Raw genomic sequence first — 115,343 nt, forward strand, 5'->3', positions numbered from 1 at the left:
GAATATGCTTCTGTGAAAAATTTCTCTGCTTCATTTCCTTGTCCCACTTTATCGTATAAAATCCCTATATTCACAAGCGTATTTGTGTCGCGAGTCCCGTTGTTGACAACTCTATTGTAAGCTTCTAACGCTTGTTGATACGCAGCATTACTCTTTCCACCATCTCGCGTTTCGTAAAATTGACCCGCTTCGTAATATACAATTCCTAATTGATTTAGTAACTCAATATTTTTCATATCTTTTTGAATTGCTGCCTGTAATACTTGCGATGCTTGTTGATAATTCATTTCTTTTTTCGCACTATCAATTAGGTTTGTTTTATTCCAAAGCACATATAAATTTGAAAGTTCAATTGTATATATAGCGTTCTTAGAATCTTGCATTATAGCTTCTTTAAAGAACGATTCAGCTTTATCTAACTGCACAGTTGCCGTTGCTAGTTGTCCTTTTAAATACGAAACAATTGCCTTATCTTCATTTGTTTTCGTACTCATTTTGACAATAACATCTTCTGCCTTTTCAAATTCTTTCATTTTCATATGACTTACAGCTAAATCTCGCATCGCATCTTTTTTGTATGGTTCAATTCCTTTTGCATTATTCGCTAATGCTTGTTCGAAATTCGGAACTGCTTCTTGATATTTTCCTATACGGAAATTCGCTGAAGCTAATAGATATGCTGCTTCATTATTTTCTTTATCTATTTCTCTATCTTTTATTAATTTTGCAAGGTAGTCGATTGCAATTTTATTTTTCCCTTCAGCAATGTAAATCGTTGCTAGCTGAAGGTGCGCTTCGTCTTTGCCTTTCACTGCGATCGCATGACCAACAGCTTCTTCTGCTTTTGTATACTTTTTATCGTGATAGGCTTGGCGTGCTTGTTCCATAAATTTTTGGTATTTAGCGTTTGTTGTATAAAAGTAAAATAGTGTTGAACCACCTATAATAACTACTACAATTGAGCCAATAATCAAAACCCGTTTTTTATTCTTGTTCCACCATATTGAGAAGCCGGACGGTTCTTTTTGTTCATGCGTTAATGTAAGAGGTTGATTCGATGCTTTTGCATTTAAAATTTCATCATCTATATCATATTCAACTTGTTTTTTTGTTTGTTTACGGCTCTGTAAAATGCTATTTGGAACTGTGATTGTAGCTGCTATTTCTGGCATTGGTGGCTCTTTTTCTTCTTTTATCTCTTTAATAATGCTTTCAATTTCCTTTTTTAACGCATGATCAATGTTTGGAAATTGTACGATTCGTGAATAGACGAAACAAGCATATTCTTTATTATTTTCTCGCTCCAATTCAGTAGCTAGTTCCACATAACTTTGCAGCACCTTTTTTTGAGCTATTTCAGGTTCATGATTCTCTAGTATTTGAATAATATATGCGAGTTCTTGTTTTAGAGCTGTTGATGGATTGAGTGAATTAAAAATTGTTTTATATTCATATAATGCCGCTTGTTTAAATCCTCTCTCTTCTAATAATCTTGCAATTTCCAAACATTTCGATACAAAAAGAGAGTGTTCTTCTTCTGACTGCCTTTCCGCATCAATTTTTACTATTTCTCTTGCACTATGAAATACATCGTACCATTGCGCAAAGCTTGGACATTCTGCGAAAGTGTTACTATTCCATGCTTGGTTAAATAACTGTGCAATTTCCCCATTCCATTGATTATGCAATTCTTGCTGAAGTAACGTATATCTTTCACATTCCGTCTGCATTTCTTCCGTTTTAAAGTAACTTGCATCCGTCCATTTTTTATTTCGAATTTCCTCACTACACCAACTTAGTATTTCACCTAATAAAATGGCGCCAGCAAAACGATCGGCTTCTTTTTGCCATATCCCATTTTCTAAATACACTGGTGCATAACCCGCTGAACCTGCTGGCAATAATGAAGGTCTTTTACTTTTTGGTCCATACATTTGCTCAACATCAACAAGTTCAATATAATGTTGGTCTTCAATTGGATTTTCACTTAAAAAAGGTATGAGTACATTACTTGATGATAGATCATTATGAGCAACCTCATTTTCCTCCATCATTTTAAGTGTTGTTAGAAGTGATTCAGCAATAAAGAAACATTGTTCTTTTGTTAGCATTCGTTGCTCTTGTAATATATCAGCCCAAGTTGGTCCTTCAATCCAAGGCATTACTATACTATTTGTAAGATCTTCTGATTTTCCAATAGCAGATACATGTTCTTCCTTTGTAACAATATAGCGTGAGCATACTTTAAGACCTGCTAAGGAGGAAAGTGGTTTTAAAAATGCTAGTTGATGCTTTTCATCACGATAGCGCTCTTTAAAAACTTTTAACGCAATTCGTTCCACACCATTTTCATGTTGTAATTGATAAACTGTTCCTTGTCTTCCCTCTTGCCCATATGGCATTTCAATCCCAATTACTGCCGGATGTTTCTCAAAACGATAAACATCTTTATTAAAAATAATTTTTTCTCCTACTTCTGGTCGGAATCCCATTTTATCCCCTTACTCTCATATGACAATTTTTAAAGAAAAGACCAGGAACAATAGCTCCTGGTCTTTTGCAATTGTTCTATTATTAATATGCGTTATCTGTGTTACGGAATTTATCAGCAATACGTTTTAATTCTGATGAAATCCCTTCTAAAATTGGGATATATTGTTGCATTGCTTGTTTAGATTGAGCAAATTCTCCTCGGAACTTCGCTTGTGTTGCCCCAGCCCATTGTCCTTCTAAACTATTAATGTCGCCTTCAAGTCTATTAATTTGGTTTTGAGCTTCTCCAGCTGCGTTTGTAAAGTTACTAGCGATTCGCTCAAGTTCTTCTGGTGTAATTTTAATTTCTGCCATTGTATTTATTTCCCCTTTCAATTCTTAAATGATACAACAATTAGATTATAAACTATATTCATACAATTTTTAAAGGGTTAAATTTCAAAAAAATTCTATTTTCTTGTAATTTAACCCTTTTTTAATATTATTTAACCTTTAATTCTGACCATTTCACAATAATTTTATTTGTCATTTTGTGAAGTAAATGTGGTGGTGTATGTGCACATTTTATTTTCATTGGATTTCTACGTATACAATATCCATCCCCGCTTGATAATTCTTGATCCATCTCAGTATGTGGAAGCTTTATATTAAAGAAATAGACATCACTATTTTGAGTCGTTCCTAATAAATAACCAAAACTTCTCTTTCTAATTTCTGTAAACCACTTTTCATGAGAATAGCTATTTACACTAGACGTTGTAGCGGCCACAACAAAATGAACCCCTTTATTTTTACAATTTTGAACTATTTGCTCCATTTTATTTTTTGAATCAAAGTCGTTAGATAATATCGCTAACATTTGATCAATATCATCAATTGCAATGATTATTTTCTTATATGGCATTTCCACTTCTTCTTTTGAATCTAAAGATGGCATAACTACTTTTCTATTATTTATTAATTCTAGCAAATCATCTAACATTTCTTTTAATTGTATACCGTCTGTAAGCTTCTTCTCTACATGAGGCAAATCTCCAAGAGCTAAAATACCTGTAGGTCTTTCACCAAAATCTACTAAGTATAATTCCACTTCATCCGGAGAATATTGATAAGCAGTAGAGAACAGAAGTGTTTGTAATAATGATGTTTTCCCACCTTCTATTCTTCCACCGATAAATATATGATTCATTTCGTCCAATGAAAAACTTTGTAAACGAATATCGGCTGTTTCAACTCCTGCAGAAATTTGAGCTGGTTCTAATCGCTCAACTAAATCTTCTACAAATATTTCTTTAGGAACCATTGGAATCTCTTTTGCTTTTTCACCATTCCATTCACTGCTCATTTTTTGAATAATCGTTTTTAATTGCTGTGAATATTCTAATTCACTTTCACCAATAAACGGCAATGCTGCTTGAAACAATTCAGGCGGTTGTCCTTTCATTAATCCACGACCAGCAGGAACTTCAATTAACGGGAAATTAGGTCTACCAACTAAACTATGATATTCTGTTCTATCTTGCAATTCAAATGTAATTGCCATCGGTATATTATTACGAACACGATCAAACATATCAATTGTTTGATTAAGCGAGAAATAGAAGTACACGCCGTATGTGCTTGATTCGCGTAATAACATTTCTAATACTTCATTCTCTTTTTCGAATTCATTTTTAAATCTTATATAACCATCTACCATTACAACAATAGCAGGAACTTTCTTTCCGACCATTCGATTATACATAGAAAATGACTTTGCACCGATGTTAGAAAAACTCTCTTTTCTTTCTGTAATTTCTTTCTTCAAAAAACCAAACAGACGTTTTATTTTTTCATGTTCGTCCTCTTGTACAATCCCGCCTACATGAGGTAAATCTCTAAAATCTAAAAACATACGTCCAAAATCAATAATATAAAAATTCACTTCAGCTGGTGTATGAGATACTGCTAGGGACATAATAATTGTTTGTAACATCGTTGTTTTTCCTGTTCCTGGCATACCATATATATTTAAATGGCCTTCTTGTAAATCGAGTTTTAAAGGATACTGCGCTTGATTTCCGACATCATCAATTAATCCAACCGTAATTTGTAAATCTTCTTTCTCCTTATTCCACACATCAGTGGTCCAATTTTCCATTTCATAAAACTCTTTTAATAATAATTTTTCTGGTAAAGGTGCCAACCAAGGCCCTGGCAATGCTTTAATATTTTCTTTCTCCGATACGTTCTGTATATAGTGAATAAAAGCTTGTAATTGCTTTGGACTATTTGTCATTGGTTTTGGACGCTTTTTCACTTTTATTCTTTCACCCGAAAGCTTAACTTCTGTAAAATCAACAACATCAAGAACTTTCTCTTCATCTGGATTATAAGGTGCTCCACTCCATGCAGATTGGAACAATTCTAATATTTCATTACTTCCAACCTGTAAATAACCTCTTCCCGGTACATTAATTTTAGAGGCATCTGGAATTTTTAACATTTCACGACTATCGGCGTCATCTTGTACACGTAAACAAATTCGAAAACGTGAGTTACTCCAAATCTTATCATTTACAACCCCTGAAGGTTTTTGTGTTGCTAATAATAAGTGAACTCCTAATGTCCTTCCTATTGCAGCAACACTAATTAGCTCGTCCATAAATTCTGGTTGTTCCTTTTTCATTTGAGCAAACTCATCAATGACAATAAATAAATGTGGCAAAGGTTCTGTTTCACGCCAGCTTGTTTCATAATATTCATCTAAATGTTGAACATTCCCAGCCTGAATAAACAATTTTTGTCTTCTCTCTAATTCCGCCTTTAATGAAATCCTTGCACGCTCAATTAAGTTCGGATCTTCTAAGTTTGTAATAGATGCGATAATATGTGGTAATCCTGCAAATGTGTTTGACATTCCGCCACCCTTATAATCGATAAGCATAAATGCCATCTCATGAGGATGATAGGTAGCCGCTAACGCGGCTATAATAGACTGAATCACTTCACTTTTCCCTGAACCTGTTGTACCAGCCATTAACCCATGCGGACCATGTCCTTTCTTCTCAATTTTATCGTGAATATTTAGAAACACAGGTTTACTTCCTTCTCTTACACCGATTGGAACCGGCAATGAAGTTGGATATCGATTTTTATCCCATCTCTCTAGCACTTGTAACTCTTCCATTTTTTTCACTTGGAACAAATCTAAAAAAGTTAATACTTTCGGTATGTTAGCCGCTGTAGAACTTTTCATTCGAATAGGAGCAATACTTCGCGCACCTAATTCGCATCGTTCGAATGAAAGTCGATCTACTTTAAAACTAGCACGCGTTGTCCCGCTATTTTCAGCTGAGCTTGAAAATGTTTCTACTAACTCACCATTTTCTCCGTTTAAGCTAATAACAAGATCACATTCCATCGGTAACCGTTCTTTCTGTTCTGCAAATATAAATGTAGATGCTCCTACACTTTCCCCTTCTCTAAGTAACATTGGAATTAGAGGATCATCCTCTAAAAACTCTCTCGCCGATAAGAAAAAGACATACATTGGGATTAGAGGTACTTTTGCATCCGCTTGTGCAGAAGAATTAAAAATTCTACGCATGTTAAGGGGCGTAAACAATGCTTCCGCCAATTTCTGTGCTTCTTGTTGATTTTCAGATAAAAAACGCATGCTTCTCTGCTCATCCCATACATGAGGAAGCCACCTCATCCAATCCCATTCTTTTTTCTCCTTCTCATGATAGAAGGATGCTATTTTCACTTCATTTGGAGCGTGATGCGTCATAATTTGCGTCGTTACAATTCGAGTGAAGTTCAATCGATCTTCTTTATTGCCAACCACACCTATTACATCATTTTTTTTCAATGATATTGAAATATGCCCATTAGGGATTGTAGTAAAATCCCTTTTCACATTTTGTGCTTCTGTGATTAATGGATTTTCCTCATAACCTTGCTGTTCAGGCACTTTCAATTCAACATAGAATGGTCTCTCACCTGTTCCAATACGGATATCTAAAAAGTCTGGGCTTTCAGGTGTTCGCTCCCATAAATTACTTTCTCGATTTTCAATTCTTTGTACACTCTTTAGTGGACTTGGATTTTGTGTTATTAAATATTTCGCTTGTTCAACCTTTAACGTATCTAACTCCACTCGGTGCTTTTGAATTTGCTCCAAATATCTTTGTTGTAACTGCTCCACCGTTTGTCTATGTTCTTTCTTTTTACGGAAATGCCCCATCGTTGTAATTACATACGATCCTAGCATTGGAATGCTCGAAACCATCATAAGTGGCATATAACTTGCATTCATCTTCATAAATTTCATCATCACAAAATACAATATCAATGTTAAAATTGTCATCATCGCTGGTAATAGCATTGTTTCAATAGAAAATTTAGGTTCTTCTGGTATATTCGGCGGATCATGAATAATAACATCCCCTGTTGGTATATCTACTTTCACACGCGGAGAGCGCTGAAAATATGGTGATTTTCGCACAAAGCATTTCTCCTTCCACACTCAAAAACTATTATTCAATGATTTTCCATACATAATCTTCTTCATTTGAAAACATATCTGATTTACTAGGCTCGTTAGGAACATCTTCTGCTGGTAACATTTCAAAAGAAGGAATAATTGCTCCTTTTTTATGTAACATTACATATTGTCCATCCCAAACATCATTATCCCTCAAAGTTTCATCATTCCGAATAGAATGCCACTCTTCTTTATCCTTTGTCACTCTAATTCCATAAATTTCACTTAATGTTTCATCTATTTTTTCGTGATGTAAAATTGCTTCAATAATTTGTACTGCTTTTACATCATTAGGAATCGCAATATCTATTTCTTCATTTGATTGTTTTATGTACGTCACAATAATCTCTTCCACTTTTATTCACCTTTTTCCATCGAGTTGTTACCAAGAAATATCTAAGAATGAAATATCATCGCTTGTCGGTGAGCACTGCGTCCTCCCGATTTCTTTTAAGACTTCCTCAAAGTTATACTGCATAAGCGACCTAATCCCGTCTGAATGAATAACAATCCGATTTACTTTTTCTCTGGATAATGTCTTTGAAAAAACCTCCAACTTGCTACCAATAATGCCACGATGTGTAGACCATCTTTTCTCTATATTTCTCTCAAACTTCATTACATTCAAGCAACCCTTCTGCTCTTGAAACAATTGTACAAATGAATCACCATGTGTAACTATCATTACCTGTACTTCGTCTTGATTTGGAATGAGCTCTATTTTCCCAGCAATGAACATAGCTTCACTACCTTTCCTCCTCTTTTCTTCCAATACATCGCGAAGTAACCATGGTGTTTCTTCCGGCAATTGAAATGCCCTCACTTCCTCTGCCCCTTCTTCTTTCCACTTTTCCAACTCTTCATTTAATAGGAGAGAAATATCCTGTTCTTTTTCCTGAAATGTTTCAAATAAATTTAATAATTTCATACCAAGAAATTTCGCAGCGATTTCGCCATGAAAAGACATTCCTACTCCATCACATAATACAAATATGAAACGAGTTCCAGTATCTTGAAATGCAATGAAGTCTTGTCCACTTTCATTTAAGTCCTGTGTTTCTTTAGCTCTTACGTAACTATATCGATATGTAAAATGTTCACTTTTCTTCTCTTGTAATACAGTTTCTTTTTCTTGCGACAGGATATATTTCACTTTATTCATCCCTCCTATCGAACCGGCGTTGCAGCGGACATTTGAAACCCAAGTGATACTAAATCCGCATTTGTGCCAGGAAACATCATCACCGCACCATCCGCAATATGAAAACCATGCTCAGTCATCATCTCACGGTAGCTTTGAGGGATAGGTGATGAAAGTCGTTGCAACTTTGCTCCGTACTCATCCGCAATTTCTGTATTTGGCATAATACCTTGCCATTTCTTTATACTAGTAATTTGCTCTTGCATAATTTCATCCGAAATAAAAATATTTTCAATTAGTACATTCCCATCAGGTACGGACATATCCATAATTCTTCGTACAATTAATTCTGGATCTTCACCAGTTGAAGCACCGTCTGTCATATGACAGACAACAGGAGCTGGTCCATCTTGTAAATTTGATAGTTCTTTTTGTAATAACTTCTCCACTACAGAGAAAGCTTTTGCTGTATCAGTTAAGCGATGCGTTTGGATTTTTTCTAGTGGACGCAGTCTTGCTACTTCGTCGATTGTTTTCACACCACCCAATAGATCAAAAACATGATCACTATAAGCTAAAATAGACAATTTATATCTCGGGAGCAATCGACTACCTTTAGTTGAACGAAATACCATTTGACGAATTGCTAAAGAAAGAGCATCCGTTACAATGTCAATTCTTCTTTTTTCTTCTCCGCCTGCATCCATCATTTGATTCATTGATGCGCTTACATCAAGAAGATAAATTATATATGCTGGTGTTTGTTGCGTTGCTTGTGTTTGATATAACATGTTTCATATCCTTCCATACATTATTATACGAACTGTTTTTATATTCACATTTTATTATAACTTATGAATTTTCTTTTTCTCAATTCATTATAAAATTTTCCCGGTATAATTTACATATTTTCACACAAAAAATTTCATTGTGATTCCCTTTACCTTATGTTGAAATACATAAAAAACCCTCCTATATTAATAGAAGGGGTCTAATGTTATGGTATAAGACGAGTACAGTCCCTCGGAAAAGCACTTGCCTCCCGTACATTTGTTAACTCTAAAAATTTATATACAACTCTTTCTAATCCAATCCCAAATCCGCCATGCGGTGGACATCCGTATCGAAACGTATTTAAATAAGATTGGAATTGCTCTGGATGCAATCCTTTTTCTTTAAAAGAAGCAAGTAACATATCATAATGATGAATTCTCTGTGCCCCTGATGTTATTTCTAATCCTTTATATAATAAGTCAAATGAATCAGTAATAGATGGATTCTCTTTATTCCGCATCGTATACATTGGTCTCGCTTCTTTCGGATAATGCGTAATGAAAACAAATTCACTATTATATGTTTCCTTTACATATTTCCCTAGTAACTTTTCACCTTCTGTATCTAAATCCCCTACAGGGGATTCTTTTCGATACTTAATTTTTAAAATTTCTTGTGCTTCTGATAATGTGATTTTAGGAATTTCTGCAATGACAGGTACTGTTATTTGTAATAGTTGTAGTTCTTTCTCGCATTTTTTTCCTACTTGTTGAAACATATAGCGTAACACATCTGTTTCTAATTGCATCACTTCATGAAAATCATTTATAAACCCAACCTCTACGTCTAACGATATATATTCATTTAAATGTCGTGAAGAGTTATGATGTTCAGCCCGGTACACAGGAGCAATTTCAAAAACACGTTCGAGTCCTCCCGCTACCATCATTTGTTTATAAAACTGTGGTGATTGAGCTAAATACGCTTCTCTTTGGAAATATGGAAGCTTAAAAACATTCGCTCCTCCTTCTGCCCCTTGTGAGACAATTTTCGGAGTAAATATACGTGTGAAATCGTTCTCTACTAGAAATTCACTAAAGCTTTGGACGAGTGTAGATTTCACTTTAAAAATCGCCGCGATTCGTTCATGTCTTAATGATAATACCCGCTCATTCAACAGTTGATCTAAGCCGACTTGTAGCTTCTTTTTATTTATTTCAAATGGGAGTGATTCTGCACCATTTAATACTTTTACTTTATGTGCAAGTAGTTCAACACCTAATTCTGTTTTTGTTGTCTCTACTATTTCACCAATTACTTGGACGACACTTTCAACATCAACTTTATATCCAGCTAACTCGTTTTCTAATACACATTGAATAACTCCCGTACGGTCCCTTAATAATAAAAAACTAACATTCCCTAAATGACGAATCTTTTTTACCCATCCTTGTAGTAATACAACCTTCCCGCTACGCTCTGTACATTCTCGCGTGAGTGAACGCTTCATTATTTGATCCATTATATTTCCCTCCAGTAGTTTTATGTTTATTTACATTATTGTTGTCATCGTCATCATCCACGGTCACTCACCCCCTTTCAAAGAATACAAAAATCCGCCCCTATAAATAGGGACGGATTTTTTCCGCGGTACCACCCAAATTGTCATACTGACCATCTTAGTCCTGATAACGGTAGGTACCGTTTGCTTTTACTAATTATCACGTTCAAAGCAACACTCACAGGTGTCTTTCCATCATGCGGTATCGCAATCTTCCCAGCAACCGATTGCTCTCTGTAGACCCTTGCATCATGTACTTTTCCTGATCATCACTTTTTATATTTACAGAGTATTCTATCTCTTTATTTTATAAAATGCAAGCCTTTTTTTCAATATGTTCTGATTTTTCACATCCATCTTTGCACAATCTCCTCTAAAGCCATTCCCCGAGAGCCTTTCAATAATACAATATCCTTTTCATTTATTATTTCTAAAATCTTCGCTGCTACTTCATCTTTATTTTGAAATGATTGCACTTGATTTTTAGGATAGTTCTTCTTTGCTTCTTCCGCTATCATCATTGAAAGCTTACCATACGTAAAAACGTATTGAATTTTCTCTGGACTTAACATTCTTCCGATTTCTCTATGATATACCTCAGCTTCATTTCCTAACTCCAACATATCCCCAATTACAATGATTTTTTTCTCATAAGTATTTAACTTCTCTAATGTTTCAATTGCTGCTGTCATTGAAGATGGACTCGCATTCCATGCATCATTAATAATCGTAAAGCCTGATTTTGCAGATAAAAATTGAAAGCGCATATCTGTAATGTTTATTTGTCTTAACGCCCGCTTTATTTTCTCTGTGGGCACATTATAAAATTGACCTATAGCTATTCCGATGATTGCATTTAATATATTATGTTTCCCATGCAAAGAGACGTCATACTGTACTTTTTTTGATTCATTTAATTTGAAATGACTACCATATTCATTTAATCGTACATTCGTAGGATAAAGATCATTTGTATCCTTTTCACCAAATGACTTATATTCTATACCTAGCATTTTATTATTTTGAGAAAGTAATGGCTCATCACCATTATATAAAAATAAACATTTTTCTTTGAATCCGTCTATAATTTCTAATTTAGCATTCGCAATTCCTTCTCTTGATCCAAGCGTTTCTAAGTGAGAATGTCCAATCATTGTAATTATCGCTACATCCGGCTGCGCTATATTTGATAACTTTCGAATTTGCCCTTCTTCACTCATTCCCATTTCTAGTATTAAAAACTCCGTATCTCGTTTCATTTCTAAAATCGTTAACGGCAATCCAATTTGACTATTTAAATTACCTTTCGTTTTATGTACGTTATAAGTTGTACTTAAAATCGTCCCTATTATATCTTTTACTGTTGTCTTTCCATTACTACCAGTAATTCCGATTACTTTCACATTAAGTTCATTTCGGTAAAATCGTGCTAATTGTTGCAGTGCGAATAGCGTGTCATCTACAAATATAATCGGTATTCCTTTTGGTGGATCACCGTGAGATTTTTTCCATAAGCACGCAACTGCTCCATTCCTCATTGCCTCTTGTACGTAATCATGCCCATCTTTTACACGTATAATTGGTACAAACAAATTTCCCTCTTGAGTTTTTTTAGAATCAATTGACACTCCCACTGCAACTAATTTATAAAACAACTCATGTAGCCCTTCACCATCTACTACTTCTTCAAGTTCTTTCAAACTAATTTGAATCATACCATCACCTTTCCGTTTTATTACATAATTTTAAGTTTTTTTACACATATTAATATAAATTTTATAGCGGAGGTGTGCATATGAGAAAAACGATTAGTTTCTTTTTCCTATTGTTATGCATAGTTGCAGTTAATGAAACGTATGCTTATTCCCCAAACTCTTTACCAGTCTCTCAAAACTCTAATCAATGGCAAGTGAATATTGATAAAGTGAAAAAAACGGGTGAAAAATTGTTGCAACCTAAAAAAGGTGTATTTCAAACATATCATTTCTCTGTAAAAAATCTTGGGAAAAGCGAAGTATATAACGTACAAGTTGAAGTCTTCCGCAATGAACCAAATACGAAAACAAAATATGAACTCTTTTCCCTAAAAGAAAGTCGTCTAGCAAGCGGAAAAACTGGATTTGAACACGCTAATTTCCCTGTTGCTACAAAAGCAGATAAGGTCGACGTGATGATTACGTGGCAAGAACATCCTTTCCGCTCCATGAGAAACGGTCAAAAAGTTGAAGCTAGAAAGTTTAAAGAGCATTTTGTTTTTAAAGAAGCGACAAAGTAAACTTGTTGATATATTTACATTATCGCCGATATAAATAAATTTTCTAGTACCGGTCCTTAAACAAATCAAAAACGTCGCGGCTTATAAATGCCACGACGTTTTATATTAATTCGTACTAATTCCTCTCGCCGTCCAAATACGATCAATTTCAGCTGCGTGTTGTCCGCCGTATAAAAGAGCATCTGCTTGCTTAATCGCTTTTGCTCCATCACGGAATTTCGCATTTGGTGTTAATGACCAATGTGATTGTAAAATAATTTTTGTTGCTACATCACGTCCAAAAGCTTGTGCCATTTCGTATTGACCTTGAGCCCAAATTTCCCCATCATCGTGTACTTCATTTGTTATATCTTTTGGATATACTTTATTATTATCTAATCGGCGTAAGCACGTTGGATCTGAACTAGAGTAAGCAGTCGCATCCCATTCTCCAATGCATGCTTTTCCGTAACCCGTCGTTGAAACCGCATCTTCATACGTTGCGCCTAAGAAATCACCAAATCCTTCTCCCATCGCTCCGCCTTCTGCTGAACTTCCGAAGCCAGGTACTTGGTTATCTTGAATCGAATGCCCGTATTCATGTGCGATAATGCCAGCATCCTCTGCATCATCTACTCCGCCAGTACCGAAAGTTAAAGCTTTCGTTGATGGAGAATAGAATGAATTATCATCAGTTGTACCATTTACATTCACTTTAATGGAACGATTATTAATATTTTTAAAGCCTAATCCTTGAATGTAACGCTGTAATGTATCGATATGATAATATGACATAACATCTTCAAAACTATCATTTGCACGTGTATAGTTAAATTGTAGATTTGTAGATTTCGTCTTCGCTTTTGAAGAAATCGTGACATACTCCCCAATTAAAAATCCTGTGCCATCTAGACCTTTTAAAGTAACTGTTTTTAGTTGATTATTTAACGCTGTAGAATCTGCATCATTATTATCCTTTAACCCTGCTAAACTACCACTTGATACGACAGGGTTAGGTAAAAATACTTTCCCAGTTCCTTCTGCTTTTCGGTTTATATCAACCTTTTTAATTAACTTTCCGTTTTCCGCATCAATAAATGTTTCCCATGCACCAAATGGATTATTAGAATGGACTACAACTTTGTATACTGGGATAGCGATTCCATCTTCAATAATATATCCGAAGTCTTTCTCTGTAGGAGCCCATAGATTTTGCTCACTTTCTCCTCCAACATACGCCATTGATTTTTGTTCCGCATCTTTTTCACTAATCTTTTTCGTTACTTCCTTCACACCTTTAACAGACTGATAATCAGAAACTGCCAGCACTCCTTTTCCCTCTCCATTAAGGGTAACTGTTATTTGTTTTGAAAATACAGGAGCACCATTGACTACTTGTTGAAACCTAACGTATGAAGCTACTGACGTTTCTGTTGTAGAAATATATTGTAAGTCTGAAAGGTCTGGCTTTAATCCATACTGATCAGCATTCCCTTTTAAATATTCAATCGCTTTTTTCTGTGGTGAATAAGCTTCTAACTTTACTTCCTGTTGTTTTTCAAGTGCTGAAACAGTAGAAATTGTCCCCATTACTAATGGCACAGTCATTGCCATTGCCACCATTTTTTTGTTTAACATAAAACCACTCCCCCTAATAAATTGAAACCTTTACCCCATTCCTATAAGGCTATTACTGTCCACAAGTAACGAAATAAAGTGAATCTACGAGTAATTCTATATGAGCAAATATATTACCTTTACATTTAGGGTGAGTGAAATTTTCTCAATATTTATGTGTAAAACGAGAAAAATAATGTAGAAATATATTTCTTTATTAATTCCCTTAACCATATACTTTTTAAATTAATGTATTAAAAAACAGGCAGTTTTTTACCTAACAATTGGTTAAAAATAATGTTAATGAATAATGGATTATGAGAAAATTAGCCGGATAATTTCTCTTCATACAAAAAGGAAGTTGGAATCGTTCATTCCAACTTCCTTTTTATTTAATTAGCTGGGCTCAGTTTGATTCGAACTTTTGTCTCACCTAATGAAAGTTCATCATCTTCTTTCGTTAATGCACGAAACGTAAATTGTTTTACGAGTAAATTTTCTTCTAATAGCCCTTTATGGTTCGTTAATGTATGCTCCAATTCATCTTCTGTATCAAGAACAACATCAACTCGTAAGTTAACCGGTAAATTCAATTGTTTACGATATTCTTGCACTGCTCGAATGAATTCACGAGCCACTCCTTCTTGTAGCAATTCCTCCGTTACATTCGTGTCTAACATAACTGTATACTGTCCATTAGTCGTATTTGAGAATCCTGATTTCGCCACTTTTTCTACTAATACATCTTCAGACGTTACAACTACTTCTTCCCCTGATGCTGCTTGATATGCTGCTCTTTCAGTTGAAACAAAGTTCTGTACTTCTTCTTGCGATAATTGTTTTAGCCACCCGTTTACTGCATTCACATTCTTACCGAACTTCGGTCCCGCTGTTTTAAAATTCAACTTTAATTGATATGATGTGTATTTCGTTTCATCCAGTTCAACATGGAACGCTTTAACATTTAGCTCATCCATTACGATATCACGATAAGATTCCCAATCGATATCATTTTCCTTATGCTCAAGTAATACAAGCTCTGCTAACGGCTGTTTTACTTTCAATGAATGTTGATTGCGATTACTTCTCCCAAGTTCAACAACATGTAAAACAGCGTCCATTTCTGCTTCTAACTTTGACTGAATAAGTGATTCGTTTACAACCGGATAATCTGCTAAATGAACACTGCTTCCTTCTAAATTTAGATGAATATCCTCAGCTACAAACGGTGTAAATGGTGCGATTAGTTTACTAATTGTAACAAGTACTTCATGTAGAGTTGCATAAGCAGCTGCTTTTTCAGGATTCATTCCTGACTCCCAAAAACGATTGCGTGAACGTCTTACATACCAGTTACTCACTTCATCTACGAGCGCAGCAATTTCACGAGCTGCATTCGTAAATTGATAATCATCTAGTGCAGTTCTTACCTTTCTCGTTGTGCTATGCAATCTTGATAACACCCATTCATCTAATTTCGTACGTTTAACTTCATACTTTTCTTTCGGATTATATCCATCTAAATTTGCATATAAAACATAGAAGCTATACACATTGACTAACGTATCTACAAATTTAGATTTCGCTTCTTGTACTGTTCTTTCAGAAAATCGTTTCGCATTCCACGGAGCACTGTCAACGAGTAAAGCCCACCTTAGTGCGTCGGCACCAAACTTCTCTACTAAATCCACAGGATCAAGTGCGTTACCTTTACTTTTAGACATTTTCTGTCCTTCTTCATCTAATACATGCCCTAATGATAATACTCGTTTATATGGTACTTTCCCTGTATATAGCGCTGATACTGCTAATAAACTATAAAACCAGCCGCGTGTTTGATCAATTCCCTCTGCAATTACATCTGCTGGAAACTGTTCTTCAAACAACTCTTTATTTTCAAACGGGTAATGATATTGCGCAAAAGGCATGGAACCACTATCAAACCAAACATCAATTACTTCTGGTGTTCGATTCATTGTACTTCCACATTTCTCACAGCATACTTGTACTTCATCCACATATGGCTTATGCAATTCTAAATCTTCAGGTGTTTCTTTTGTACTATGCTTTCTTAATTCAGCAATACTTTTCGGTGCGAATTGATGATCGCAGCTTTCACATTCCCATACGTTTAACGGTGTTCCCCAATATCTATTTCGGCTAATATTCCAGTCCACCATATTTTCTAAAAACTTCCCAAAGCGTCCATGCTTCATATGATCTGGATACCACGTGACAGTATCATTATTTTGTAAAAACGTCTCTTTAATCTCAGTTGTTCGAATTAACCAACTTTCTCCTGCATAATAAAGTAACGGCGAATCACAGCGCCAACAATGTGGGTAGCTATGTTCATATTTTTCTTTATGATATAACAAACCTTCTTTAGCTAAATAACGGACAATATCAACGTCACATTCTTTTACAAACTTACCTTTTAGAAATGGTACTGCTTCTGTATACTCACCCTTCTCATCTACAACATGTAAAAATGATAGCCCTTCATTTTGAACGACTCTATAATCGTCCTCCCCATATGCTGGAGCGATATGAACGAGTCCCGTACCACTATCTGCAGTAACAAAGTCTGCCGCAATAACACGGTATCCATTTGTAACTTCTTTCATCGGAAACGGTGCTGTATATGAAATATTTAATAATTCTTCTCCTTTATGAACAGACATTACTTCATAATCTTCTTTTAGCACTTCTTGCACACGGTCTTTAGCAACAATATACACTGATTCTTCTTGTTTTGCTTTTACGTATTCCATATTCGGATGTACGGCAAGTGCAACATTCGCTGGGAGCGTCCACGGTGTTGTCGTCCATCCAAGGAAATATTCATTTTCACTATCTTTCACTTTAAACTTAACCGTTGCGCTTAAATCTTTAACCGTTTTGTATCCTTGTGCAACTTCATGCGAACTAAGCGATGTTTGACAGCTTGGACAGTATGGTGAAACTCTATGCCCTTTATATAACAAGCCTTTTTCATGAATTGTTCCTAAAATATGCCACACACTTTCGATATATGGATTCTCTAAAGTAACGTACGGATCATCCATATCTACCCAATATCCAATGCTCTCCGTAAATTCACGCCACTGCTTCTCATATGTGAATACACTCTCTTTACACTTTTGAATAAACGGTTCAATTCCGTATTCTTCGATTTCATGTTTACCTGAAATGCCCAGTTGTTTTTCAACGCCTAATTCTACAGGTAATCCATGTGTATCCCATCCGGCCTTTCTTAATACTTTATATCCAGCCATCGTTTTATATCTCGCTACTAAATCTTTAATCGCCCGCCCAAGTGCATGGCCAACGTGTGGTAATCCGTTCGCTGTTGGTGGCCCTTCATAAAACACAAAAGATTGTGCGCCTTCTCGATTCTGAATTGATTGCTCGAAAATACTTTGTTCATTCCACTGCTTACGAATACGTGTTTCTCTCCCTACAGCTGACTCTTTTACATCTACTTTCTTCATCTACAATCACTCCTTTGAATTTTTTAAAAGCACACAAAAAACCCGTCCCTATGAAGTAGGGACGGGTTTACCCGCGTTACCACCCTAATTCTATTAGCTTTTCACTAATAGCACTTAGCAACGTACTAACATACGCGTTCTTTGTAACGGTAGACATCCGTCCGAGCTTACTTTATTCAGCCACGGCTCCTCGGAGATGATTTTCAAATAACGTCTGCACACCGGCTTTCAGCAATACACCGGCTCTCTGGGGAACAGCACACTATTTTACTCTTTCTCGTCTTCAGATTTGTATACTTTATTAAAAGTTATTTTATGCCATTTAACAATTAATTGTCAACTAATTCAAAATATATTTTTATTTATATCCTTTTTCTCTATTCGTATACATTTATTTTTCAAATTCTCGCAATCCCGATAAATCTTCATCTTCCTCTGCAAGTTCAGCAAAAAATCCGGTTTCATCTTCACGAAGTACAATTCCAAGTTCTTCTCTTGCCTCTTCATTTCTGCTTAATACAGCTAAGTAACAAGCATGATCATATCTTGCTAACAAGTTAGTAACATCAATATCTAATATTTCACTTGTTATCTTTTCTGCCTTTATCGTTTGTCCAGCTCTATGATATGAAGATGCTAAAGTAAGAAGAATTGCCGTTTCATTTGGATGATGTATAGTAGCACCTTCTAATAAATGAATCGCATCCTCAAACCTCTCTTGACTTTGGTACATTTCTCCTAAAGTAAGGAATCCTCTACTTACGAATGGCGTTCTCTCAATTAATTGTAAGCAAATTTTTTCTGCTTTTCTTTCTTCTCCAGTCTTACATAATACATTCGCTTGTAAAAGAAGCGTATCATAATCATCCGGTAGCTCTCGAACCATTTGTTTCGTTAATTCGAAAGCATCTCGTAACATACCTTCTTCCTCACACTCAATGAAAAGACTTACAAGTTGCTTCGCTACATCATAATCCCACTTATTTTCTAACGACGTTTGTAATACCTCTATCGCTTCTTTATTCATCGCTGCATTCTCATAAAATATCGCGAAACGCTGTGCTGCCATACTATTTTTCGGGTTTAACTTTAAGGAAATCTCAAATAAATCAATAATAACTGTAATCATTGAAATTTCCTTCGCACGATTTTTCATGCGATAAAATGCTCTTGTAAATATAGATTTTTTCGGCTGCTCATTTTGCTGCCTTTCTACTAATCTTTCGGCAACCGCAGTAGCTGCATAAACAAATGCTGTACTTCTTTCTGCTTTTCTCACCTTTAACGTATGAAGTGCGTCTCTTATTTGGGATAATTTTTTATGTTGCTCCATTGCTTTTACGTACACACCAAATATACGTTCACTTTCCAAATCTTTATGCATTACTTTCAACGCAACTTCGATTGCTTCCGCATTCTGTTTTTTAACAAGTACTTTCGCATAATGATATAGTACTTCCACATGCTCTTCATCTATCTTCATTGCGTATTCGATATATTCTTTTTCTTTATCTATGTCATTCATCGCACCAAACACGTATGCAATCGCATCTAAACGCCATATTTCAGAAACTTCTTCCGCTAATTTTTCTAATTCAATTAGCAATTCTTCTTGAAGATTCATTTCTACAGAAAGCTGCGCCAAATATTCCATATTAATATGCAATGGCTCTTCTTTCATCGCCTGTACCATATGACTTTGTTCTTTGAAACGATTCTCTTCTTTTTCATATATTTCAGCAAGCTGTAAATGTACACCTATGAAATTCTCATCCATTTCTAAACATGTTTCATATGCATGCTTCGCTTCTTGAAATTGCCCTAGCGCCATGAATGTTTCACCAATACGGAAATACGGCAATGAATCCTGTTTTTTCTTAAGTGCATCATTATACCGTTTTATCGCCTGATCATACTGTCCAATAGATTCATATAAAACACCAGCGTAACAACCGTATTCAATTACTTCCGTTTTTTCTTTTTCTAACGTTCTTAAAAACGCTATACCTCGTTGCACAAAAGCTGTGTCTTTTATTCGACTTACATACTCATCTAACACACTGGATATATTAGCGTATACCCTTCGTATACCGTTCTCTAATTTAGAAAGTGCAAGTTTTAATTCTTTTTCATCCCCGCCTAATGCAATTTCAGCATCCCATAGCACCATGCCAGCATTCATAAGGAAATCTTGATTGTCTTCAAATTGCTTATTGATACTAACAAGATAGTTTTTGGCATCCTCATATTGTTCTTTTGCCATATAAACTTGAATTAAACCGAAATGAGAATATACATCTTCATTATTTTCTTCTAAAGAACGCTTATAAATAGTTTCTGCTTCTTCAAGTTCATCATTTTGAAAATGAACATCTCCTAAACGAACATATAAAGACGCCTGATCTTCACAATTTTGAATTCCTTGTAATAAAATTTCCTTCGCACTATTCCCATCATCCAAATCTGATTCATAGATTTCCGAAAGCTTCGTATATAAATACGCTGCCGTTTTATCTAATTGAATCGCCACTTTAAGTCCTTTTACCGCCAAATACACTTTTCCTAAATGCTGAGCACATCTTGCACGTTCATACCATATGTGCGCTTCATATTTATATTCTTTTAATAAATCATTAAAGAATCCATATGCCTCTTCATATCGTTCTAAATCTATTAATATTAAACCGTGATTTACAAGCGTAAACCTTTCTGGACTACGTTCTATAGCTATTAGAGAATACTCTAGCCCCTTTTCAGATTGATCCATATACATGTATGATAAAGCTAAGAAACTCCACGCAACTGGTTGGTCTCCATCCAATTGTAATGATGAACGAAAACTAGCAATCGCTTCTGCATAATTATCTTGTTCAAAAGAATAACGTCCATTTATAAAATGATATAACGCTTGACTGTTTTTCTTCTCCACACTTTGAAGCATATGTCCTGCTTTCTTCATATCTTGCAGGCGAATAAAACACTGTGCACTATGCAATTTCACAAAGTCAGAGCTCGGAAACTTCTCCATTAACTTTTCTATACAAAACTGAATAAACTCTTTATCTACTTCAGCATCTAAATGTTTAATTGTATATAACCAAGTGTTTGGATTTTCACTTGTTTCTTTTAAAAATAGTATCAACTTTTCAATTCCCTCTTTATCTTGCTCACCTAAATGATCTGTAAGAGAAAAAATTGATTTAAAATAATTATGTTCTTCCACACTTAAAAAGGAAAGCTGTCCTATTCTATCTTTTGGTGTAAACGTAATAGCTAAACAATCTGTATAACGATATTTTTCTTGCAACTTATCATATTCTACAAGAATCGGTTCTAAGAAATTCGGATCTTGAATATAAAAAGCTTGTAACACGTTGTCATAACCAGAAAGTACTTGTACATGGGAAGCGTGCTCAATATCTATACTTAATAAAACGGGAATACCTTGATCAAGTAACTTCTTATAATTCTCTTCATTCCCTTTAAAATAACGATACTCGTAACCTAAATCTTCTAAATACGTAACTGTATCTGAAAACTTGGAACCTGTTACATCAAAAATATGCTTTGCAATTTCGTCTTGCGTGCGGTTTTCTCCCCATAATCCTAACATCATTTCCAAACTCGTCGGAACACAATAGTTATCCTTTTGTACAATTGGAACTAGCGGTAACCGGACCTTTTTTCCATCTGGATTTTTTTCTATATGGTGATATAAAGAATTTTTCAAACTCGATTCTACTTTCAATAGTGCTTGTAACTCTTTAATCTCATTCATTTTATACAATGCTTCTGCACGTAGATGTATGAAATAAGTTGTGTAAGCGTGATACGAAAGCATTTGATTCATATTATCTATTACCGCTAACATTTCTTCAAAACGCTCTAAATCTAATAAATATTTCACCTTTTCAAAATGGAAGTATGGTATTTGTGGAAACTTTGCAATCGCATCGTTAATCAGTTGTAATGCTCGCTGCTGTTCTCCTTTATATGCATATAATTGTGCTAGTAAATATGTAGCTAACTCTTCACAATCTTTATGCTGCTGTCCAGCTAAAAGTTGTTCCTCTGCTTTCTCCCACTCACCGGTCTGTATATATAAGTAACCCCATTTATCAAAAACTGCATGTGTGCTATACTTTTCTGCCTTTTGCATATAGGCATATGCCTCTTCATTTCGCTTCATATCTAACAAACATCTAACTAACGTAAAATATGCTTTCGCTAAAACATCAGCATCAGTTTCTTGTTCATTTACCTTTTCCAAAGAATTTTTTAACAATTGTTCTGCATCAAGGATTTTACGCTCATCAATTAACTCATCACAATACAAAGAGAGCGTTCTCATATTTGGGAACTTTTTATAAGTGTAACGAATTAAAAAGGAGCTATATTGATGCATTAACCCTTCATCAGCAAGGCGAATTAATATATCAAACTCTTTAGGTGATGAAACGTTAGAAAGCCAGTTCTTCACGTATGATAATTTATTCGTTTCTTTTATATGTGCAATTTCATTATTTATCTCCTGTAATCCATCTATAAATCTCTTTTCCTTCAAACAAATTTCTAATTGCTTAAAATCTAGCATGCATTCACCTCAAATAATTATTTATACTGCCATTTGCAAGCAGTATTCTAACCTACTTGCTTAGATTTTACACATCATATAGTATGCATTCAACTAAAACCTCATATAATGAACGATATTATTTAATATTATTCAAGTTTGTAACTAAATATCTTAAAAATGATGATTTCTCTCGGCATTTTGTTTAATTTGATGAAATATCGTATAACCTTAAAAAGAGGATTTTGTCTCCTTTTTTGTAGAACCTTATTTCAGTAAATGAAATTATATCGGCGATTTTTAAATTATATCGACTGACTCTTAAAATATATCAGCGATTCGACAAGGAATATCGATTCACCTGCAAATTTTGACAATAATAGATACTTCTATTTCATACGTTAAAGAGAGATTGTCCTGTAGGACAATCTCTCTTTTGTTTCACTTATCAAATTTTAAATCTACAAAAACACCGTAATGATCACTTTGAACTACGCGTGATTAAGTTAATGTTGAATTTTCAAATATCCAAAGTAGCAATTCTCATTATATCCCTACTTTTCTAAAATTAGATTCTTCTCCTTATTTCACCATATGTAATCCTCATACTTGGAGCGTAAACTATAGAAGAGTGTATATGACACGTTTCAAAAAATCGTAGTTCTGCTTCATATTGAGCTAGCGCTTCATCATATGTTAAGCCCCGATTCATTAAACGGTCTATAAATGGTTGTTTTTCACCTGGATTACTAGCAATCCCCTCTTCTTTTAGAGAATTATATAAACCTTGTTTATCATTTTGATTTATATTAGAATCTAAAAAATTCACTTTATCACTTACTCTACATTCAATATTTTTAACACCTAATTCACTTAAATAAATCGGTATTTTCATACCAATGTTGCCATCTTTACCACTTGTTTGCACGTCTCGTTCGAATAACCTCTGTAAAACACCAAGCTGGATGATTTCCGATTGGTTTACTCCACCGAGTACATATGAAGACATATTAGAAATCCAATGTGGTTCAAAACATATTATTTTCCCAACATCCTTAATTGAATTAATCATTTTTTGTAACATCGTTTTAGGTGAATTCATATGTAATAAGAAAGCATGACAGACCGCTATATCGTATTTATTTTTTAATTCATTTTCTGTAGCATCCCCCTCAATAAATTCTGTTTCATATGGGAGTGCACGAAACAACTCTCTCGCTTCAGCTATTAACGTTTCCCCTCTATCAATCCCTGTATACTTTGATCCAACTGGAAGTAAAGGCAACAAGGCCAAACCTATATAACCATATCCACAACCATAATCAACAATATGTACTGGCTCAGAAATCTTCCAAACTGAATTAACTAGAAAGCTTAAATAATCATCGTTATAATATAAATCTCTCGTATTTCTTAAATACGCTAACTTACTATTCCAATCATACTCTTCCAAGTCTAGCACCCCCTATTATTTACAAAACTATAGTTCTCCATTTAATATATGTATTCCTATGTTTCTAAAAATTTTAGAGATGTTTAGTTCTAATTAAAGCGTTAAATTGTACATGTTCTTTACTCTCCACCTATTTGACAAACTAATTTTGAGAAAAACAAAAAAGATTACATACCTGAAACGATATATAATCCTTTTTATAAAAATATCGAAATAAATAGAAGTTTAGTTAGTACAATCACAATCTGAGCAATCGGTACAATCTATTACGTCACAATCTAAATTTCTCTTTTTTTTGCTTCTTTTTAGATAAAAATATAGTAGTATCATAAATAATAAGCAAATAACAAAAGCTATTGTTGCTTCTATATATTTTTCATAAATGATAAAACCAATTCCACTTCCTCCTGATATAAAAATTAGAATTATGTAAATCCAAAACATATAAGTAGCTACCTCCATTTTTATATGGATTATGAAAGAATCCATATAATATTAGATGCAATAAATAGTCCCATACCATTACCGCTTAATAAGCCGGTAGTTACTCTTAGCAAATTTGTACTGCTTCGCAATCTCCACTTTTGGGTGAATCCATCGATTAATAATGGAATTTGAGCAAAAAAGGATAGCATTAATGAGAGACTAAACGAAGGCGTTATTAAAAAGTAAATTGGGAACATACAGAAACCAATAAGCATACCTGTGCATCGTGCACATAAAGGTATGTATTTTTGTAGTTTAAGGAAACTCCTTTCCGGTATTCTATGACAAGGAATATGTAAAATGGAACCTCGAATCAATACGAACCATCCTCTCTAAAAATATTTTAATTGATTTCACAACAAAATTATAGAGTTCTTACACTTCGTAGCATATAACTCCTTATAGTTAAGAGTTTTATTCAAGAAAATACAAAAAGACAAATCAGGTTAATGGTCGCCCGATTTGTCTTTTTATTACTATATTTAGCTTTAATTTGATCTGCAGTTCATTACTAAGGTACTGTGAATATTTGTCACTGCACATAAACACATTTTTATTTTACATCTCCTCAGGAGCCCCAACACCAAGTAAACGTAAGCCTTCTTTTAATACAACCGTCACAGCATAAACTAATGCGAGTCTGCTGTCTTTTTCTTCGCTCTCTTCTAAAATACGAACATTTCCATAATATTTATTGAACGCTTGTGCCACATCTAATACGTATTTTGAAATAACGGATGGCTCATTTTTGTTGAAGGCTGCTTCAATTACTTCCGGGAATTTGTTGAGTAATTTTACTACACTCCAGCTGTAATCGTCTTTTAATTCAAAATTACACATTTCAAATTCCACATTTTCTTTTCTTAAAATCGAACAAGCACGCGCGTGTGTGTATTGTACGTACGGTCCTGTTTCTCCTTCAAATTTCAACATATTTTCTAATGAGAATTCGATATTATGCATACGCTCATTTTTTAAATCGTGGAAGATGACCGCTCCAACACCGACTTGTTTTGCTACTTCTTCTTTTTGTTTTAAATTAGGGTTTTTCTCTTCAATATTTTGTTTGGCAAGCGCAACTGCTTCTTCAAGTACTTCTTCTAGTAATATAATTCTGCCCTTACGTGTGGACATTTTCTTACCGTCTTTTAAAATGAATCCGAACGGTATATGCTCCATACCATCAACCCAGTTGTAGCCCAGTTTTTTTAATACAGTGAAAAATTGATTGAAATGCAAACTTTGTTCTGGGCCTACAACATATAGCGCTTTATCAAATCCATATGTGTTTTGACGATATAAAGCTGCCGTTAAGTCACGTGTTGCATAAATAGTCGCACCATCAGATTTTCTAATTAAGCAAGGCGGCATACCTTCTTCTTCTAAATTAACGACTAATGCGCCTTCTGATTCTTCAAGTAAATTGTGTTCCTCTAAAATCCCAACGAAGTCTTCCATCTTATCGTTATAAAAAGCTTCTCCCTGAAAATTTGTAAATTCCACACCGAGAAGTTCATAAATACGAGAGAACTCCTTTAAAGACTCGTGACGGAACCAATTCCAAAGTTCGACTGCTTCTTCATCACCTTCTTCTAATTTTTTAAACCACGCACGTCCTTCTTCTTCTAGTTCTGGGCTCTCTTTTACTTCTTCATGAAACTGAACATATAGCTTAAATAATTCGCGAATTGGATCTTCTTTAACAACTGCTTCATTGCCCCATTTTTTATATGCAGTAATTAACTTTCCAAACTGCGTTCCCCAATCTCCAATATAATTAATTCCTACAACTTCATATCCACATTTTTCGGCGATATGCTTTAACGAGTTACCGATCATTGTAGAACGTAAATGCCCCATTGAAAAAGGCTTCGCAATATTTGGTGAGGAGTAATCGATAACTACCGTTTTTTCATGTCCAAAATGATTTTGGCCGTATTCTTCTTTTTCTGCTAAAATCGTTTTTAATACCTCATCGCTTACTGTTTGACGATTAAAAAATACGTTTACATAAGGACCAACAGCCTCTACTTTCGTTAAGAACGGATCATTTAATTTCTCTGCGATCTCCTTTGCAATAATAGCCGGTGCTTTCTTATATTGCTTCGCAAGTGAAAAACACGGGAACGCTGCATCTCCGAATTCATCTTGCTTTGGCGTTTCAATTAAGTCTAAAATTTGATTTTGCGTTAATGCATTCGTAATAATACTTGATAGGCTTTTCGCAAACTGCGTTTTATACTCCATACTACAACCTCCTTATTTTTTAAAACACAAAAAACTCGTCTCTAAAAAAGAGACGAGTTTTAACCCGTGGTACCACCCTTGTTGTTCATTTCGAACCACTTTCCCGTTTGTAACGAGGACAGGGGGCCCCGGCTTACTCTACTATTCGTTCAAGAAGCATCTCCGAAGTGCGCTTCATCTTTTTCTCCGCACCAGGCTCCCACCATCCCTAGCTCGCTTTCCTTCTGAAAAAGATTACTCTCTTCATCACAGACAGTATATTTAATTAATTATTGCTTATTATACATCTTTTCAAACAATTAGCAAGGGTCAATTACACCAAAATGAAACTTTGCACTTTTTCTTTTGTATACATGAAAATTGTGTTTTTCAAATCTAGAACTACGGAAATGATCTTTCAGAACGACACGTTTTCTCGCCACACGCTTCGCTTCCGCAATTGTTTCGTCAGTAATATCATGATACAAAGCGAAGTGTTTTAATCCTCTAATTCCATCTGATTCGATGACAGTTTCTTCGAACATCGGATCAATATATACGACGTCATAACTATTATCTTCACATTGTTTTAAAAATGCGAAATGCTCCGTTTGCTTTACATCGATTCTTTGCATTGCCTCATCAATTTCTTCAACTAATGAAGACCATGTTTGCAAACCGTTCTCCATGATGTAAGCCATATATTCATTACCTTCAAGCCCTGTTACTTTTCCGTTCTCACCAACGACATAACTTGCTACAATGCTATCTGATGCCATACCGAGCGTACAATCTAACACTGTCATTCCACTCTCTAACTTTGCAGCTTGTACAAACGGATCATGCTCTCCTCGCATTAACCTTTTCACACGAAACATCGCTGAATTAGGGTGAAAGAAAAAAGACTCTCCCGTACCTTTTGGATATATCGCTAATCTGTTTTTCCCTACGACAAGTACATCTTGTTCATACTGCTCATGCAGTTTGTACACAGGTATATCATTACGAATAACGAAAGCGCTATTTAATTCTTCTGCTACTTTTTTTGCATATGCTGTCATTTCTTTATTTGTTCTTCCTGCTGTTGTTACTATCATTGTTTCACCTCTATATAAAGAAAAGAGGGAGATTTACTCTCCCCCTTCTTTAGCAATTCTTTTCGAAAGCTTGTTCTAAGTTTATAATAATTTCGTCCATTGTTGCGCCTTCAATTTCATGACGGTGAATGAAGTGAACAACTTCTTTTCCTTTTAGTAATGCCATAGATGGTGAAGATGGAGGAATTTCTCCGAAGTATTCACGCATTTTCGCAGTAGCATCTTTATCTTGACCTGCAAATACAGTTACAAGATGATCAGGTTGTTTTTCAGCACGTACAACTGCTTGACCTGCTGATGGGCGTGCTAAACCAGCTGCACAACCACAAACAGAGTTTACAACTACTAAAGTTGTACCTGATGCATTCTCCATAAATTCTGTTACAGCTTCTTCTGTAGTTAGCTCTTCAAATCCAGAACGCACTAACTCTTGGCGCATTGGAATTACCATTTGACGCATGTATTCTTCATATGCATTTGACATCTTGTAATCTCTCCTTCAACTTTCATTCCAAATTCATCATATCACGCTCTATTAATAGGTGCAAAAGAAAGATAGCGATGTCTTTATTTTTTTACAGGGATTTCACAAACCCCTTCACAGCAATGACCAACGGGGACAAGTTTTCTATTATTAGCAATATAATCATATACTTTACTTCCAAATCCAAGAGCTATCGATAGCTTAATGAAAGGAACTGCAAACCAATAAGATGGGACAGCCATCGCTAATACGTATATACTATGAATGCCATCGTACCATTTATTGTTTTTTAATATATACAGTCTTTGTTCCATCTTCCTCTGTAATTCTTCAGAAAGTTCGTATTGATCCACTACATCTTTATCTCGAAATGAAACAAATTTCATCTTGTCTTTTTTATCTACTTTTTTCGTACGTTCTGCCACTGCCGTGCACATCGGACACCAACTATCATAGAAAACAATCATAAATTATTCTCCTTTACGAGACTCCGTCATTTGCTTCCATACAGAACCTTTTGCTTCTTCGCCGCCTTCAATACGTTCTAAAGCTAAACGCGCTTGCATCGCTACTTCAAACTCTGGATCATCTTGCGCTGCTTTTAGTGCCGGAATTGCACTTTCATCACCAAGTTCAAATAAAAACATTGCTGCACGCCAGCGTACTAATTTACTTGAATCTTTCAGAGATTTAATCATAACGAACGTCGCTGCTGGGTCACCTACGTCTGATAAGCAATCCCCTGCTGTACGGCGAACACTTACAGAACGATCTAATAACGCTTTATATAATAGCGGTAATACTTCATCACCTTTTACCATACCTAAATATGCTGTTGCTAAGCGGCGGATAGATACTTTCTCATCATCTAACGCTATTTTCAACACTGGAATATCTTCTTCAGTAGGATCCATTTGTTCTAAAGCTGCAAAACGTTTTTTCCAGTCAGAATCCTCCATCATCTCTTCTGTTACTTTATATGGCTCACGCTTTTGAATCGTTACTTCAACAGCACCTGCTTGATCTAATAATTCTTTAACCGTTTGATTTACACGTTCTTCTGAATAAGCAGCAACAATTTCTTCTACTACTTCTTTCCCGATTTCTTCAAAATTACCGTAACGTGTACTTTGCTCTATCCATTTGCGCTCTTTCACAACGTTAGGTGCAGACATTTGCACTTTCATAATTGATTCTTTAAAACGATCAGGTAAGCCAACACGCTCTTCTGTCGTTCCATCTGTTAACTTCACTTGCATCGGAATAGTAAAGAACATTTGAACAAACACTTTCACTTCTCCAAAATGAGAAAGTTGCTGGTCTTCACTTTCTTCCACTATTTCTTCACCGAAAACGGCACGAACTTGTTGTAATAAAACTTTCCAGTCATACTTCGCATTTCGCTCTACTGCTAAAAAGTCTGCTACATGATACACACCTTTAATACCTTCAATTTTCAAAATTTCTTGCACTTGCACTGGTGCTTGCGCTGCATTTTCATTTGTATAATTATTACGTGCTCCTGATGGTAATACTTCATTCAAAATAACTTTCATTGTATTCGGACTTGGCGTCGGTTCAATTGCTTTAATCTTCACGTAAAAAAACTCTCCTTTATTGCATGTTCTTAGCTGTATTGTAACATGTTATCCCTCTATACTCCTACTCGGATGCTTAATTTTACTACTTTCTGCCCACCATCATACTTTTTCATTCTTTCTTTTTCTTTATATAGAATAATAAAGTTTCTATAGTGCTTAAAGAAAAGAATATATCTTTTTTAGTGGACTATATCCTATACGCGTAAGTTTACTGATTGCAAAATAATTTATATGGAAGTGCTGAAGACCGACAGACTGTAGATAAGATATGGGAGAATGTACTGACTGATAGTGGCCTCGCCCCTATTGATGTCCATACTCCATTATGGTTGTGGAATCGTGCAGGTTTCCCACAAATTTCAAGCTGAGAAACATTACGAAGCAACACCTAATAAAAATGGATAAAAAATAAATAAATCTATATTTTTTATCCATTTCTTTAAGTTTATCAAAATACTTTTCACCAAATTCTTCCGAACCTATTGTTTAAATTCCCATTTTATTGCGATGCCCCCTCCCTCCTTCTCTCTAAAAATGTAATGCTCTCAATTACAACTTCAGTTCTATATATTCTCTTTCCCTGCTCATCATCGTAATTACTCGTATGAATACGCCCAGTAATCCCAACAAGGGACCCCTTCGTACAATATTCAGTTACATTTTCAGCCGATTTTCGCCAAACGACACAATTTATAAAATCCACTTGTTGTTCACCTAAACTATTTCGAAACCCCCTATTCACCGCAACACATATTCGTGCATACGCCACTCCTTGTTTTGTGTAGTATAATTCTGGCTCCTTTGTCAATCTACCGATTAATACAACTCGATTCATCATAAGTTATACCACCTCACACATTTTTCTTCATTGTAAAGAAAAATGTGTGAAAGGTAAAAATTGCAAAATGGTATGTTTGTAAATAAAATTACTTATTTTATACCTTATAAAAGTAAAAAAGAAACCTTACATGTTTCAAACATATAGGGTTTCAAATTTTTTTACACTTCGCTGCAAGAAATATAATATCCCCCACGAGCCAACTTAATTTCAGCACGATAAAGTACATTTTCTAAATAAAAAATAATCGGTTTTACTTTACTCTCAAACTTTAGTTGTTCATTACACTCAGTCGCGTATCTATCAATAGCCGAACAAATCACTTCCGCCGATGGATACGTTAAAGCGTCATCTAGTTCTATGAAAAAACTTTTAGAAAATAGTTTTTTCAAAATCCCTTTTTTCTCTTTCATCATATTCCATCCCCCTTCAATTCAAGTTGCTAACTTCCATATTATACCGTATTTTCAATTTATCCCGCATTAACGGGCAGTAAGACTCCCACTTCAAAATTCGGCGAATGCGAGGGAGTTAGGTGGGAGATCAACTGCCCGTAAAAGCCCGATTGGTTCAACTAATAATCAATGGAGGATGGACCCCCCCCACTGATTAAAGTTTCACTTTATCTTTGAAAATAAAAAAATCCTGCATTTTTCATGCAGGATTTTTTACTAGTCATTTTTCGTAAAGTAAGAAACGAAACGAAGGATTTCTAAGTATAACCATACTAGCGTCATCATTAGACCCATTGCACCGTACCACTCCATATATTTTGGAGCTTGGCTACGTGCACCGCTTTCGATTAAATCGAAATCTAGTAATAAATTTAATGCAGCAACTACAATAATAACTGCACTAATGATCATACCAATTGTTCCACCTTGGTGAATATATGGAACAGTAACGCCGAACATGTTTAGTAAGAATACGATTAAATACATAACCGCAATTCCCATTGTCGCTGCTATTACACCCGTACGGAATTTATCAGTTACTTTTACTACGCGCGTTGCATACAACACTAACATTGCAAATAGAATTGAAATTGTTAGTAAGACAGCGTTTAAAACGATAGTATCGCCAAATTTCATTGTATAAATCGCTGAAATACTTCCTAATACAACCCCTTCTACTGCTGCATAGATTGGCGCACCAATAGGTGAAAAGCGCGGGAAGAATATAGACGCAAACGCAACAATTGCAGCAATAACTAAAGCACCAATTAATACTGGCATTTTCATCGTATTATTTGTCATCTGTATGTATGAATAGACAGACGTTGCAAGTAACAAGATAAGCATAATAAACGTTTTGCCTACTGTTCCGCCAATAGTCATCGCAGAAGCACTTGCTCCCTCTTTACGAAATGTGTCTTTTTTCAACATTGGATTAGATGTTCTCATTTTTTCCCCTCCTAAAATAGGTTCTACCAATAGTGTAAAGTTTTTCTCTTTACATTTCAATATATGCAGCTTGTTTTTATTTTAAACCTTCAACGATGTCAGATAACTCGCTCCAACGTTCCATCGTTTTTTCTAGCTCTTCTTCTATTTTCTGCTGTGCTTCAGATAATTCTTGTGCCTTTGTGAAGTCAGATCCAACATTCGCAAGTTCTTCTCCAATTGACTCAAGTTTCTCTTCCAGTTCTGCAATTGTATCTTCAATTGTTTCCCATTCACGTTGTTCATTGTAAGAAAGCTTACGTTTACGTTGTTGTTTCGGAACTTCTTCTACTACTTTTTTCTCTTTTTGAACTTCTGCTTTCTCAATGAGTTCTTTCGTTTTTTCCATTTCTAAATAATCAGTATAACTACCTAAGAATTCACGCACTTCGCCTTCGCCAGTAAAGATGAACAATTCATCTACTACTTTATCTAAGAAGTAACGGTCATGCGATACAGTTAAAACGACACCTGGGAAATCTTCTAAATAATCTTCTAGCACTGTTAATGTTTGTGTATCTAGATCATTCGTAGGTTCGTCAAGTAATAGTACATTTGGTTCTCCCATTAATATACGTAATAAGTATAAACGTCTTCTTTCACCACCAGATAGTTTACCAAGCGGTGTACCATGTGAATGCGTCGGGAATAAGAAACGTTCTAACATTTGAGATGCACCAATTACTTTTCCATCTGTTGTATGAATAACTTCTGCAATCTCTTTAATGTATTCAATCATACGCTGATTTAAATTCATCTCTTCATTTTCTTGCGTATAATAAGCAACTTTTACAGTTTGTCCTACTTCAACTTCACCACTATCAGGAGATAACTTGCCTGCAAGCATATTTAATAGAGAAGATTTCCCGCTTCCATTCGCCCCAATAATTCCGATACGATCGCCTGGTTTCACAATATGATTAAAATTATGTAGTACCGTCTTATCGCCAAATTTTTTCGTTACATCTTTTAATTCAAGTACTTTCTTTCCTAGACGACTTCCACTTAGTGCAATATCAACTGACTGTTTTGCAGCTGGTCCTTCTTGTCCCTTTAGCTCATCAAAACGCTGAATACGCGCCTTTTGTTTCGTAGAACGGGCTTTTGCACCACGTCGAATCCAAGCAAGTTCACGACGATATAAATTTTGGCGTTTTGATTCTTGTGCCGATTCTTGCTCTTCACGAAGTGCTTTCGCTTCTAAAAATGTACTATAGTTTCCTTCGTAGCTATATAGTTTACCATTATCTAATTCAAAAATACGGTTTGTCACACGATCTAAGAAATAACGATCATGGGTTACAAGTAATACCGCACCTGTGTATCTTGCTAGATATTCTTCTAACCATTCAACTGTCTCATGATCAAGATGGTTCGTAGGCTCGTCTAAAATTAATAGATCCGGTGTTTCAATAAAACATTGTGCCATTGCGATACGTTTTTTTTGTCCACCAGATAAATTCCCAACAGTTGCTGTGAAATCTGTAATTCCTAATTTCGTTAAAAGAGATTTCGCATTTGCATTTGCTTCCCACGCACTCATTGCATCCATACGTTGCTGCACTGCAAATAATTGTTCTTGTACTTTTTCATTACTTGGATCTTTTTCGATATTTAATAGCGCCTTTTCATAATCACGAAGAAGACGAATTAAAGGTGTATCACCATGGAATACTTGCTCTAATACTGTTAGTTTTTCATCAAACTCAGGCTGCTGTGATAAATAACTAATTGTATACCCACGCGAATGCGTCATATCACCTGTATCAGGAATTTCTACCCCTGCAATAATTTTTAATAACGTTGATTTACCAGTACCGTTTACACCAATAATTCCAGCACGTTGTCCCTCCGTAATACTACATGATAGTCCATCAAATAACGGTTTATCTCCGTATGATTTCGATAAGTTTTCCACAGTTAACATTTTCATATTTGTGCATTCCACTCTTTCATAAATTGTTCAATAAACTCTTCCATATAACGATGACGAACTTCAGCCTCTCGTTTTGCTGCGTTCGTGTTCATTAAGTCTTTTAGTTTTAAAAGTTTTTCATAAAAATGATTTAAAGATGGATCGTTATTTTTTCGGTATTCATCTTTCGTCATCACTTCACGAGGAGGAATATTTGGATCATACATTAATCTCCCTTTCGCTCCTCCGTATGCAAACGTACGAGCTATTCCAATTGCACCAAGAGCGTCTAAACGATCCGCATCTTGAACAATTTCCCCTTCAATTGATTCCACTTTGCCACCATGGCCACCCTTAAAGGACATATTCGCAATAATGTGGAGAATATGTTTACTTTCCTCTTGTTCAACATGTAAATCTTCTAACCAATCAGAAACTTTTTTCATTCCTGCCTCTTCACTCTCATTTAACTTCTCATCGGCTACATCGTGAAGTAATGCCGCCATTTCAATTATAAAACGATTTCCCCCTTCTTGCTCGGATAAAGAAATCGCCAATTTATGTACTCGTTCAATATGATACCAATCATGCCCACTTGCATCTTTTTCTAAAATATGTTTTACGAAAGTTATTGTTTTTTGAATTTTTTCTTGTTTTAACATTTTATCTTCACCCAGTTTCTTATTGTAACACGCCCGCATTTTTTCATCACATATTTTCTTGTCCGCCCATACACTAGGTGGTAGGCATCATCATGAAGGAGGAATAAAAATGTTCTATAATAATCAACCGCCTTACCCACAACAACCATTTTCCCCTCAACATCAGGAGCAAAGATATGCAGAACAATATGGGGAGCAAGAAACACAACATCAAGAACCCCAATACGAACAAGATCCATACGCAACTCCGCAAAATCAAGAAGCTGAATATCAACAAAATCCATATGAAACACGTCCAAATTATGAATATCCTCAAAATCCATATGTAGCACCACAAAATCAAGAACGACAATATCAACAAAATCCATATGAAACTCATCCAAATTATGAATATCCTCAAAATCCATATGTAGCACCACAAAATCAAGAACGACAATATCAGCAAAATCCATATGAAACTCAGCGTACTCAAGAACAACAATCTCAACAAAATCCATAGGCAACTCAGCCACAACAACCGCAATACCAACAACAAATGTATCAACCAAACTCCAACGCACGTGTCTCACCACCTGCACCACCAACAATTGATCCGACGCAACCACAAGTTTTACCTCCAGGACCAACGTTAGATATTACACAGCCACAAATTTTACCTCCAGGACCAATTACAGAACCAACACAACAACAAATCCAACAAGTTGTCGGCACACAGTTTTTAACTTTAAAGAAACCTGTACTAGATTTCGTAAAACCTTGGGTAGATTACGGTTTAAATGAAGCAGAACATACATCACACCAACACGCTTTAACGGAAGTTGCTGCGATTATGTTCTTAGTTGGTAAAGGATTCAACCCGACGATTGCTCATTATATTGTAGAATCTTGGGAGAAAAATGAACAGTTTTAGGGTTGTTCATTTCGTATAACACAAATACTATAAAAGTGCCATAAAAGCCTGTTATACAAGCATTTATGGCACTTTTTCATTTGTTATATTATATTCTATTTCAATAGGGAATTTCATATTTTTTCACGTGTTTTTATATTATTTGTGAGCAAAATGTGAGCAAATAATAGCCTTTTAATTAAACTGTATTAGATCGATTTTTATTTAAAAAACAATTCATTCAACATACATTTCTGCAATAAATCTTGTATTACAATCATCTTGATAAATAGGTATTACCGTTCCCATTGTTGAACTTGTGTGCGGAATATATCCTCTGGATTCATCAAGTTTTAAATTGCGCCAAAAACGTTGATTTATCAAGGTTTTATAAAAGTGATGTTTCATTTTTTCATCTGTTCTTTCCTATTTAAAATATCCTTTTAAAAAAACAAGCGATCTCGAACCATTTCTTTAATTGGCACTAATGTCCCTGACTTAACCAACTTATTTAGATTCTGCCTTGAGCATTCTAAAATCTCCAATGCCTCTGACGTATTCACAATTTCATCATTCACGAATTTTATTAGTTCTTCCTTAGTTTCGAATTTATACATTCTTTTTCTCCTTAATATAATATGGAATTTCTATATTTACATTTTTTTCTTCTTGCCTCATAATTTTAATCGGGAGAGTGAGGAAGAAAATGGTTCAAATAAAAATTACGCCTGAAGAACTAGAACAAGTTGCAAAGCGGGCAAACGATACAAAACATGCACTAGAATCAATACATACAAATCTATGCAATCAAATTGATTACATGTGTTTCCAATGGATAGGTGCATCGAATCAAAATTTCGTTCAAATGTTCAATAATGCAAGACCTTCCGCATTTACAGCAATTAATGCACTGTTACATGTTGAAGAAGAGCTAAGGAGAATTGCTGAAAAATTCCGCGTTACAGATAGCCAAGATGTAACGACTCAAAAAGGAACTACACCTAGTAAAGCATCTGAAAAATCTTTCCTTGAAAAAGTTTGGGATGGTATAGTAGATGGTGCGGGAGATGCTGTTGGAGATACAATTGACGGTATAAAAGCATTAGGTGACTGGGAAACTTGGAAAGGCATGGGCTACACTGTCACCCATTTAGATGAAGCTTTGCCAGCTATGTGGGATGCGTTATCAGATTCTTTTAATAAAGATGTGATAAATGGGGATGCAGAAACCCGTGCAAGATGGGGATCGTATGCTTTAACTCAAATTGGATTAGGTCTTCTTGGAGATAAAGGGGTCAGTAAAGCTGCAAAACTAGCGCAAGGTGCTAAATTCTCTCAAGGTATCTCAAAAGCTGGACAATTATTTAATAAAGGCGATAATTTGGCTTTCGCAGGTAGTAGTAATGGTATCAAATCAGGATTTGACAGTACAATTTTTAGACAAGCCGAAGAAAAACTATCAGCCTATCAATTTGCTAAAGGTGAAGGTAATGTAGGTACTACTCCGAAAGCCGTGGAGGTTTCTCCGAGTTTTAACCGTGAAAATTTGTCGGAACATATAGGCGAAGGATTTACTTCACAAATAGATAATGTTTTAAATGAAGTAGATATGTCTCGTGAAAAATTCTATGACTTACAACAAAAGATGCACACGGAGCTCTCACCAGAAGAAATTCAAATGATGAAAACAATCCGTGACAGCGTACCTGCACCAACTACAGATACATTAATGCAAAAAGTAATTACACTAGATGGAGTAGAAGGATACTTAAAAACAGATCGACCTTATAATACCATTGGAGGCTGCATTGCAAAAATGGAGGATGTTCAAGACATAAAATTACCAAAAGATGTTTATAATTCTTTACGTTTGGATTATGAAGGAACACCTTATACTACTTCTAGTGATTATGCTGTACTTCGATTTAAGACTGACAGCATCGATGAATTTAAAATCCCGTATGCAGAAAGCTTTGCTGATGATCTTAATGTAAAATCAGACATAGCTTCTCCGCAAACCGGGCACGGATTCACCGCGTCAACGACTGATAAAATTGTCCCAGAATATGAAGCTCCTAGGGGAACATTTTTAGAACCAAAAGACGGAGCGGAAATCTACACGATAATTAATGGTGAAGAAAAATTAGTAGGAGTATATCGCGAAAAATACCAGCGTTTTATTCCAGCAACAACAAAATAATTAAGTGGGTGATACAATGATTAAAAGAGGAAAATATGGCCTTTATAAAGGGTCTGAGTATAGAATCGTGGAAACAAATGACGGTGTAGAACTTATCTCTACAAATGAAATTGATTTATTGCAAGGTTTCATTCGTGATGATTGGGATGAGAATATGTTCTGTAAAAATGTATCAAAAGATGACTTAGAATTAGCTTATTATATTACCCCATATGTTTTGTATAAAGGTCGAAAATTTGGTATTGCTGCTGGAGATGGGAGCACCGACTCAGTCATTATCGGAACGACCTACAAATCAGAAGCGGATGAATTAGGTATGAAAAATGTTAACAAATCAGAATACGAAATGTCTGTAAACTTAAAAGATGTTGAGGTAATTGAAGAAAAAAAACCTATATGGGGGTTTACACTAGATAAAGACAATTAATTACAACAAATAAAAGCAGAACCTTATGAGGGTTCTGCTTTTATAATTTTCATCTCGCATACACATAGGCTGGATTAGCAGTTACATAGTATGTTTTGCCTTTACTGTTGTGTACTTTGTATTGATACGAACCATTCACAATTACTTTTGTGTCAATAACAAACCCCAAACCTATATCTACTACTCCAGCAACATCTTTATCCTGCCAAGATGGAGATTCATAGAAACGTAAATTGTCCACTTTAGAAATAACCCTTTTACCAAAAATAGTAGAAGCTTCAGTCCCATTGTATTGGATGTATGAGGAATCATAATAAATCCATTGGTTACCACCAAGGTTTAACCAGTTTCCTAATTTGCCCCATACTTTATAAGCCTCTCCTTTTTGTAGTTTACGAATAACACTATTATCTGTTGATGATCCAGAGCGGAGATTTACATTGTATCCCTCAATATATGCAACACCATTCACCTCTACTGTACCAGGTATTTCATTTGGTTTTTGTGATCCTGCATCTACCGTAACAGAGTTCCCGTTATAAGCCTTTAACACGTCTGCTCGAAATTTAGCCTCAGATACACCGTGACTTCGGAGATAATCCAGTGGGTCTTCATGGTCTGTGCCACCTAATTTATAAGTAATATCCTTATGTGTCCATAATCCTTTAGAAGGATGAATATTTCGTTCTCGCAAGATTTCTCCAATTAACTCTACATATCGTTCGTAAGAACGTTTAAATTTCATCGGATCACTTGTTTCACACAATTCAACGTGAACAAATCTAGCATTAGCTGCTGGACCTGCACCCCATGCACGATATTTAGTAGATGCAATTTGAATCTTTTCATCCCAATCAACTGCGTAGTGAACAAACGCTGAACGCCATGTACGAGACTCATATTTTTGAATATTAATAGCTGGTGCTTCTGGGGTTGCCGTACTATGAGCTACAACACCCTCATAAGCACCCACACCTAAACGATATGGAGTTTTAGGTAAACCATCAATAATAAGCATTCTATCAGCAAAAGCCCCTGTAGCAAAGCTAAACAGGAGCAATAGAGTCATAAATACAGAGGAAGCTAGTTTAATTGTTTTTTTCATTTATTATCAACATCCTTTTTCGTAATTTTGGAGTGGTCGTATAACCCGCTAGCCGATAAACCGATGATGAGTCCTTGGAATACGTTCATTTTTATGTCAAACGGCAAAAATAAAACGCCTAGCAAAATGCCAAGCGCTAAATTAAGCAATGGAATATATTTAGTTTGTAGCCCAAGCATTTTTACTACCTGGGATAAAGATACTACAACTGCAATTATCACGCTGATTTCTACCAATTTATACACCTCCCTTCATTAACAGACCAAGTAATCCAGCTACAATTGCACCAATGATGATTCGGAGAATCCATGTAGTATTGGCACTAATCTTATCGAGAAGCTTATTTATATTCACGATATCCTTTTCATTGACAGTGGTACGTGTTTCTATGTTTCGGATGTCTCGTTGCATATCTTTTTGATCTAACTTTATCTGTTGGATCTCTTGCTTTAAATCTTGAATCTCTTGCATTAGTTCAGCTCCTTTCAAAATAAAAAGAGAGACATAATAGTCTCTCTTCGAATTAATATCTATAATTCTTAACTTGATACCAAACTCTTTACAGTTACTTTCCCTTCATACAAGGTCTCCCAGATTGGTTCAAATTTAACCCCACTATTTTTATAAAAACCCCAATTTACTGAGTCATCTTTAACGCTCTTCCCACTATAATAATAGTCGGCTATTTCCTTTATTGATTCGTAATATTGAAATTCAGTTAAGTCCATCCAACGCATATCGAATTCTTTAGCAAGGTCTGGCTCTTCAAGTTCTACTTCGTAAATGAAACTTTTATTATATTTACATTTATACTTCATAGCGTTTTCTAAATCCCGCCATAAATATATCGACCTAACACGTGAAGGTGATGAAGGGAACTTATTAGTTCTAATATCCTCAAATATACTTTCTTTCAAATATTGCGAAAATCTAGTATAAGTATCCCTGAAATATCTGTGGAAATTTATTGTATTTCCGTATCTAGGCTCTAATACTGTTCCCTTAGATAATTTCACATTTGAAACATGATAGAAAGTTCTCAAATTACTTCCTCCTAAAATTTATATCTAAGAGTATTTTATCATGTCTTGATTTTTTGCACCTTCATTAAAAGCCGTATTTTATTCAAAATAAAAAGACCAGCTTATGGCTGTTCTATTAGCGTTGTATTTTCATTTGTTGTTGGCAGTTCTTGCGACGGATAATTCCCCGTTAGCGATGTATAACAATCTAGGCAAATATTTTTTTTAGCAAATCCCATATCTAATTCATATAGACGTGCTCCACGTTTACATATTTCACACAACGTAGCAATCCGAAACTTTATCGTTCCATCCATCTCTCTCCATACTTCAACCTTACTAATACCTTTTGGGATTCCTGCATTATTTAACATATCCATAGGTATTTGAACAAAAACTCCTGTCTCTGTCCGTTCTGTATCTACCAATCTTCCCATAAAGGGACATGCGTCACCTTCTTGTAAAGGCATCATAGGAATATTAGATTGATTCACTTTTTCTTTCCCCTTTCTATCCAAGTGCATTAAAGTGCCAACCGTTTGAGTTATTGACGTAAAAACCAACGCCGCGACTTCCGTCTGTAAAACGGATATGCCCCCAACCTTGAAATGCATTTCCACCAAGGTTAACGCCTTGTACCGCTCGTATATTCCTAAAGAACTTAACCTCATTTTCTGTTGATATATCAAACGTTTGACCATCAGGTGCCGGACCTATGTTGTTATTTACACCGCCTACTGAAATACTATTAAATGGCTGAAGACCAGCTGCTCTTTCTGCTGCTGCTCGATCCCAGTTATACATAGATGCATATTTACCACTATATAGCGTTACACCTGATACGCAAATCGCTGTACCTGCACTTATTTGCCCATTTGCAGAACACACTTTAATAATCAACGCATGCTCTTGTGGGTTATAGTTTGTAGGTACTTTGAAAGTAAATGAATATCTCCTAATTTCACCATAAAAAGTACTTGGCTCAGGGAAGTCCATTTTTTGCTCATTCCATATGTCATAAGACACACTATCCCTAAACTTCACACAACATACGTGTAATCGAGGCTTTGCTGTCTTACGCACACCATTTACCAGAGACGTTCTAAAGTGAGCAGATAATGTATATTCGTTTCCTGGATGTATCCCATTGTTAACCACTGCTTCTGGATAGTTGTACATGTCTACCCTTGCTGCATTAACCATTTGTTCGTAATTAAATACAGCTGTATTTTTTTCTATCACTACATTGCCCTGTGACTTCCACGGCAGACCATATCCGCCTTCAAACCCATAGTAATCTCCATGTCCAATATTTTTCTTTCCAACACTAGAAAAATCGGAATCTGCTATTAAGTTTCGTCTTGATACTGCAGTTGTTTTTGTTCCCCATTCGTCTTGGAATAGGAAATCTAGCATTTTAACAGTTACACCATTTTTATCAATGGTAATTTTATCGCCATTAACGTTAATGATATTGGTATCAATGCCTTTTGCTGTTAACCATTTCACCATTGTATCTGCGTTAATATCTAATCTTGAAACATCGATAGTTATCTTTTCGGCTGTTTGGTTAATAGAAGAAATAATACTTCCTTTGGCTACCTTCGAACTTATTTCATTAGATTGAATCTTAAATTGGGAATTCATGTTTTCTACGATAGCATCATCTTTACTATCGACTTCATTTTTTATATAAACATTTTTCGTTTCTGCTTTTAATTCCAATGCTTTAGAAGTTTGGGTAAACTGGGTGTTCATTTCTGTCATTTTCTTGTCGTAATCTTCTATTAAAACACGATCAGCAATATCATCAACTAACTTGTCGTAGTCCGTATAATCTTTAGGGTTTAATGTGAACGTTGTACCCGTTTTACCGTTTGTCACCATAGGTTTTGAGAATCTAACAACAAATCCAACACCTGCTGCATAGAATCTAATTCTCGTTCTGACCGTCCCTGCTGGCGGTTTAAAGGGAACATCCGTCTTAATATGAGCGCCTACAGCTAAATTTAATTGCTTTCCTTCTTGACTAATCTGTGTACCGTCACTTCTATGATAATTGAAGTGTACAGAAGCATATTTGTCAGAAGCCGGAGCTTTTTCAGCAAATGCATAAACAGACACAACATAATCAACTTCACCAACTATTTCTCCAGCTGCAAAGAAATGAGAAAAGTTAGCATGTGCTTGTGTTGAATCAGCCCTGCCAGTAACGCGACACGAGTTGAACCCTTCATGACCACTTCCTTTGAGGAACTCAACGTTTCCATCTCCACCTTTGTTGACTTCCCAATATTGAAGATTCTTATTAGAAGCCAAGGAAAAGTCAGCATCTCTAAATTTATTGTTAATACCTAACCCGCCAGTATAATCTTGTACATACTCAGCACTAACTTTTGTCGCAATGGCATCAGCGTTCGCTTTAATTTGGGAAGATTGCTTTTGTAACTCAGTTTGAGCATTTTTAATGTCAGTTCCTTGTTGCGTCTGTATTTTAGTTACATTAGAAATGTTTACTTGTAAACCATCAACGGTTTGTGCTACTTCACTTACTTTCTTGTTTGTTGCTGTGATTTGAGTTTGTGCTTCCTGTGCCTTCTTATCAGCGTTATCAGCAGCTGTTTGTGCCAATCCAGCCTTTTTATCTGCATTAGTTGCCGCAGTATTAGCATTATTAGCTGAGTTTTGTGCCGCGACAGCTTTGTTATCAGCCGTTTTCGCTGCTGTACTAGCGGTATCAGCTGTTTCTTGCACCTTCTTTACATCATTCGAAACGGTTGTTACGTTTTGTTCTGTTTTAGATAATTTACTGCTGACCTGATCAACACTATTAATAATTTCAGCAGTCTTCTTCGTGAATTCTGTGTTACTTGTCATATCCCCTGGTGATTTAGACCAGTTGTCTTTCACAGTACCTTGAGCAAGTTTTACATCCGTTAGATAAACAACTGATCCAACAGGAGTTCCCTGACGTTGACCAAAATAAACACGTACTTTTCCATGTTCAACTTTGCAATTGAAATGGAACTGATGCCATTTCCCATCTCTCATTTCCCCTGGCACATTACTTATGAAATATTTAACACTATGATCACCAGTAGCTCCGTCCGCATTATCCTTAACCCCTAAAGCTGGTACACTCTTAGGATCATTAGTTTGTGCCCTCGCCCACATAGAAATAATTCCATCTCCAAGAGGCATTTGCAAATCTCTATAAATCCATATGTCACCTGTTCTTTCAATCTTTATATATTTATTGAAACCAGGCATCTCAGCATTATTACCTTCAGCAAACTTACCAACAGTAACCTTAACATTAGCTCCACCCATGACCTTCCAGCCTTCTAAATCAGCTTCAAAATCAGAGTTGTCTAGTACATTTCGCGATGTAGCTAATTGGTTTTCCATTGTAGTTTGTATTTCAGTAATCGTTTGCTTTGTACCATTTGCATCTTGAATAATTTCATTTGTTTTCTTTTGAACTGCATCAATCGTATTCCCTTGAGAGTCTACTTTCTTATTTGTAACACTCAGCTGTTCAATTTGTGTTTTAATGTCTTTTTCTGTTTGAGTAATCTTTGACTCATTTTCAGTAAAACGTTTGATATAGCTATTGTCGTTTTCATTAATTTTGTTCTTATTATTTGCTATATCGGCTTGCAATGCCTTTTTGTCAACCTCATACGATTGAACCTTAACGTGTCCTTCTAAAGCTTGATTAATTTCAGTTTTCTTGTATACATCTTTGATATCAGCCTTATTTTTAATGTCAGTTTGAATTTGCTCCTTAACCCACTGTTGATTGACTTTAGAACCTACTTCTGTTTGAAGCTTCTTAATTTCATCCTCAATACCTTTTATATCGTCGTCTAGGATAGAAGTATCAGGAGTCAACCTCTCCCATTTCGTTCCATTCCATAGATAAAGGATTGGCTTAGCTGGATCAGTTATGTCTAACCACAAGGTTAAATCTTTAATAGGATTTTCTGGTGGTGTTTTACTTTTAATAATTTTCGTCTGAAAATCTTTCTGTTTTTGTAAAACGGCATCAGCAATATCTTTAGCTGCTTTTGCTGCCGCGGATGCATCATCAGCAGTCTGTTTGGAATTATTAGCTGTCTCTTGTGCTTTATTTGCTAACTCCTCTAGCTGATCAACTAATTCTTTATTCGCCTTATCGTTTAACATACCGCGAATCTTATTGTACAACTTCCGTAATTCTTCGTTAGCATCCACAATTTCACGATAATCACCAAATACGTATTTATCTTGCGATGGATCAGTGAATGATTCATCCCCAGCAATCGCACGTGCTTCAAGGTATAACTTAGGTGTGAACCCTGTATCTTTAATTCGGATTGTATCGCCTTCATTAATCAGTTCATGTGTTAGCCCAAAAACTCGCCCTATGCTTTGTGCTTGAACATCATATGAATAAGATGTATTTACACGTTTCGCCAATTCTGTTTTCATGAGTGTTAAAAGACGTTGCGGTGTTATATCTTCTTCTGTTTCTGGAGTATAAAAACCGAATTTATGTTGACCACGCTCATTCCATCGCTGAAACGCATCATTGTCTACAAGATAAGGGACTCCATTATTAATGCTAGAGATAGTTATAAAATCCCCGCCTTCTTTCTTTACAAACCCAACAAGTGCGGTACAAATGTTTTGAGAGTTTTCGACACGTTTAATTCCCATCAAATCTTTACCAAGAGTTACTTCTTTACCAGTATCACGCCCTCGCTTCTTAACCATATCTACATATCGGATAACAATTTGAGAGCCTACAACTTCTGCGCGATATTGGGTTTCTAATTCGAATAAGGAAGCAATATCTTTTAAAAACTTCAACGGGTCAATGAATTCGTCAATAGTCATAGTATGGAATCCGGCATACTCTGTTTTCCCTCTTTTCCACTTCGTACCTACAAGAGCCATATCAATAAACTCATTGACTGTTTTACCTTCAATCTTCTGCGGATTGATAATGCCAGCTTTTGCTAGTTGAATCCATTCACCAGATGCATAAGCAATAATGGATCTATCATCTGAATTTTTTTCAGTTTCAGTAATGACATACGGAACAATCCGTCCATCCCTTACCTCTTTTAAAACTAAATTTTGCTGCATGAGTGTAGCTGCATGATCTGTATTATCAAATACTTTAAACTCTAATGTATCAACGTTATTTTTTATCTCCCAATGTCGTTTATCGTCCCAATAATCTTTTGGTTGTATATTTGAAACGATTTGACTTGTTTTAAAATCAACAACATGTAAAATTCCGCTTGGTGTCCTCATCTAAATCGCTCCCTATACGTTACTTTGGCTGTTCCGACAGTGGAAGGCATGATTTCTAATTTATTTAAACCCTTATGAATAAAAGGATAATCACTAAATATATCCTTTAGGTTAATAGCACTCTTACCATTTATCGTTACAAGGCTTCTCTCTGTATCAATGGCTACTTTATCTCCAACATCGAAAATATACGGTGGATTATCTTGTGTATTCATATTGACTTTCCATATCTTTAAATCATCGATAGACATGTTTTGACAGAACATATTATTAGAAAATTGACAGATGCTAATTTGGACCTGTGCGACTTTAGCCATATTGACATTTTTTTCATCTATCCACACGACAAAGCGTTCTGAGTCGTCGATTTCTGTACCATCTTTAAATCTTGAAATATAAGCTTCCCACCTATTGCCTGTTCTCGCTAACCACAATCGACCGCGATATTGATTCCACGTATTCGGATAATCACCTGTTTCATTAATAAAGACCTGCCCGCCCGGTTTTTTACTATTCCCAACACTAGCAAATCCACTATTCTGCTCGGCTTCCCATTGAACATCACTCATAGATATACGAGCAACATAATCGCTATTTTCATCAAGAAGCCCAATTTCTACGCGTCCCATTTGATCCCAATGCAAGCTTCTTACTCCAACATACGCTTGCATAATAAAATCCTGTAATGGCCCTTGTGGAATATTCTTTTTGGCTATGCAACCATGCCATCCTTTTACTGTAGGTTCACCTAGATATTCAGCCATAAAACGATATCCATCTGTTTTAAACTTCCCTCCACCCGTCATATCTTCTGTTTTAGGAACATTTGTCCATCGTCCATCCCACGGTAGTTGACATTTCATCCCACAATACGCGCTGATTCCTTTCAACAGGAACTTGATCAGCTTTAAGCGGATATCCAATGCGAAAGTAATTCGTTCCATTCCATACATCAAGAAATGTGGAAGGTTTCGTTACTTCAATTTCTAAAATCGGATTAGATTCCACGCTTCCTTTGTTTTGAACATTTGCGATTAACCCTCGGCTTTCTAACTTAAAATCTACTGTTCGGGTTGGTCCTAATTTATAAGGCATTGGACAAATAAACTTTAAAGTACCTTTACCAAGGGTTACAAATTCATCAGGATCAAAGCCTTCATCAATAACAGCTAAATAAGTTCTATCAGGAGTTACGTCAAAGATTAATTCAACAGCTTTTTCTTTAATTAACCAAGCTGCTATTTCTTCTTTTAATGTTTCTAAATCTGCACCATTTGGCACAATAATTCCAACTGGAACAGGTAAAATACGCCTTTCTGTTTGTGTGTTTAATAATCTTGTACCTGGATAACCTGGAACACTTAAAAAATTTCTTTTTAACGGTGCCCATGCTGGTCTTTTCCATCCTTTTTCTATTTGAATAAAATCTTTACGTATTTTGTTAAATGTAAAAGAACTCATGTTGACACCTCATTTCTTTATAAAATAAAAGAAACCCAAAACTAAAAGTCTGAGTTTCTTTTTGCTTCTCTATCTTGATACTCGGTTGTATATCTATAAGTACCACGTGCAACTTCTCACCCTTCTAAAATTACAGGTACTTCAATTGCTAATCCACCACCTGGTACTGCAAATTCACCGTTTACTCCTTGCGCTTGATATAATCCATTAGCTTGCGCGCCTATATTACCCACATTAACTGTTGGTACTGCTGCTTCACTCATTGCTTGAGATGCACGATTTATTATTCCGATTGAATTTTCCATACCAATCGCAAGACCAGCACCAATTTGTTTACCTACTGCATCGCGCATAAGTCGTGAAGGCGAATGGATATCAAAGAAATCTGTAAATCCTTTTTTTATGCTACTTCCGATTGATGCTACTTTGTCCCAAACCGCCCCAGCCATTGAGCCTATACCATTAATTAAACCTTGAATTATATCTTTACCAACGCTTAATAAGTTTACCTGTTTAAGAGTGTCCACTATTTTAGGTATTATGTCTGTTACAATTGTAGAACCTAATTGTCCCACCATACTTACAATACCTTTTATTAAAGCCCAAATTAATTGGACACCAGCTTCAAGGATTTTAGGTAAATTCCTAATTAATTCTCCTGCTAAAGTAACGATTAAATTAAGCGCCGCCCCTATTAATTGAGGTATAACTTGTACAATACCTGCAATTAACATAAGCAAAATTTTGATACCAGCTTCAAGTATCTTAGGTAGATTTGCAATTAATGTGGACGCTATTTTAACAATTAAATCTAATGCTGCATTAATAAGTTGCGGTATGACTTGCACTATACCATTAATAATAGCTAACAGTATTTTAACCCCAGCATCGATTATTTTAGGTAAATTCGTAATCAATGTATCCGCTACTTTTGTAATTAGATTTATCGCTAAATCTATTAATTGAGGTAGCATTTGAATGATTCCGTTTATCAGGCTTGTTAAAACTTGAACACCTGCTTGAATAATCATAGGTAAGTTCGCTGTAATTGCTTCAATCAAAGTTGTAATGACCGTAATAATTGCTAAAGCAATCATTGGTAAAGCTTGCGTAATTCCAGTAATTAACGAAACCAATAAATTGATTCCCATTTCAATCAACTGTGGTAAAAATGACATAATTCCATTGATTATTGTTTGGATGATTGTTACTGCAATTGAGATCAACTGTGGAACCATCTGCATAATTCCATTTATTAAGGTCAAGATCAATTGAAGTCCTGTCTCTATAAGTGTAGGTAAGACTTGTACAATTCCAGAGATTAAGGTTTGAATAATTTGGATTCCAGTTTGTACAATCATAGGAAGATAAGTTGCGATCATTTGTGAAATTGTATTTATTATCCCAACTATCGCTTCAAGTATTTTACAGCTAAAACAAAAGAAGAATTATTTGGAGATACAAAAACATTTACTTCTAAACGTACTATCATGATTCCTAAATCATTAGTCGATGAGCTACTCGCACATAAAAAGTGGCAAAATGCTAATAAGCTTGTTTTACAAGATGCATATGAGCATGAATTAGACTTAGTATTTTCAAGAGTAGATGGAAAGTTCTTACCGAAGTCAACATTGTTCAATGCATTCTCACGCATACTAAAGAAAGCCAATTTACCTAGACTAGAAATACATTCATTACGACACACCCACGCGGTTCTTTTATTAGAGTCTAGTGCAAGTATGAAATACATTCAAGATAGACTAGGACATAAGAGTATAGAAATCACTTCTAACGTATACTCTCATATTAGCGACAAAATTAATAAAGATTCTATTTCGGGGTTTGAAGCTTATATGAATAACGTATTGGGGTAAGTTTGATTTTTTTGTGGGTGTTTTGTGGGTGGATTACTCTACTTTCAAATAAAAGTGTTTTACCCACAAAATAAAAAACCCTCAACACGTTGTGTGTCAAGGGTTTGAGCCTCTTAGTATAGAGACATATATTGGTCGCGTTCCCATTGGTGAACTTGTGTTCTAATCAAGCTTCACACCCTAATAACAAATCAAAATAATCACGAACCCCCTATTCATAGGGAATCTTTAAAATTTGAAACTCAAAACAAATAATATGGTTTCATTATTTCGTGGGCATTTTGTGGGTACTTTTGTGGGCACCTATTAATCAAAATACAAAAGAGCACAGCGTGTATAAGTAGTGTTGGTAGCACTCTTATACCGTCCGCCTACTCACGATAGGCAAACACTTGCTGTACTCTTACGGACTATTCTACAGTACGTAAGGGCTCCTTAGCAACAGTTTGCTTATACTCGGCATTCTGTTGCTTTTTTGTTTTATACAAAGGGGTCTATATAATATGGAAAAGAAACGTATCGATGTTATCGCAACTAAAGAATCCTTCCACAATTTATCATCATTCAAAGATGTGGAAGAACTAAATAAAACTGTACGTGCATACAGAGAAACTATTCGTATGTCTATTAAGCGTACCGATGTACACTCTAAACTAATTACATTACTTGAAATTTTAAAACGTCACAGCTGCAAATATGTAGGTGTTAGTTTCCTATGTAAAAATAGAATAGCTGAAAAGATGGGAGTTTCCTATAAAACTGTACAACGTTTAATGAAGAAACTTGTGGATCTAGAGATGATTAAACAGGTAGCAATGAAGCGTACAAAAGATATGTTACAAACTTCTAATGCTATTATCATTCAACCAATTGTGGAAGAAGTGTCCAACAAGGTAGATACCAAAAGTCCTACAAAGTGTCCTACCATTAAAACACCCCCTGTTTCCTTAAAACAAAATATAAAAGATATAAACAAACGTAATAGTAATGAGAATAGCAATACTCCAGAAGAGAATATTGAACAAGCTGACTTTGTTGCTCACTGGGTACCAGAACGTTTTGTTTCTTTAACTAGCTCTTTTTACAGTGAATCTAAAACAATTCAAGAACTGTGGAAGGTCGTAAGACAGTGCAATAAAGTTACAAACTTCTCTACAGGTGATAAAGCATTTGATAATGACCAAGAACTTACTATTGGTTTAAAAGCTATTAAAGAATTTGTTATGAAAATTAAGTCCAGAGCAAAAATGAACAAGGGTAAATTCGCTTATTTCAACGGAATTATAAATAACTTAATGGACAAGTTTTACTTTGATAATGAATTTATGACCAAATAAAAAAATACCCAGCTTCATTAACTAGATAGTGTCAACACAAAAATATAACATCTGCTAAAATATAATCAAAAACATATTGGAGTTGATTACCTATGAGTAATGCATATAACAGACATAATTTAACAGATGAGAATTGGAATAAGTTAGAGCCATTCATTACCGAGCTACTCGGAAAATGGGGCGGTTGTAACACCAACGATAATCGTCTATTTGTTAATGCTTGTTTATGGATTATTCGTACAGGTTCTCCATGGCGTGATCTCCCGAACGGGTACGGGAAATTTAGCGCTGTACACCGTCGCTATAAGCGATGGTGCGATAAAGGAATTTGGGATAAACTCCTGGCAAAGCTAATAGACGAGCCAGATTATGAATGGTTAATGATTGATGGTTCCCATTGTAAAGTGCATCCACACGCGACAGGAGCAGTCGGCGGAAATCAAGACATGGGACGCACAAAAGGGGGCTAAACACGAAGATTCATCTGGTTGTAGATGCCAATGGAAATCCTATAAAATTCATGATTACTGGTGATGAAGTGTCTGATTTTATAGGATTTCCATTTGATTACAGGATTGAAGGCAGAACATCTCATAGCTGATAAGGGCTATGATTCTGATGAAATTGTTCGTTTTGTCAAAAAACAAGGAATGCCCCCTGTTATTCCACCTCGAAAAAATAGAAAAGAACAACGTGAGTATGATAAACATCTTTACAAACTGCGACATCTTGTTGAAAATGCCTTTTTGAAACTGAAAAGATTTCGTGGCATTGCCACACGTTATACAAAAACCACGTCTGCTTTTTGAGGTGCTGTTACCTTGGCTGCTATTTCTCAGCGGTTGAAACTCGTGTAGACACTATCTAGAATAATTTCCGGAAAAATATTTCTTGAAATCCGGTTTACTTTAGTGCATTATATGTAAGTAACTTATAAATACATAGGGTAAAAAGGGAGAATAGCATCATGTAAGATATAATTAAAAGGCTATTCTAAAAGAAACGGTAGGTTTAGTTATTAGCTGTTATTGTAGTGAGTTTTATCACCAGTGAAGATACTGGTTAGTGAAAGAAGAAAACTAAAAAAAGCTGCTGATGCTCGTATGAAAAATATAGAAACATTACGATTTGACCCTACTGTGGGTAATTATACAAACTAATTGGTACACATAGAAAGGGAAAGAAAATATGGATGCGAACGCTAATCAATAATAAGAGTAAAGGTCAAATCCCATTTTGGCTTAAAATGAGGGGATAGTAAAATGAGTTTGGGTACATTAGAGGTTAGAGTCGTGTTCAAAGCAGATATAAAAAAGATATACAATGGAAAGATTAATGACATAGTTCCACTGGATGTACAGTTAAAAGATAGTTTCATTTCAATACAGATATATGGAATTTGGAAACATATTTCTACTGAAACAATTAGTTCCGTGTGGGTGGCAAAAAACTAAGGACAGCTAAATGCTGTTCTTTGGGATTTGTGTAGTAATGGAACCGAAACGGCAATTTTTAAATAGATTCTGTTGCAAAGTTTGAAAAAACATACACCCGTTTACAAAATGCTGTTATAGTTTAAGCAGTTATGAATAATTTCTGTAATTCATTGTCCGTCGAAAAAACGAAGTTTGGTTGTTGCAAACTTCGTTTTTGTTTATATAAGGCATGAATAGTTTCGACTCCTTTGATGGCGCGAGAAGCATGGCGAAGCGTTTGAAATCTAGAAGATTTGGCAAAGCACCGCTTTACATGTCGATGATCCTGTTCAATCAGGTTATTAAGATGCTTGATGGTACGATGTTTCGTACGTTCATAAAAGCCGTGCTTTTTCAGTTTTTGGAACGCACAAAGTAAAGTGGGAGCCTTGTCTGTAGTAAGAACCGTTGGTTCTCCATAGACTTTGACGAGTCGCTTCATAAACATATGCGCCAACATATGCGCCGCTTGATGATTGCGTGTTTTACGAAGTTGAAAATCAAGCGTATGTCCATCCTTATCAATGGCATGATATAGATAGCACCATTCTCCTTTGACTTTGATATAGGTTTGATATAGGTTTCATCTAGATGCCATGATAATTGAGCAGTTTTGTTTTTCTTTTTCCAGATTTGATAAATCAAATTATCATATTCATGTACCCAACGTATAATTGTTGTAGGGTACACGGAAACGCCTCGTTCCTGTAGGATTTCAGATACACCACGATAGCTTAAAGAAAAACGACAATAGTAGCCAACGGCTACCAAAATAATTTCTTGTTTGAATTGCTTTCCTTTAAAATATCTCATTTAGGATTCTCCTCACTCTATTTTGCAAAAAGTTTTGCTTATTTTAAAAAACTTTGCAACAGAACCTAAAATCACTTCACATATACATAAGTTTCATTAGCCGTAACATAATATGTTTTACCTTTACTATTTTGTACTTTATATTGCGGTGAACCATTAACACTTACTTTCGAATCAATCGCGAATCCTAAACCTTCATCAACAGATCCAGCAACATCTTTCTCTTGCCAAGATGGAGAATCATAGAATCGTAGATTACTAACTTTAGAAACAACACGCTTTCCAACAATAGAAGAATCCACTGTGCTTTTCTTACTAAACTTCACATAAGATGGATCGTTTTTAATCCATTGCTCACCGCCAAGATTTAACCAACCATCCTTTTCGTCACATCATAGTGAGTCCACAATCCTTTTTCTACAGATAATCCACGATCACGTAGGATTTTAGCAAGTAATTTTACATATTTATCATAGCTGCGTTTGAATTTCTTGTAATCAAATGTTCCGTCATCATTACGTACAGCAAAATAGATTTCTTTTACATCATGTTTGTTTGTCATCATTCATCATCCTCCAAAATAAAAAGCACCCGAATGGATGCTTAAATTAAACTTATTCATTATCAATATCTCTACTTTCATCATTAACTGATTTCGGGTCTAACAAGCTTCCTATATCAGGCGGCAAAGTTAACTCTATACCAGCTACTGGTTGATTATCCTCATTAAAATAATACTTCTTCACCTTATTCAATTCTTCATTTTTCTTATTTTCACTCATATTACCCCGCCTTTTATGTATGATATTAAACACTTTACTTAATTTGTACATTGAGAAAGATAATATACTATTTTTTTAACTCACACACGACTTATACAATTTTTGCATAATGAAAGGGCAACTGTGCACCAGCTGCCCTTTCGTCAAAATTTTATGATTATAAATACGGTAAATGAAGTAGTCTTTACAAAATGGATCTCGTCACGAGAGCACTTTATTAAGTGCTCTTTTTTTCTGGAGGTTTTCTACAAAATGAAATTTTTGTGCAAAAGATACAAACTCAGACAAAAATAACGATTTTGTTACTTTTTCGTAACTACTATAGGTATATGTACATGTTACAATTTATATGATTTTACAGATTACCCCTTGCAACTCCATGTATATTCTGCCCTTGTTGCTCCTCCGATAAGGGCAGTTTTTAATAAAGAATAGAGATTTTATTTAAAGTTTACAAAACCCACATTTACAAAAATGAGTTCAAAATTCCCATTTTGTTTATATGATTTCTTAAAAAATTTAAAATTCTATAATTAGTAATGGAGGCATTAAAATGAGCAGTACCCCAGAATTATCACAACAATTAGTCCCCAAAAAACAATTTAATCCTAACAATCGACAACAAACGAAGAAAAAACTAAGACGGCGTTTGTTGTTAACTTTAGCTTTTATATTGTCTGTAACTTTGTCTGCTCAACATTCCATTTACCAACAACAAAAATTAATAAAAGCAAAACAAGCCCTAATAGGTCAAGAAAAACAAAGATTATATGCTCTAGAAAAGGTTGGAAAATCCCTTGAGAAAGATATTAAGACTTTAACAGCAAGCGAAGAAGGAATGTTAAAATTCGCAAGAAAATTATATAAATTTTCCAAACCTGGCGAGACTATATTCCCAATAAATAATTAACGTATAAATATCTGATAGTAATTTAATTTATTTAATATTTGTATCACTGATTTTAATTATTTTTGCTCCAAAAGGTATAGGAAGGAACTTTGCTATTGTTACTTTTATACTTGTAAGTATTTCCCACCCCTTCTTTTCCATTATTGGTGCTATGTTCGGGGCTAGCTGAAACACATTTAAAAGACATAAGCCCGGTACAATACCGGGTCCATGCCCAAGGAACTTCCGAATGAAATAACGTGTCTAACTTTTTTGGATCACTTCATTCTATCAAACTTTTCAAATCCCCTTATACTAGTGCCTTCTATTAGGACCTCTTTTTTCTAGGACCTACAATTAATTTGATTGCTGTTCTTTCTTGATTATTGATAGAAACCTCTTGAAATGCTGGAACAAGAACCAAGTCAATGCCACTTGGAGCTACAAAACCTCTTGCAATCGCAATTGCTTTAATCGCTTGATTTAAAGAACCAGCTCCAATCACTTGGATTTCTACATTGCCACTTGCTCTTAGTACACCCGCAATTGCACCTGCAACTGAATTTGGACTTGATTTTGAGGATACCTTTAATATATTTTCCATGTAAGTTGCTCCCTCTATTATTTATTAGCTTTTCGTTACAGTTTGAAAAATAGTTAACGTATCTTTATTCCTACCAAAAGCAAACAGTACTGTATAATTACATTCATTCGATACTTTTTGTCTTCTTCCTGCCCAACTACATAAATAAAAAGCGAGGACTAAATTTCAAACTTAGTCCCCGCTTTATTCATTATCTCCTGGTTCACACTAATATATCTTATTGATTAAAGTTTCACTTTATTTAATTCTATATGTTTATTTCTCTTACTTCTCCACATAAACAGACTTAACAATCGTACGATTATAAGGTTGTCCTTCCTTATTCATCCCTTTTATATCAATCGTAATGTTATATACGCCTGGCTGCTTTACGTTTTTCAAAGCGCCTGTAAACGTATTAGTATTTATATTTTGCGATTCATTTGATTCAGATACTAGCTCCCCTTCTTTATTAATTACTCTTACTGTTACTAAAAGGTCACCTTTCATTTCCGGGGCTGTAGGTGATTTTTTTAGTTTATAATCTGTTTTATCCAATTTGACTTTTGCCGGCATTTGAAGGACGAACGGAGCTTCTTTTTTGTAATCAGTTACAATTAAATATGCATCTTTCGGCTGCTTCGCCATCATTTTAACTTGCCATTCTCCTACGTCCATTTTATCAAATTTAAATGTTCTTATAGTCGCTCCTTTAAAGAAAGATTCACCTTCACCAATTGCTAAAGCACTATCTTTATTTGTATAAACTTTTCCTTTTGGAGATATAAGTTGTGTTTCTACATCTGAAGAGGCAGTTAAAACTGAGACTGTTCCTTCTGCCTTTTTATCTACCACAACAGTTTGCCCTATCCACTGATTTTGTTGTAATTCTCCTCCTAAAATATTTTGATTAGAAGTTGTGTTTAATTGTTCTACCTTTTCATCTGAACTATAACTCGGAGCTAATAAAGCTGGTACTGCTACATTTGCTGTACGTAAATATGGTTCAATTCTTGCGAAAACAGCCGAACCTTTCCGTATATTGTCATGATCAAATCTTGAATCTGTAAATAAATGTGTTCCATACGGCAACTTAGCACTCCATTCGTTCACTAATCCATCATTAGAACCGTATGATGCTAAATACAGTCCGCCCATAGATAATGCTGAAAATACAGGTCCCCAACTTGTCCCAGTAGCCGTAAAGTAGCGGTTCAACTTAACTGCAGGATTATTATCTATTGTAGATCGGAATTTTGCCATTTCACCTATTTGTAATGAGTACGTACCATCATCTTTTTGACCTAATATAGAAGCAAGCCATCCTGCCCACCAACTATATGATAAATCCGCTAAATTTGATCCATAATGCGGAGTGGCAAGTGTAATAACATTTCCAACAAATCGATTCGCTCCGTATCCAACTAAAGCAGCTTGTGTATCGATACCACCTTTACTATGAGCTACAATATTTACTTTTTTACCAAAATGATTATAAATCTCTTCAAGTTTTTGCGCTAACAATTTTCCATTGTCCCACTGACTCGCTGACCCTTTCCCTGCAGCATCATACAATTGAATAAATACAGTTTGATAGCCCGCTTTCACTGCATAATCGTACATATCATTTATATCGTGATACACTGTTTTTCCATACCAACTATCCGCATTACCATTTCTTCCTTGCACAAAGAGAATTGGTGGTTTATTCTCATCATAATTAGCTGGCTTCTTACCTAAAAACCATTCTCCAGGAGTATATACTTCTTTATCTGGAAATCCGGTCTTAAGCTCTTTTACAACCTCCGCCTGTATATTTGTACTAATAACCATCGGACTCATAATAAAAAGTACAATAAGTAATACGATACATCTTTTCATAATCCCCATTAAAATCCCCCTTTTTCCGTCCCGAAAGAAAGCGTTATCATTTCAGTGAATACCTATTGTTAAAAAACTATTTAATCAAATATTTTTGTGATACATTTGAATAAGAAATTAATAACGACATTCCTTTCTTATCCAACGTTATTCTCTAAATAATCATCCATTCCTTTTTGCAATAAGGGTATTAAATATTTCTCAACAAAGCTTTCTCTTTACAAAAAAGCTGCGTATAAAAGGTCTCTTTAATAACCTTTTATACGCAGCTTCTTTGTTTAAAACTCGATGATGTACTCATCATCATATTTATCGTATTGTAAACCAGCTCCGATTTTCAATTCTCTAACTTGATCTCTTAAAAATGGTGCATCTTCTATATTACTAGTTGCAATTTCAATTCCATATTTTTTTGTTAAGTGCGCTAACTCTATTAAAAACCATTCTCTTCGCAATGCGACTGGAATGTCATACGTTCGTCTTTTCATGTATACTAGCGCCTCATTTATTTTCATAAATATAAAGAGTATCCCCTCTATTTTTGATATAATTTTTAAAACTATGCTTCATCATAAAAGACTAATGAAGCATTATAGTATATGCATGTCTGTTTTAAACGTGCTATTGAAAAAATAGTATAAAAAATTAGTATTAACTTTTTAGTTTACATAATAACGTTATGTAATAGTAAAAGGATAAGGCTTGTCCCTCATCCTTTTACTATAAAAATTTAAATTAAGAACATCTTGGTACACCTAAAGCTAAAAATAAACCTGCTACTCCCGCTGTAATTGGTACTTTCAACGTAATTACATCATCTACCTTCGTTACTAAAAAGTAAGCATTACCTTCTTGTAATATACAATTCACTAACAATTGAAATTCCATTCAAATCTCCTCCTTTCAATCGATATACTATAATTTATGAAATCTCTTTCAAAAAGTAATAGGAAGTATATCTATTTTTCCTTATATATAAAATAAATGTTTATTTATCTATTAAATTTATTAATTTTCAAAATTTATATAAAAACATGTACTATTCAATAAATTCCTATATAATCAATAGAGAAAATCTTACAAATGGAGGTATTAAAATGGCAGTTTTGAGTAATATTGGTGCAGCTTTATTTTTTATTGCTATTATTCTTTTAATCTTATGTATTATTTCATTCTTTAAGAAAAATGGAAAAGCAATCCAGTATGGTCGTCCTACCGTTATTATTTTCATGATTTCAATCGTCTTAATAATAACCGGTGCTGAGACTTCTAATCACCCAATTGTTGAATTCTTTTCTATTTTAAGTTTTGTCTTATTTATTTTTTTCCTTGTTCTAGCAATCTTATCTGTAATTAAGAAAACGGGTGTAGCAAAAAGACAATTTATTATTACAGCTATTTTGTTTGTCATTTTTGGTGCGCTAACAAGTATTTCAGCTCCTTCTTCTGAAAAAACGACAGCAACTAGTAAAGAAGTTGCATCTAACAACGAAGAGCAAAAAGATAGCGAAAAGAAAAAGGAAGCCGCAAAGAAAGAAGCGGACGAAAAAACTCAGAAGCAAGAAGATGAGAAACGTCAAGCAGAAGAACAAGCTCGTAAGCAAGAGGATGAAAAACGCCAAGCCGATGAGCAAGCTCGTAAACAACAAGAGGAACAAAAACGTCAGGCTGATGAGCAAGCTCGTAAACAACAAGAGGAACAAAAACGTCTAGCTGATGAACAAGCTCGTAAACAACAAGAAGAGCAACAACGTCAGGCTGATGAGCAAGCTCGCAAACAGCAAGAGGAACAAAAACGCCAGGCTGATGAACAGGCTCGTAAACAACAAGAGGAACAAAAACGCCAGGCTGATGAACAAGCTCGTAAACAACAAGAAGAGCAGCAAAAAGCACAGCAAGTTCAAGCACAACCAGCTACAGGAAATACTAGTAATGTATCCTACGCAAATTGTGCCGCAGTTAGAGCTGCCGGGAAAGCTCCTTTATATAAAGATCAACCAGGATATAGTCGTAAACTAGATAAAGACGGTGATGGAGTTGCATGCGAATAATAGTAATAAAAAAAGAAGCTTAGTAGAAGCTTCTTTTTTTATTATCGTAAAGTATTGCGACTAATTACTCTTCCTCTTGCTTAAATAAAAATCAATTTATCATTCTCAAAAATGACACATAATAAGTGATTTAAATCACCACATTAATTTTAATTTATCACTATGCTTGATTTAGATATTACATTTAAACTTTATGGAGGCATTCATATGGAACATACATTTACTGAAACTTCTATTGTTGGGGAGATTGTTACACAATTTCCGAAAGCTAGTGATCTTTTTAAATCATATAGAATAGATTTTTGTTGTGGTGGTAACAGACCACTTATTGATGCAATTAATGAAAGAAATTTATCGGCAACAGAGGTAATCACGGAATTAAATACGCTTTATCATAAAACGAAACTATTAAACGAATCTGAAATTGATTGGAAAACTGCTTCTTATCGCGAATTGATTGACCACGTTATAAATAAGCATCATCGCTATTTAAATGAAGAGTTGCCACAGTTAAGTCCATATGTGACTAAAGTATTACGCGTTCATGGGGCAGGCCAGCCTCATTTAGCTCAAATTCATAAGCTATTTCATGAACTAAAGATTGAATTAGAACAGCATTTAATTAAAGAAGAAACGGAAGATTTCCCATTAATTTTAGAATTCGAACAAAATCCAACTGATGAAAACTATGCAAAGTTACGTAAAGTAGTAGATGAATTGGAAAATGAACATAACCATGCTGGCAATATTATTAAAGAACTTCGTAAAGTGACAAATGACTTTACTCCTCCAGAAGGAGCTTGCGGCACTTATCGACTTGTTTACCAACGCCTTGAAGCTCTTGAATCTGATTTATTTGAACATATTCATTTAGAAAATAACATTTTATTTCCGCGTGCAATTACGAAAGCATAAATAAAGCGCAGGACATGAGTATAAATGCTCATGTCCTGCTTTTTCATTGTGTAAAAAACATTCACACTTCCCCCCACCATTTCACTGAACAGCTTGATATAATTTAATTTATCGAAGGAATATATCAGTTAGCATTAAGGAGTTGTATTTATGAATGAAGAAATGATTAAAAAACATTTACGAGAGGTCTTCCTCTTTAAAGAACTTTCAGAAGAAGAACTACAGCCTATTATAGATATTTCAAGTTTACGAACATATAAATCTAAGTCATTTGTATTTATGCAAGGTGAGCCACTTGACCGTGTTTTCTTTATCCACTCAGGGAAAGTAAAAATTCAAAAGACTGATGCAACTGGAAAAGAGCAAATTGTTGCTGTACTTCAAGCTGGCGAAATGTTTCCACACGCTGGGTTCTTTAGGCAAGGTGTCTTTCCAGCTCATGCCGAAATAATTGATACTGCACAATTAATCGTTACTCCAATCGCCGATTTTGAGAAAATTTTGATTCAGCATCCTGAATTATGTATTAAATTATTTAAAGTTTTGGGAGAAAAAATTGTAGATCTTCAAAACAGATTAGAAGAACAAATTCTTCATGATACGTATGAACAAATTATTATGTTATTACTTCGTTTATGTAAATCAAATGGTACACAGATAAATGATACTTATACATTAAAAACACAATTTACAAATCGAGAGCTCGCCAATATGATTGGATCCTCAAGAGAAACAGTTAGTCGTACAATAAGTCAATTAAAACGAAGAAAATTAATTGTTCTCGATGAAAATGGCTGTTACATAATTGACCCTAATGCTTTAGAAGCAGAAATCCTTTAAAAAATGAAACTTTCTCAACGGAGGATTCTTCATTCCCAATTGATTATTCCTCCTTTCTCTCTTCTTTAATGCCACTAAAAAACGTATTCTCTCATAAAATAAAACTTCTAATCAGTGGTCCCCCATAGACTATTAAGCATCCATCTCCCCTTTATACTTCCAATTCAATCTGGCTATCTGTCCACATAACCAAATATCCTTTTCTTTTCTTCCTTCATATAAATCCGAATTTTAACAATTTGTGAATCATTATAAAAATGTGATAAATATCACATCTCCCTATATTTTGATTTTCTATAATGGAAATATAATTATTTGTTCAACATTTCACATAAAAGGGGAAATGAATATGAAAAAACGTTTGGTTATGGTCGGAAATGGTATGGCTGGAATACGCTGTATGGAAGAAATTTTAAAACATGATAGTAGTTTATATGATATTACTATTTTTGGAGATGAACCGCATCCAAACTACAATCGTATTATGCTCTCTCATGTTCTTCAAGGCAAAACAAATATGCATGACATTATTATGAATGAATATAGTTGGTATAAAGAAAATGAAATAACTTTATATACAAACGAAAGAGTTCAAAGTATTGACCGAGAAGAAAAAGTCATTGTTACAGAAAAAAATCGTACTCTTACATACGACAAACTCATTATCGCAACAGGATCTAGTGCTTTTATATTACCTGTTGAAGGTTCCGCCCTTCCTGGTGTGACAGGATTTCGAACAATTGAAGATACACAATTTATGATAAACAGTGCTAAAGACTATAAAAAAGCAGTTGTCATTGGCGGTGGATTACTTGGTTTAGAAGCCGCAAGAGGACTCATTGACTTAGGGATGGATGTACATGTTGTTCATTTAATGCCGAGCTTAATGGAGCAACAGTTAGATGCTAAAGCAGCTTCCCTACTACGTGAAGATTTAGAAGCACAAGGCATGGAGTTTCTAATGGAAAAGAAAACTGTAAAGATTCTTGGAACAGATCATGTCGAGGGCATTCAATTTGAAGATGGTGAAATTGTAAATTGCGATTTAATCGTAATGGCTGTCGGAATACGTCCGAATACTCAAATAGCAAAAGATGCTGATTTAATTGTAAATCGCGGCATTGTAGTCAACGACTATATGCAAACAAATGATGAGTCCATTTATGCAGTTGGAGAATGTGCAGAACATGACGGTATTGCATATGGACTTGTTGCTCCTCTTTATGAACAAGGTGCAATATTAGCAAAACATATAACACATTTACAAACTGCTGGATATGCGGGCAGTATCGTTGGTACACAATTGAAAGTTGCAGGTTGTGATTTATTCTCTGCTGGTCAAATTTATGAAGATGATCAAACAAAAGCGATTTCAATATTTGATGAATGTAAACGTTCCTATAAAAAGGTATTAATTCGTGACAATAAAGTCGTCGGTATTGTTTTATATGGTGATACTGCTGATGGTACACGCCTCTTTAGCATGTTAAAGAAAGAAGAAGACATACAAGAATATACAGCCGCTTCCCTTCTTCACAAGGCTGGTGAGGAAAGTGAACTTAACGTTGCTACTATGAGTGCGGATGACACTGTTTGCGGATGTAATGGTGTTACTAAAGGAGCAATTGTTCATGCCATTTTAGAACAAGAGTTAACAACTTTTGAAGAAGTTAAAGGATGCACGAAAGCCGCGGGGTCTTGTGGTAAATGTCGTCCACTTGTTGAACAAATTTTATCTCATACACTTGGAGATGCTTTTGATGCCTCTGCACAATCTATTGGTATGTGTGGATGTACAACGTTATCACGTGATGAAGTCGTAGCGGCCATTTATGAAAAAGGTTTAAAATCACCAAAAGAAGTACGAAATGTACTTGGTTTTGTACATGAAGACGGATGTTCGAAATGTCGTCCTGCATTAAACTACTATTTACGTATGGCAATTCCGGAAGAATATGCAGATGATAAATCATCCCGTTTCGTTAATGAAAGAATGAATGGTAACATCCAGCATGATGGTACATTTTCTGTTATTCCACGTATGTACGGAGGCGTTACAACAGCAGATGATTTAATGAAAATTGCTGAAGTTGCGAAAAAATATGATGTTCCTCTTGTGAAAATTACAGGTGCAAGTCGAATCGGCTTATATGGTGTTAAGAAACAAGATTTACCTAACGTATGGGCTGATTTAAATATGACTTCTGGATATGCGTATTCAAAATCCCTTCGTAATGTAAAATCATGTGTTGGTTCTCGCTTCTGTCGTTTCGGTACGAAAGATTCATTAGGGCTTGGTATGCTCCTTGAACAATCATTAGAAATGGTAGATACACCTCATAAAATGAAAATGGGTGTAACGGGTTGTCCACGTAACTGTGCTGAAGTACTTACGAAAGATTTTGGCGTTGTTTGTGTTGAAAATGGATTCCAACTTTATATCGGTGGAAATGGTGGTACAGAAGTACGTGAAGCTGATTTTGTAATGATTGTACCTACTGAAGACGATGTCCTTCGCATCGCTACAGCTTACGTACAATATTATCGTGAAACTGGTATTTACGGGGAGCGTACTGCCTATTGGACAGAACGATTAGGCTTCGATCACATAAAAGAAATACTACAAGATACAAGTATGGTCACTATGCTAAATGAGCGTTTCCAAACAGCTCGTAACACATATAAAGAAGCATGGGGACAAGCACTAGAAACGCAGTCATTAAAAGCGATGTATGAAGTAGAGAATGTAAAATAAGGAGCCGTGATCCATATGGTACAAACGAAAGAAAAAATAAAAGTTATGCGTGCAGAAGACCTTCCAATTCAAATCGGTAAAGAGGTTCAAATCAAGGATATGTCTATCGCCCTATTCCGCCTTTCAAATGGTGATATTCGAGCTGTAGAAAATCGTTGCCCTCATAAAAATGGACCATTAGCAGAAGGAATTGTCTCCGGTGAATTCGTCTTTTGTCCACTACATGATTGGAAAATTTCATTAATAACAGGTGAAGTTCAAAAACCTGATGACGGTTGTATTCAAACGTATGATGTAGAAGTTATTGACGGAGATATTTATATATACATGTAATTTACAAAAGGAAGCCTCCCCTGGCTTCCTTATTAAATAAAAATAGACGAGGTGCGAATATGAACGGATATGTATATTTAGTTGGTGCAGGACCAGGTGAGGAAGGGCTTATTACAAAAAAAGCGATAGATTGCTTAAAGCGTGCAGATATCGTCTTATATGACCGCTTATTAAATCCTACCTTTCTTAGTTATACAAAAGAAACATGTGAACTTATTTATTGCGGAAAAATGCCAAAGAATCATATTATGCGACAAGAAATGATTAACGCCCACCTCCTTCAATTTGCGAAAGAAGGAAAAACCGTTGTACGCTTAAAAGGCGGAGATCCCTCTATTTTTGGTCGTGTTGGTGAAGAAGCAGAAACTTTAGCAGCAGCGAACATTCCATATGAAATTGTACCAGGTATTACATCTAGCATCGCCGCTAGTAGTTATGCAGGTATCCCCCTCACCCACCGTAACTACAGTAATAGCGTTACTTTACTAACTGGACATGCAAAAGGTCCTTTAACCGATCATGGAAAATATAATTCATCCCACAATAGCGACACAATCGCCTACTACATGGGTATAAAAAACTTACCTACCATTTGTGAAAACTTACTACAAGCAGGAAAAAAAGAAGATACGCCAGTAGCAGTCATTGAATGGGGTACAACTGGCAAACAACGCGTTGTCACAGGGACACTTTCAACCATTGTTCATGTGGTCAAAAACGAAAATATTTCTAATCCTTCAATGACGATTGTTGGTGATGTCGTTTCCTTACGTAATCAAATCGCTTGGAAAGAACGTAAACCATTGCACGGTAAAAAAGTATTATTTTCAGCTGCTACAAATAAAGAAAGTTCAATAAAACAAATGTTACAAGAATGCGGTGCAGAAATATATCAAATTCCAACTTTCAAAAAGAAAGAATACACATTAACCTCTGAACAAATCAATGAGATTTTTAGCGTTGATCGCCTTGTATTTTGTTCTGCTGAAAGTATAGAAATCTTGATGCGATCATGCAGTAAACATCATAAAGATATTCGTTCCTTACACGCGGAACTTCAATATATGAACCTTTCCGTTCAAGAAAAGCTTACGCAATATGGATTGTTAAGTAAACCTGCACAGTTTTCTTCTCTTTCTACTATTTATTTAGGCCGAAACATTAACCGAATTGCTTTTATTCAAGAAAAAATTGGTGCTGGGTCTTATATGATGACTCATGAGTATACAATTGATAATCGCTTCGATGAAATTCATTCACGTATGCTTTCTGAATTCTCATGGGATAGCATTGTATTTGAAGGGCGTGCTTCAATTGATACGTTTCTAGCAGAAGTTAAACGCCTTGGTTTTATGCATGTTCTTACTCTTCCATTCTCGTATACAGACGTTCCTACTTTACACTATGCGAATAAAGTCGGGTTTCATAATGTAGATCATCAATTACAAGACATTATTACGAAGAAGGATATGGTGGCACAATGAAAGGAATTGTATATGTTGGACACGGTAGCCGATTACAAAAAGGTAACGAACAATTCATTCACTTTATTCAATCTGTTATGAAAGAACGTAACGAAAGGATTCAAAAAATAGCTTTTCTTGAACTCACAACTCCTACCATTCAAGATGCAGTTACAGAAGCGGTAATAGAGGGAGCAACTGAAATAATGATTGTACCTGTTTTATTATTTGCAGCTGCTCATTATAAACGTGATATTCCTTTTGAGATAGAGCAAATACAAAAGAAATATCCACATATAACATTTTCAGTTGCACCACCTTTTAGTACGCATCCACGTATGGTTGAACTTGTAGTAAAACGCATACGTGAAACTATGCCAATGCAAGGTAGTAGCGTTCTGCTCGTGGGACGAGGTAGTAGTGATCCTCAGCCCATATATGAGTTACAACAAATTGGAGCAGCTGTCGAAAGAAAACTTGGTATGCCAGTATCTTGTTCCTTTTTAACAAAAGGAACTCCCTCTTTTACTGTTGAACTTAAAAATATAACATCAGCTGCTTCCAATGTATATGTCATGCCATACCTACTCTTTACCGGATTATTGCTTCAAAAAATTAAATTGCACACAAAAAAATATGATCACGTTACAACTTGTAATTGTCTTCAGTTTGATACATATATGAAGTTAGCATTATTAGAACGAATGGAGGAATGTGTGTATGTATAGCATGTACCCTCTTATGTTTAATCTAGATCAAAAAGTAGTTGTTATAATTGGTGGTGGTAAAATTGCATATCGAAAAGCGGCTGGATTAAAAGATACAGGTGCTTTTGTCACAGTTGTTAGCCCAGAGATTTGTGAGGAAATGAAGGAGCTTCCTTATATTACATGGAAGCAAAAAACTTTTACTAATGATGACATTAAAGGTGCCCATCTTATTTATGCGACAACAAATCAACATACTGTAAATTTGATGGTCAAACAGGCCGCCCATGATTTCCAATGGGTTAACGTTGTAAGTGATGGTACAGCATCATCATTTCACACACCTGGCGTCATACGAAATGATGAATATATTGTCAGCATTTCAACTTCAGGTAAAGATCCATCGTTTACAAAGCGTATGAAACAAGAATTAACTTCTGTCCTTCCTAATCTTATAAAAAGACTTTCTCGTACTCACAAATTGTAATCTATTTCTTAGCTAAAATAGTAATTAACTTTGGACAAACGTTTTTTAGAGGCGTTTGTTCTTTTTGTTTTGGTTTCGTTTTTTAGAATCGCACAAGCAATTGGACAAGAATCTGCGAAGAAAAATAATGGTGTTGGAAACTTGTAAGCAAGTGAATTTTATGACAACTGCAACATTACGGCATAAAAAAAACAGTTTATTGAGAGCAACTGGTTCAATAAAGGTTTTATATTGGATATTCATTCAACCAAATTAGCGCTTGTTCATAATCATCAAAAAATTTTACAGATTCTTTTGTATTGGATTGTTGTAAATAATTCATTATCTCCCCTTCTTCAAGGAGAAACGCAATTGCCTTACTGTGATTCAAAATGGTTTCATTGAAGAACTTATCTTTCCATGCTTTTTGAACAGAAAAATGATTTGGCGTGTATCCTTTTCTATTCACCAACAATTTGTATTTCCGACCCTCGGAAATGAATTGCTGACAAACCTGCTCAAAGCCATTAAACCATTCATAAACATCATCTGTTTTTATCTTGCCAATTAGATGGGTAACAATTAAATCTCCTGAAACTGTTGTGCTGATATTCGGTTTACTCAACTTGGAATCATCTCCCTTAGTTACAATTATGCGTAAAAATCTCATAAAATCAATAAGGATAAAATTCTTATGCAATAAAGCAACATTATTTACGAAAAGAGCCTTGTTATTAATAAAACAATTCATTCTCTTTTGTTCAAGTAAAAAAAAGGATGCCTCTACTAGACATCCTTTTTTTCTTATTAATTATTCTTTAACATCACTAACAGCTTCTCTTGGCTATACATCCACACTGTAATGATTAAACAAGCAAGTGCTACTTCTGACAATGCCATAAATCCAATTGCATAATGACCTGTTAGTTGGAATAGCAATGTTAAAATTAATGGCGGGAAGAACCCTCCTAATCCACCTAAAGCTGACACAACCCCATTTACAATCCCTGCTTGCTCAGAGAAATACATTGGAACGAGTTTAAAGATTGTACCATTTCCAATACCTGCACAAAATGCAACTAGTAAGCAACCAAATGTATACACATGCATGCTAGGCATAAATGATAAAATAATACCCGATAGTGTTAAACCAATAAATACAAAGATTAATATTTTAAATGGATTAAACTTGTCACCGAGCCAACCACCAACTGGACGCATCATTGTTGCTAATACGATGAATCCTGCTGTCCGCATACCTGCATCTACTTTCTCTAATCCGAAGTGAGATACTAAAAAGTTTGGTAAATATACTGTGAATGCTACAAATGATCCGAATGTTAAAAAGTAAAAGATACATAAAAACCAAAGTTTTTCATTTTTATATACACCTTTTATTTGTTCTATTAATGGTGTATTCACCTTTTTCTCCTTACGATCGCCTAATAAAAAGTTCATAAGTGCAAATGCTGCAAGTAAAACTAAATAACACTGTACAGTTGTTCTCCAGCCAACTGAAGTTGCAATAACAGGTGCTAAGAAAGAAGTAATTGCTGTTCCTGCGTTACCGACACCGTAAATACCATTTACAAAACCGTGACTCTCTTTCGGAAAGTATTTTGGTAAAGAAGTTACCCCTACCGAGAAAACAGCTCCACCGATTCCTACAAATAAGCCACCAATAATTAAATCCATCATAGAATTGGCAACACTAATATAAAAGACAGGGAATAATAAGAGAATAAAACTAATAAAGAATAATTTTCTTGCTCCATAACGATTTGTCCAATAACCAATTGGAATGCGAAGAATAGAACCTAAAATAACGGGTACTGCTGTGACCATAGAAATTTGTCCCGCAGTTAATGGAATATCCGCTTTAATATAAGGCATTAATGATGATAAAATGACCCATACCATAAAACCGATAACTAGATTAAAAGTTTGTAAGCTTAATTGAAAATTAGGACTTTTCATCCTGTTCCCTCCTATGTATGCATAGTTATATTAATTCCCTCCAGTCTAATCACGTACTAACATGATTAGACTGAAAAGAATCAACCACCACTTACTGGCGGAATCATTGCTACAACATCACCAGTTTGAATGATGTCGTCTTCATTTGCATATTCTTCATTTATAGCGACCATAATTTCGTTTGAAATTGCTACGTTGTATTTCTTTATAAGAATATCTTTTACCTCAGCAACCGTAATATTTTCACAATCTATTTGCAACGTTGACTTACTTGCTTCTTCTTGCAAATTTGCAAATAATAGTACGTCAATCATCTTCTCATCTCCTTTTCAGGCTCACCATTTACATATGCTACTTTCTCTAACTGATCACCTATCCATGACTCACCATCTTCCCAAAACTCCTTTTTCCAAATCGGAACAATTTGTTTAATACGTTCCATAATATATTCATTCGCCTCATAAGCTGCTTTCCGATGTGGTGTAGAAACGGCGACAACAACGGCAAGATCAGAAATTTGCAATGTACCAATGCGATGTGTAATTGCCACATATGTCCCAGGCCACTTCTCTTCTACTTCGATACCAATTTTCTCGAGCTGTTTTTCCGCCATATTCTTATAAGCCACATACTCTAAATATAGCGTACGACGTCCTTTCGTAAATTCTCTGACAGTACCAATAAAAGTAGTAACAGCACCACACTCACGCCGAATTACTTTACTTGTAACATCTTCAATCGAAATAGGTGTATCAATTACTTCATAATACGTATGTGTCATCTTGCACCTCTTATCTTTGTCTAAAACATTTTTTACACAGATCATTAAATGGGATCCTAATCTGTGGAAAATCCATCAATCTATTTTTCTACTATTTGTATGATCGAAGTGGTTCTTCCCATGGCCACTCGCTTCCTAAGTTCGATTCTAATAACAGTACAGAAACAGTTATTCCTGCTTCAAATCCTCTTGTTCCACCCGGTAAAACGATAAATGCATTCGCATCTGCAAGTGAAGAAATTGCACTAGATTTATCTAAACCAACTGGTATAACTTGCAATTGACCATCTACAATTTCCACTTTTCCTCTTACAAAACGAGTAAATGGGTTTGCTTTCGGAAAGTCTTTTTGTAAAATTGCTTCTGCACGATATACATGCGGATCTTTCCTATGCAAATATGTTTGAATGACTGGTCGAACGTATAATTCACATCCGACATAACAAGCAGAAGGATTACCAGATAGACCAAATAATAGTTTTCCTTCTAGCTCAGCTACAGTTGTCACACTTCCTGGTCGCATCGCTATTTTATTGAAAAGTACATTAGCTTGTAATCTCTCATAAATAGCAGGTAAATAATCATAGTCTCCTACTGAAACACCACCAGTTGTAATTAAAATATCAACTTCTTTCATCGCCTTTTTTACAGTGTTATAACACGTCTCTAAATCGTCAACGAATTGTCCATAATACCGTACAATTCCACCTGCTCGTTCAGCTTGAGCGGCTATCATATAGGAGTTACTATTTCGAATCTTCCCTTGTTTCAGTTGCTCATGTACTTCCAAAAGTTCACTTCCTGTTGTTACGATCCCAATAACCGGCTGTCTTACAACATTTACTGAACTATAACCAAATGTAGCAAGAAGCGCTGCTACTCCAGGATTAATAGCAGTCCCTTTTTTCACAAGTAGGGCGTTTTGTTTTACATCTTCTCCTTTAAAAGAAATGTTATCACCAGAGGCGAAAGGGCGTTTTAACTTCATATATGTTTTTTCGTTTTCTTCAAACCCTTCCGTTAGCTCTAACATAACAACGGCATCACAGCCCACTGGAATTGCGGCTCCTGTCATAATACGTACAGCTTGAAATGCTTTCACCTCTTTTGTAAAAACAAAACCAGCCCCAATTTCACCAATAACTTCGAACTGAATCGGATTACTGCTACTTGCTTCTTTTGTATCTTCCGCTCGAATCGCAAACCCGTCGTATGGAGAGCGATCAAAATGCGGGATATCATGATCCGCAACAACATCTTCTCCAAGAATTCTTCCATAGCTTTCTATAAGTGAAACCTTTTCAGTTTCACCTCGATGAGCGTACTCCATTACACGTGCGACTGCTTCTGCCACTGGAATTGGTATACGTTTTTCTATCATTCTTTTTTCACCTCATTTTGATAAGGAGAAACTTTCTTTCTGTTCATCCTATATATTTTGCGTATAATCGTTTTGCTATTTTCATATCATTTGTCCCATGAATAAATGCCCTACCGTCTGTAAATAAAACACAACGATATTCATCAATTAGAAACGATAGTAAATACGGAGTTTTTTGGACATTCACACTTTTTTGTAAGCGCTTTTGAATTTCTTCTAAATTAAGAGTTTTCTCTATTCCTGGACGGATTTGAACGGTATTCCGCCCGCATAACACTTCAGTTTTCATCTGTGATTCAAATGTTAAACTTGGGTACGTGCGTACATTTCCACAAGATGGACATGTACTTTTTTTCTGCCTATTTACTTTTAATGAGAGATATTGATTGTTCCAAATATCAAATGATAACATTGTCCCTCGCAGCGCCTGAAAATCATCCACCAATATTTTCATCGCTTCTGTCACTTGGTGAGCAACGACCATTTGTACAGCTGGCTGAATGATTCCTGCTGTATCACATGTTGCACCGCTCATAGGATGATCCATTAAGCAGCGAAAACACGGTGTTTCCCCTGGAAGAATTGTATACGTTACACCGTAACTTCCAATGCATCCACCGTATATCCAAGGTATATTTTCTTTTTGTGAAATATCATTTATAAGTAGTCGCGTATCAAAATTATCAGTCGCATCTAATATGAGATCCACTTCTTTTGTTAACTCTTCCATTTCTTGCATTGTAACATCCGTTACAACAGGCACAATTTCTACTTCAGAATTAATCTTTCTTAAATGTTCTGCCGATGCAATTGCTTTTGGTTTGCACTGCTGCGCATCTTCTTCTGTATATAACTGCTGCCGCTGTAAATTACTCCATTCGACGTAATCGCGGTCAGCAATTGTCAATTTCCCAATTCCCATCCTAACGAGCGCTTCCGCATTTGCAGCTCCTAGCGCACCCGCACCAATTAGGAGCACATGTTTTTCTCTTATTTTTCTTTGTCCCATTTCACCAATTCCAGAAAATAATACTTGCCTTGAATAACGCTCCTGCATATGGAATCCTCCTTTCGTTATCCACCAATGTAAGACATTTCAACTTTTGGACGTTTTTTTGTACTTTCTGCCGTTCGTTCATCTGAATACCGATCTTTTCTAAGCTCCCATGTATGCTGTAGAATTTTTAATAGTGATGCATCGGAAATATTTTCTCGAAGAAGCGTTCGTAAATCCGTTCCTTGGGTTGCGAATAAGCACGTAAAAAACTTACCGTCTGCCGAAATACGTGCCCTCGTACAAGAAGAACAAAATGACTCAGAAACAGAAGTAATAAATCCAATTTCTGCATCGCTCCCTACATATCGATACAATTTCGCTACCTCTCCAAAGTAACGAGGGTTAACGGGCTCAATAGGATATACACGATTAATTTTCTCTATTAATTGTTCCTTCGTAATAACTTGTTCAAAGTTCCAACCGTTCGTACTGCCCACATCCATAAACTCGATAAAACGAAGCTGAATTTCTTGTTCTTTAAAATAACGAGCCATAAGAAGAATTTGACTATCATTCATCCCTTTTTTTACGACCATATTTACCTTTACTTCTAATCCAGCTGCCTTTGCTGCTTCAATTCCTTTCAATACAGGTTTTGTACTTACATTTCGTCCATTAATTTTTTGGAAGACATGATCCTCTATCGCATCTAAACTAATATTTACACGTTTTAATCCCGCTTCTTTTAATGCCTTCGCTTGTTTTGCTAAATGAATACCGTTTGTTGTGAGTCCAATATCCGTTAAACCTTCTAGCTTTGCAAGCCTTGCAATTAACTTCGGTAAGTCTTTACGCAATAATGGTTCACCGCCAGTAAGCCTAATTTTTTCAACTCCCATACTTATAAATAATCTCGCTAATCTTTCTATTTCATCGAACGTTAATAAAAATTCTTCCTGCAAAAAGGCGTAATCAGGTCCGAACACTTCCGCCGGCATACAGTACGTGCACCTAAAATTACAACGGTCAATAACTGAAATACGTAAATCTTGAAGTGGCCGCTCTAAAGAATCTTTCATCTTCTCGTGCATCTATATCCCTTCTTTTCTACTCAAATCCTTAGTAAGCTTTCAAATTTTCATTTGCCTTCATTATAAAAAAGATGCTATATATTCAATGTGACTTTTCTCACATTACTTTCCCCATTCAAAAATTCTTCACAAATCCGTTCGAATTTTGTTCACATCTCGACCTATTCTCTATACACATTGAAATTTTTTATTGTTTATCTTTTCTTAAACCAAAAGCTTAGAGTCATATATTCCCTTACTGCAAGTATCCGTTTAGAAATTTAAGACTATCCCTCCTTGCGGTCATTGAAATTTTAATTTATTTTTAAAATAGCTCTTGCATTTTCATCATACTTACACTCAAAATAGGAAATGTATTGCTTATAAGAAGAAAGGTGATCGCTGTGGCAAACAGTATGACATTATCTCAAGATTTAAAGGAATTACTTGCATCTGTTGAATATAAAATGCAGATAAAAAAAGGAAGTTTTATTTTTCAAGAAGGTATGGAAGCAACAGAACTCTATATCATCCACTCAGGAAAAGTACAAATTAGTAAACTAAGTGCTGACGGGCAAGAATTAACACTTCGTATTTGTTCGGAATATGACATTATTGGCGAATTAACATTGTTCACGGACAATGCAAAGTATTTATTAAATTCAAAATGCCTTGAAGATGTTGAAGTAGGAGTTATAAAGCGTGAAGCCTTAGAAAAAGCATTACTCCAAAAGCCCGCTCTTGTATTTGAATTTATGAAATGGATTAGTGAACATTTAAGAAGAATGCAAACGAAATTCCGAGATTTAGTATTACACGGCAAAAAAGGTGCCCTATATTCTACTCTCATTCGAATGACAAATAGTTATGGTGTGTTAAAAGAAAATGGGATTCTCATCGATTTACCATTAACAAATCAAGAACTTGCAAATTTCTGTGCAACTTCGCGTGAAAGTGTAAATCGAATGTTAAATGATTTAAAAAAACAAGGCACGATTTCTATTTATAAAGGAAAGATTACAATTCATGATTTACAATTCCTAAAATGTGAAATTGCTTGTGAAGATTGCTCTGCCTCTGTTTGTAGCATTGAGTAGCATCTTATTTAGATGCTACTCTTTTTTTCATATTAAGCTACTATTTAATAGTTCGCCTCGTTTCATTCACACAGTTATCTCCTATAAAAAAAGACGAGGCCTTCCATTAGACCTCGTTTCATGTTAGCTTCTAACTCTTATCCGTTTACAGCGGTATTATTTTTTCAATTCATTAGGAATACGTCTTCTGTAAATTACATAACTGCGACTTAAATATTTAATTGGGGCACTAAATACATGTACAAGTCTTGTAAATGGCCATACTGCGAAAAGCCCCATACCTGCAATAATATGAATTTTAAACCATACAGGTACTTCCGTCATATATTCGATCTTTGGTTGGAAAATAAAGAGACTTCGGAACCAAGGACCGATTGTTGTGCGATAATCAAACCCTTTTGAGTCGATATTTAAAAACGTTGAGGAAAGTCCTGCCAGCATTACGATAAGTAATAAAATAAGCGCAATATAATCTCCCTTTGTACTCGTTGCAATGATACGTTTTACTGTTACACGGCGATACGTTAATATAACTAAACCAATGATAGAAGCAACACCTGCCGGAAGCCCGAAACTAATTGCTACTATATGATACATATGCTCAGAAATACCCATTGAACGGTATACGGACTCTGGAATTAAAATCCCCATAACATGACCGCCAATTACGAACATTATCCCAAAGTGGAATAATAAACTTCCGATTCGGAGCATTTTCTTCTCTAATAGTTCACTAGATTTTGATGTCCATCCAAATTGATCATAGTTGTATCTGAAAATATGCCCACCGATAAAGATTGCAAAAATGATATAGGGAAACAACACCCATAGAAATTGATCCATCATTTTGACAACTCTCCTTTCTAATTTGTCTGTACACCCCATGTATCAATAGCGAGGAGAACAGCTGCAAGAATTGGTTCGTACATACTGTCTGCTTCTTTTAACTGAACATGTAAAGCCTGTATATTCTCCTTGTATTTATTCATAATCGGTTCACTATCTTGCTCATTTGCATTTGCAAAAAACTCAAGCAAAAGCGGTAAATAATCAGGTAGTTCTTTATCTGTTACGCTAAAACCAGATTTTTTATAATGCTGTTTTAACTCTAATAATTCAATACCTCTTTCTCTTTGTTCACCAGTGTTCATATAAGTTAAATACATATTTGTCTTTTTGCCAAAGTCGAATGTATATACGTAACAATCAATTAATTGATCGTTCGTTTTATCCAATGCTTTTTTTATAAATGCTGTAAGTGATGCTTTAACGTCTTCCTGTTCAATTGCTTCAATCTCTTCTTGTAATTCATTTAAAGCTTCTCTCCACCCTAGTTCAGGGTAGGAGAGAAGGAATGAAGAACATGAAAAAGCAGTTTGTAAACTTTGTTTCATATTTTTCTGCCCCCTTTATTTAAGAAATTGTCATACAAGAGCCTGGACCACCCGCGAAGGAAAGGCCACAGCTTCCTTGTTCACTATATAAATCTGCAACTTGTTCGCGGTGAGAGGTTGGTATAACGAAGCGATCTTTATATTTCGCAATAGCAAGAAGACGATACATATCTTCTACATCCTCTTTCGTTAAACCAAGTTCTTTTAATACAGCTTCATTTGGTTCTTTATTAATTTGCAGTGCTCTCATATGTGTGCGCATGACAGCCATTTTTTTCAATGTAAGACGAATGTGCGATTCATCTCCTGCAGTGAGTAAATTTGCTAAATATTGAATTGGAATACGCATATTATCGATAGCAGGGAAAATTTCTTCTGCTTGCCAGTTACTTCCTTTCCCCTCCACCATATTCATAATTGGGCTAAGCGGCGGGATATACCAAACCATTGGCATTGTACGGTATTCTGGATGAAGAGGAAGAGCAATTTTCCAATCAATAATCATTTTATAGATTGGTGACTCTTGTGCCGCTTTAATCCATTCTTCAGGAATCCCTTGTTTTTTTGCTTCAGCCGCTACTTCTGGATCATTTGGATCTAGAAAAACAGTAAGCTGAGATTCATATAAATCTTTTTCATTTTCAACAGAAGCCGCTTCTTTTACTTTGTCAGCGTCATATAGCATTACCCCAATATATCGAATACGTCCTACACATGTTTCTGAACAAATTGTTGGCATACCAGCTTCAATACGTGGGAAACACATTGTGCATTTTTCAGCTTTATTTGTTTGCCAGTTAAAATACACTTTTTTATATGGACAAGACGATACGCAGAATCTCCAAGCACGACATGCATTTTGATCTACAAGGACAATCCCATCTTCTTCACGTTTATACATCGCACCAGATGGACAAGACGATACGCAAGATGGATTCATACAATGTTCGCATATGCGTGGTAAATACATCATAAAGACATTTTCAAAATCCGTTTTAATTTCTTCTTCCATTTTCTTTACGTTCGGATCTTGTAATCCTGTTATATGTCCGCCTGCTAAATCATCTTCCCAGTTTGGACCCCATTCAATTTTATCGATAAATTCGCCTGTAATTGCTGATTTCGGACGAGCAACTGGTTGATGCTTACGCTGCGGGCTATTTGTTAATGTTTCATAATCATAGTTCCAAGGTTCAAAGTAATCATCAATTGTTGGTTGATCTGGATTGTGGAAAATATTCATAAGGCGCTTCATTTTCGAACCGGATTTCAGCTGAATTTCACCATTTTTCAATTCCCAGCCGCCTTTGTATTTCTCCTGATCTTCCCATTGTTTCGGATAACCAATTCCAGGTTTCGTTTCTACATTATTGAAATACATATATTCAGCACCTGGACGATTTGTCCAGGTGTTTTTGCATGTTACACTACAAGTATGGCAGCCGATGCATTTATCTAGGTTCATTACCATTCCGACTTGTGCTTTAATCTTCAAGCCAATCTACCTCCTTCAGTTTGCGAATTACAACGTTTAAGTCGCGTTGGTTCCCAGTTGGACCATAATAGTTAAATCCATAACTTAATTGACCGTATCCACCAATCATATGTGTTGGTTTAACGTGAATTCGAGTTGGACTATTATGCGTTCCCCCGCGGTTACTTGTTAATTTCGTACCAGGTACGTTAATGTGGCGATCTTGCGCATGGTGCATAAATGCCATTCCTCTCGGTATACGGTGCGTTACAACAGCACGCGCTACAACAACACCATTACGGTTAAAGCACTCAATCCAATCATTATCTGCAACGCCAGCTTCTGCAGCGTCCTCTTTATTCATCCAAACAGTTGGACCACCTCTAAACAGCGTTAACATCGGTAATGAGTCGAAATACATACTATGAATCGACCACTTATTATGCGGTGTTAAATAGTTTAATGTAATTTCTTTCCCTTCTACTTCAGGTCTAGATTTACGGAACGGTTTATGTTGCAGAATTGGTTTAAATGTTGCCATCGTTTCACCAAATTCTTTCATCATGTCATGATCTAAGTAGAAAGATTGTCGACCAGTTATCGTTCTCCAAGGGATAAGACGTTCAACATTTGTTGTAAATGGCGAATAACGTCGTCCACCTTTTTCAGAACCTGTAAAGGCCGGAGAAGTGATTACTGTTTTCGGCTGCGCTGTAATTTGTTCAAATGTGAAGCATTCTTCTTCACGTTCTTCTGCTAAATCACGTAGTTTTAAATCCGTTTGTTTTTCAAGTGCTTCCCATGCTTTTACAGCCATATGACCGTTTGTTGTAGAAGAAAGTGTTAATACCGCCTCGGCAGCATTAATTGCTTCTTTTATGTCTGGGCAACCTTTCGCAATAGAATCCGTTCGAACGACTCCCAATCGACTCTTTAATTGCTCATACTCTTTTTCTGCAGACCAAGAAATCCCTTTCGTACCAATCGGTTGTTTTCCGGCATTCGGTCCAAGTGCTGTCATTTTGTCATAAATCGTTTTATAATCCCTTTCGACAACATGAATTTGCGGCATCGTTTTACCTGGGATTGGTTCACACTCGCCTTTGCTCCAATCTTTAATCTTACCAAGTGGTTGTGCTAATTCTTGTGGTGTATCGTGAAGAAGTGGTGTTGCCACAACTTCTTTCATTGGTTCAAGATCAATTTTCTTCGCTAAATCTGACACAGCTTTAGAAAGAGCGGTGAAAATATCCCAGTCAGAGCGTGCTTCCCACGGTGAACCGATTGCTGGATTAAATGGATGCACAAATGGATGCATATCTGTACTGCTTAAATCGTGCTTTTCATACCAAGTTGAAGCAGGTAAGACGATATCAGAATAAAGCGCTGTTCCAGCCATGCGGAAATCTAAATTAATGAGTAAATCTAACTTCCCTTCAGGTGCTTCTTCATGCCACTTAATTTCTTCTGGTCGTAACGAATCACTATCGTCATTCATTAATCCGTTTGTTGTACCTAATAAATGTTTTAAGAAATATTCATGACCTTTACCAGAACTTGAAATTAAGTTTGCACGCCATACGAATAAGTTGCGCGGGAAGTTGTTTTTATTATCAGGATCTTCAATCGCAAATTTCAGTTCTTTTTCTTTTAATTTTTGTGCAACGTATTTTCCGATTTCTTCTTGCGTTGTTGCACCAGCAGCAACAGCTTCTTTATATAATTCAATTCCATTTTTCTCGAATGTTGGATAGGAAGGTAACCAGCCAAGTCGTGCAGCTAATACGTTGTAATCACCGTGATGTTGATAACGAGAGTTGCCCTCAACTGGTGATGCCAAATGTCCAACAGGTGTATCCTCATAGCGCCATTGATCTGTTACAAAATAGAAGAAAGATGTACCGTTTTGTAATTTCGGTGGCCCTTGCCAATCTTTTGCCATCGCAATTGTTTGCCATCCTTCTGCTGGTCTTAATTTTTCTTGGCCAACATAATGTGCCCAACCGCCGCCGTTTACACCTTGTGCCCCAACGAGAAGAACAAGATTTAAAACTGCGCGATAAATCGTATCAGAATTAAACCAATGGTTAATACCAGCTCCAACAATAATCATCGAGCGACCATTTGTATCAACAGCATTTTGTGCAAACTCACGAGCGATTTGAATAATAAGCTCTCGTTTCACTCCTGTCATTTTCTCTTGCCATGCAGGTGTAAAGGGCACATCATCATTGAAGTCTTTCGGCTCTTGCCCACCGAGTCCTCGGTTCACGCCGTAATTTGCTAACGTTAAATCGTATACAGTTGTAACGAACACTTCGCCTTCTTCTGTCGTAATTTTTTTCACTGGAATTGTACGTTCTAATATTGTATTTCCATCATCAGAGAAGTACGGAATTTGCACCGTTCCAACAGCATCTTCCATTCCAAGTAAAGAAAGACGTGGGTCAATCTTTTCACCTGTTTGTTCATCTTCTAAACGCAAGTTCCATTTCTTTTCGTTATCCCAACGTGACCCCATTGTGCCGTGAGGTGTTGCAAAATCATTCGTATTTTCGTTCCAAAGAACAGGCTTCCATTCTCCTAACTTTGTTTCACGTCCAATATCAGATGCGTTTAAGAAACGATCAGCGACGAATTGATCTCCTTTTTGTTTCAATGTGACGAAGAAAGGAAAATCAGTATATTGCTTCGCATACTTTGTGAAGTATTCCACTTGATTATCTACGTAAAATTCTTGTAAGATCACGTGCCCCATTGCCATCGCAAGTGCACCGTCTGTACCTTGTTTCACACTAATCCAATCATCAGCAAACTTTGTAGACTCGGCAAAGTCAGGACTTACAGAAACCACTTTCGTTCCTTTATATCGAACCTCTGCTAAAAAGTGAGCATCTGGTGTTCTCGTCATCGGTACATTTGAACCCCATGTCATAATGTAGCCAGAGTTATACCAGTCACTACTTTCTGGTACATCCGTTTGATCGCCCCAAATTTGCGGAGAAGCTGGTGGTAAATCAGCGTACCAATCATAGAAACTAAGCATCGGCCCACCCATAAGTTGCATAAAACGGCTACCAGCTGCATGACTTAACATCGACATAGCTGGAATTGGTGAGAAACCAACATTTCGGTCTGGACCATATTTAATTACTGTATAAAGTAATGAAGCAGAAACGAGTTGTAATACTTCATCCCAATTCGCGCGAATGAATCCCCCTTTACCACGCGCCTGCTTATAAGCACGTGCTTTTTCAGGGTTTTCTACAATGCTTTTCCAAGCATCTAGTGGTGATTTATGATTTTGTAATTCCTCTTGCCACATATTCCAAAGAACACCACGTACATATGGATATTTCACACGAAGTGGACTATAAATGTACCAAGAAAAACTCGCTCCACGCGGACAGCCTCGTGGTTCAAAATCAGGCATATCAGGACCTGTTGTTGGATAGTTAAGCTCTTGTCCTTCCCATGTTACAATTCCATCTTTCACATAAATGTTCCAGCTACAAGAACCAGTACAGTTCACACCGTGTGTAGAACGGATTACTTTATCATGCTGCCAACGCTTTCTGTACACATTTTCCCATTCACGATCTTCATATGTTTCTTGTGTATGATTATCGTTATAACGATCTATTGGTGAAAAATATTTTAAACGTCTCATTAGTGCTGAAGGTTTCTTCTTCATAATGTTCACTCCTCTAATACGTCTCTCTTACATACCCTTACTATAAGAGAGGTTGTAAAATACAGATGTGACATTTCGCACAGTTCAAGAGATTGTCAAAAATTCAGTAGAAAATAAGTTTGAGAGAAATTATTCGTAAATAAAGGTTTCTTTGTTCCGTTGCGAAGGTTTATGGTCAATCGTAATTATTAGGGAATTAGTACGTGGAGGAATCAGCTACTTTACAAAAGAAAAAACGTAGGAGAAGTTCCTACGTTTTTCTTTATAACTATATTAAAAAGAGTTTTGATATTATTTCAATAATGCTATAAGGAAACGATTATAAATTGTATGTAAGGAATTTATTTTTCTTCAACTATACTATTTTATTTCAAGACATATTTTACAGAAAACTAGAAATCATTATTTTCTGTGTTGCCCTTGGTTACGACAACAATTATACTAGATGTAACCCGGATTAATAATCTGAATATTTTTAAAATTAAGATTAGGATTTCCTTTGAGGACATAGAAATCCTAAAGTATATCACCATGATTTTTTTACATATAAGTTTCTTCCTATTTATATAAGTTCTCACTATGAACTTATATAATACCATTACGAATTACCTCTTAGATTACTATCATACTGCAATAAAATGAAAGAACTACTTTTCTTTAACCTAAATTCTATTTTCAACTAAATGATTTAGAAAACGATAATAAAATTAGGAGGATTACGATGCCCCAGCTTGATTCATTACATCCCATTGTAGAAAAAATAATCAACAATATTGAAAAATTAATGGTCGGAAAACGAAAAGAAACGATCTTAGCCTTGACAGCTCTCTTAGCTGAAGGTCATGTACTATTAGAAGATGTTCCCGGTGTCGGGAAAACAATGCTAGTACGTGCTCTTTCTAAATCAATTGATGCCGATTACAAGCGAATTCAATTCACACCTGATTTACTGCCGTCAGATGTAACAGGTGTTTCTATTTACAATCCAAAAGAGCTCCAATTTGAGTTCAAGCCTGGACCAATTATGGGGAATTTTGTACTTGCTGATGAAATTAATCGTACATCTCCAAAGACACAATCTGCCTTACTTGAAAGTATGGAAGAAGGCAATATCACAATAGATGGCATTACAAGACCGTTACCAAAACCTTTCTTTGTAATGGCTACACAAAATCCGGTCGAATATGAGGGAACATATCCTTTACCAGAAGCTCAGCTCGATCGTTTCTTGTTGAAGCTAAAAATGGGATATCCTACACCAGAAGAAGAATTTGAAATTTTAAACCGGATGGAAAAAACAAATCCACTCTCCCATTTACAAGCTATTACTACAATAGAAGAATTACTTTATTTACAACAAAGCGTACGGGAAGTAAGCATGGACAAAGCAATCAAGCATTACATTGTAAAGCTTGTTAATCAGACTCGTTCTTATAGTTCTATACAGCTAGGTGCAAGTCCACGCGGCTCAATTGCTTTAATGAAAGCTTCACAGGCTTATGCATTCATCCATGGCAGAAATTATGTTATTCCAGACGATGTTAAATTTTTAGCTCCTTACGTTTTAGCTCACAGACTCATTCTAAAAATGGAAGCAAGATTTGAAGGTATAACAGGAGAACAATTTATCGCCAAAATCGTTGCACGAACTACCGTGCCGACTCAAAGGACGATGAAACTTTGATGAAACGACTACTACGAGCACTATATCACGTTACCAAGTTATTGCTAATCCCTTTATGCCTAGTCTTAACATTTGTGTACGCTATGCTTCAAGGAGGATTTGTAAGTTGGTTTTTGTTTTACAGTACGATTCCTATTGGCCTTTATTCACTAATACTCCCCTTCTATGCTTTACGGGACGCTGAAGTAAAACGAATAACAAACCAAAACGAATATGTAGCAGGAGAACAATTTTTAAGCACTATTACAATAAAAAGAAAATTTCCTTTTCCCTTACTTTATTTAATTATAGAAGATGAACTGCCACCACAATTTACAAGTTGTAGACAAACAAAGATGAATAAGGTAATACTCTTTCCAGGATTAAAACGAAATATTTCGTTTCAATATGTTATTGACACAATCCCTAGAGGAGAGCACACTTTTTCAAGCGTACGTGTCAAAACTGGCGATCTATTCGGTATGATGGAGAAAGAAGTAACTTTTTCAGTTCCAGATACATTTTTAGTCTATCCCCAGTATGTTGATATAACGTATCGACAATTGGAAAATCATTTCGAACAAGGAGCGCTTTCAGCAAATATAAATTTAGCAAAAGACTCTACAGTCTCTGTTGGTGTCAGAGAATATAAACCTGGCGACCGCTTTTCATGGATTGATTGGAAAGCAACTGCACGAACAAACAATATTATGACGAAAGAGTTTGAACAACAGCGCAGCCATAATATCATGATATTCATGGACAGAACCCAATCCCCTCTATTCGAATCAGTCGTAACGTTTACTGCCTCTATTGTGAGGGCTGTCTTGAAGCAAAATTCACCAGCGTCATTCGTGTCTGTCGGAAAAGAACGAACTATTTTCCCTTTAGACAATGGAGATACTCAGTTGCAACAAATCTTTTGTCATTTAGCGAAAGTACAAGCGGACAGTGTATTCCCGCTCTCTCGAAGTGTAGAAATGGAATTAAGAAAAATTTATCAGCCCGTAACGATTATACTCGTGACAAGCGATCTTTCTCCCGATATTCAAAAGGCGGCTGACTGTGCTGCTATAAAAAATAGAAAATTAATGGTGTTTGTCGTGAAAGAAAAAGCGAATCAACTCTCACATCGAGAACTAAGTATACTAGAAACTCTACAAAAACGAAAAATATTTGTAAACGCGGTTTATGAAAACCGGTATACAAACGTGTTTTTTGAGGTGAGCAAATGATAACATTACAAACAAAATACCAATGGGATATGAGCAGATTCTTCATGCATGTATGTGCACTTCTTCTTTTACTAGAATGGCTAAGACCCCTTATAGGTATTACAAACGTAGGTAGATTAGATATTTTTGTAATATTTATAGGAATTTGCTTCACTCTCTCTTTTTTTCAAACAAGGTGGCAGATTCCAATAAAAATCGTCACGATCTTATTCATCATTCATTCCCTGTATTATAAAAAAGCTTTTATAAATCCATTTTGGCTAACAACATTTTTTTCTGATATTTCTCGAAATTCCTCCCTGTTTTTCCAGGGGAATTTGCTAGATATTTCTCCAGTTTTCCCAACATTTTTATTTTTTCTATCATTTTGGTTTTTGAGTTCTTTCATCTCTTTTTGGATGATTCATAAAAAACGTGGATTGTTATTTCTTGTATTGACTATTATTTATATCACAACTTTTCATAACTTACATTTATACAATGCAAACTACGCTATTATTCGTACTGTTGTCATCGGCTTTTTTATGCTTAGTCTTCTTCAAATAGAACGAATAAAAGAGATTGAACACTTACAAAATTACGCTAAAGAAATCTCAAAATTACTTAGACCTCTTACAATATTTATTGTATTGTCAGCAACCATCGCATACTTTGCTCCAAAATTCGGCCCTCAATGGCCAAACCCAATGAATTTTTTAAAATTCAACACATCCGAAGCAAGTAAAAAACAAGAAGTTTCTAAAATTGGATATGGTTTAGATGACTCGCAATTAGGCGGTCCTTTTAAGGCGGATAATACAATTGTTTTTACAGCACAAACGCAAAACAAACAATATTGGAGAGTAGAAACAAAAGATTTTTATACAGGAAAAGGCTGGGAGGTTTCTGAAAATCAAAAAAAGGTTTCTTTTAAAAATAAAAACGACGTCTTGAGATGGTACGAACAAAATACAAAAACGGAGACAACCGAAGCAACAATCACTATGCAAAAAAGTGATCCTCACCTTACCTATCCAGCAGGATTGGTATCCGTTGAGGCTTCTTCTGATGTATCATACAGCGTTGACCCATTTTCAGAAAAAATCTATACGATGCACGGAGACTCTTTTACTACTTTAAATTCGTATAAAGTAACATATGAGATCCCGGAGTTTTCCATAGAAAACTTGAAAGCTGTAAAAACGAATGAAGGTCATGAAACAAGTCCTTATTTCATGACAAAGTACACACAACTTCCCGAATCATTACCGCAGCGAGTAAGAGACTTAGCTGTTAATCTTACAAATGATAAAGACAACCGATATGATAAAGTATTAGCTATTGAAAATTACTTCACAGACAATTCTTTTGTATACGAAACAATGAATGTCTTGTTCCCTGCCAATAACCAAGATTATGTAGATCAATTCCTTTTCGATACAAAAAGCGGCTACTGTAATAATTTTTCGACGTCTATGATTGTGTTACTTCGTTCTGCCGGAATTCCTGCTCGCTGGGTAAAAGGCTATACAGAAGGAACTCTTGAGAATACACTTGTTGGTACAGAAGGTGAGAATGTTTATAAAATCACGAACAATAACGCACACTCTTGGGTCGAAGTATATTTTCCAGGATACGGATGGATTCCATTCGAACCAACAAAAGGATTTACCAATCCCTATAATTTTATAAATAATACTCCTGCTTCTACTTCACAAAATAGCGAAGAAAATAATTCTAACAACGAGCAAATACACCAACGAAACAATGAAGCAAAACTCAAAAATTTAATAGAAAATACAGAAGAAGCTCCTACTAAAAAGATTACAAATTCTAAAAATGGATTTTTTTGGTGGTACGTATTCCTCTCTACGATACCGATTAGTATCATAGGATACATTCTCTTCACCACTAGAATGAAATGGATTACATTTTTTATCATTCTTTTCTATAAATACCGAAAAGATGATGTTGTTTATAGAAAAGCTTACGATGCACTTTTAAAACAATTTGCGAGAATCGGCATACCACGAGGGGAAAGTCAAACATTCCGAGAATACGCTCTCCGCATCGATACACTTTACAACTCGACTGATATGCAACAACTTACTTTCAGTTATGAGAACGCTATGTATCAAAAGGGACAGGCCGCAGCCGAATGGAAGAAATCCGTACACTTATGGGAAGTGCTTATGAAAAAAGCAGCTTCTCTGCCTAAATCAAATGAATTCGATACAGTGATTTAATCTTGATAATGTAAGTTTAAAGAAAACACCTCAAAGACTAAGAGCTACTTTGTTCTTTGAGGTGTTTTTTAATAAACATAATAAAAAGATAGCTAACTCCTAATCGCCTCCGCCATCTCCTGAACTGCCACATACGGATATCGGTACAACAGTAAATACGTACAGTCACGTACTACCAAGTATGCAAAAATTGGTAGCGGAAGTGACCAAAGTAGTGACTCCTAATTATTAGCCAAGTACCTTTTCAATCTCCACCTCTAAATCCACCGGCTTTGTCTGCGGCGCAAAACGCCCTACTACTTTCCCGTCTCTTCCAATTAGAAACTTAGTAAAGTTCCATTTTACTGCTTTCATACCGAGTAAACCTGGTGCTTGTTCTGTCATGTATGTATATAGAGGATGTGCCTTGTCACCTTTTACATCGATCTTCGCAAACATTGGAAAGTTTACACCGTAGTTTAATTCACAAAAACTTGTAATGTCCGCTTCTGTACCAGGTTCTTGTCCCCCGAATTGATTACAAGGGAAACCTAGTATTTCTAGTCCTTGCTCTTTATATTTATCATATACTTCCTGCAACCCTTTATATTGTGGTGTAAATCCACATTTACTAGCTACATTTACAATTAGTAGTACTTTTCCTTCGTAATCTTTTAACGATTTTTCTTCACCAGTTATTGTTTTAGTTGAAAAATCATAAACTGTCATTGTTCCTATCCCTCTCTTCTCTATCATTCTATGTTTATACTATACTACATAAGTGAACATACAGCCCTTTTTACATTCTTATGCGCCCGAAATGATAGCGCTTTATTTTTGTTCGAAAATTCGACACAAACTACTAGACTTTTGCTCTGGAAAGTTTTACAATTGAATTGTGAACAAAATGTGACAGTTTACATTATAAATTGTGACATTTTCAATTCCATTATAAAAGAAAAGGATGGTGTTGATTATGAAAACTGCACAGCGTGAAATGATTTCAAATCGTGAGTTTTATTTCGTACTATATATGATGTTATTGTATGTTACTGGTTGGGTAATCGATGTAAATGGCTTATTCCTAAGTTCCTACTTTAATTTAGCAGGAGAGATTACACTTCCATTAGTTGGCGGTATTGTTGGACTGTTCGTTATGTCTATTAATAAACAACAAACGAAATAACGACATTACATAAAGGCAGAAGACGAGCTTTCGTTTTCTGCCTTTTTCTTTTTTTAGCGTATAATATAAAGTGAAACTTTAATCAGTGGGGATTTTACTGGCAGTAAGACTCCCACAAATAGCGGTAAAAATCTACAAGTATATAAGGAGTGGTAAGTATGAAAAAAGTAGAGCAATTATCTTCCAATCTATATCTTATTGATGATTACGACTTACAACATAATGAACGAACAGGTACGTACGTTTTATTAGGTGACGATATTACTTTAATTGAAACTTGTGCAGCCCCTTCTCTTCCCTATATTTTAGACGGCTTACAACAATTACATATTGATTTAAACGATGTAAAAAACATTATCATTACACATGTTCATTTAGATCACGCAGGTGCAGCAGGTTTAATGATGGAGAAATGCCCAAATGCTACTCTATTTGTGCATCCACGCGGGGCTCGTCATATGATTGATCCCACAAAACTCATTTTAGGTGCAAAAGCTGTGTACAAAGAAGATTTTGATAAACTCTTTGATCCAATTCTTCCAATTGAAGAAGAACGTGTTCATATTGTACAACATAGTGATACATTAAAAATTGCAGAAGACCGTACACTTACATTTTATGATACACCGGGACATGCAAAGCACCATATTAGCATTCACGATTCATTAACAAACGGCATTTTTACTGGCGATACAATTGGAATTTATTATAGGGAACTCGCAGACCTTGGTGTAGAGTTATATCTACCGTCAACGTCCCCTTCACAATTCCAGCCAGATGCGATGATTGCTTCTAAAAATCATATTCAAAGTATGAATGTAGATACTATTTATTTCGGTCATTACGGGGCATCATCTCATGTTACAGAAGTATATAACCAACTGGAACATTGGTTGCCTATTTTCGTCGAGACTGGTAAGGATGTCTTTGAAAAAAATAAAGATTTCGATGAAGCTACTAAGACATTAAAATCTTTATTAATGGAGAAAGTCTCCTCTCACCTTACAAAGCTAGGCGTCCCATCAAATCATACTGTTTATAACATTTTACATCTAGATTTAGAAATTAGTGCGATGGGAATTATTGATTATTTAACGAAGCAAGAGAAAGCAAGTTCCACTATTAACTAATGGAAAAAGAAGATATATACAACGCAGTTATCGTATATATCTTCTTTCCTTGAATATATTTTTTAATAAAGGATGGTGGAATGGAATGCAAAAAGTGATATTATACCTCTGCTTTACATTATTTATCATTTTATTATTATTTGTTGGAGTAAAAATTCAATTTTATTTAGATACAGACGCGCAAGTGAATTTTAACGTTTACCCAAGATTATTATACTTTACACTCTTCCCTCTTTTGATCGGCATTTTATTACGATTCCTTCAATCCATTAATCGCGAAACGAGTAAACAAAACTGGAGCTTTCAGCCGGATAAATTTATTGCTATTACAGTACCTACAATATTAATTTCCTTTTCCCCAGCCCTACTCTTTTCACCACTTGGCGAATACCTACCGTATTTAGTTAATATTATTCTTGTGAATACAACTTTCGTTACCATTATTAGTTTAATAGCTGGTTACTCACTCTTAGATTGCTTTATACAAAGGGACAAGACAATTAGTAAGGAATACAACTAAGTGATATCCCACTTTCACTTTATTATGCAAGTCAAGGGTAGTTGGTTATGGTGGTTTATTTATTAGTGCAATACTCCTTGTGAGAGTTGCTATACATGCGGTGAGAAAGTTCAAGTAAACAAAAAAGGAGAACCTGATAATAAAGGCTCTCCTTTTTTGTTATCTCACCTTTTCATTTACATACTCCATAAACTGCTCCGCTTTAATAAATCTTTCTTTGTATGCCTCAGGTACTTCTTCTACTTTCATTCCACCCGTTGATTTTGTTTTTACTTGTACTATTTCATATGTCATTAAAGCTTCCACATAGCGATCAAACTCTTCTGGTGTTAATACTTCTTCACTAGATTTATGACCGTTTAATTTATCAAAGTATGGTTGAAGTCCCATACTTATCTTTTTCATTTCTTCCCTTTTCTTCGGTGATAACCGATCATAATCAATATTACCGTTTGAATCTCCATACTCAAGCTTTGCATTTGTTAATTTCTTTAGTTCTTTTGTAAACTCTTCATATTCCTTTGTACCCATATCATCTTTCGCTTGTGATAATTTTGCACTAAAGCGCATATATCCTTCTAATGTCATAGCTCCAGCATGCTTCTTTAAATTCTCAAAAGATCCGTATATACCATCTGCCATAATAGATTGATAAGCAAAACCCGTTGTCGGAATTAAAAATGCTGCTGCAAGCACTCCTGCTATAAGGCGTTTCTTCCTTTTACTCCCCCCGCGCTTCATTTTAATTTGAACGATTACTTTTTCTTTTAACTCCGGCGGGGCTACAATTCCCTTCGCTTCTTCTTGTATAGATTCTCTAACTCTACAATCTAAACTCATTTCACATTCCCTACCTCTCCTAAAAAGATATCTTCTACTTGCTCTTTCTGGCGTAGTTTCTTTAAAGCCGCATGAATTCTAGATTTCACGGTACCGATTGGAATATGTAATATATGTGCTACTTCTTCTTGTGAGTAATCGTGTAAATATCTTAAAATAATAACTTGTTTCAATTTATACGGTAATTTATGTATGAGCTCGATTAGTTTTTGATTTGATATTTTACTTACAATATCGTTAGAAAAATCAATTTGTACTGGTTTTCTTTGCTCTTCTGCTTTTTTTACAATCCGTAGCCGCATCCACCTCTTTCTTCTATAAGAATGAATTTGTTTAATCGCAAGTCCAATTAGCCAAGGACGAAATGGCTTCTCGCTATCATATTTACGAAGCGATTCATATAGCTGTATGTATATTTCTTGAACGACGTCATCTACATCCGTTTTGTCTTCTATTAAAAAATGTGCTGTCTTATATACTTCTTGAATCGTTTTATCATACAATTCGCCATACGCTTCTTTATTGCCTGATAGAGTTAATTGAATTAAATCTGCATAATCTATTTCATCCTTCATGTAACACCCCTCCTTTGTCTTATACTATATATTGGCAAGTAAATGATATTTCGTTCGATTTTTTTCAAAGGTTTTTATATAAAGTGAAACTTTAATCAGTGGGGGATTGTCCATCCCTCACTGATTATTAGCCCACACCAATCTGGCTTTTAGGCGGGAGTCTTACTACACGTTAATGCGGGATAAATTAATATAATAATGCAATGCCTTCATAAGTTTCACTTATAACCGTGCATAACAATTATATAATTTTCCAATTCCTAATGAAGATTTAAAATGATTTATATAGCAAAATTTAGGGGGATATATGATGAAAGCTATCGTTGTAACTTCGTTCGGTGGTCCTGAAGTGATGAAATATACAGATGTGGGCATTCCGACTATTTCAGAAAATCAAGTATTAATTCGCATTGTTGCTACTAGTGTTAATTTCGCCGATATTAAATCACGCTATGGCAAAAAAGGAAACAAAGCATTACCTTTTATTCCAGGGATAGATGCAGCTGGTATTGTAGAACGTGTAGGTTCTCATGTAAAAAACATTCACCCTGGACAGCGTGTAATTGCTTTCCCTCAAAATGGCTCTTACGCTGAATACGTTGTCGCAAACGAAAATCTCACTTTCGTTTTACCTGATGAAGTCGATTTCCAAACTGCTGCGGCTTGTCCGATCGTATCTTTTACAAGCTATAATTTACTCGCAAATGTGGCCAGACTGCAAAAAGATGAAGCAGTTCTAATCCATGCAGCTGCTGGTGGAATTGGTACTACAGCAATTCAACTTGCAAAACTATTAGGTGCTGGAAAGGTTATCGGTACTGTCGGAAGTGAAGCGAAAAGAAAAATTGCTTTAGACGCTGGCGCTGATTATGTTATATGCAATCAAAATGAGGATTTCGTAGAGAAAGTTAATGATCTTACAAACGGAGAAGGTGTTAATGTTATTTTAGATTCTATTTCTGGTACTGTGTCAGAGAGAAGTTTAGATTGCCTTGCTTATTATGGTCGTCTTGTCCATTTCGGTAATGCTAGTGGAGAAGTTGGTAATTTTCGAACGAAAGATTTACATGCAAGTTGTCGTTCTATACTCGGTTTTAGCTTTGGCACTACACGGAAAAAACATCCCGAATCTCTCAAAGAAACTGCAAATCAAGTTTTCCGTTATTTACGTGATGGAAGTTTACTAATTAAAGCTACGAAATCTTTTCCTCTTCAAGATGCAGGGAAAGCACATGAATGGGTCGAAAGTAGACAAAGTACAGGGAAAGTAATACTAAACGTTCAGACAGCTCCCTAAAATGAATACATGAAATCGAGGTGTCATTCATGGGATCACGAATTATGCATGTTATTATCGCTAACGGTATTGCCGAGAAACTATCTATTCAAGATAAAACTTCTTTCTTACTCGGAGGTGTAGCTCCTGATGCTGTTCATTCAAAAGACGAAAAAGGAACTTCACATTTTTACGCTGGTACAACGAAGAACTATACGAGAAGAATAGATTACGAATCATTTATTCATAAATACGAAAAGCATATGGACTCCCCTTTTCTTTTAGGCTATTATACCCACCTCATTGCCGATGATAATTGGCTAAATGGATTTTTTCTACCTTGGCTCAAAAACAGAATTGAGAACGACGAAGCCATCGCACCTATGTACTATAACGATTTTAAATTATTGAACGCAAAGTTGTTGCATCATTATGATAAAGAACAACAGCTCTTCTCCCTTCTTAATCAAGAGGCTCACATTGTGAATATCGAGGAAGTGTCAGAAGAGAACGTTTTAGCTTTTCGGCAATATATTTTTGAGGATATGCTATATCCTGAGCAACACTTGCACGAAAACTTACAAGTGTTTACATTTGATCAAATCGTTGGTTATATTGAGACTGCAATTGAAAAAGGAGTATTTTATATCGAGCAACTCTCTAGTAGAAAATTCACTTCAAATATTTAATCCCCCTCATTACATACGAGGGGGATTTTCACATAACAATACCATTATTTTTTCTTTTCCATTACTGCAAAGTAATTCCCTTCACTATCCGCAAAGTTAAACACTTTACCAGAAGGCATGGTTACCATTTCTCCAACTGTAACATTTTTATTTGTTAGATCTTTATATAGTTGATCAAGGTTTTCTGAGAAGAACATTAAAGACGGTGTACCAAGATTCAATTCCGGACTCATTTTAGAAATAACTTCTTTATTATGTAGTATGATACTCGTTTCAGCATCATTGGTTGGAGCGATTTCAATCCATCTCATTCCTTGCTTGTTATCTTCCTCTGCAATTACATGAAACCCTACTTTTTCAGTCCAAAAATTTACTGCCTCATCTTGATTATTTACATATAACATAATTTGTCCAACTTTATGAATCATTTGTTTTCCCCCTAATAGTTTTAATATTCTATGTAGCTTTCTACAGTTACTATTATTAATCCTTTTTCATTCATATGTACTTCTTCACAAAATTTATCGACTTACTCATCCCATCAAGCTGGTCAATATAATTATTTCTTTCAATTATGTTATACCCGTCGAATCCGATTTTATTTAATGCCTTGAAGAATGTATCAAAATCCACTTCACCATTTCCTGCCGCGACTTCTATATACTCACTTAAACCATTTCTTTTTACTTCTTTACAATCTTTAATGTGCGTTTGTACTATATACTCTTTTAACAGAAATAAACTCTCTATCGGATTTTCATTTACTTCACTTATTATATTTGCTGGGTCAAAGTTAACAGCTAGTCCATTTGAGCTTATATTTTCTAAAAATCTTTTTAACACTATTGCTTTTTCAGATCCCGTCTCAATAGCAAAGACTCCCCCTAATCTTAATGATAAATTCCCTATCTCATAACAAGTCCTTTGCATCTTATCATATCGCTCGCTCTTTTCATCATCTGGAATTTTTCCAATGTGAGCCGTTATTATATTTGCTCCTAATTCTAATCCCCTATCAGCAACACGTTTCAACGGCTCTATTACACTTTCAACTTCCGCCCCTACAATTCCACTTTCTCCAAAACTAATTGCTAATGACGGAACTTTAATTCCATTAAAAAATAAGCTTTTCTTTAAATTAGCCCATTCTACCTTTGAAATATTAGCTAAGTTAAAATTCGTATTCATAGCATATAGTTGAATATAGCCTAACCCCCATTCTCTCGCCTTTTTTATTCCTTCATTTACTTCAATATGTTTTGTATTTAAAAACATTCCTAATTTCCTGTTCATAAATGTACCTTCTTTTTATTATTTCGTATCATGTTAATATTCGACTCTTTTTATGTTACTTCCTTGTACAAACTAAACTAGAAATGCTACACCTTTATCAATATTTCCTGTAGAATCGTTAATAAAATTTCATCTATTATTCCACAGCAAAAAAGACGTAACTATACATAGTTACGTCTTTCCAATCATTTATCTAGGCTTTTTCTTACCAGTAAAAGCTGGCTTCTTTTTCTTTGGTGCTGGTGGTTTAGATTCTACAAATGCCCCTTTGAACATTTCTTGTTTCGTAAACACGATACCTAATTTTTTCGCAAATTGTAGTAATTTACGCTCTTCTTGTGCTGTTACAAGAGAAACAACCGTTCCTTCTTTCCCCATACGTCCAGTACGTCCTGAGCGGTGAATATATTGGTCTACTGTATCTGGTAACTCTAAATGAATTACATGTGTTAAATCATCGATATCTATTCCACGTGCTGCAATATCAGTAGCAAGTAAAATTTCTAATTTCCCGCCGCGGAACGCACGCATCGTTGCTTCACGCTCTTGCTTACTTGCCTCTGCATGAAGAGCCGCTGCTTTCATTTTACGGAATTTCAATTTCTGAGTAATTTCATCTAAACGGAATGGGTCATTTAAGAAAGCAACTGCTTTTACATCGCCCATATGCATAATTCTTCTTACGTAATCATTTTTTTCGCGTCGCTCACAAATGATATACGTATGCTCAACTAAGCTTTTTGACTCTGAACGTGTTACACGTACTAATTGTGGTTCAACTGCTAAATCACGTGCCGCGTCTTCTGCTGCTTTTGTCATTGTCGCCGAGAAGAATACTAATTGACGATCGCGCATCGTTGATTTAATTACATCCTGTACAGCGCCCATCATCTTTTGTTTTACAATTTGATCAAACTCATCAAATACAATCGTTTTCACTTCATGCATTTTTAGCTTTTTCATACGAATTAATTCTAAAATACGTCCTGGTGAACCGACAATAACTCTCGGATGTTTCTTTAATTTTTCCACTTGGCGCTTAATGTCTGCACCACCAATTAAAGATGCACCTGAAATATCAGTTCCCGCTGTAAACTTTTGAACTTCTTCATGAATTTGCATAACAAGTTCACGAGTTGGCGCTAAAATTACAACTTGGGGTTGTTTAACTTCAGGATTAATTTTATGTAAAAGGGGTAATAAGTACGCTAATGTTTTTCCTGTTCCAGTTGGAGATTCAGCTATAACGTCTTGTCCTTCTAAAATAGTTGGAATTGCTTGTTTTTGAATTTCAGTTAACTCTTTAAAACCAGCCTTCTCCCAAGCTTGTTGTAAAAATGGTTGCATATCTTTTATCATTTGTTTTTCTCCTTTATCTCTATTTTTGAAGAAAATGTTGTATTGTTCGCACCGTTTCTATCATGTGTGAAATAACAGCTATTAAATCATCAACATGGTCTTCTGTAATCGCTTTTTGAAATAGAACCTCTACCTTATTATGATATGAAATCGCTTGCTTATTATATTCGTATGAAATTTTCTGCGTAATCATTCGCTCTTTTCCCCATATAGAATGTAATAAATTTTCAATTTCTTTGCATCCTATCTCAGGGTGCTCCATTTCGAACGAGAATTCCAGCTTCATTTCACAACCTGGTATAAACTGAGGTACTTCTAATATTTCACCCGATAAGTTCTTTGCATCAACAGATAGTGAAAATGTCGCTTCTACCATCGTTTTAAATGTTTCAGTTAGTTGAAATGAAATACTATACATGCGACTTAGTGAAGCAAGGTCCATCACATCTTTTCGATCTGTTACGAGAATATCACCGTGTAAATCGAAATCATAGACAGCTCCTTCCACGATTACCTTTAAATTTTCAAAAGCAGTTGGATCAAACATAATTTCCTCCAAAAAACAGGCGCCTTTCTATGGAAAGGCGCCACTTGATGTATATATAGTTTACAGATAAACGAGATGAATTACAACCTTTTAGAATAAACCTACTGCTTTTCCATCTTCGTTTACATCCATTTGAAGCGCAGCTGGCTGTTTAGGAAGTCCTGGCATTGTTAACATTGTTCCTGTTAACGCAACGATGAACCCTGCACCGATAGATGGTTTCAATTCACGAATTGTAACGATAAAATCAGATGGGCGACCTAATTTTGTTGCATCATCAGAAAGAGAGTATTGTGTTTTCGCCATACATATCGGTAGGTTACTCCAACCTTCTCCTTCAAATTGAGCTAATTGCTTGCGCGCTTTCGGAGCAAATTCAATATCTTTTGCGCCGTACACTTTTTGAGCAATTGTACGAATTTTTTCTTCTAGTGGTAATTCTAATTCATAAAGTGGTGCGTAGTTATTCTCACCTTTTTCAATCTCTTTTAACACTTTCTCAGCAAGGTCAACTCCGCCTTGGCCACCCTTCTCCCAAACTTCTGTTAAGGATACTGCATAACCACGCTCATTGCACCACTCTTGTAAGTATGCAACTTCTGCATCTGTATCTGTAATGAACTTGTTAATTGCAATTACGAATGGAACACCGAAGCTTTGAATTGTTTCAACATGTTTCTGTAAGTTTTCCATTCCTTTTGCTAACGCATCTACATTTTCTTCTTTTAATTGATCTTTCGCCACACCACCGTGCATTTTAAGCGCACGAATAGTCGCAACAATAACTACCGCTTCTGGCTTAATACCAGCTGCACGTGCTTTAATGTCTAAAAACTTCTCAGCACCTAAATCAGCACCAAATCCAGCTTCTGTAATAACATAATCACCCAATTTTGCTGCCATTGTCGTAGCGATAACACTGTTACAACCGTGAGCAATATTCGCAAATGGTCCGCCATGAATGATAGCTGGTGTATTTTCTAATGTTTGTACTAAGTTCGGTTTTAATGCGTCTTTTAGTAGAAGTGTTAACGCACCTTCTACGCCTAAATCTTTAACTGTTACAGGTTGATTTGCAAAATTATAAGCGACCACGATGCGAGATAGACGTGCTTTTAAATCTTGAATATCTGTTGCAAGGCAGAATACAGCCATGATTTCAGATGCTACTGTAATATCAAAACCGTCTTCACGTGGTACACCTTGAACCGGTCCACCAAGGCCGATTACTACGTTACGAAGGGCACGGTCATTTAAGTCTACACAGCGTTTCCAAACAATCTTACGCGTATCAATTCCAAGTACGTTTCCTTGTTGGATGTGATTATCAATAAACGCCGCTAATGCGTTATTGGCAGTTGTAATCGCATGAATATCTCCAGTAAAGTGAAGGTTAATATCTTCCATTGGTACTACTTGTGAAAAACCACCACCTGCTGCTCCGCCCTTTAATCCCATTGTTGGTCCAAGAGATGGTTCGCGAAGCGCAATTACTGTTTTCTTACCAATTTTATTAAAAGCTTGACCTAAACCAACTGTTACTGTTGATTTACCTTCTCCTGCTGGAGTTGGGTTAATTGCTGTTACTAAAACAACTTTACCGTCTTTCTCATCTTGTAAGCGCTTAAAAATTTCAAGAGATAACTTGCCTTTATAATGTCCGTATGGCTCTAATTCTTCTTCTAAAATATTCAACTCAGCTGCAATTTCTTGAATTTTCTTCATACTTGCTTCTTGTGCGATTTCAATATCAGATTTAACTGTTGTAGTAGTTGTCATATACCCTAGTCCCCCTTTAATTGGTTCTGATGATATTGTATCAGTTTTTTGTATTTTCTGCACTTATTTCCCTCCTAAAATCCTTCGATTTTGTTATATGTTTTTTAACATAAATACCCATAAGAATGTTAAAGCTTGTTGTAACTCTATAGGTAGTTGGCCTAGCATTTTCTCATTTACTCCACGCTTATAAACGCCGGTACCATCTACAACTTCAAATCCTTGTTCTTTTGCTAACCGTTCGAATTCCCAAGGCATCATCGTATTACAAACAACATCTTTTCCATATAATCGAGGGTAACTGTTCTCTCTCGGCTTTGCTGTCGGTCCTAAAATTGCAATACATGCGTATCCATCTTTCTTTAAAACACGCTTTATTTCATTTAATGCTTGTAATGGTTCCTCGGTCCATTCTAAAGAATTAATTGCCATAATTGATTCAAATTGCTCATTTTCAAAAGGTAATGAAGAAAGATCTCCTTTAATAAAGGATAAATTCGGGCTCTCTCCGCGTTCCTTCCCCTTTTGAATCATAACTTCTGATAAATCTACCCCAACTGCTTTATACCCAGAAAGACTTAGTTTATATGTACCATACCCATCACCACAGCCAACATCTAACACTTGTACTTCTTTTTCCACGTACTGCTCAAAAAATGGAATGATTGTACTCCTACTCCCGCTATCCCACATTTCTTGACTATTTTGATTCCAAAACTCTGCATTGTTATCCCATTTTTTCTCTGCCGATTCATGCCAATTAAACTTCGTCATACATTCCCCTACCTTCACGTATTATCATTCATTTCATTCTACATCATTTTCCAAAATTCCTGTTTTATCTTCATACGAAGGTGAACAGGATAACACCGGAATCTATTATCTCCAATTTTTGCTTTACTTGGGTTTAACTCATACTCATGTTCTGTTCTTTATGAAAGATACTATAGATACACCCAATTGAAAGAGAGGGATGTACATGCGAAGAAAGAGAAATCATCATTTTAAAAGTGGTGAAAAACATTTTAAAAGTGGTGAAAAAAAAGAAGAGTATGCAGCTGAAATATCTCCAGCTGGCATTCCAATTAGACATGAGCGCAAAGTAATTGCAAATGAAATAGAGGGTACAAATACTGGTGCAATTATCGGTTATGTCGCATTATTTCTTTCGTTATTCTCAATTGCTTTTTACCCTGTTACACTCGGCTCCCTTGCTATTTTAGTTGGTTTATTAGCTGTCAATTTTGGAGCGAGAACACTCGGATATACAGCAATTGGTTTTGGGAGCTTTTCTGTTTTATTCACTTTACTCTATCCGCTTGCTATATCAGCGTTATAAAAAAACACACCAAGTTATGCTACTTGGTGTGTTCATTCATGATACAACATGATATGACCGCATCCACAACAATGCTTCGCTGTAATTTCTTGAAAAACTGGATAATTTTCTTCATCCCTATGCTCAATAAACACCTTTTCAAATCGGTACATATTTGGCGCGTATGCCCAATCTTGTTTCGTACGTGCATATAATGTTGAAGAAAAAAACTCCTCACCACCGCAAACGATACATTCCTTCTTCATCAATACCCCTCCTATGCCTGTCTTACTTCATCTATATGAACACAAGCATAAAAAAAAGACCTTCTATTACTAGAAAGTCTTCTCTGAAACAAAAAGAAATGTACCGAATAAACCTACTCCGCTGTATTCTTTCGTTAAACCAGCTTCTGTTTTATACGTTTGCTTTACAGTCATAAAGAATACACCGTTCCGTGCATTAATACTTTCAAACTGTAATTTCTCTTTCTTTCCATCTACATTTTGCGTGCATTCAAAGCTACTCTCGTCACATTTCAATGTATACTTATCCTCTAAATACAATTTGAAATCTGATTCTTTCGGACAAGTTATAAGTAATATCGCCACGAGAATAATACTTACAATACCCACAATTGTATAATATTTCTTCATTTGTTCTCCTTTCAAAAGACAAGAAAACTTGACTTCATGCGCCAAGTTTTCTTAGTCTACAACCCATTGCCACTCTTGTTCTTTCTTATCAAAAATGAGCCAACCTGTTTCTGTTGCTTCTGCTTTCAATTCATCGATATTATCTAGTACCTCATCCGTACTTTCGAATGATCCCACTACATATACCGGAATTTCAAGGCCTCTTCTCGACTCAATTTTCCCCGCTAAATCAATGTATAACCCATCTTCCATTAACGGAACAAGCCCAAGGATAACTTCCTTAGAAATTGCTGGGAAAATCTTTGATTTTTGGAAGAAAGTAAAACGTTTCTTTCCAAACGAACCGAGTTTATATGGAATCACTTTACTTAGCATTCCTACAAAATCACCGATTCTACGGTAATACACTTTGTTGTACCAACCGTCATCATGTGAAAAATAAACAAATCTATTTTTCAATAACGGGAAGAACGTTCTTCCAAGTGGTTCTTTTTTGTGAGCCAGATAAAGCAGTTCTGCTATTTCTTTTGGCTCTAATTCATCTAAATCGCTTGCATCATCAAAATCTACCCAACAAAATTCATCAAATTCATCAATCTCTGCTTGAATGAGTTTATGTATGTTTTCTTCCTCGACATATTCAAATAAAGTATGATAATGAAAATCTGTCCACTCAAAATTATGCTTTAAAAGCAATGCTTGGTGAAGCGGTGAAGGGATGTTACTTGCAAACTCTTTAAACGTAATTCCAGATGTAATAAAACAATGACCCCGACGATTACCATTAATATATATCATATTTTTTACTTGGTCAGATCCTCCAGACAAAGCACCTAGCCACCTTCGTTTTGTATGTTTCAATTCTATAGCATATTTTAACATGAAAAATTTTAGAAACATAGAAAAAACTTCAAAAACTATTTACAATTTCATGTGTTTTATTACATACTGATTACAAGAAAAAACACCTGCTCATAAGCAGGCGTTTTTAAAGGATATCATCTGGGCCTTGAGGGTGATGATTTCCCTCTTTCTTTTCATCTTTTTGGAACATCGATTGAATTTTATCAATTGTTTGTGGAGCTAATTCAATCATTTTCTCTGCTAAATGTGTCGCATTTTGTAAATGAAGAATATTTACCCCATCTTTATTTACCACAAGAAATGCTACCGGTGTAATGGAAACACCACCCGCGCTACCGCCCCCAAATGCAGGGTTACCGTTCGCTCTTTGTCCATCATTCGTCTGGAAATCAGAACCTCCTGCTCCAAAACCGAACGCTACTTTAGAAACAGTTAACACTACACCACCGTCAGCCGTTTGAACAGGCTCTCCAACAATCGTATTTACATCGACCATTTCCTTCAAATTTTCCATTGCTGCTTTCATTAACCCTTGAATTGGATGATCCACCGTTCATAACCTCCTTTGTCATATCTTTCCTAGTTTTTCCGAAAGTTTGTGAACTAAACATAAAATTTTATATTGATTTCAAAAACTAGAAGTTGTAATATTTAGAAAAATAAAAAAAGAGGTTGATTCGTTATGATACGAAAATTAACAAAGAAAGATCATGAACAAACATTCGCTTTTTTAAAAGAAGAAGCAGCTCTTAACTTATTTATCATTGGAGATATTGAAGCTTTCGGTTATGATACAGATTTTCAAGAACTATGGGGAACATTCGAAGAGAACGGAACATTAAAATCGATTTTACTCCGCTTCCATGATGCGTTTATACCGTACAGTAAAGAAGATTTTGTGGTCGCTGACTACGAGGTGCTTCTTTCCGCATATAAGCCGCTTAAACTCTCTGGCAAGTCAACTATTGTAGAAAGATTTGAAACTGCTCCAAATATACAACTAGGTGCCAAAAATGAAATGTATTTTTGTGAATGTCTAGATAACAATAACTTACCTAGTACACCTGTTCATGACACAATTAAACTTGCCTCACTTGATGATATAGAACGAATTATGCAACTACGAAGTAACATCGCTGAATTCCCGACTGCTAACGAATCAGAAAAAATTTTAAGACAAGCTATCGAAACAAATACAGGACGTACATATTATATTGAAAAAGACGATGCAATCATCGCATCCGCCTCTACTTCCGCTGAAAATTCATTATCCGCTATGGTTGTTGGCGTATGTACACATCCAAATCATCGCGGGAATGGATATGCTTCGCTCATATTACAAAAAATGATTCAAGACTTTACGAATGAAGGCAGAACACTTTGCTTATTTTATAACAATCCAGCAGCTGGACGAATTTATAAACGATTAGGGTTTAAAGATATTGGAATGTGGACGATGTATCGATAATAAAAAGCAATGTTCGCTTCATTATGATACTTTAGAGGTTGAAGACGTATAATGAGGAATGTTTTTGTTCAATACGGTTGTTGATACCGTTCACTCTTAACGATGTTTATCATTATCCACATTTTACCCTACATCTTACTATTTGTACAAGCCGTAATGTGTGGATTTCGTTAAATAAATACCGCAATAAATTGCGTTTTCCGACGAATTTATCCACAAAAAAACGCAGATTATAAAATCTTACGTCCCTCTCGCAATTATTACGCCTTATATTTTCTCAAAGAATTCACGAAGCGCAGCCTCTATAATATCATCACGATTGAATCGATGCACATCTTCGAAGGTACCTAAGTTCGAACATGTCTCTTTGGTGAGATTCACCGTCCTGCTAACCTTTTCTTTCGACCCGCTTTCCCCAATACGCATATACAACGAATGAATCGGATTAGTATTCTTCTGCACCAAAATCTTTTCCTTTTCTTTCTTGATCTCATTAACTGCGTTTTTAATCGAAACCCATTCGTTAATTACCTTTCGTAGTACTTTCATCTCATTTTTCGTAAAAGCAATATCTCTAGCTGCCTTCCGCGCTTTTTCATTATCCACTATAAATTCTCGGATATCCGTTTTTAAAGGCGGTTCGCCTGTACCCACAAAATACCAACCTCTACCACTTTTGCGACTATATTCATAGCCTGCGGCTTTTAATACTTTACGCAATTTTTTGTCATTCATATCAATTTTTTTCGCCACTGCCACAGTTCCATTCACTTTCAATTCATTCACTATATATTCCACATTCATATTTATTCCTCATTTCTTTTTAGAATTGTATTTAAGTATAGAATTTCGCAACTTGCGTAAAATTGTATTATCACGATATTTTAATAATACTTTCTAAATATAACATATAAAAATAGAAAAAAGGTGTAGCGAATCTGCCACAACCTTACCTTTTCTCTTCTCTTAATCTATTTAAATCGGCATAGAACGCATATAGGCACATAACTTGTTCACCGCATTAAATCTAATCGCTTCAAATCGTTAATCTCGGCGACGTATTTTCGAATATTGTCTCGCTGCGCACAAAAAAAGAGAGCGAAGTCCGTTAAGACCTCGCCCAGTTCCGCACTATTTTATATATTTTGATCGCAGTCTTAATACGTCTTCCTCTTCTCGAATGCCCGCGGATCCCTTCCTCACATTTTTTACGATGATCCAGTTCGGGTTATTTTCCTCGCCAGTGTTCTGTACCGTGAAGTTACCGTCACCGTATTTGCTCCGACCTTCCACAAGTTTTTCCGTTAAATTATTCTCTTTTGATTTCGCCATCTTTGCGCCATCTCCCTTTTTTATACAACCTTCTTAAACTGTCTAACCAATCACAGGTCCAGTCAATTGGAGATTCTTGTTTTCCGCTTCGATTAATTGTAACACACTGTCGAGGATAAGTTCAGATAACGGCTGCTCAATCGCATAAGAAACGTTATTTTCTTTGAATGTGAATGATCCGACGCCAGTTACGCTAAATGATGCGATTCCATTCGTTACCAATCTATATCGTTTACGCATAAAAAAGCGACTAGAGCCGAAGCCCTAGCCGATCATTTTCGATTATTTCGTTTTAGCTAACGCCTTAACGACTTCTTCTTCCTTGACAGTTTCGTCGCCTAAGATATATAGAGTGCCGTCATTCTCGGTATCGTATTTTTCGCATATAGTCGATAAAATAAAAGAAAGACGGGATATTCCCCGCCAATCTTCGTTACTATATGCCGCGTGCGCGCTCTTGCTGACGTTCCATTGTCTTTAACTCTTTCGCAATCTTTTCGATATCACTATCGTCCCGCACATTCATGTTTTCGATATGGAAATTATTTGTTATCGACTTATTGCCGCCCGCGCCTTCGTTGACCTTCGCTAGTTGAGCAGCGGTAGCAGAATTGAACGTCCGAACCATGTTAAACAGGTTCTTTTGTTGTGCTTGCGTTAACACCATTTCATCATCACGCAATCGAACATCTACTTCGTCAAACTTCGCTTGATTTGGTTGTCGCTGGCTTCTCGGCGTTCCTCCGTTGTGATACTTCGGTCTAGCCACGATATTCCCCAGCGTTCCGCCGTTGTGGCGCTTCTCGTCGCCACCGAATACGCTTGAAACTGTACGTTTAACCGACTCGTATATATTTACGAATACGCTTTTTGTTTCTGATTTCTGCGCCTCTCGTTTAACTTTGTCGAGTTCTGCCTTCGCTTGTGATGCGTCCATTTGCAATGGCTTCGTTACTTCTTTTTTACCTTTTTGATCCGTTTCGGATATCTTCGAATTCGCGTCGGAATTATCGCCTTTTAGCTTTTTGACATTTTCCTTTTTCGCTTTGCCGTCGGTTTTATCGACCTCATTATTTGCGTGCGAATTATCGCCCTTTAGTTTTTTCGTGTTTTCCCTTTTCGCCTTGCCATCTGTTTTATCGATTTCAGAATTCGCGTGCGAGTTATCGCCTTTTAGCTTTTTGATGTTCTCTTTTTTCGCCTTGCCGTCTGTCTTGTCAATTTCGGCGTTCGCATGACTGTTGTCGCCCTTTGTCTTTTTGATCGCCTCTTTTTCGGCGTTCTTTTGAAGATCTTCCGCATCCTTCTTCGCCTGTTCGGTATTTAGTTTGACGTCCTTGTTCGTCGGCTTGTTTAACTCGCCGTTCATATTTTCGATGGATTCTGTTGTCTCCTGGATTCCTTGTTTGTACGTATCGTTGTTGTTTTTAGCGTTGTTAATAGCGTCGCCAGCTTCTTTCAGCTTCTCGACATTCTTCGATGCGGCATCGTACTGTTGCTGCTGCTCACCCGTTAGTCCGCCCTGCGCTTCCTTCTGTGCCTCTAGTTCTCGTAAGACATTCTGTTCCGCATTTAACTTTTCTTGAATCGCTGCTACTGCGTCTTTTGTTGTTGCGGTTACACCGACCGACGCTAATTGCTCTTGCACGATTAGATCCGTAGTTCTTTCGCTCATTTGTAACTTTTGTTGCGCAGAATTTAAATTACCTCTTAATTCTGTACCTGCTGCCTTGTTTGCGGCTATTTCCGCGTTAGCATTCAGTAGCGTATTTCGGCGATTGTCTAAAAGCTTCGCCGTATTCTCGATCCCTTTTTCGTCTCCGCGATTGATAGCGTCTTGGTGTTGTTTACGCATACTATCGTAGCGAGATTGCGCTTCGGCTTGTGCCTTTTCTAACGCCCCGCGCTCTTTTAACGACTCTTGATAGTTCTTCGATGCTTCGACCATATCCTCAAGATCTTTCTTTTGATTGATCATAAGCTGCGTTTGTTGAAGTTCTAATTCAATGCGTTGCATTTCTTTGTACGAATCGGCCAGTTTTCTCGCTTCATCCGAAGTCTTAACGATTGCATTTCCCTTATTATCGAATGCAGTCACAGTAGCAGGTGCTTTTTCGATAATCTCGGAATTGACCGATAAATACTCGTTCATTTCCTCTTTTGTAACTCCCGCTTTGTCTGCATAATGCTTCAATCTCTTATTAAAATGAATGCTAGTCAATGGATCACCGTAACTTGTTAAAAATATCAAATCACTTTTAAAATTTGCTTTGTTTTCATTTACAAGTTGTAGAACTAACTTAGTAACATGTGTAGAAATCGGTACTAATCGTGGCTTTCTATTTTTGCTTCTATCTGGTGAAATTGTTATAAATCGTGATTGAAAGTCGATGTCTGCAATACGTAAATTAACAAGCTCTCGAATCCTTAATCCCGAATCAAGTAACAGATTAATCGCTACGAAGTCCCGAAACCCTACGAAATCTCTTAAGCTAGGTTGCTGCAATATCGCTTTGACTTCATCATCCTCTAAACAATTCGTTAAATCGATATCTTGTCTCAATAATTTAACTCTTTCCATCGGGTTCACTTGAATAATTTCTTCCCGTTGCAGGTGATTAAAAATTGAGCGTAACGTCCTAAGATTAATATTTATCGTCGTATCAGCTAATCCAACTTTTCGGTTGTCTGTGTGTATTACCTTATGAGTATCGTAGCGCTTTTTATCGTGTTTCATATAATTTATATATTCTCGAAAGACTTCCGCTGTTAATTCATCGATATATTCCACGTCATAATTCGCATATAACCAATCAGTGAAATACCCCCACATTTTGATATAATCCTTTACAGTCCTTTCCCTACACCTTTCTGCACGCTTACCTGAGATAGCAAGATCAAGCGCTTGTTGAATTGTTAGCTTAGGGTATTTTTTTCCGTCATTAGATATCTTCGTAATCCTTTTTCTCTTTTTTAACGACAAAATAAAAGACCTCCCTAACGATTAGATTTCATCGTTAAGAAGGCCGTTATCCATATCCGTTTATTGAACAATTTAGTATTGTTTTCATCCCCTTAATACGCTTGTTTTTATACGCCACTCTACCGTTATCCACAACTCTTCTCCCATCTTATCGTTTTCTAAAAACGTAACAATCCAGCAGCTGGACGAATTTATAAACGATTAGGGTTTAAAGATATTGGAATGTGGACGATGTATCGATAATAAAAAGCCGACTTGAAATCGGCTTTTTAACATATTGTGCTATTCCAGCTTGAAATGCTTTTTTATCATTATTTAGGACACCAAATAAAGCTTCTTGAAGAGCAGATGTACTTTTGTAAAAATACATTCGTTCCTTTACTGCTTCTAAATTAGGCTAATGGGACGAAAAGAGTTGTAAAAACTCATCTCCATAACTAGCTACTATCCCCGCAAAGTCATAACTACTTGCCTTTCAACAAAACCAAAGTCTTCGTACATTTCTTTCGCAAAGTTTCCCGCAAATACATTCAAGCGAATTTCAGAGTATTTCTCTTGTAATTCCTTAATTCCAGCTTCCATTAGTTTTCGTGACAATCCTCTCCCACGATACTCTGGAAAAACGTATAGCTCATAAATAAACCCAAGTTTCTCGCTAGAGAAATAGTCTGTATTTTCTCCCATCAATATCCATCCAACCATCTTATTTTCTTCTCTTATAACTAAATAATATGCTCCTTTTTCTACTAAAGGCTTTGTGATTTCAATCGCTTTTTCCGTACTTAGTTGACAATTTCCTCTCGTTCCTTCGAAAAGAGATTGAGCTGCATAATGTAATATTTGTTTCGTTTCTTCCTCATTCGCTTTTGTAATCATTCCTTTCTCCCTCCTGCCCTCTAATCATCATTGAAATACCATTTTCAAGACCGTCTGATTCAATTACAATTGCCATCAATCCTTTTTCTGTACTTGTTTCATGGAATTCTCCCTTCGTCCAAAATACAGCTTGTCCAGCTTCTACCTTCACTTTTTCTTTATCTGCACTACATACAAATCCTTCTCCTTGTACAATAAGAAGCAGTTGAGATACAACTGTTTCATGATACCCGATGATTCCATTCTCTTGTAAATGCATGGCACCGATATGTATATTCCCTTGATGCTTTAATATTTTTGACATTATAAAGTTAGATTGAAATGCTGATATATGCTTCCCTACTTTTTCACTAAAATCAAATATTTGCATTTCGTCCCTCCTTATATGTATAAAACCATTCTCACTGTTTGCAGCATATGCCCTTCGAAATCCTCTTCAAATTGTTCTAAAGCTGCAAAACCTTTTGCTTCATAAAAACGTTTTCCTTTTTCATTTGCTGCTTCTACATGTATGTACAGTTTCCGGATCCCTTTTAATTCCGTAAGCCCTCTTTGTAATAAAGCACTTCCTATCCCTTTCCCTTGCTGATCTGGTAACAAATAAATCGCACCTAATTCCGCTTCGTTTTGCAGTCTAACAGGTGAGAAATTCGCAAAGCCAATCACTTCACCCTCTTCTTCCGCAACGAATAAATGTGTATTTTTAAGACGATATTTCATTTTTTCATCAGAATATGCCTCGTCTAAAAAACTATCTTGAATCTCTCTCGGAATAATGCCTTCGTATGTATCATGCCAAGCTATTTTCGCTACTGATTGTACAGCATGAATATCTTCTTGCTTCATTTCTCTAATTACATATGTCATCTTGATGTCTCCATTCTCTTTAAATTATATTCTGCTAATATACTAGAAGAAACGGCAGAACCATTTTCATAACTTACTTTAATTAATTTTAACTTCTCAATCGAAGTTGTTGTAAGATCAAACTTTTCATATATATACTCCATTACACTTATAAACTGATTTGAATTTAACCTATTTGCAATCGTGCAATGTGGAACCCATTTTCCTGGTACGTAATATGAATTTAGATTATCATGAAAAGTTTTGAAATAATTATGATAGGAATGATGAAGTCTTAACAATTCATTGGTAATGGTCGGCGCTAGAAAGATCGTTCCGTTAGTAGGAAAAGTTCCAACAGAAGAAAAAGTTACTGCAGCCATGTTCTCTTGAATAGCTACAAACTCTTTTAATTTTTCAATATATAAATTAACATCTAACTCATTATAATCTGCAATAGTAATATGGGGTTCTACTCCAGCTAGTTGATTTGTTCCAATTAAATTTGCTAATTCATTTTGCAGTTCTGTAATTTTATTAGTAAACACACTATCAAATGTAGCAATAATTGCGTACATGCTTCCTCACCCCTTAGTTACACATAACAATTCCCATTCTTCACGAATCATTCCCATTCGAATAGAATCGTAGTATGTTCCGTTATAATATCGGCATTTTCGCATTCTACCTTCTAAGCTCATTCCTATTTTCTCCGCTACTTTCATCATTCGTTCATTGCCAGACCAAGTCGTAAGCCCCACTCTACCAATCTCCATATTTTCAAATAGTAAGTCCCTATATAATGTTAATGCTTCTGTACCGTAACCACCATTCCAGTATGTTGGATTATAAATAACAATTCCCATCTCCAACCAACGCGTCGGTTTATGCTCCCAATAAAATCCGACTGTCCCTATAATTTGACCGTTATTTTCTATAATTAAATTTGATAGAGGTTCTTCCTTTAAACGAGTTTGCATCTTCTCTTTATAAGACGGGTATTCTTGCATTGAAAACGGAAAATACGGCGCATCCCATTTTTTCCATTCTGGATTTTCTTCTTTAAATATGAGGCTCCATAATGTTTTTATATCTGATTCTTCAATTGTACGAATTGTAACTTTGTTCCCCTTTAATATAACGTTTTGCATAATTCCCTCCTACATCCCTCTTTATTTCATATATAATTATAATATTTTTTCTGAAAAATCAAAACAAATATCATTTATTATATTGTATAATTTTGTTATAAGATACCAATTATTCATGTAGAAAGCAGGTGATGCAGTGAATAATCGATTTAGCATCGGCCTTTTTATTACTATTATTACGACAAATATTATTCTCTACTTCTTCTTACCATCAAGCATTGTAACGAAATGGGACTTCAATGGAACTCCCACATCAACAATGGATAAAAGCACTTTTGTTATCGTAAATATAATTATATGTTCTTTTTTATTCTTTCTATTTTTAGCATTATCTAAAGCAATGAGTAATCAAAAATTTTTACTATGGACCGGTAATACAATTTTACTATTCTTATTTTTTGTTGATATTGTAATTGCCCTCATTGCTCTTGGCTTCTCACTTCCTCTTGATCATCTAATATTTTTAGCTTTAGGTTTATTATTTATATTAATAGGCTATTTCAGTTCCAAAATTGATACAAATAAATCAATAGTTTCATTGGAATGGAATCATAAACATCTTGAAAAAAGAGCTTCCTATATTTGTAGTGTTTCTATGATGATAGCAGGTATTTTTTTAGCGATTCTTCCGTTTATAGTTCCTGCTCCGTATAGAGGTTACGGAATACTAGCAATTATTTTAGGAATGACGCTTGTCATTATATCGAGTATGATTTATTTACTTATAAAAGACAGCAAGCAGTCTACTAATTAAAAAAGTTAATTGAAATACGAAATCGTAAAACGATGAATAAAAAATAGGAGGTTACATCCCTCCTATTTCAGTTAAATATTTTACTTTCACTCTTATTCATTTCAAGTATTATTCCTTTCTCTATCCAACCTTCTATCCCATCTTTCTTTATTAAGTCATAGCCCGCGCAGCTACCATCAATAAGCGAAACAATATCCCCTTTTCTAACACTTATTTGCGCACAAGAAATATCAGTTTTCACTGTATATTCACCTGACTCAAGTTGCTTAATGTATTCATTTTTCACAGTGAGTAACTTATTCGTTTTCTTTTGCCTGCATATTGTGTAATCTTGCATCTTCTCCACAGGCTCAATGTAATAATACGGATATGTAACCCCGCCCTGAATTGTTGAATCTGAATTAAAATCTGCAATTACTTCATACACTGGAAAAAAGTCTACATATGTATAAGAAAACGTATCACCTGCAGTTGCCCTCTGAATGATAAATGCATTTAATTGCCCCGCCTCTTTAATCGCATTTCCGCCGTCAATTGCAATAATTTTTTTCTCCTTATCAATAACTGGATTGTTAGACGGTGCTTCTTCAGAATAGTTTACAACAGGCCAATGACCAACTACTACATACTTATTTGCTCTATGTGATTGATTAAAAAATTCGGGCATTGCTATCGCATTTTTGCGCTCCGTTTCTTTCCAATCTACTCTATCTTCAAGTCCAGCATGCACAAAAATATAATCTTCTGTTTCAATCGCTGTTGGCAACTCTGTTAGCCAATTTATTTCTTTTGAAAATTGACTCATTAACACTTCCTTCACTTCTCCAATAGAAGTATCTTCATGAATAGAAAAATGCAATTTCTCTAACCATTCATTAAAAATCGAATGCTTTCTCGTACATAAATAATTAATGAGATCAGGATTTTCATTAATAAGAGCATCAACTAAAACTTCACAATTCCCTTCAACAACATGCACATTTGAATTGCTCTTTACGAGATTCATGACATAGTTTACTACGCCGTTGCTATCTCTTCCTTTCTCACAAAGATCTCCATTAATAATTAAATAATCTTCATCTTTAAAGTTAACTTTATGTAGTAATTCTTTTAAAAGAGGTAATTCTCCATGAATATCAGATATTACGATTACTCTAACATCATTAGGGATTGATAATTTCTTTATTTTTTCCAAGTATAAGCGCTCCTAACTTTTCTTTATAATTTATAGAAACAATTCAACAAAACAAATTATAAACCTTTCTAAATGAAATAGGTTCTATATATTATGTCATATAGAACCTATCCTTCTTTATAATTTTTTATGAAAAGAAAAACTCACCTTATCATACCCTTCTCTTTCATAAAAACGGTGGGCATCCAATCTAGGAAACGCTGATGTAAGAGCGATAGACTCACACCCATTTTCCACTCCCCAGTCCTCTATATAAGAAAGTAAAATATTCCCATACCCTTTTGATCGATGCGCTTCTGCTGTGACAAGGTCATATACGAAAACGTGCTTCTTATTATAAAAATTCGTACAAATCGCTACACCAGCGAGACTAACAACCTCATCCTCTTCATTACGTAACGAAAGTAATTTATAATTTTCTTCTTTCATTTTTTGAAATAAAGAACTTGCTTCTTCTTTTGAAAGTTTCGTTCGTAATTGCTGTAAAACGGGTAATACATCGTGTAACTCAGCTTCTGTTACTATTTCACTAATATTCATTATGACTCTCCCCTAACTATTTATAAAATTTTCTAAATGTTATATCATCATTATAGGAAGCAACTGCCCCTTGATTAAGTGACAGTTCGATTCTTTTTTATAAGGCCAGTATGTAAAGGAGAATTCATAAAATGGATTTTACCATCCCATTACAATTAAAAAGCAAAACACCAATTTACTTACAAATTTACAAATATATAAAACGAGAAATCTCTCAAGGAACGCTCCCTGCCGGCAAACGACTTCCCTCTCATAGAAATTTAGCATTACAACTTAATGTTAGCCGTATTACTGTTGAATCTGCTTATCAACAATTAATTGCTGAAGGATATGTAGAAAGTAAACCGAAACGAGGTATTTTTGTTGCCGAAGTTGATATTAATATCATGTCAAAAAGTGAACAAATTGAGGCATACAAAACTAACGATAATATAGAAGAACAATATGACTATGATTGTAGCCAAGGGCTTATTGATCAAAAATCTTTTCCAATCACAAACTGGAAAAGGGCCTTACAAGAAACCTTATTACAGTACGAAGATGACTTATTTGCTAAAGAAGACCCTCAAGGTGAATTCGTTCTTCGAGAGCATATTTCAAAATATTTATATCATGCCCGCGGGGTACATTCTTCACCTGATCAAATTATTATCGGAGCCGGTACGCAACCTCTTCTTTGGCTACTACTGCAGCTGCTCGGCTCTAAAAAAGAATATGGTATCGAAAATCCTGGATTCCACCGTATAACTGCTATGATTCAAAGTTCTGACCTTCCTATTCACCCTATTCCTTTAGATGATAAAGGGATTCATATTTCAGCTTTACGTGAATCACGTTCTAATGTAGCATACGTCACTCCATCACACCAATTTCCTCTTGGAATGATTATGCCGTTATCTAGAAGGCTCGAATTATTAAGATGGGCCAATGATTGCGAAGGATATATTATTGAAGATGATTATGACGGGGAATTTCGTTATGTAGGAAAACCTATTCCCTCTTTACAAGGACTAGATTCAAATGAACGCGTTATTTATATAGGAACTTTCTCGAAATCCTTTTTACCTTCTTTACGAATGGGGTATATCGTTTTACCACCTCATCTTTTAAAAGTCTATAATGAACTCGGAGGCAAGTTTAAACAAACTGTTTCCACAATACAGCAACTTGCTTTTGCAACCTTTATTCACAATGGTGATTGGGAGCGTCATTTAAACCGTAGTCGTACGTTATATAAAAGAAAGCATACATTACTAGTTAAATCTATTAAAAACGAAATGGGATCTCGTGTTCAAATACTTGGCGAACAGTCCGGACTGCATATCGTACTTCATGTTCATAATGGTATGAACGAACAAGAACTTATTCATGCTGCTGCAAAACAACGAATCAAATTATACCCACTCTCTACATATGATTCTGTACATAATTTAAGAGAGACGTCATATGTACTACTCGGTTTCGGTAGCATTCCCGAAGATAGTATCGAAACTGTAGTCAAATTACTCAAAGAATCCTGGTTCCCTAATTAAAAATAACTCCACATAAGTTATACTTATGTGGAGTTATTTTACACACTATTTTTCTGATACGTCTCCTGATCGGGCTGTCCTTCCTGGACGCTTTACACCAGTTGTTTCTGTTGAATAAGAAGCTTCAATTATAGCACTTGGATCTACAGAGAGAACGAGATCTTTCATTTTTGGATAAATGAAACGGTTTGTAATACAATAAATGATTCTCTGATGCTCACCTAAAAAACCACCTTCTCCATGTAGATACGTAACAGACAGTTGCAATTCTTTCATAAGCAGTTCGCCAATTTCTTTATTTTTATTCGAAATAATCATGACGCTCTTTCCTTGATTAATACCGTCTAATATGAAATCTATCATTTTCGTAACAATATAGAAAATTGCTAATGAGAACATCGCTTGCTCAATTGAAAATAAAATAGCAACAAATACAAAAATAACTGCATTTACAGCAAGTAAAAATGTACTAATTGGTACTTTAAAATGCTTATTCATCCAAACAGCTAACATTTCTGATCCGTCAATTGCTCCGCCCATTTTTACAACGATCCCAACACCAACTCCAAATAGAACTCCTCCGTAAAGTACAATTAATAATTCCGAAGTCGTAATTGCTGGAAATGGTTTTAAATAAATCAATCCGAGTGTTGTAACAACATTTGCATAAGACGTACGGATAAAGAACTTCTTTCCCATTACTTTTGCAGTAAATAATAAAATAGGAATATTAAGTCCTAAAAACACTCCGTAAAGCGGTAATCCTGCAACCTTATTTGCCATAATAGCAATCGCAGTTACCCCTCCGTCCACTAGTCCATTAGGCGCTAAAATAAGTTCTAGTGAACCAGCTACAATAATAGATCCAATTGTTAATAATATGTATTCGAATACTTTTTTCATTCATTACCCCCAAAACATATATATTTTCTTAGTATTATTTTAACGTAGTTTTTCTGTAAATACAAAGAAATCGGCTTATATACACATATTTTTCACCTTTTTGGTAATTCTTATGTAGCATTGCTAGCTTTCATTCAGAAATAATTACAATCCTAAATCCCCCTCATACTTACATTATGTTATATAATTAGTTTATCGAATTTACAGAATAAAAGGAGAATTCGCATGTTACAACAACTATTCACTTCCCCCATCCTATCCGCCCAAGCACTACATCCAGGCTATGAAGACCATGCAAGCGACGTGTTTCTCGTAAAAACAGAGACTAAAGAAGTCATCGTTCGCTCTTCAAAAATGACTGAGGAACCAAACGATGATTTTTGGTGGGGATGCCAAAACCTATTTGGAATTGATCCAAGAAATGTACATCATTTAGAAACGATACACACATTATTGAAAAAGCATACTACCTTACCCATCCCGACTATTTTACAAAAACATGTTTTAGATGGACGAGAGTATGTTATCGCCGAAAAACTAGCAGGAAGTACGCTGCAATCATTTATCGGACAACCTGATTCTATTTTATTCAGCCTTGGAAAAGGACTAGCAGAGATTCATTCATTTAAAGCTAATTTCATAGGAAACCCTTCTGGTACTTTCCAAGTGCCACTTGAAAAATTTAAGTCTCACATTTTAAAAGCAAGTAGCGATCTTGTGAATATGTTTTATTCCGATAATATGAGCATACATAACGCATTTCATACTTTTGAATCACAGCTCTCTTCCTTATCCATACCAAAGGAATCTACACTCGTTTTAATTGATATGGATCCTACTCAGTTTTTATCAGATGGTCAATCTATTACTGGTTTAGTAGATACAGAAGCTTATGCAATTGCTCCACGAGAATTCGATTTTATCGGATTAGAATATGTACTTACAGAAAAAGAGGCACGTGCTTTTAAACAAGGTTATGAGACCATTATGCCCATTCCTCGTCTTGAAGAATGTAGACAACCCTATCGATATTTATATCGCTTATTATCTGTTCAAGGGAGTGTGGAGTTAGAAAAGTGGTTACGTCATCCATCCTATTTTTAAAAACGATTGCGAGGGATTATGAAATGAATATTGAAAAAAAGAAATCTTTAACAGCAAACGAAATTCAGCAAATGAAAGATTTAGCTCATATTTGCGGACAACACGATCAAATTGATTATTCGTCAGATTTACATGTAAACTTTTTAACTGCTCGTAATAAAGAAGAAATAAATGATTTTCTATTTTATGATAATACACAATTAATTGGTGCATTAAGTATGTATGAATTTGGAAGACCGACTAAACTGGAGTTAATAGGATTTGTTCATCCAAACTATAGAAAACAACATATAGGCACGACTCTTTTACAAACTGCAATAAACGAAATACAAAAAAGAGAAACAGATGAAGTTCTTCTCATCATTAATGGAGATTCCTCATCTGGGAAAGCATTTGCAAAGTATATGAACCTACCTTATGTGTTTAGTGAATATAGTATGGAGTTCAAATCAAATGAAACACAAAAAAGAACAGAGAATAATATTAAACTTTCCGTTGCATCTTCTGAATTACTTCCTGATCTTATAGAAATCGCTAGTAAAGCTTTTGGAGATTCAGTAAAAAATACTACCGCATGGCTACAAAAAATGCTGACTTCATCTTCTCGTCAAATTTACAGCGCTCTTATCGATGACAAAGTGATAGGAACGATAACTGTTACTGAGCAAAAACACTCTACTACACTATCAGGATTTGCTGTGCATCCATCTTATCAAGGTAAAGGGTATGGCAAAGAAATTCTCAGCTATATGGTGCATACCCTCATTACAAAAGGAATTTCAACAATTGAATTAGAAGTTGAAACAAAAAATAAAAATGCTTTAAAACTTTATACACAATGTGGATTTGAAATTATGACGAAGTATGATTATTATAGATTGTTGGAAAATGAGGAGGCTAAGTATGTCTAATAAAAGCATTTATTCGGACTATGATATCTTCGCATCTATTTACAATAAGCATTGGGGGCATTTTGCCGAACACTCCTATCCAGCCTATCATAAATTTATTTTACAATATGCTAATTCCCACTCCCGCGTATTAGATCTTTGCTGCGGAACCGGGCATCTTACTAAAATATTAATTGATAATAATTTCATTGTAACTGGTATAGACGGTTCAGCTCAAATGATTGCACATGCACGCGAAAATGCACCAGATGCAACCTTCATCGTTGATGATGCGCGCTATTTCAAAGTAGATGAGCAGTTCCACTATGTCATCTCAGCCGGCGATAGCTTAAACCACATTATGAAATTGGATGAACTAAAAAATACTTTTCAAAACGTTTACTCTGCGCTATATGATGGCGGCTCTTTCGCATTTGATATGAATATGGAAAAAGGATTTCTTGAAAATTGGAGCGCTTCTTTTCATATTTCAGAAGGCGAATATGTTTGTACCATCGATTCCACTTATGATAATGAAAGTCACAGAGCAAAGATG

At 35.5% G+C, this 115,343-nt stretch carries 101 protein-coding genes, 10 pseudogenes and 3 other annotated features (2 of these 114 cut by a window edge); of the genes and pseudogenes, 34 read left to right on the forward strand and 77 right to left on the reverse strand.

What is annotated here, in order from left to right:
• The 8 genes from ACTFQM_RS04495 to ACTFQM_RS04530 all read right to left on the reverse strand — a co-directional run.
• On the reverse strand, positions 1–2,492 hold the 5' portion of the coding sequence (locus tag ACTFQM_RS04495) for a tetratricopeptide repeat protein (RefSeq protein WP_440033571.1). The gene continues 181 nt to the left of window position 1, outside the view; the window shows 2,492 of its 2,673 coding nt (coding positions 1–2,492); the start codon lies at positions 2,490–2,492; the stop codon falls past the left edge of the window.
• An 82-nt stretch (positions 2,493–2,574) separates the two neighbouring features.
• Positions 2,575–2,847 carry a WXG100 family type VII secretion target gene (locus tag ACTFQM_RS04500; protein ID WP_440033573.1) on the reverse strand — a complete coding sequence of 91 codons (273 nt, stop codon included), beginning with the start codon at positions 2,845–2,847 and terminating at the stop codon, positions 2,575–2,577.
• A gap of 127 nt (positions 2,848–2,974) precedes the next feature.
• The gene (gene essC, locus ACTFQM_RS04505) at positions 2,975–6,982 is read right to left on the reverse strand and encodes a type VII secretion protein EssC (protein WP_440033574.1); all 4,008 of its coding nucleotides are present in this window, start codon (positions 6,980–6,982) and stop codon (positions 2,975–2,977) included.
• 31 nt (positions 6,983–7,013) lie between these two features.
• Positions 7,014–7,376: a hypothetical protein gene (locus tag ACTFQM_RS04510; protein WP_440033575.1), complete on the reverse strand. Its 363-nt coding sequence runs from the start codon at positions 7,374–7,376 to the stop codon at positions 7,014–7,016.
• A 27-nt stretch (positions 7,377–7,403) separates the two neighbouring features.
• Entirely contained in the window at positions 7,404–8,174 is a 771-nt protein-coding gene (locus tag ACTFQM_RS04515; RefSeq protein WP_440033576.1) for a hypothetical protein, read from the reverse strand.
• A gap of 14 nt (positions 8,175–8,188) precedes the next feature.
• Entirely contained in the window at positions 8,189–8,953 is a 765-nt protein-coding gene (locus ACTFQM_RS04520) for a vWA domain-containing protein (RefSeq protein WP_440033577.1), read from the reverse strand.
• Positions 8,954–9,159: 206 nt separating this feature from the next.
• A complete protein-coding gene (aspS, locus tag ACTFQM_RS04525) occupies positions 9,160–10,458 on the reverse strand; it encodes an aspartate--tRNA(Asn) ligase (protein ID WP_440033578.1) in 1,299 nt (432 codons plus the stop codon).
• A gap of 105 nt (positions 10,459–10,563) precedes the next feature.
• Positions 10,564–10,776 (reverse strand) — a binding site (T-box leader).
• Positions 10,777–10,844: 68 nt separating this feature from the next.
• Positions 10,845–12,212, reverse strand: a complete 1,368-nt coding sequence (locus tag ACTFQM_RS04530) for a UDP-N-acetylmuramoyl-tripeptide--D-alanyl-D-alanine ligase (RefSeq protein ID WP_440033579.1) — start codon at positions 12,210–12,212, stop codon at positions 10,845–10,847.
• An 80-nt stretch (positions 12,213–12,292) separates the two neighbouring features.
• Between ACTFQM_RS04530 and ACTFQM_RS04535 the strand changes: the two genes are divergently transcribed.
• Entirely contained in the window at positions 12,293–12,772 is a 480-nt protein-coding gene (locus ACTFQM_RS04535) for a hypothetical protein (RefSeq protein WP_440033580.1), read from the forward strand.
• A 105-nt stretch (positions 12,773–12,877) separates the two neighbouring features.
• Here the strand turns inward: ACTFQM_RS04535 and ACTFQM_RS04540 are convergent, their stop codons facing one another.
• From ACTFQM_RS04540 to ACTFQM_RS04615, 16 genes are all read right to left on the reverse strand, one after another.
• Positions 12,878–14,389 (reverse strand): M36 family metallopeptidase, encoded by a 1,512-nt coding sequence (locus ACTFQM_RS04540; protein WP_440033581.1) that lies wholly within the window; start codon positions 14,387–14,389, stop codon positions 12,878–12,880.
• A 371-nt stretch (positions 14,390–14,760) separates the two neighbouring features.
• A complete protein-coding gene (gene ileS, locus ACTFQM_RS04545) occupies positions 14,761–17,862 on the reverse strand; it encodes an isoleucine--tRNA ligase (RefSeq protein WP_440033582.1) in 3,102 nt (1,033 codons plus the stop codon).
• 54 nt (positions 17,863–17,916) lie between these two features.
• Positions 17,917–18,155 (reverse strand) — a binding site (T-box leader).
• Between the two features lie 98 nt (positions 18,156–18,253).
• A complete protein-coding gene (locus ACTFQM_RS04550; RefSeq protein ID WP_440033583.1) occupies positions 18,254–22,456 on the reverse strand; it encodes a tetratricopeptide repeat protein in 4,203 nt (1,400 codons plus the stop codon).
• A gap of 547 nt (positions 22,457–23,003) precedes the next feature.
• Positions 23,004–23,888: a class I SAM-dependent methyltransferase gene (locus ACTFQM_RS04555; protein WP_440033584.1), complete on the reverse strand. Its 885-nt coding sequence runs from the start codon at positions 23,886–23,888 to the stop codon at positions 23,004–23,006.
• Positions 23,889–24,113: 225 nt separating this feature from the next.
• Complete coding sequence (locus tag ACTFQM_RS04560) at positions 24,114–24,332, reverse strand: hypothetical protein (RefSeq protein WP_440033585.1); 219 nt, start codon at positions 24,330–24,332, stop codon at positions 24,114–24,116.
• A 29-nt stretch (positions 24,333–24,361) separates the two neighbouring features.
• Positions 24,362–24,691 carry a DUF2085 domain-containing protein gene (locus tag ACTFQM_RS04565; RefSeq protein WP_440033586.1) on the reverse strand — a complete coding sequence of 110 codons (330 nt, stop codon included), beginning with the start codon at positions 24,689–24,691 and terminating at the stop codon, positions 24,362–24,364.
• A 241-nt stretch (positions 24,692–24,932) separates the two neighbouring features.
• A complete protein-coding gene (gene argS / locus ACTFQM_RS04570; protein ID WP_440033587.1) occupies positions 24,933–26,621 on the reverse strand; it encodes an arginine--tRNA ligase in 1,689 nt (562 codons plus the stop codon).
• 45 nt (positions 26,622–26,666) lie between these two features.
• Positions 26,667–26,880, reverse strand: a binding site (T-box leader).
• 40 nt (positions 26,881–26,920) lie between these two features.
• Positions 26,921–27,697 (reverse strand): class I SAM-dependent methyltransferase, encoded by a 777-nt coding sequence (locus ACTFQM_RS04575; protein ID WP_440033588.1) that lies wholly within the window; start codon positions 27,695–27,697, stop codon positions 26,921–26,923.
• A gap of 49 nt (positions 27,698–27,746) precedes the next feature.
• Positions 27,747–28,181 carry a BrxA/BrxB family bacilliredoxin gene (locus tag ACTFQM_RS04580; RefSeq protein ID WP_440033589.1) on the reverse strand — a complete coding sequence of 145 codons (435 nt, stop codon included), beginning with the start codon at positions 28,179–28,181 and terminating at the stop codon, positions 27,747–27,749.
• Positions 28,182–28,264: 83 nt separating this feature from the next.
• Positions 28,265–28,648: a DCC1-like thiol-disulfide oxidoreductase family protein gene (locus ACTFQM_RS04585; protein ID WP_440033590.1), complete on the reverse strand. Its 384-nt coding sequence runs from the start codon at positions 28,646–28,648 to the stop codon at positions 28,265–28,267.
• 3 nt (positions 28,649–28,651) lie between these two features.
• The gene (locus ACTFQM_RS04590) at positions 28,652–29,779 is read right to left on the reverse strand and encodes a conserved virulence factor C family protein (protein ID WP_440033591.1); all 1,128 of its coding nucleotides are present in this window, start codon (positions 29,777–29,779) and stop codon (positions 28,652–28,654) included.
• A gap of 502 nt (positions 29,780–30,281) precedes the next feature.
• Positions 30,282–30,620 (reverse strand): single-stranded DNA-binding protein, encoded by a 339-nt coding sequence (locus tag ACTFQM_RS04595; protein ID WP_002171706.1) that lies wholly within the window; start codon positions 30,618–30,620, stop codon positions 30,282–30,284.
• A 161-nt stretch (positions 30,621–30,781) separates the two neighbouring features.
• Complete coding sequence (locus ACTFQM_RS04600) at positions 30,782–31,036, reverse strand: DUF4318 domain-containing protein (protein WP_025149344.1); 255 nt, start codon at positions 31,034–31,036, stop codon at positions 30,782–30,784.
• A 255-nt stretch (positions 31,037–31,291) separates the two neighbouring features.
• The gene (locus tag ACTFQM_RS04605) at positions 31,292–32,023 is read right to left on the reverse strand and encodes a Bax inhibitor-1/YccA family protein (protein WP_025149343.1); all 732 of its coding nucleotides are present in this window, start codon (positions 32,021–32,023) and stop codon (positions 31,292–31,294) included.
• A 76-nt stretch (positions 32,024–32,099) separates the two neighbouring features.
• Entirely contained in the window at positions 32,100–33,995 is a 1,896-nt protein-coding gene (locus ACTFQM_RS04610; RefSeq protein WP_440033592.1) for an ABC-F family ATP-binding cassette domain-containing protein, read from the reverse strand.
• Positions 33,992–34,639 carry an HD domain-containing protein gene (locus ACTFQM_RS04615; protein ID WP_098306932.1) on the reverse strand — a complete coding sequence of 216 codons (648 nt, stop codon included), beginning with the start codon at positions 34,637–34,639 and terminating at the stop codon, positions 33,992–33,994. The genes ACTFQM_RS04610 and ACTFQM_RS04615 overlap by 4 nt, the downstream gene beginning before the upstream one ends.
• A gap of 109 nt (positions 34,640–34,748) precedes the next feature.
• On the opposite strand from ACTFQM_RS04615, the pseudogene ACTFQM_RS04620 reads away from it, so the two are divergent.
• Positions 34,749–35,549: pseudogene (locus tag ACTFQM_RS04620) on the forward strand (hypothetical protein).
• Between the two features lie 422 nt (positions 35,550–35,971).
• Here ACTFQM_RS04620 and ACTFQM_RS04625 read toward each other — a convergent pair.
• Positions 35,972–36,145, reverse strand: a complete 174-nt coding sequence (locus ACTFQM_RS04625) for a DNA-binding protein (RefSeq protein WP_440033593.1) — start codon at positions 36,143–36,145, stop codon at positions 35,972–35,974.
• 77 nt (positions 36,146–36,222) lie between these two features.
• On the opposite strand from ACTFQM_RS04625, the gene ACTFQM_RS04630 reads away from it, so the two are divergent.
• Both ACTFQM_RS04630 and ACTFQM_RS04635 read left to right on the forward strand, forming a co-directional pair.
• The gene (locus ACTFQM_RS04630; RefSeq protein WP_440033594.1) at positions 36,223–37,728 is read left to right on the forward strand and encodes a WXG100 family type VII secretion target; all 1,506 of its coding nucleotides are present in this window, start codon (positions 36,223–36,225) and stop codon (positions 37,726–37,728) included.
• A 16-nt stretch (positions 37,729–37,744) separates the two neighbouring features.
• A complete protein-coding gene (locus ACTFQM_RS04635) occupies positions 37,745–38,155 on the forward strand; it encodes a hypothetical protein (RefSeq protein WP_440033595.1) in 411 nt (136 codons plus the stop codon).
• 49 nt (positions 38,156–38,204) lie between these two features.
• Here ACTFQM_RS04635 and ACTFQM_RS04640 read toward each other — a convergent pair whose 3' ends face one another.
• The 8 genes and pseudogenes from ACTFQM_RS04640 to ACTFQM_RS04675 form a co-directional block, all read right to left on the reverse strand.
• Positions 38,205–39,260: an N-acetylmuramoyl-L-alanine amidase gene (locus ACTFQM_RS04640; protein WP_440033596.1), complete on the reverse strand. Its 1,056-nt coding sequence runs from the start codon at positions 39,258–39,260 to the stop codon at positions 38,205–38,207.
• Positions 39,257–39,496, reverse strand: a complete 240-nt coding sequence (locus ACTFQM_RS04645) for a holin (protein ID WP_071718907.1) — start codon at positions 39,494–39,496, stop codon at positions 39,257–39,259. The genes ACTFQM_RS04640 and ACTFQM_RS04645 overlap by 4 nt, the downstream gene beginning before the upstream one ends.
• A gap of 1 nt (position 39,497) precedes the next feature.
• Positions 39,498–39,731 carry a hemolysin XhlA family protein gene (locus ACTFQM_RS04650; protein ID WP_083594720.1) on the reverse strand — a complete coding sequence of 78 codons (234 nt, stop codon included), beginning with the start codon at positions 39,729–39,731 and terminating at the stop codon, positions 39,498–39,500.
• Between the two features lie 68 nt (positions 39,732–39,799).
• A complete protein-coding gene (locus tag ACTFQM_RS04655; protein WP_328045768.1) occupies positions 39,800–40,303 on the reverse strand; it encodes a DUF2441 domain-containing protein in 504 nt (167 codons plus the stop codon).
• Between the two features lie 101 nt (positions 40,304–40,404).
• Positions 40,405–40,755 carry a hypothetical protein gene (locus ACTFQM_RS04660; RefSeq protein WP_440034384.1) on the reverse strand — a complete coding sequence of 117 codons (351 nt, stop codon included), beginning with the start codon at positions 40,753–40,755 and terminating at the stop codon, positions 40,405–40,407.
• A 37-nt stretch (positions 40,756–40,792) separates the two neighbouring features.
• Entirely contained in the window at positions 40,793–45,586 is a 4,794-nt protein-coding gene (locus tag ACTFQM_RS04665; protein ID WP_440033597.1) for a phage tail spike protein, read from the reverse strand.
• Positions 45,583–47,047: pseudogene (locus tag ACTFQM_RS04670) on the reverse strand (distal tail protein Dit). The gene ACTFQM_RS04665 and the pseudogene ACTFQM_RS04670 overlap by 4 nt, the downstream one beginning before the upstream one ends.
• Before the next feature lie 41 nt (positions 47,048–47,088).
• Positions 47,089–48,471: pseudogene (locus tag ACTFQM_RS04675) on the reverse strand (phage tail protein); the annotation flags it as partial.
• On the opposite strand from ACTFQM_RS04675, the pseudogene ACTFQM_RS04680 reads away from it, so the two are divergent.
• The 3 genes and pseudogenes from ACTFQM_RS04680 to ACTFQM_RS04690 form a co-directional block, all read left to right on the forward strand.
• A pseudogene (locus ACTFQM_RS04680) lies at positions 48,472–48,924 on the forward strand (site-specific integrase); the annotation flags it as partial. It abuts the pseudogene before it with no gap.
• Positions 48,925–49,427: 503 nt separating this feature from the next.
• Positions 49,428–50,261, forward strand: a complete 834-nt coding sequence (locus tag ACTFQM_RS04685; protein ID WP_440033598.1) for a helix-turn-helix domain-containing protein — start codon at positions 49,428–49,430, stop codon at positions 50,259–50,261.
• 92 nt (positions 50,262–50,353) lie between these two features.
• Positions 50,354–51,070 (forward strand): annotated as a pseudogene (locus ACTFQM_RS04690) (IS5 family transposase).
• 766 nt (positions 51,071–51,836) lie between these two features.
• Here ACTFQM_RS04690 and ACTFQM_RS04695 read toward each other — a convergent pair.
• The 3 genes and pseudogenes from ACTFQM_RS04695 to ACTFQM_RS04705 form a co-directional block, all read right to left on the reverse strand.
• Positions 51,837–52,549, reverse strand: a pseudogene (locus tag ACTFQM_RS04695) (IS6 family transposase).
• A 71-nt stretch (positions 52,550–52,620) separates the two neighbouring features.
• A pseudogene (locus tag ACTFQM_RS04700) lies at positions 52,621–53,054 on the reverse strand (hypothetical protein); the annotation flags it as partial.
• A gap of 109 nt (positions 53,055–53,163) precedes the next feature.
• Entirely contained in the window at positions 53,164–53,331 is a 168-nt protein-coding gene (locus ACTFQM_RS04705; protein ID WP_044441988.1) for a hypothetical protein, read from the reverse strand.
• Positions 53,332–53,884: 553 nt separating this feature from the next.
• Here ACTFQM_RS04705 and ACTFQM_RS04710 point away from each other — a divergent pair.
• Positions 53,885–54,241, forward strand: a complete 357-nt coding sequence (locus ACTFQM_RS04710; RefSeq protein ID WP_178940131.1) for a septum formation initiator family protein — start codon at positions 53,885–53,887, stop codon at positions 54,239–54,241.
• Positions 54,242–54,548: 307 nt separating this feature from the next.
• Here ACTFQM_RS04710 and ACTFQM_RS04715 read toward each other — a convergent pair whose 3' ends face one another.
• The 4 genes from ACTFQM_RS04715 to exsG all read right to left on the reverse strand — a co-directional run bounded on the left by ACTFQM_RS04715 (position 54,549) and on the right by exsG (position 57,572).
• Positions 54,549–54,824, reverse strand: coding sequence for a stage V sporulation protein S (locus tag ACTFQM_RS04715; protein ID WP_002171638.1), 276 nt, complete (start codon positions 54,822–54,824; stop codon positions 54,549–54,551).
• Positions 54,825–55,088: 264 nt separating this feature from the next.
• Entirely contained in the window at positions 55,089–56,693 is a 1,605-nt protein-coding gene (locus tag ACTFQM_RS04720) for an esterase/lipase family protein (RefSeq protein ID WP_440033599.1), read from the reverse strand.
• A 269-nt stretch (positions 56,694–56,962) separates the two neighbouring features.
• Positions 56,963–57,172 (reverse strand): hypothetical protein, encoded by a 210-nt coding sequence (locus ACTFQM_RS04725; RefSeq protein ID WP_440033600.1) that lies wholly within the window; start codon positions 57,170–57,172, stop codon positions 56,963–56,965.
• Between the two features lie 247 nt (positions 57,173–57,419).
• Positions 57,420–57,572, reverse strand: coding sequence for an exosporium protein ExsG (gene exsG, locus ACTFQM_RS04730; RefSeq protein ID WP_000395674.1), 153 nt, complete (start codon positions 57,570–57,572; stop codon positions 57,420–57,422).
• Positions 57,573–57,781: 209 nt separating this feature from the next.
• Here exsG and ACTFQM_RS04735 point away from each other — a divergent pair, with 209 nt between their 5' ends.
• The 8 genes from ACTFQM_RS04735 (at position 57,782) to ACTFQM_RS04770 (ending at position 66,235) form a co-directional block, all read left to right on the forward strand.
• On the forward strand, positions 57,782–58,735 hold the full coding sequence (locus ACTFQM_RS04735) for an excalibur calcium-binding domain-containing protein (RefSeq protein WP_440033601.1): 954 nt from the start codon (positions 57,782–57,784) through the stop codon (positions 58,733–58,735).
• 207 nt (positions 58,736–58,942) lie between these two features.
• The gene (gene ric / locus ACTFQM_RS04740) at positions 58,943–59,650 is read left to right on the forward strand and encodes an iron-sulfur cluster repair di-iron protein (RefSeq protein ID WP_400559964.1); all 708 of its coding nucleotides are present in this window, start codon (positions 58,943–58,945) and stop codon (positions 59,648–59,650) included.
• 150 nt (positions 59,651–59,800) lie between these two features.
• Positions 59,801–60,490, forward strand: a complete 690-nt coding sequence (locus ACTFQM_RS04745; protein WP_440033602.1) for a Crp/Fnr family transcriptional regulator — start codon at positions 59,801–59,803, stop codon at positions 60,488–60,490.
• Between the two features lie 349 nt (positions 60,491–60,839).
• On the forward strand, positions 60,840–63,245 hold the full coding sequence (gene nirB / locus ACTFQM_RS04750) for a nitrite reductase large subunit NirB (RefSeq protein ID WP_440033603.1): 2,406 nt from the start codon (positions 60,840–60,842) through the stop codon (positions 63,243–63,245).
• A gap of 15 nt (positions 63,246–63,260) precedes the next feature.
• On the forward strand, positions 63,261–63,578 hold the full coding sequence (nirD, locus tag ACTFQM_RS04755) for a nitrite reductase small subunit NirD (RefSeq protein WP_265620489.1): 318 nt from the start codon (positions 63,261–63,263) through the stop codon (positions 63,576–63,578).
• Positions 63,579–63,637: 59 nt separating this feature from the next.
• Positions 63,638–65,062, forward strand: a complete 1,425-nt coding sequence (locus tag ACTFQM_RS04760) for a uroporphyrin-III C-methyltransferase (RefSeq protein ID WP_440033604.1) — start codon at positions 63,638–63,640, stop codon at positions 65,060–65,062.
• Positions 65,059–65,769: a sirohydrochlorin chelatase gene (locus tag ACTFQM_RS04765; RefSeq protein ID WP_440033605.1), complete on the forward strand. Its 711-nt coding sequence runs from the start codon at positions 65,059–65,061 to the stop codon at positions 65,767–65,769. The genes ACTFQM_RS04760 and ACTFQM_RS04765 overlap by 4 nt, the downstream gene beginning before the upstream one ends.
• Positions 65,762–66,235 carry a precorrin-2 dehydrogenase gene (locus tag ACTFQM_RS04770; protein ID WP_440033606.1) on the forward strand — a complete coding sequence of 158 codons (474 nt, stop codon included), beginning with the start codon at positions 65,762–65,764 and terminating at the stop codon, positions 66,233–66,235. The genes ACTFQM_RS04765 and ACTFQM_RS04770 overlap by 8 nt, the downstream gene beginning before the upstream one ends.
• A 226-nt stretch (positions 66,236–66,461) precedes the next feature.
• On the opposite strand, the gene ACTFQM_RS04775 is transcribed toward ACTFQM_RS04770, so the two are convergent.
• The 7 genes from ACTFQM_RS04775 to moaA form a co-directional block, all read right to left on the reverse strand.
• A complete protein-coding gene (locus ACTFQM_RS04775; protein WP_440033607.1) occupies positions 66,462–66,965 on the reverse strand; it encodes an STAS/SEC14 domain-containing protein in 504 nt (167 codons plus the stop codon).
• Between the two features lie 56 nt (positions 66,966–67,021).
• Positions 67,022–68,191, reverse strand: a complete 1,170-nt coding sequence (gene narK / locus ACTFQM_RS04780) for a nitrate transporter NarK (RefSeq protein WP_440033608.1) — start codon at positions 68,189–68,191, stop codon at positions 67,022–67,024.
• 80 nt (positions 68,192–68,271) lie between these two features.
• The gene (gene moaD, locus ACTFQM_RS04785) at positions 68,272–68,505 is read right to left on the reverse strand and encodes a molybdopterin converting factor subunit 1 (protein ID WP_440033609.1); all 234 of its coding nucleotides are present in this window, start codon (positions 68,503–68,505) and stop codon (positions 68,272–68,274) included.
• On the reverse strand, positions 68,502–68,972 hold the full coding sequence (locus ACTFQM_RS04790) for a molybdenum cofactor biosynthesis protein MoaE (protein WP_002171623.1): 471 nt from the start codon (positions 68,970–68,972) through the stop codon (positions 68,502–68,504). The genes moaD and ACTFQM_RS04790 overlap by 4 nt, the downstream gene beginning before the upstream one ends.
• Before the next feature lie 91 nt (positions 68,973–69,063).
• Complete coding sequence (locus tag ACTFQM_RS04795) at positions 69,064–70,353, reverse strand: molybdopterin molybdotransferase MoeA (RefSeq protein ID WP_440033610.1); 1,290 nt, start codon at positions 70,351–70,353, stop codon at positions 69,064–69,066.
• A gap of 43 nt (positions 70,354–70,396) precedes the next feature.
• Complete coding sequence (locus tag ACTFQM_RS04800) at positions 70,397–71,410, reverse strand: molybdopterin-synthase adenylyltransferase MoeB (protein WP_440033611.1); 1,014 nt, start codon at positions 71,408–71,410, stop codon at positions 70,397–70,399.
• 17 nt (positions 71,411–71,427) lie between these two features.
• A complete protein-coding gene (gene moaA / locus ACTFQM_RS04805; RefSeq protein WP_440033612.1) occupies positions 71,428–72,441 on the reverse strand; it encodes a GTP 3',8-cyclase MoaA in 1,014 nt (337 codons plus the stop codon).
• Positions 72,442–72,824: 383 nt separating this feature from the next.
• Between moaA and ACTFQM_RS04810 the strand changes: the two genes are divergently transcribed.
• A complete protein-coding gene (locus ACTFQM_RS04810) occupies positions 72,825–73,517 on the forward strand; it encodes a Crp/Fnr family transcriptional regulator (protein ID WP_002171619.1) in 693 nt (230 codons plus the stop codon).
• A gap of 156 nt (positions 73,518–73,673) precedes the next feature.
• Here the strand turns inward: ACTFQM_RS04810 and narI are convergent, their stop codons facing one another.
• The 4 genes from narI to ACTFQM_RS04830 are packed head-to-tail and all read right to left on the reverse strand — an operon-like array spanning position 73,674 to position 80,079.
• Entirely contained in the window at positions 73,674–74,363 is a 690-nt protein-coding gene (gene narI / locus ACTFQM_RS04815; RefSeq protein WP_440033613.1) for a respiratory nitrate reductase subunit gamma, read from the reverse strand.
• Between the two features lie 17 nt (positions 74,364–74,380).
• Positions 74,381–74,911, reverse strand: coding sequence for a nitrate reductase molybdenum cofactor assembly chaperone (gene narJ / locus ACTFQM_RS04820; RefSeq protein ID WP_440033614.1), 531 nt, complete (start codon positions 74,909–74,911; stop codon positions 74,381–74,383).
• A gap of 19 nt (positions 74,912–74,930) precedes the next feature.
• Entirely contained in the window at positions 74,931–76,406 is a 1,476-nt protein-coding gene (gene narH / locus ACTFQM_RS04825) for a nitrate reductase subunit beta (RefSeq protein ID WP_440033615.1), read from the reverse strand.
• Positions 76,396–80,079 carry a nitrate reductase subunit alpha gene (locus ACTFQM_RS04830; RefSeq protein ID WP_440033616.1) on the reverse strand — a complete coding sequence of 1,228 codons (3,684 nt, stop codon included), beginning with the start codon at positions 80,077–80,079 and terminating at the stop codon, positions 76,396–76,398. The genes narH and ACTFQM_RS04830 overlap by 11 nt, the downstream gene beginning before the upstream one ends.
• A 721-nt stretch (positions 80,080–80,800) precedes the next feature.
• Here ACTFQM_RS04830 and ACTFQM_RS04835 point away from each other — a divergent pair.
• Genes ACTFQM_RS04835 through ACTFQM_RS04845 form a run of 3 tightly spaced genes read left to right on the forward strand, consistent with a single transcriptional unit; the run spans position 80,801 to position 85,202 of the window.
• Positions 80,801–81,763: an AAA family ATPase gene (locus tag ACTFQM_RS04835; RefSeq protein WP_440033617.1), complete on the forward strand. Its 963-nt coding sequence runs from the start codon at positions 80,801–80,803 to the stop codon at positions 81,761–81,763.
• Positions 81,763–82,977: a DUF58 domain-containing protein gene (locus ACTFQM_RS04840; RefSeq protein ID WP_440034385.1), complete on the forward strand. Its 1,215-nt coding sequence runs from the start codon at positions 81,763–81,765 to the stop codon at positions 82,975–82,977. The genes ACTFQM_RS04835 and ACTFQM_RS04840 overlap by 1 nt, the downstream gene beginning before the upstream one ends.
• A complete protein-coding gene (locus tag ACTFQM_RS04845; RefSeq protein WP_440033618.1) occupies positions 82,974–85,202 on the forward strand; it encodes a transglutaminase TgpA family protein in 2,229 nt (742 codons plus the stop codon). The genes ACTFQM_RS04840 and ACTFQM_RS04845 overlap by 4 nt, the downstream gene beginning before the upstream one ends.
• A gap of 228 nt (positions 85,203–85,430) precedes the next feature.
• Here the strand turns inward: ACTFQM_RS04845 and bsaA are convergent, their stop codons facing one another.
• Entirely contained in the window at positions 85,431–85,910 is a 480-nt protein-coding gene (bsaA, locus tag ACTFQM_RS04850; RefSeq protein ID WP_440033619.1) for a glutathione peroxidase, read from the reverse strand.
• A 247-nt stretch (positions 85,911–86,157) separates the two neighbouring features.
• Between bsaA and ACTFQM_RS04855 the strand changes: the two genes are divergently transcribed.
• The 4 genes and pseudogenes from ACTFQM_RS04855 to ACTFQM_RS04870 form a co-directional block, all read left to right on the forward strand.
• Complete coding sequence (locus ACTFQM_RS04855; protein ID WP_048372529.1) at positions 86,158–86,367, forward strand: DUF3925 family protein; 210 nt, start codon at positions 86,158–86,160, stop codon at positions 86,365–86,367.
• 158 nt (positions 86,368–86,525) lie between these two features.
• Positions 86,526–87,497: an MBL fold metallo-hydrolase gene (locus tag ACTFQM_RS04860; RefSeq protein WP_440033620.1), complete on the forward strand. Its 972-nt coding sequence runs from the start codon at positions 86,526–86,528 to the stop codon at positions 87,495–87,497.
• A gap of 85 nt (positions 87,498–87,582) precedes the next feature.
• The gene (locus tag ACTFQM_RS04865; RefSeq protein ID WP_400486135.1) at positions 87,583–88,017 is read left to right on the forward strand and encodes a hypothetical protein; all 435 of its coding nucleotides are present in this window, start codon (positions 87,583–87,585) and stop codon (positions 88,015–88,017) included.
• A 37-nt stretch (positions 88,018–88,054) separates the two neighbouring features.
• Positions 88,055–88,135 (forward strand): annotated as a pseudogene (locus ACTFQM_RS04870) (ABC transporter); the annotation flags it as partial.
• 41 nt (positions 88,136–88,176) lie between these two features.
• Here the strand turns inward: ACTFQM_RS04870 and ACTFQM_RS04875 are convergent.
• Positions 88,177–88,857: a DUF3600 domain-containing protein gene (locus tag ACTFQM_RS04875; protein WP_440033621.1), complete on the reverse strand. Its 681-nt coding sequence runs from the start codon at positions 88,855–88,857 to the stop codon at positions 88,177–88,179.
• Positions 88,854–89,432 (reverse strand): sigma-70 family RNA polymerase sigma factor, encoded by a 579-nt coding sequence (locus ACTFQM_RS04880; RefSeq protein ID WP_025149870.1) that lies wholly within the window; start codon positions 89,430–89,432, stop codon positions 88,854–88,856. The genes ACTFQM_RS04875 and ACTFQM_RS04880 overlap by 4 nt, the downstream gene beginning before the upstream one ends.
• Positions 89,433–89,742: 310 nt before the next feature.
• Here ACTFQM_RS04880 and ACTFQM_RS04885 point away from each other — a divergent pair, with 310 nt between their 5' ends.
• Both ACTFQM_RS04885 and ACTFQM_RS04890 read left to right on the forward strand, forming a co-directional pair.
• Complete coding sequence (locus tag ACTFQM_RS04885) at positions 89,743–90,729, forward strand: quinone oxidoreductase family protein (protein WP_400528054.1); 987 nt, start codon at positions 89,743–89,745, stop codon at positions 90,727–90,729.
• Between the two features lie 29 nt (positions 90,730–90,758).
• Complete coding sequence (locus ACTFQM_RS04890; protein ID WP_328044548.1) at positions 90,759–91,397, forward strand: zinc dependent phospholipase C family protein; 639 nt, start codon at positions 90,759–90,761, stop codon at positions 91,395–91,397.
• Between the two features lie 44 nt (positions 91,398–91,441).
• Here ACTFQM_RS04890 and ACTFQM_RS04895 read toward each other — a convergent pair whose 3' ends face one another.
• The 6 genes from ACTFQM_RS04895 to ACTFQM_RS04920 form a co-directional block, all read right to left on the reverse strand.
• The gene (locus ACTFQM_RS04895) at positions 91,442–91,825 is read right to left on the reverse strand and encodes a VOC family protein (protein WP_025149873.1); all 384 of its coding nucleotides are present in this window, start codon (positions 91,823–91,825) and stop codon (positions 91,442–91,444) included.
• Positions 91,826–91,895: 70 nt separating this feature from the next.
• On the reverse strand, positions 91,896–92,690 hold the full coding sequence (locus ACTFQM_RS04900; RefSeq protein WP_178940156.1) for a sugar phosphate isomerase/epimerase family protein: 795 nt from the start codon (positions 92,688–92,690) through the stop codon (positions 91,896–91,898).
• A gap of 189 nt (positions 92,691–92,879) precedes the next feature.
• Positions 92,880–94,049: a DEAD/DEAH box helicase gene (locus tag ACTFQM_RS04905; RefSeq protein ID WP_440033622.1), complete on the reverse strand. Its 1,170-nt coding sequence runs from the start codon at positions 94,047–94,049 to the stop codon at positions 92,880–92,882.
• A 19-nt stretch (positions 94,050–94,068) separates the two neighbouring features.
• Positions 94,069–94,596, reverse strand: coding sequence for a hypothetical protein (locus ACTFQM_RS04910; RefSeq protein WP_265620539.1), 528 nt, complete (start codon positions 94,594–94,596; stop codon positions 94,069–94,071).
• A gap of 90 nt (positions 94,597–94,686) precedes the next feature.
• Entirely contained in the window at positions 94,687–96,375 is a 1,689-nt protein-coding gene (locus ACTFQM_RS04915) for a formate--tetrahydrofolate ligase (protein ID WP_025149877.1), read from the reverse strand.
• Positions 96,376–96,468: 93 nt separating this feature from the next.
• Entirely contained in the window at positions 96,469–97,149 is a 681-nt protein-coding gene (locus ACTFQM_RS04920; protein WP_048372552.1) for a class I SAM-dependent methyltransferase, read from the reverse strand.
• A gap of 205 nt (positions 97,150–97,354) precedes the next feature.
• Here ACTFQM_RS04920 and ACTFQM_RS04925 point away from each other — a divergent pair, with 205 nt between their 5' ends.
• Positions 97,355–97,714, forward strand: coding sequence for a permease (locus ACTFQM_RS04925; protein WP_440033623.1), 360 nt, complete (start codon positions 97,355–97,357; stop codon positions 97,712–97,714).
• Between the two features lie 32 nt (positions 97,715–97,746).
• Here the strand turns inward: ACTFQM_RS04925 and ACTFQM_RS04930 are convergent, their stop codons facing one another.
• The 4 genes from ACTFQM_RS04930 to ytfJ all read right to left on the reverse strand — a co-directional run bounded on the left by ACTFQM_RS04930 (position 97,747) and on the right by ytfJ (position 99,763).
• Positions 97,747–97,959, reverse strand: coding sequence for a hypothetical protein (locus ACTFQM_RS04930; RefSeq protein ID WP_000711202.1), 213 nt, complete (start codon positions 97,957–97,959; stop codon positions 97,747–97,749).
• A 69-nt stretch (positions 97,960–98,028) separates the two neighbouring features.
• Positions 98,029–98,349 (reverse strand): hypothetical protein, encoded by a 321-nt coding sequence (locus ACTFQM_RS04935; RefSeq protein ID WP_002171596.1) that lies wholly within the window; start codon positions 98,347–98,349, stop codon positions 98,029–98,031.
• 51 nt (positions 98,350–98,400) lie between these two features.
• Entirely contained in the window at positions 98,401–99,177 is a 777-nt protein-coding gene (locus tag ACTFQM_RS04940; RefSeq protein WP_002171595.1) for a hypothetical protein, read from the reverse strand.
• A gap of 160 nt (positions 99,178–99,337) precedes the next feature.
• A complete protein-coding gene (gene ytfJ, locus ACTFQM_RS04945) occupies positions 99,338–99,763 on the reverse strand; it encodes a GerW family sporulation protein (protein WP_440033624.1) in 426 nt (141 codons plus the stop codon).
• Positions 99,764–99,895: 132 nt separating this feature from the next.
• Between ytfJ and ACTFQM_RS04950 the strand changes: the two genes are divergently transcribed.
• Positions 99,896–100,681, forward strand: a complete 786-nt coding sequence (locus ACTFQM_RS04950) for a GNAT family N-acetyltransferase (RefSeq protein ID WP_440033625.1) — start codon at positions 99,896–99,898, stop codon at positions 100,679–100,681.
• Positions 100,682–100,948: 267 nt separating this feature from the next.
• On the opposite strand, the gene ACTFQM_RS04955 is transcribed toward ACTFQM_RS04950, so the two are convergent.
• The 4 genes from ACTFQM_RS04955 to ACTFQM_RS04970 all read right to left on the reverse strand — a co-directional run bounded on the left by ACTFQM_RS04955 (position 100,949) and on the right by ACTFQM_RS04970 (position 104,996).
• Positions 100,949–101,485 (reverse strand): CopG family transcriptional regulator, encoded by a 537-nt coding sequence (locus ACTFQM_RS04955; RefSeq protein ID WP_440033626.1) that lies wholly within the window; start codon positions 101,483–101,485, stop codon positions 100,949–100,951.
• Positions 101,486–101,812: 327 nt separating this feature from the next.
• On the reverse strand, positions 101,813–102,013 hold the full coding sequence (locus ACTFQM_RS04960; protein ID WP_440033627.1) for a cytoplasmic protein: 201 nt from the start codon (positions 102,011–102,013) through the stop codon (positions 101,813–101,815).
• 42 nt (positions 102,014–102,055) lie between these two features.
• Positions 102,056–102,253: a hypothetical protein gene (locus ACTFQM_RS04965; RefSeq protein WP_440033628.1), complete on the reverse strand. Its 198-nt coding sequence runs from the start codon at positions 102,251–102,253 to the stop codon at positions 102,056–102,058.
• A 196-nt stretch (positions 102,254–102,449) separates the two neighbouring features.
• Positions 102,450–104,996 carry a tyrosine-type recombinase/integrase gene (locus tag ACTFQM_RS04970; protein ID WP_440033629.1) on the reverse strand — a complete coding sequence of 849 codons (2,547 nt, stop codon included), beginning with the start codon at positions 104,994–104,996 and terminating at the stop codon, positions 102,450–102,452.
• A gap of 168 nt (positions 104,997–105,164) precedes the next feature.
• Between ACTFQM_RS04970 and ACTFQM_RS04975 the strand changes: the two are divergent.
• Positions 105,165–105,239, forward strand: a pseudogene (locus ACTFQM_RS04975) (GNAT family N-acetyltransferase); the annotation flags it as partial.
• A gap of 28 nt (positions 105,240–105,267) precedes the next feature.
• On the opposite strand, the pseudogene ACTFQM_RS04980 reads toward ACTFQM_RS04975, so the two are convergent.
• The 6 genes and pseudogenes from ACTFQM_RS04980 to ACTFQM_RS05005 all read right to left on the reverse strand — a co-directional run.
• Positions 105,268–105,462: pseudogene (locus ACTFQM_RS04980) on the reverse strand (phosphotransferase family protein); the annotation flags it as partial.
• Entirely contained in the window at positions 105,441–105,872 is a 432-nt protein-coding gene (locus ACTFQM_RS04985) for an N-acetyltransferase family protein (protein WP_440033630.1), read from the reverse strand. The pseudogene ACTFQM_RS04980 and the gene ACTFQM_RS04985, both read right to left, overlap by 22 nt.
• Positions 105,853–106,242, reverse strand: a complete 390-nt coding sequence (locus ACTFQM_RS04990) for a cupin (protein WP_440033631.1) — start codon at positions 106,240–106,242, stop codon at positions 105,853–105,855. Before ACTFQM_RS04990 ends, ACTFQM_RS04985 begins: the two co-directional genes overlap by 20 nt.
• A gap of 11 nt (positions 106,243–106,253) precedes the next feature.
• On the reverse strand, positions 106,254–106,739 hold the full coding sequence (locus ACTFQM_RS04995) for an N-acetyltransferase family protein (protein ID WP_440033632.1): 486 nt from the start codon (positions 106,737–106,739) through the stop codon (positions 106,254–106,256).
• Positions 106,736–107,296 (reverse strand): 2'-5' RNA ligase family protein, encoded by a 561-nt coding sequence (locus ACTFQM_RS05000; protein ID WP_440033633.1) that lies wholly within the window; start codon positions 107,294–107,296, stop codon positions 106,736–106,738. The genes ACTFQM_RS04995 and ACTFQM_RS05000 overlap by 4 nt, the downstream gene beginning before the upstream one ends.
• A gap of 6 nt (positions 107,297–107,302) precedes the next feature.
• Positions 107,303–107,869, reverse strand: a complete 567-nt coding sequence (locus ACTFQM_RS05005) for a GNAT family N-acetyltransferase (protein WP_025149896.1) — start codon at positions 107,867–107,869, stop codon at positions 107,303–107,305.
• Positions 107,870–108,005: 136 nt separating this feature from the next.
• On the opposite strand from ACTFQM_RS05005, the gene ACTFQM_RS05010 reads away from it, so the two are divergent.
• On the forward strand, positions 108,006–108,623 hold the full coding sequence (locus ACTFQM_RS05010; protein WP_440033634.1) for a DUF1648 domain-containing protein: 618 nt from the start codon (positions 108,006–108,008) through the stop codon (positions 108,621–108,623).
• Positions 108,624–108,690: 67 nt separating this feature from the next.
• On the opposite strand, the gene ACTFQM_RS05015 is transcribed toward ACTFQM_RS05010, so the two are convergent.
• Positions 108,691–109,818 carry a metallophosphoesterase gene (locus ACTFQM_RS05015; RefSeq protein WP_440033635.1) on the reverse strand — a complete coding sequence of 376 codons (1,128 nt, stop codon included), beginning with the start codon at positions 109,816–109,818 and terminating at the stop codon, positions 108,691–108,693.
• A 117-nt stretch (positions 109,819–109,935) separates the two neighbouring features.
• A complete protein-coding gene (locus tag ACTFQM_RS05020) occupies positions 109,936–110,358 on the reverse strand; it encodes a GNAT family N-acetyltransferase (RefSeq protein ID WP_440033636.1) in 423 nt (140 codons plus the stop codon).
• 131 nt (positions 110,359–110,489) lie between these two features.
• Here ACTFQM_RS05020 and pdxR point away from each other — a divergent pair, with 131 nt between their 5' ends.
• Entirely contained in the window at positions 110,490–111,890 is a 1,401-nt protein-coding gene (gene pdxR / locus ACTFQM_RS05025; protein WP_440033637.1) for a MocR-like pyridoxine biosynthesis transcription factor PdxR, read from the forward strand.
• A 45-nt stretch (positions 111,891–111,935) separates the two neighbouring features.
• Here the strand turns inward: pdxR and ACTFQM_RS05030 are convergent, their stop codons facing one another.
• Entirely contained in the window at positions 111,936–112,793 is an 858-nt protein-coding gene (locus ACTFQM_RS05030; protein WP_242272292.1) for a YitT family protein, read from the reverse strand.
• A gap of 225 nt (positions 112,794–113,018) precedes the next feature.
• Between ACTFQM_RS05030 and ACTFQM_RS05035 the strand changes: the two genes are divergently transcribed.
• The 3 genes in view from ACTFQM_RS05035 to ACTFQM_RS05045 are tightly spaced (at most 23 nt apart) and all read left to right on the forward strand, a layout consistent with a single transcriptional unit that may run on beyond the window.
• On the forward strand, positions 113,019–113,897 hold the full coding sequence (locus ACTFQM_RS05035; RefSeq protein ID WP_440033638.1) for a nitrate reductase: 879 nt from the start codon (positions 113,019–113,021) through the stop codon (positions 113,895–113,897).
• A gap of 23 nt (positions 113,898–113,920) precedes the next feature.
• The gene (locus ACTFQM_RS05040; RefSeq protein ID WP_440033639.1) at positions 113,921–114,808 is read left to right on the forward strand and encodes a GNAT family N-acetyltransferase; all 888 of its coding nucleotides are present in this window, start codon (positions 113,921–113,923) and stop codon (positions 114,806–114,808) included.
• Positions 114,801–115,343, forward strand: the 5' portion of a protein-coding gene (locus ACTFQM_RS05045) for a class I SAM-dependent methyltransferase (RefSeq protein ID WP_400527730.1). The gene runs 171 nt beyond the window's last position; only the first 543 of its 714 coding nucleotides appear in the window; its start codon is at positions 114,801–114,803; the stop codon falls past the right edge of the window. Before ACTFQM_RS05040 ends, ACTFQM_RS05045 begins: the two co-directional genes overlap by 8 nt.

The sequence above is a fragment of the Bacillus cereus group sp. MYBK30-2 genome (assembly GCF_051915945.1).
Lineage (GTDB): Bacteria > Bacillota > Bacilli > Bacillales > Bacillaceae_G > Bacillus_A > Bacillus_A paramycoides.

Excerpts from the sequence above, each read along its gene's own strand:
- ACTFQM_RS04795 (WP_440033610.1), bottom strand. The coding sequence starts at position 70,353 with ATGATAGAAAAACGTATACCAATTCCAGTGGCAGAAGCAGTCGCACGT.
- aspS (WP_440033578.1), bottom strand. The coding sequence starts at position 10,458 with ATGGATCAAATAATGAAGCGTTCACTCACGCGAGAATGTACAGAGCGT.
- ACTFQM_RS04715 (WP_002171638.1), bottom strand. The coding sequence starts at position 54,824 with ATGGAAAATATATTAAAGGTATCCTCAAAATCAAGTCCAAATTCAGTT.
- nirB (WP_440033603.1), top strand. The coding sequence starts at position 60,840 with ATGAAAAAACGTTTGGTTATGGTCGGAAATGGTATGGCTGGAATACGC.
- ACTFQM_RS04840 (WP_440034385.1), top strand. The coding sequence starts at position 81,763 with ATGAAACGACTACTACGAGCACTATATCACGTTACCAAGTTATTGCTA.
- ACTFQM_RS05000 (WP_440033633.1), bottom strand. The coding sequence starts at position 107,296 with ATGTACGCAATTATTGCTACATTTGATAGTGTGTTTACTAATAAAATT.
- ACTFQM_RS04520 (WP_440033577.1), bottom strand. The coding sequence starts at position 8,953 with ATGTTATATCAAACACAAGCAACGCAACAAACACCAGCATATATAATT.
- ACTFQM_RS04720 (WP_440033599.1), bottom strand. The coding sequence starts at position 56,693 with ATGGGGATTATGAAAAGATGTATCGTATTACTTATTGTACTTTTTATT.
- ACTFQM_RS04955 (WP_440033626.1), bottom strand. The coding sequence starts at position 101,485 with ATGAATGTGGAATATATAGTGAATGAATTGAAAGTGAATGGAACTGTG.
- bsaA (WP_440033619.1), bottom strand. The coding sequence starts at position 85,910 with ATGACAGTTTATGATTTTTCAACTAAAACAATAACTGGTGAAGAAAAA.
- ACTFQM_RS04535 (WP_440033580.1), top strand. The coding sequence starts at position 12,293 with ATGAGAAAAACGATTAGTTTCTTTTTCCTATTGTTATGCATAGTTGCA.
- ACTFQM_RS04580 (WP_440033589.1), bottom strand. The coding sequence starts at position 28,181 with ATGTCAAATGCATATGAAGAATACATGCGTCAAATGGTAATTCCAATG.
- ACTFQM_RS04765 (WP_440033605.1), top strand. The coding sequence starts at position 65,059 with ATGAAAGGAATTGTATATGTTGGACACGGTAGCCGATTACAAAAAGGT.
- ACTFQM_RS04960 (WP_440033627.1), bottom strand. The coding sequence starts at position 102,013 with ATGGCGAAATCAAAAGAGAATAATTTAACGGAAAAACTTGTGGAAGGT.
- ACTFQM_RS04635 (WP_440033595.1), top strand. The coding sequence starts at position 37,745 with ATGATTAAAAGAGGAAAATATGGCCTTTATAAAGGGTCTGAGTATAGA.
- ACTFQM_RS04900 (WP_178940156.1), bottom strand. The coding sequence starts at position 92,690 with ATGAACAGGAAATTAGGAATGTTTTTAAATACAAAACATATTGAAGTA.
- exsG (WP_000395674.1), bottom strand. The coding sequence starts at position 57,572 with ATGGAATTTCAATTGTTAGTGAATTGTATATTACAAGAAGGTAATGCT.
- ACTFQM_RS04790 (WP_002171623.1), bottom strand. The coding sequence starts at position 68,972 with ATGACACATACGTATTATGAAGTAATTGATACACCTATTTCGATTGAA.
- pdxR (WP_440033637.1), top strand. The coding sequence starts at position 110,490 with ATGGATTTTACCATCCCATTACAATTAAAAAGCAAAACACCAATTTAC.
- ACTFQM_RS04885 (WP_400528054.1), top strand. The coding sequence starts at position 89,743 with ATGAAAGCTATCGTTGTAACTTCGTTCGGTGGTCCTGAAGTGATGAAA.
- ACTFQM_RS04915 (WP_025149877.1), bottom strand. The coding sequence starts at position 96,375 with ATGACAACTACTACAACAGTTAAATCTGATATTGAAATCGCACAAGAA.
- ACTFQM_RS04890 (WP_328044548.1), top strand. The coding sequence starts at position 90,759 with ATGGGATCACGAATTATGCATGTTATTATCGCTAACGGTATTGCCGAG.
- ACTFQM_RS04625 (WP_440033593.1), bottom strand. The coding sequence starts at position 36,145 with ATGTATAAATTCGAAACTAAGGAAGAACTAATAAAATTCGTGAATGAT.
- argS (WP_440033587.1), bottom strand. The coding sequence starts at position 26,621 with ATGGAGTATAAAACGCAGTTTGCGAAAAGCCTATCAAGTATTATTACG.
- ACTFQM_RS04610 (WP_440033592.1), bottom strand. The coding sequence starts at position 33,995 with ATGAAAATGTTAACTGTGGAAAACTTATCGAAATCATACGGAGATAAA.
- ACTFQM_RS04605 (WP_025149343.1), bottom strand. The coding sequence starts at position 32,023 with ATGAGAACATCTAATCCAATGTTGAAAAAAGACACATTTCGTAAAGAG.
- ACTFQM_RS04775 (WP_440033607.1), bottom strand. The coding sequence starts at position 66,965 with ATGAATTGTTTTATTAATAACAAGGCTCTTTTCGTAAATAATGTTGCT.
- ACTFQM_RS04725 (WP_440033600.1), bottom strand. The coding sequence starts at position 57,172 with ATGAAAAGACGAACGTATGACATTCCAGTCGCATTGCGAAGAGAATGG.
- moaD (WP_440033609.1), bottom strand. The coding sequence starts at position 68,505 with ATGATTGACGTACTATTATTTGCAAATTTGCAAGAAGAAGCAAGTAAG.
- ACTFQM_RS04665 (WP_440033597.1), bottom strand. The coding sequence starts at position 45,586 with ATGAGGACACCAAGCGGAATTTTACATGTTGTTGATTTTAAAACAAGT.
- ACTFQM_RS04600 (WP_025149344.1), bottom strand. The coding sequence starts at position 31,036 with ATGATGAAAGAGAAAAAAGGGATTTTGAAAAAACTATTTTCTAAAAGT.
- ACTFQM_RS04575 (WP_440033588.1), bottom strand. The coding sequence starts at position 27,697 with ATGATAGTAACAACAGCAGGAAGAACAAATAAAGAAATGACAGCATAT.
- ACTFQM_RS04500 (WP_440033573.1), bottom strand. The coding sequence starts at position 2,847 with ATGGCAGAAATTAAAATTACACCAGAAGAACTTGAGCGAATCGCTAGT.
- ACTFQM_RS04660 (WP_440034384.1), bottom strand. The coding sequence starts at position 40,755 with ATGATGCCTTTACAAGAAGGTGACGCATGTCCCTTTATGGGAAGATTG.
- ACTFQM_RS04650 (WP_083594720.1), bottom strand. The coding sequence starts at position 39,731 with ATGCAAGAGATTCAAGATTTAAAGCAAGAGATCCAACAGATAAAGTTA.
- ACTFQM_RS04935 (WP_002171596.1), bottom strand. The coding sequence starts at position 98,349 with ATGAAGAAATATTATACAATTGTGGGTATTGTAAGTATTATTCTCGTG.
- ACTFQM_RS04595 (WP_002171706.1), bottom strand. The coding sequence starts at position 30,620 with ATGATGAATCGAGTTGTATTAATCGGTAGATTGACAAAGGAGCCAGAA.
- ACTFQM_RS04905 (WP_440033622.1), bottom strand. The coding sequence starts at position 94,049 with ATGATAAAAGATATGCAACCATTTTTACAACAAGCTTGGGAGAAGGCT.
- ACTFQM_RS04835 (WP_440033617.1), top strand. The coding sequence starts at position 80,801 with ATGCCCCAGCTTGATTCATTACATCCCATTGTAGAAAAAATAATCAAC.
- ACTFQM_RS04640 (WP_440033596.1), bottom strand. The coding sequence starts at position 39,260 with ATGAAAAAAACAATTAAACTAGCTTCCTCTGTATTTATGACTCTATTG.
- ACTFQM_RS04880 (WP_025149870.1), bottom strand. The coding sequence starts at position 89,432 with ATGAAGGATGAAATAGATTATGCAGATTTAATTCAATTAACTCTATCA.
- ACTFQM_RS04865 (WP_400486135.1), top strand. The coding sequence starts at position 87,583 with ATGCAAAAAGTGATATTATACCTCTGCTTTACATTATTTATCATTTTA.
- ric (WP_400559964.1), top strand. The coding sequence starts at position 58,943 with ATGGAACATACATTTACTGAAACTTCTATTGTTGGGGAGATTGTTACA.
- ACTFQM_RS04760 (WP_440033604.1), top strand. The coding sequence starts at position 63,638 with ATGAACGGATATGTATATTTAGTTGGTGCAGGACCAGGTGAGGAAGGG.
- nirD (WP_265620489.1), top strand. The coding sequence starts at position 63,261 with ATGGTACAAACGAAAGAAAAAATAAAAGTTATGCGTGCAGAAGACCTT.
- ACTFQM_RS04910 (WP_265620539.1), bottom strand. The coding sequence starts at position 94,596 with ATGTTTGATCCAACTGCTTTTGAAAATTTAAAGGTAATCGTGGAAGGA.
- narK (WP_440033608.1), bottom strand. The coding sequence starts at position 68,191 with ATGAAAAGTCCTAATTTTCAATTAAGCTTACAAACTTTTAATCTAGTT.
- narI (WP_440033613.1), bottom strand. The coding sequence starts at position 74,363 with ATGATGGATCAATTTCTATGGGTGTTGTTTCCCTATATCATTTTTGCA.
- moaA (WP_440033612.1), bottom strand. The coding sequence starts at position 72,441 with ATGCACGAGAAGATGAAAGATTCTTTAGAGCGGCCACTTCAAGATTTA.
- ACTFQM_RS04560 (WP_440033585.1), bottom strand. The coding sequence starts at position 24,332 with ATGTTTTGGATTTACATAATTCTAATTTTTATATCAGGAGGAAGTGGA.
- ACTFQM_RS04530 (WP_440033579.1), bottom strand. The coding sequence starts at position 12,212 with ATGATTCAAATTAGTTTGAAAGAACTTGAAGAAGTAGTAGATGGTGAA.
- ACTFQM_RS04615 (WP_098306932.1), bottom strand. The coding sequence starts at position 34,639 with ATGTTAAAACAAGAAAAAATTCAAAAAACAATAACTTTCGTAAAACAT.
- ACTFQM_RS04540 (WP_440033581.1), bottom strand. The coding sequence starts at position 14,389 with ATGTTAAACAAAAAAATGGTGGCAATGGCAATGACTGTGCCATTAGTA.
- ACTFQM_RS04990 (WP_440033631.1), bottom strand. The coding sequence starts at position 106,242 with ATGCAAATATTTGATTTTAGTGAAAAAGTAGGGAAGCATATATCAGCA.
- ACTFQM_RS04745 (WP_440033602.1), top strand. The coding sequence starts at position 59,801 with ATGAATGAAGAAATGATTAAAAAACATTTACGAGAGGTCTTCCTCTTT.
- ACTFQM_RS04705 (WP_044441988.1), bottom strand. The coding sequence starts at position 53,331 with ATGAGTGAAAATAAGAAAAATGAAGAATTGAATAAGGTGAAGAAGTAT.
- ACTFQM_RS04550 (WP_440033583.1), bottom strand. The coding sequence starts at position 22,456 with ATGCTAGATTTTAAGCAATTAGAAATTTGTTTGAAGGAAAAGAGATTT.
- ACTFQM_RS04855 (WP_048372529.1), top strand. The coding sequence starts at position 86,158 with ATGAAAACTGCACAGCGTGAAATGATTTCAAATCGTGAGTTTTATTTC.
- ACTFQM_RS05040 (WP_440033639.1), top strand. The coding sequence starts at position 113,921 with ATGAATATTGAAAAAAAGAAATCTTTAACAGCAAACGAAATTCAGCAA.
- ACTFQM_RS05035 (WP_440033638.1), top strand. The coding sequence starts at position 113,019 with ATGTTACAACAACTATTCACTTCCCCCATCCTATCCGCCCAAGCACTA.
- ACTFQM_RS04895 (WP_025149873.1), bottom strand. The coding sequence starts at position 91,825 with ATGATTCATAAAGTTGGACAAATTATGTTATATGTAAATAATCAAGAT.
- ACTFQM_RS04830 (WP_440033616.1), bottom strand. The coding sequence starts at position 80,079 with ATGAAGAAGAAACCTTCAGCACTAATGAGACGTTTAAAATATTTTTCA.
- ACTFQM_RS04710 (WP_178940131.1), top strand. The coding sequence starts at position 53,885 with ATGAGCAGTACCCCAGAATTATCACAACAATTAGTCCCCAAAAAACAA.
- ACTFQM_RS04860 (WP_440033620.1), top strand. The coding sequence starts at position 86,526 with ATGAAAAAAGTAGAGCAATTATCTTCCAATCTATATCTTATTGATGAT.
- ACTFQM_RS04950 (WP_440033625.1), top strand. The coding sequence starts at position 99,896 with ATGATACGAAAATTAACAAAGAAAGATCATGAACAAACATTCGCTTTT.
- ACTFQM_RS04735 (WP_440033601.1), top strand. The coding sequence starts at position 57,782 with ATGGCAGTTTTGAGTAATATTGGTGCAGCTTTATTTTTTATTGCTATT.
- ACTFQM_RS05005 (WP_025149896.1), bottom strand. The coding sequence starts at position 107,869 with ATGCAAAACGTTATATTAAAGGGGAACAAAGTTACAATTCGTACAATT.
- ACTFQM_RS04925 (WP_440033623.1), top strand. The coding sequence starts at position 97,355 with ATGCGAAGAAAGAGAAATCATCATTTTAAAAGTGGTGAAAAACATTTT.
- narJ (WP_440033614.1), bottom strand. The coding sequence starts at position 74,911 with ATGAAACAAAGTTTACAAACTGCTTTTTCATGTTCTTCATTCCTTCTC.
- ACTFQM_RS04585 (WP_440033590.1), bottom strand. The coding sequence starts at position 28,648 with ATGATTGTTTTCTATGATAGTTGGTGTCCGATGTGCACGGCAGTGGCA.
- ACTFQM_RS04965 (WP_440033628.1), bottom strand. The coding sequence starts at position 102,253 with ATGCGTAAACGATATAGATTGGTAACGAATGGAATCGCATCATTTAGC.
- ACTFQM_RS05020 (WP_440033636.1), bottom strand. The coding sequence starts at position 110,358 with ATGAATATTAGTGAAATAGTAACAGAAGCTGAGTTACACGATGTATTA.
- ACTFQM_RS04875 (WP_440033621.1), bottom strand. The coding sequence starts at position 88,857 with ATGAGTTTAGATTGTAGAGTTAGAGAATCTATACAAGAAGAAGCGAAG.
- ACTFQM_RS04985 (WP_440033630.1), bottom strand. The coding sequence starts at position 105,872 with ATGATTACAAAAGCGAATGAGGAAGAAACGAAACAAATATTACATTAT.
- ACTFQM_RS04930 (WP_000711202.1), bottom strand. The coding sequence starts at position 97,959 with ATGAAGAAGGAATGTATCGTTTGCGGTGGTGAGGAGTTTTTTTCTTCA.
- ACTFQM_RS04800 (WP_440033611.1), bottom strand. The coding sequence starts at position 71,410 with ATGCAGGAGCGTTATTCAAGGCAAGTATTATTTTCTGGAATTGGTGAA.
- ACTFQM_RS04920 (WP_048372552.1), bottom strand. The coding sequence starts at position 97,149 with ATGACGAAGTTTAATTGGCATGAATCGGCAGAGAAAAAATGGGATAAC.
- ileS (WP_440033582.1), bottom strand. The coding sequence starts at position 17,862 with ATGAAGAAAGTAGATGTAAAAGAGTCAGCTGTAGGGAGAGAAACACGT.
- ACTFQM_RS04770 (WP_440033606.1), top strand. The coding sequence starts at position 65,762 with ATGTATAGCATGTACCCTCTTATGTTTAATCTAGATCAAAAAGTAGTT.
- ACTFQM_RS04845 (WP_440033618.1), top strand. The coding sequence starts at position 82,974 with ATGATAACATTACAAACAAAATACCAATGGGATATGAGCAGATTCTTC.
- ACTFQM_RS04685 (WP_440033598.1), top strand. The coding sequence starts at position 49,428 with ATGGAAAAGAAACGTATCGATGTTATCGCAACTAAAGAATCCTTCCAC.
- ACTFQM_RS05030 (WP_242272292.1), bottom strand. The coding sequence starts at position 112,793 with ATGAAAAAAGTATTCGAATACATATTATTAACAATTGGATCTATTATT.
- ACTFQM_RS04995 (WP_440033632.1), bottom strand. The coding sequence starts at position 106,739 with ATGACATATGTAATTAGAGAAATGAAGCAAGAAGATATTCATGCTGTA.